The sequence below is a fragment of the Luteibacter sp. HA06 genome, assembly GCF_054061215.1.
Genome location: NZ_JBSSDZ010000001.1, coordinates 4136395 through 4249230 on the forward strand (window position 1 = coordinate 4136395; position 112836 = coordinate 4249230).

Annotated in this window: 109 protein-coding genes, 1 tRNA gene and 1 pseudogene (2 of these 111 cut by a window edge); 44 read left to right on the forward strand and 67 right to left on the reverse strand. The window is 62.9% G+C overall.

Annotated elements, in window-relative coordinates:
* The 4 genes in view from ACVWWJ_RS19130 to ACVWWJ_RS19145 are tightly spaced (at most 4 nt apart) and all read left to right on the forward strand, a layout consistent with a single transcriptional unit that may run on beyond the window.
* Positions 1-1034 carry the 3' portion of an MlaE family ABC transporter permease gene (locus ACVWWJ_RS19130; RefSeq protein WP_456969083.1) on the forward strand. Its footprint begins 109 nt before the window's first position, so 1034 of the gene's 1143 nt are visible here — the last part of the coding sequence; its start codon lies beyond the left edge, outside the window; its stop codon occupies positions 1032-1034.
* Positions 1028-1837, forward strand: coding sequence for an ABC transporter ATP-binding protein (locus ACVWWJ_RS19135; protein ID WP_456969740.1), 810 nt, complete (start codon positions 1028-1030; stop codon positions 1835-1837). Before ACVWWJ_RS19130 ends, ACVWWJ_RS19135 begins: the two co-directional genes overlap by 7 nt.
* A gap of 4 nt (positions 1838-1841) precedes the next feature.
* The gene (locus ACVWWJ_RS19140; RefSeq protein WP_159896412.1) at positions 1842-2780 is read left to right on the forward strand and encodes an MlaD family protein; all 939 of its coding nucleotides are present in this window, start codon (positions 1842-1844) and stop codon (positions 2778-2780) included.
* Positions 2777-3382 carry an ABC-type transport auxiliary lipoprotein family protein gene (locus ACVWWJ_RS19145; RefSeq protein WP_456969084.1) on the forward strand — a complete coding sequence of 202 codons (606 nt, stop codon included), beginning with the start codon at positions 2777-2779 and terminating at the stop codon, positions 3380-3382. The genes ACVWWJ_RS19140 and ACVWWJ_RS19145 overlap by 4 nt, the downstream gene beginning before the upstream one ends.
* A 179-nt stretch (positions 3383-3561) precedes the next feature.
* Here the strand turns inward: ACVWWJ_RS19145 and ACVWWJ_RS19150 are convergent, their stop codons facing one another.
* Complete coding sequence (locus tag ACVWWJ_RS19150) at positions 3562-4962, reverse strand: amidase (RefSeq protein ID WP_456969085.1); 1401 nt, start codon at positions 4960-4962, stop codon at positions 3562-3564.
* Positions 4963-5112: 150 nt separating this feature from the next.
* On the opposite strand from ACVWWJ_RS19150, the gene ACVWWJ_RS19155 reads away from it, so the two are divergent.
* The 8 genes from ACVWWJ_RS19155 to ACVWWJ_RS19190 all read left to right on the forward strand — a co-directional run bounded on the left by ACVWWJ_RS19155 (position 5113) and on the right by ACVWWJ_RS19190 (position 14043).
* Complete coding sequence (locus ACVWWJ_RS19155; RefSeq protein ID WP_456969086.1) at positions 5113-6720, forward strand: electron transfer flavoprotein-ubiquinone oxidoreductase; 1608 nt, start codon at positions 5113-5115, stop codon at positions 6718-6720.
* A 26-nt stretch (positions 6721-6746) separates the two neighbouring features.
* Complete coding sequence (locus tag ACVWWJ_RS19160) at positions 6747-7988, forward strand: glycosyltransferase (RefSeq protein WP_456969088.1); 1242 nt, start codon at positions 6747-6749, stop codon at positions 7986-7988.
* A gap of 144 nt (positions 7989-8132) precedes the next feature.
* Positions 8133-8879 carry an electron transfer flavoprotein subunit beta/FixA family protein gene (locus ACVWWJ_RS19165; RefSeq protein WP_107912800.1) on the forward strand — a complete coding sequence of 249 codons (747 nt, stop codon included), beginning with the start codon at positions 8133-8135 and terminating at the stop codon, positions 8877-8879.
* A 22-nt stretch (positions 8880-8901) separates the two neighbouring features.
* Complete coding sequence (locus ACVWWJ_RS19170; RefSeq protein WP_456969089.1) at positions 8902-9840, forward strand: electron transfer flavoprotein subunit alpha/FixB family protein; 939 nt, start codon at positions 8902-8904, stop codon at positions 9838-9840.
* Between the two features lie 2 nt (positions 9841-9842).
* Positions 9843-11216 carry a phosphomannomutase gene (locus ACVWWJ_RS19175; protein ID WP_456969090.1) on the forward strand — a complete coding sequence of 458 codons (1374 nt, stop codon included), beginning with the start codon at positions 9843-9845 and terminating at the stop codon, positions 11214-11216.
* Between the two features lie 13 nt (positions 11217-11229).
* Entirely contained in the window at positions 11230-12633 is a 1404-nt protein-coding gene (locus ACVWWJ_RS19180; RefSeq protein ID WP_456969091.1) for a mannose-1-phosphate guanylyltransferase/mannose-6-phosphate isomerase, read from the forward strand.
* Positions 12634-12637: 4 nt separating this feature from the next.
* On the forward strand, positions 12638-13060 hold the full coding sequence (locus ACVWWJ_RS19185; protein ID WP_456969092.1) for a GtrA family protein: 423 nt from the start codon (positions 12638-12640) through the stop codon (positions 13058-13060).
* Positions 13057-14043, forward strand: a complete 987-nt coding sequence (locus ACVWWJ_RS19190) for a glycosyltransferase family 2 protein (RefSeq protein ID WP_456969093.1) — start codon at positions 13057-13059, stop codon at positions 14041-14043. Before ACVWWJ_RS19185 ends, ACVWWJ_RS19190 begins: the two co-directional genes overlap by 4 nt.
* Positions 14044-14061: 18 nt before the next feature.
* On the opposite strand, the gene ACVWWJ_RS19195 is transcribed toward ACVWWJ_RS19190, so the two are convergent.
* Entirely contained in the window at positions 14062-15765 is a 1704-nt protein-coding gene (locus tag ACVWWJ_RS19195; RefSeq protein WP_456969094.1) for a hypothetical protein, read from the reverse strand.
* Between the two features lie 186 nt (positions 15766-15951).
* Between ACVWWJ_RS19195 and ACVWWJ_RS19200 the strand changes: the two genes are divergently transcribed.
* From ACVWWJ_RS19200 to ACVWWJ_RS19220, 5 genes and pseudogenes are all read left to right on the forward strand, one after another.
* Positions 15952-17049: a DegT/DnrJ/EryC1/StrS family aminotransferase gene (locus ACVWWJ_RS19200; RefSeq protein WP_456969095.1), complete on the forward strand. Its 1098-nt coding sequence runs from the start codon at positions 15952-15954 to the stop codon at positions 17047-17049.
* Positions 17046-17996, forward strand: coding sequence for a glycosyltransferase family 2 protein (locus ACVWWJ_RS19205; protein ID WP_456969096.1), 951 nt, complete (start codon positions 17046-17048; stop codon positions 17994-17996). The genes ACVWWJ_RS19200 and ACVWWJ_RS19205 overlap by 4 nt, the downstream gene beginning before the upstream one ends.
* A 7-nt stretch (positions 17997-18003) precedes the next feature.
* A pseudogene (locus ACVWWJ_RS19210) lies at positions 18004-18450 on the forward strand (acyltransferase); the annotation flags it as partial.
* A 9-nt stretch (positions 18451-18459) separates the two neighbouring features.
* Positions 18460-18951, forward strand: a complete 492-nt coding sequence (locus ACVWWJ_RS19215) for a sugar 3,4-ketoisomerase (RefSeq protein WP_456969741.1) — start codon at positions 18460-18462, stop codon at positions 18949-18951.
* Entirely contained in the window at positions 18948-19367 is a 420-nt protein-coding gene (locus tag ACVWWJ_RS19220) for a GtrA family protein (RefSeq protein ID WP_456969097.1), read from the forward strand. The genes ACVWWJ_RS19215 and ACVWWJ_RS19220 overlap by 4 nt, the downstream gene beginning before the upstream one ends.
* Before the next feature lie 58 nt (positions 19368-19425).
* Here ACVWWJ_RS19220 and ACVWWJ_RS19225 read toward each other — a convergent pair whose 3' ends face one another.
* The 14 genes from ACVWWJ_RS19225 to ACVWWJ_RS19290 form a co-directional block, all read right to left on the reverse strand.
* On the reverse strand, positions 19426-21090 hold the full coding sequence (locus ACVWWJ_RS19225; RefSeq protein WP_456969099.1) for an ArnT family glycosyltransferase: 1665 nt from the start codon (positions 21088-21090) through the stop codon (positions 19426-19428).
* A gap of 77 nt (positions 21091-21167) precedes the next feature.
* On the reverse strand, positions 21168-22463 hold the full coding sequence (locus ACVWWJ_RS19230; protein WP_456969100.1) for a glycosyltransferase family 4 protein: 1296 nt from the start codon (positions 22461-22463) through the stop codon (positions 21168-21170).
* Positions 22460-23497 carry a glycosyltransferase family 4 protein gene (locus tag ACVWWJ_RS19235; RefSeq protein WP_456969101.1) on the reverse strand — a complete coding sequence of 346 codons (1038 nt, stop codon included), beginning with the start codon at positions 23495-23497 and terminating at the stop codon, positions 22460-22462. Before ACVWWJ_RS19235 ends, ACVWWJ_RS19230 begins: the two co-directional genes overlap by 4 nt.
* Positions 23494-24528, reverse strand: coding sequence for a glycosyltransferase family 4 protein (locus ACVWWJ_RS19240; RefSeq protein WP_456969102.1), 1035 nt, complete (start codon positions 24526-24528; stop codon positions 23494-23496). Before ACVWWJ_RS19240 ends, ACVWWJ_RS19235 begins: the two co-directional genes overlap by 4 nt.
* The gene (locus ACVWWJ_RS19245) at positions 24525-25631 is read right to left on the reverse strand and encodes a DegT/DnrJ/EryC1/StrS family aminotransferase (protein WP_456969103.1); all 1107 of its coding nucleotides are present in this window, start codon (positions 25629-25631) and stop codon (positions 24525-24527) included. Before ACVWWJ_RS19245 ends, ACVWWJ_RS19240 begins: the two co-directional genes overlap by 4 nt.
* Before the next feature lie 10 nt (positions 25632-25641).
* Positions 25642-26274: an acetyltransferase gene (locus ACVWWJ_RS19250; protein WP_456969105.1), complete on the reverse strand. Its 633-nt coding sequence runs from the start codon at positions 26272-26274 to the stop codon at positions 25642-25644.
* Between the two features lie 43 nt (positions 26275-26317).
* Positions 26318-27661: an FkbM family methyltransferase gene (locus ACVWWJ_RS19255; RefSeq protein WP_456969106.1), complete on the reverse strand. Its 1344-nt coding sequence runs from the start codon at positions 27659-27661 to the stop codon at positions 26318-26320.
* 9 nt (positions 27662-27670) lie between these two features.
* Positions 27671-28414 (reverse strand): ABC transporter ATP-binding protein, encoded by a 744-nt coding sequence (locus tag ACVWWJ_RS19260; protein ID WP_456969107.1) that lies wholly within the window; start codon positions 28412-28414, stop codon positions 27671-27673.
* 11 nt (positions 28415-28425) lie between these two features.
* Positions 28426-29226, reverse strand: coding sequence for an ABC transporter permease (locus ACVWWJ_RS19265; protein WP_456969108.1), 801 nt, complete (start codon positions 29224-29226; stop codon positions 28426-28428).
* A 62-nt stretch (positions 29227-29288) separates the two neighbouring features.
* Positions 29289-30167, reverse strand: coding sequence for an NAD-dependent epimerase/dehydratase family protein (locus ACVWWJ_RS19270; protein ID WP_456969109.1), 879 nt, complete (start codon positions 30165-30167; stop codon positions 29289-29291).
* Position 30168: 1 nt separating this feature from the next.
* The gene (gene gmd, locus ACVWWJ_RS19275) at positions 30169-31206 is read right to left on the reverse strand and encodes a GDP-mannose 4,6-dehydratase (RefSeq protein WP_456969110.1); all 1038 of its coding nucleotides are present in this window, start codon (positions 31204-31206) and stop codon (positions 30169-30171) included.
* A gap of 72 nt (positions 31207-31278) precedes the next feature.
* Positions 31279-34950 carry a glycosyltransferase gene (locus ACVWWJ_RS19280; protein ID WP_456969111.1) on the reverse strand — a complete coding sequence of 1224 codons (3672 nt, stop codon included), beginning with the start codon at positions 34948-34950 and terminating at the stop codon, positions 31279-31281.
* Complete coding sequence (locus ACVWWJ_RS19285; RefSeq protein ID WP_456969112.1) at positions 34950-35468, reverse strand: hypothetical protein; 519 nt, start codon at positions 35466-35468, stop codon at positions 34950-34952. Before ACVWWJ_RS19285 ends, ACVWWJ_RS19280 begins: the two co-directional genes overlap by 1 nt.
* On the reverse strand, positions 35465-36637 hold the full coding sequence (locus ACVWWJ_RS19290) for a trans-sulfuration enzyme family protein (RefSeq protein ID WP_456969113.1): 1173 nt from the start codon (positions 36635-36637) through the stop codon (positions 35465-35467). The genes ACVWWJ_RS19285 and ACVWWJ_RS19290 overlap by 4 nt, the downstream gene beginning before the upstream one ends.
* 199 nt (positions 36638-36836) lie before the next feature.
* On the opposite strand from ACVWWJ_RS19290, the gene rfbB reads away from it, so the two are divergent.
* Genes rfbB through rfbD form a run of 4 tightly spaced genes read left to right on the forward strand, consistent with a single transcriptional unit; the run spans position 36837 to position 40220 of the window.
* Complete coding sequence (gene rfbB / locus ACVWWJ_RS19295) at positions 36837-37880, forward strand: dTDP-glucose 4,6-dehydratase (protein ID WP_456969114.1); 1044 nt, start codon at positions 36837-36839, stop codon at positions 37878-37880.
* Entirely contained in the window at positions 37877-38764 is an 888-nt protein-coding gene (gene rfbA / locus ACVWWJ_RS19300) for a glucose-1-phosphate thymidylyltransferase RfbA (protein WP_456969116.1), read from the forward strand. The genes rfbB and rfbA overlap by 4 nt, the downstream gene beginning before the upstream one ends.
* A complete protein-coding gene (rfbC, locus tag ACVWWJ_RS19305; protein WP_456969117.1) occupies positions 38761-39318 on the forward strand; it encodes a dTDP-4-dehydrorhamnose 3,5-epimerase in 558 nt (185 codons plus the stop codon). Before rfbA ends, rfbC begins: the two co-directional genes overlap by 4 nt.
* Positions 39315-40220 carry a dTDP-4-dehydrorhamnose reductase gene (gene rfbD, locus ACVWWJ_RS19310; RefSeq protein WP_456969118.1) on the forward strand — a complete coding sequence of 302 codons (906 nt, stop codon included), beginning with the start codon at positions 39315-39317 and terminating at the stop codon, positions 40218-40220. Before rfbC ends, rfbD begins: the two co-directional genes overlap by 4 nt.
* Before the next feature lie 9 nt (positions 40221-40229).
* Here rfbD and ACVWWJ_RS19315 read toward each other — a convergent pair whose 3' ends face one another.
* Positions 40230-42308: a hypothetical protein gene (locus tag ACVWWJ_RS19315; protein ID WP_456969119.1), complete on the reverse strand. Its 2079-nt coding sequence runs from the start codon at positions 42306-42308 to the stop codon at positions 40230-40232.
* 285 nt (positions 42309-42593) lie between these two features.
* Here ACVWWJ_RS19315 and ACVWWJ_RS19320 point away from each other — a divergent pair, with 285 nt between their 5' ends.
* Positions 42594-43700 (forward strand): acyltransferase family protein, encoded by a 1107-nt coding sequence (locus ACVWWJ_RS19320; RefSeq protein WP_456969120.1) that lies wholly within the window; start codon positions 42594-42596, stop codon positions 43698-43700.
* An 11-nt stretch (positions 43701-43711) separates the two neighbouring features.
* Here the strand turns inward: ACVWWJ_RS19320 and ACVWWJ_RS19325 are convergent, their stop codons facing one another.
* From ACVWWJ_RS19325 to ACVWWJ_RS19350, 6 genes are all read right to left on the reverse strand, one after another.
* Complete coding sequence (locus ACVWWJ_RS19325) at positions 43712-45052, reverse strand: hypothetical protein (RefSeq protein ID WP_456969121.1); 1341 nt, start codon at positions 45050-45052, stop codon at positions 43712-43714.
* Between the two features lie 92 nt (positions 45053-45144).
* Positions 45145-46974, reverse strand: a complete 1830-nt coding sequence (gene glmS / locus ACVWWJ_RS19330; RefSeq protein ID WP_456969122.1) for a glutamine--fructose-6-phosphate transaminase (isomerizing) — start codon at positions 46972-46974, stop codon at positions 45145-45147.
* Positions 46975-46989: 15 nt separating this feature from the next.
* Complete coding sequence (locus tag ACVWWJ_RS19335; protein ID WP_456969123.1) at positions 46990-48360, reverse strand: pyridoxal-phosphate dependent enzyme; 1371 nt, start codon at positions 48358-48360, stop codon at positions 46990-46992.
* Positions 48361-48546: 186 nt separating this feature from the next.
* Positions 48547-48774 carry a YdcH family protein gene (locus tag ACVWWJ_RS19340; protein ID WP_046968544.1) on the reverse strand — a complete coding sequence of 76 codons (228 nt, stop codon included), beginning with the start codon at positions 48772-48774 and terminating at the stop codon, positions 48547-48549.
* 313 nt (positions 48775-49087) lie between these two features.
* Positions 49088-49747, reverse strand: coding sequence for a DUF4398 domain-containing protein (locus tag ACVWWJ_RS19345; RefSeq protein WP_159894295.1), 660 nt, complete (start codon positions 49745-49747; stop codon positions 49088-49090).
* Positions 49747-50274, reverse strand: a complete 528-nt coding sequence (locus tag ACVWWJ_RS19350; protein WP_159894297.1) for a DUF4398 domain-containing protein — start codon at positions 50272-50274, stop codon at positions 49747-49749. The genes ACVWWJ_RS19345 and ACVWWJ_RS19350 overlap by 1 nt, the downstream gene beginning before the upstream one ends.
* Positions 50275-50371: 97 nt before the next feature.
* On the opposite strand from ACVWWJ_RS19350, the gene ACVWWJ_RS19355 reads away from it, so the two are divergent.
* Positions 50372-51481: a PilT/PilU family type 4a pilus ATPase gene (locus ACVWWJ_RS19355; RefSeq protein WP_159894299.1), complete on the forward strand. Its 1110-nt coding sequence runs from the start codon at positions 50372-50374 to the stop codon at positions 51479-51481.
* Between the two features lie 317 nt (positions 51482-51798).
* Complete coding sequence (locus ACVWWJ_RS19360) at positions 51799-52728, forward strand: IS110 family transposase (RefSeq protein WP_456966652.1); 930 nt, start codon at positions 51799-51801, stop codon at positions 52726-52728.
* A gap of 64 nt (positions 52729-52792) precedes the next feature.
* On the opposite strand, the gene maiA is transcribed toward ACVWWJ_RS19360, so the two are convergent.
* The gene (maiA, locus tag ACVWWJ_RS19365; RefSeq protein ID WP_456969124.1) at positions 52793-53440 is read right to left on the reverse strand and encodes a maleylacetoacetate isomerase; all 648 of its coding nucleotides are present in this window, start codon (positions 53438-53440) and stop codon (positions 52793-52795) included.
* A gap of 91 nt (positions 53441-53531) precedes the next feature.
* On the opposite strand from maiA, the gene ACVWWJ_RS19370 reads away from it, so the two are divergent.
* The 3 genes from ACVWWJ_RS19370 to ACVWWJ_RS19380 are packed head-to-tail and all read left to right on the forward strand — an operon-like array spanning position 53532 to position 57331.
* Positions 53532-54713: a phosphoglycerate kinase gene (locus ACVWWJ_RS19370; RefSeq protein WP_456969125.1), complete on the forward strand. Its 1182-nt coding sequence runs from the start codon at positions 53532-53534 to the stop codon at positions 54711-54713.
* Positions 54713-55363 carry an HAD hydrolase-like protein gene (locus tag ACVWWJ_RS19375; protein WP_456969126.1) on the forward strand — a complete coding sequence of 217 codons (651 nt, stop codon included), beginning with the start codon at positions 54713-54715 and terminating at the stop codon, positions 55361-55363. Before ACVWWJ_RS19370 ends, ACVWWJ_RS19375 begins: the two co-directional genes overlap by 1 nt.
* A 51-nt stretch (positions 55364-55414) precedes the next feature.
* On the forward strand, positions 55415-57331 hold the full coding sequence (locus tag ACVWWJ_RS19380; protein ID WP_456969127.1) for a M61 family metallopeptidase: 1917 nt from the start codon (positions 55415-55417) through the stop codon (positions 57329-57331).
* Here the strand turns inward: ACVWWJ_RS19380 and ACVWWJ_RS19385 are convergent.
* The 6 genes from ACVWWJ_RS19385 to ACVWWJ_RS19410 form a co-directional block, all read right to left on the reverse strand.
* Positions 57328-59412: an acyltransferase family protein gene (locus tag ACVWWJ_RS19385; RefSeq protein ID WP_456969128.1), complete on the reverse strand. Its 2085-nt coding sequence runs from the start codon at positions 59410-59412 to the stop codon at positions 57328-57330. The two genes, ACVWWJ_RS19380 and ACVWWJ_RS19385, sit on opposite strands and share 4 nt — an antisense overlap.
* A gap of 112 nt (positions 59413-59524) precedes the next feature.
* On the reverse strand, positions 59525-60163 hold the full coding sequence (locus ACVWWJ_RS19390; protein WP_456969742.1) for an NTP transferase domain-containing protein: 639 nt from the start codon (positions 60161-60163) through the stop codon (positions 59525-59527).
* Positions 60160-60762, reverse strand: coding sequence for an HAD-IB family phosphatase (locus ACVWWJ_RS19395; RefSeq protein WP_456969129.1), 603 nt, complete (start codon positions 60760-60762; stop codon positions 60160-60162). Before ACVWWJ_RS19395 ends, ACVWWJ_RS19390 begins: the two co-directional genes overlap by 4 nt.
* Entirely contained in the window at positions 60759-61499 is a 741-nt protein-coding gene (locus ACVWWJ_RS19400) for a class I SAM-dependent methyltransferase (protein WP_456969130.1), read from the reverse strand. Before ACVWWJ_RS19400 ends, ACVWWJ_RS19395 begins: the two co-directional genes overlap by 4 nt.
* A 147-nt stretch (positions 61500-61646) precedes the next feature.
* A complete protein-coding gene (locus ACVWWJ_RS19405; RefSeq protein ID WP_456969131.1) occupies positions 61647-63482 on the reverse strand; it encodes a hypothetical protein in 1836 nt (611 codons plus the stop codon).
* A 378-nt stretch (positions 63483-63860) separates the two neighbouring features.
* On the reverse strand, positions 63861-66032 hold the full coding sequence (locus tag ACVWWJ_RS19410; protein ID WP_456969132.1) for an acyltransferase family protein: 2172 nt from the start codon (positions 66030-66032) through the stop codon (positions 63861-63863).
* A 945-nt stretch (positions 66033-66977) separates the two neighbouring features.
* On the opposite strand from ACVWWJ_RS19410, the gene ACVWWJ_RS19415 reads away from it, so the two are divergent.
* Positions 66978-67382, forward strand: a complete 405-nt coding sequence (locus ACVWWJ_RS19415) for a hypothetical protein (RefSeq protein WP_456969133.1) — start codon at positions 66978-66980, stop codon at positions 67380-67382.
* Positions 67383-67470: 88 nt separating this feature from the next.
* On the opposite strand, the gene tkt is transcribed toward ACVWWJ_RS19415, so the two are convergent.
* A complete protein-coding gene (gene tkt, locus ACVWWJ_RS19420) occupies positions 67471-69483 on the reverse strand; it encodes a transketolase (RefSeq protein ID WP_456969134.1) in 2013 nt (670 codons plus the stop codon).
* Positions 69484-69707: 224 nt separating this feature from the next.
* Here tkt and ACVWWJ_RS19425 point away from each other — a divergent pair, with 224 nt between their 5' ends.
* Together ACVWWJ_RS19425 and ACVWWJ_RS19430 are read left to right on the forward strand one after the other, a co-directional pair.
* Complete coding sequence (locus tag ACVWWJ_RS19425) at positions 69708-70439, forward strand: outer membrane beta-barrel protein (protein ID WP_159895176.1); 732 nt, start codon at positions 69708-69710, stop codon at positions 70437-70439.
* Between the two features lie 216 nt (positions 70440-70655).
* The gene (locus tag ACVWWJ_RS19430; protein WP_107912836.1) at positions 70656-71237 is read left to right on the forward strand and encodes a porin family protein; all 582 of its coding nucleotides are present in this window, start codon (positions 70656-70658) and stop codon (positions 71235-71237) included.
* 134 nt (positions 71238-71371) lie between these two features.
* On the opposite strand, the gene ACVWWJ_RS19435 is transcribed toward ACVWWJ_RS19430, so the two are convergent.
* From ACVWWJ_RS19435 to ACVWWJ_RS19450, 4 genes are all read right to left on the reverse strand, one after another.
* Positions 71372-72394, reverse strand: coding sequence for a class I fructose-bisphosphate aldolase (locus ACVWWJ_RS19435; protein ID WP_456969135.1), 1023 nt, complete (start codon positions 72392-72394; stop codon positions 71372-71374).
* Between the two features lie 108 nt (positions 72395-72502).
* Positions 72503-72946 (reverse strand): energy transducer TonB, encoded by a 444-nt coding sequence (locus ACVWWJ_RS19440; protein WP_159895182.1) that lies wholly within the window; start codon positions 72944-72946, stop codon positions 72503-72505.
* A gap of 159 nt (positions 72947-73105) precedes the next feature.
* A complete protein-coding gene (gene pyk / locus ACVWWJ_RS19445; RefSeq protein ID WP_159895184.1) occupies positions 73106-74575 on the reverse strand; it encodes a pyruvate kinase in 1470 nt (489 codons plus the stop codon).
* A 3-nt stretch (positions 74576-74578) separates the two neighbouring features.
* Positions 74579-75400, reverse strand: coding sequence for a S1/P1 nuclease (locus ACVWWJ_RS19450; protein ID WP_456969136.1), 822 nt, complete (start codon positions 75398-75400; stop codon positions 74579-74581).
* Positions 75401-75574: 174 nt separating this feature from the next.
* Here ACVWWJ_RS19450 and gap point away from each other — a divergent pair, with 174 nt between their 5' ends.
* Complete coding sequence (gene gap / locus ACVWWJ_RS19455) at positions 75575-76591, forward strand: type I glyceraldehyde-3-phosphate dehydrogenase (protein WP_456969137.1); 1017 nt, start codon at positions 75575-75577, stop codon at positions 76589-76591.
* Positions 76592-77461: 870 nt separating this feature from the next.
* Here gap and ACVWWJ_RS19460 read toward each other — a convergent pair.
* The 4 genes from ACVWWJ_RS19460 to hppD form a co-directional block, all read right to left on the reverse strand.
* Complete coding sequence (locus ACVWWJ_RS19460; RefSeq protein WP_456969138.1) at positions 77462-78064, reverse strand: hypothetical protein; 603 nt, start codon at positions 78062-78064, stop codon at positions 77462-77464.
* A gap of 267 nt (positions 78065-78331) precedes the next feature.
* Entirely contained in the window at positions 78332-79312 is a 981-nt protein-coding gene (locus tag ACVWWJ_RS19465) for a fumarylacetoacetate hydrolase family protein (protein WP_456969139.1), read from the reverse strand.
* Between the two features lie 15 nt (positions 79313-79327).
* Positions 79328-80638 carry a homogentisate 1,2-dioxygenase gene (gene hmgA, locus ACVWWJ_RS19470; protein ID WP_456969140.1) on the reverse strand — a complete coding sequence of 437 codons (1311 nt, stop codon included), beginning with the start codon at positions 80636-80638 and terminating at the stop codon, positions 79328-79330.
* 90 nt (positions 80639-80728) lie between these two features.
* Positions 80729-81817 (reverse strand): 4-hydroxyphenylpyruvate dioxygenase, encoded by a 1089-nt coding sequence (gene hppD, locus ACVWWJ_RS19475; protein ID WP_456969141.1) that lies wholly within the window; start codon positions 81815-81817, stop codon positions 80729-80731.
* 89 nt (positions 81818-81906) lie between these two features.
* On the opposite strand from hppD, the gene ACVWWJ_RS19480 reads away from it, so the two are divergent.
* Positions 81907-82359 carry a MarR family winged helix-turn-helix transcriptional regulator gene (locus ACVWWJ_RS19480; RefSeq protein ID WP_159895198.1) on the forward strand — a complete coding sequence of 151 codons (453 nt, stop codon included), beginning with the start codon at positions 81907-81909 and terminating at the stop codon, positions 82357-82359.
* A gap of 183 nt (positions 82360-82542) precedes the next feature.
* On the opposite strand, the gene ACVWWJ_RS19485 is transcribed toward ACVWWJ_RS19480, so the two are convergent.
* Together ACVWWJ_RS19485 and ACVWWJ_RS19490 are read right to left on the reverse strand one after the other, a co-directional pair.
* A complete protein-coding gene (locus tag ACVWWJ_RS19485) occupies positions 82543-84051 on the reverse strand; it encodes a peptide MFS transporter (protein ID WP_456969142.1) in 1509 nt (502 codons plus the stop codon).
* Positions 84052-84121: 70 nt separating this feature from the next.
* Positions 84122-84970 (reverse strand): tryptophan 2,3-dioxygenase, encoded by an 849-nt coding sequence (locus ACVWWJ_RS19490; RefSeq protein WP_456969143.1) that lies wholly within the window; start codon positions 84968-84970, stop codon positions 84122-84124.
* A gap of 226 nt (positions 84971-85196) precedes the next feature.
* Between ACVWWJ_RS19490 and pdhA the strand changes: the two genes are divergently transcribed.
* From pdhA to ACVWWJ_RS19510, 4 genes are all read left to right on the forward strand, one after another.
* A complete protein-coding gene (pdhA, locus tag ACVWWJ_RS19495) occupies positions 85197-86276 on the forward strand; it encodes a pyruvate dehydrogenase (acetyl-transferring) E1 component subunit alpha (RefSeq protein WP_159895869.1) in 1080 nt (359 codons plus the stop codon).
* Between the two features lie 12 nt (positions 86277-86288).
* On the forward strand, positions 86289-87269 hold the full coding sequence (locus ACVWWJ_RS19500; RefSeq protein WP_063573737.1) for an alpha-ketoacid dehydrogenase subunit beta: 981 nt from the start codon (positions 86289-86291) through the stop codon (positions 87267-87269).
* Positions 87270-87282: 13 nt separating this feature from the next.
* Complete coding sequence (locus tag ACVWWJ_RS19505) at positions 87283-88674, forward strand: dihydrolipoamide acetyltransferase family protein (RefSeq protein ID WP_159895839.1); 1392 nt, start codon at positions 87283-87285, stop codon at positions 88672-88674.
* 166 nt (positions 88675-88840) lie between these two features.
* Positions 88841-89302: a YehS family protein gene (locus ACVWWJ_RS19510; protein WP_046969653.1), complete on the forward strand. Its 462-nt coding sequence runs from the start codon at positions 88841-88843 to the stop codon at positions 89300-89302.
* A gap of 107 nt (positions 89303-89409) precedes the next feature.
* Here the strand turns inward: ACVWWJ_RS19510 and ACVWWJ_RS19515 are convergent, their stop codons facing one another.
* From ACVWWJ_RS19515 to ACVWWJ_RS19530, 4 genes are all read right to left on the reverse strand, one after another.
* Positions 89410-89736, reverse strand: a complete 327-nt coding sequence (locus tag ACVWWJ_RS19515; protein WP_456969144.1) for a hypothetical protein — start codon at positions 89734-89736, stop codon at positions 89410-89412.
* A gap of 6 nt (positions 89737-89742) precedes the next feature.
* A complete protein-coding gene (locus ACVWWJ_RS19520; RefSeq protein WP_456969145.1) occupies positions 89743-91116 on the reverse strand; it encodes a tryptophan--tRNA ligase in 1374 nt (457 codons plus the stop codon).
* Positions 91117-91227: 111 nt separating this feature from the next.
* Positions 91228-92148 (reverse strand): arginase, encoded by a 921-nt coding sequence (rocF, locus tag ACVWWJ_RS19525; RefSeq protein ID WP_159895845.1) that lies wholly within the window; start codon positions 92146-92148, stop codon positions 91228-91230.
* An 83-nt stretch (positions 92149-92231) separates the two neighbouring features.
* The gene (locus tag ACVWWJ_RS19530) at positions 92232-92975 is read right to left on the reverse strand and encodes an alpha/beta hydrolase (RefSeq protein ID WP_456969146.1); all 744 of its coding nucleotides are present in this window, start codon (positions 92973-92975) and stop codon (positions 92232-92234) included.
* 111 nt (positions 92976-93086) lie between these two features.
* On the opposite strand from ACVWWJ_RS19530, the gene ACVWWJ_RS19535 reads away from it, so the two are divergent.
* A complete protein-coding gene (locus ACVWWJ_RS19535; RefSeq protein WP_159895849.1) occupies positions 93087-93371 on the forward strand; it encodes a hypothetical protein in 285 nt (94 codons plus the stop codon).
* Positions 93372-93453: 82 nt separating this feature from the next.
* On the opposite strand, the gene ACVWWJ_RS19540 is transcribed toward ACVWWJ_RS19535, so the two are convergent.
* The 8 genes from ACVWWJ_RS19540 to ACVWWJ_RS19575 form a co-directional block, all read right to left on the reverse strand.
* Complete coding sequence (locus ACVWWJ_RS19540; protein ID WP_159895851.1) at positions 93454-93867, reverse strand: hypothetical protein; 414 nt, start codon at positions 93865-93867, stop codon at positions 93454-93456.
* Positions 93868-93878: 11 nt separating this feature from the next.
* Positions 93879-94310, reverse strand: coding sequence for a type II toxin-antitoxin system antitoxin SocA domain-containing protein (locus ACVWWJ_RS19545; protein WP_159895853.1), 432 nt, complete (start codon positions 94308-94310; stop codon positions 93879-93881).
* A 235-nt stretch (positions 94311-94545) separates the two neighbouring features.
* Positions 94546-94621 (reverse strand) — tRNA-Thr (locus ACVWWJ_RS19550).
* 16 nt (positions 94622-94637) lie between these two features.
* Positions 94638-95144 carry an SPOR domain-containing protein gene (locus ACVWWJ_RS19555; RefSeq protein ID WP_456969147.1) on the reverse strand — a complete coding sequence of 169 codons (507 nt, stop codon included), beginning with the start codon at positions 95142-95144 and terminating at the stop codon, positions 94638-94640.
* Positions 95145-95203: 59 nt separating this feature from the next.
* Complete coding sequence (locus ACVWWJ_RS19560; RefSeq protein WP_456969148.1) at positions 95204-95527, reverse strand: hypothetical protein; 324 nt, start codon at positions 95525-95527, stop codon at positions 95204-95206.
* A 66-nt stretch (positions 95528-95593) separates the two neighbouring features.
* A complete protein-coding gene (locus tag ACVWWJ_RS19565) occupies positions 95594-96352 on the reverse strand; it encodes a type III pantothenate kinase (protein WP_456969149.1) in 759 nt (252 codons plus the stop codon).
* Complete coding sequence (locus ACVWWJ_RS19570; RefSeq protein WP_456969150.1) at positions 96349-96456, reverse strand: hypothetical protein; 108 nt, start codon at positions 96454-96456, stop codon at positions 96349-96351. The genes ACVWWJ_RS19565 and ACVWWJ_RS19570 overlap by 4 nt, the downstream gene beginning before the upstream one ends.
* Positions 96449-97330, reverse strand: a complete 882-nt coding sequence (locus tag ACVWWJ_RS19575; RefSeq protein ID WP_456969151.1) for a biotin--[acetyl-CoA-carboxylase] ligase — start codon at positions 97328-97330, stop codon at positions 96449-96451. The genes ACVWWJ_RS19570 and ACVWWJ_RS19575 overlap by 8 nt, the downstream gene beginning before the upstream one ends.
* Positions 97331-97499: 169 nt before the next feature.
* Between ACVWWJ_RS19575 and ACVWWJ_RS19580 the strand changes: the two genes are divergently transcribed.
* Entirely contained in the window at positions 97500-97838 is a 339-nt protein-coding gene (locus ACVWWJ_RS19580) for a hypothetical protein (RefSeq protein ID WP_456969152.1), read from the forward strand.
* Between the two features lie 19 nt (positions 97839-97857).
* Positions 97858-98622 (forward strand): M90 family metallopeptidase, encoded by a 765-nt coding sequence (locus ACVWWJ_RS19585; protein WP_456969153.1) that lies wholly within the window; start codon positions 97858-97860, stop codon positions 98620-98622.
* 72 nt (positions 98623-98694) lie between these two features.
* Here ACVWWJ_RS19585 and ACVWWJ_RS19590 read toward each other — a convergent pair whose 3' ends face one another.
* From ACVWWJ_RS19590 to ACVWWJ_RS19615, 6 genes are all read right to left on the reverse strand, one after another.
* On the reverse strand, positions 98695-100080 hold the full coding sequence (locus ACVWWJ_RS19590) for an ATP-binding protein (RefSeq protein ID WP_456969154.1): 1386 nt from the start codon (positions 100078-100080) through the stop codon (positions 98695-98697).
* Positions 100081-100112: 32 nt separating this feature from the next.
* Entirely contained in the window at positions 100113-100805 is a 693-nt protein-coding gene (locus tag ACVWWJ_RS19595) for a response regulator transcription factor (RefSeq protein WP_159895867.1), read from the reverse strand.
* Complete coding sequence (locus tag ACVWWJ_RS19600) at positions 100805-101092, reverse strand: PepSY domain-containing protein (protein WP_456969155.1); 288 nt, start codon at positions 101090-101092, stop codon at positions 100805-100807. Before ACVWWJ_RS19600 ends, ACVWWJ_RS19595 begins: the two co-directional genes overlap by 1 nt.
* 65 nt (positions 101093-101157) lie before the next feature.
* Positions 101158-102138: a tRNA dihydrouridine(20/20a) synthase DusA gene (gene dusA / locus ACVWWJ_RS19605; protein ID WP_456969156.1), complete on the reverse strand. Its 981-nt coding sequence runs from the start codon at positions 102136-102138 to the stop codon at positions 101158-101160.
* Between the two features lie 172 nt (positions 102139-102310).
* Positions 102311-102574, reverse strand: coding sequence for a hypothetical protein (locus tag ACVWWJ_RS19610; RefSeq protein ID WP_456969157.1), 264 nt, complete (start codon positions 102572-102574; stop codon positions 102311-102313).
* 421 nt (positions 102575-102995) lie between these two features.
* Positions 102996-103277, reverse strand: a complete 282-nt coding sequence (locus ACVWWJ_RS19615; protein WP_456969158.1) for a hypothetical protein — start codon at positions 103275-103277, stop codon at positions 102996-102998.
* A 140-nt stretch (positions 103278-103417) separates the two neighbouring features.
* Between ACVWWJ_RS19615 and ACVWWJ_RS19620 the strand changes: the two genes are divergently transcribed.
* A complete protein-coding gene (locus ACVWWJ_RS19620; RefSeq protein WP_456969159.1) occupies positions 103418-103924 on the forward strand; it encodes a GNAT family N-acetyltransferase in 507 nt (168 codons plus the stop codon).
* A gap of 13 nt (positions 103925-103937) precedes the next feature.
* Here the strand turns inward: ACVWWJ_RS19620 and ACVWWJ_RS19625 are convergent, their stop codons facing one another.
* Positions 103938-104309, reverse strand: coding sequence for a VOC family protein (locus ACVWWJ_RS19625; RefSeq protein ID WP_456969160.1), 372 nt, complete (start codon positions 104307-104309; stop codon positions 103938-103940).
* The gene (locus ACVWWJ_RS19630) at positions 104306-104773 is read right to left on the reverse strand and encodes a MarR family winged helix-turn-helix transcriptional regulator (protein WP_456969161.1); all 468 of its coding nucleotides are present in this window, start codon (positions 104771-104773) and stop codon (positions 104306-104308) included. Before ACVWWJ_RS19630 ends, ACVWWJ_RS19625 begins: the two co-directional genes overlap by 4 nt.
* A 127-nt stretch (positions 104774-104900) precedes the next feature.
* Between ACVWWJ_RS19630 and ACVWWJ_RS19635 the strand changes: the two genes are divergently transcribed.
* A complete protein-coding gene (locus tag ACVWWJ_RS19635; protein WP_456969162.1) occupies positions 104901-105377 on the forward strand; it encodes a hypothetical protein in 477 nt (158 codons plus the stop codon).
* 18 nt (positions 105378-105395) lie between these two features.
* On the opposite strand, the gene ACVWWJ_RS19640 is transcribed toward ACVWWJ_RS19635, so the two are convergent.
* The 3 genes from ACVWWJ_RS19640 to ACVWWJ_RS19650 are packed head-to-tail and all read right to left on the reverse strand — an operon-like array spanning position 105396 to position 107283.
* Positions 105396-105728, reverse strand: a complete 333-nt coding sequence (locus ACVWWJ_RS19640; RefSeq protein ID WP_456969163.1) for a J domain-containing protein — start codon at positions 105726-105728, stop codon at positions 105396-105398.
* The gene (locus tag ACVWWJ_RS19645; protein ID WP_456969164.1) at positions 105725-106438 is read right to left on the reverse strand and encodes a hypothetical protein; all 714 of its coding nucleotides are present in this window, start codon (positions 106436-106438) and stop codon (positions 105725-105727) included. The genes ACVWWJ_RS19640 and ACVWWJ_RS19645 overlap by 4 nt, the downstream gene beginning before the upstream one ends.
* 8 nt (positions 106439-106446) lie before the next feature.
* Positions 106447-107283 carry a DUF2167 domain-containing protein gene (locus ACVWWJ_RS19650; protein WP_159897113.1) on the reverse strand — a complete coding sequence of 279 codons (837 nt, stop codon included), beginning with the start codon at positions 107281-107283 and terminating at the stop codon, positions 106447-106449.
* Positions 107284-107445: 162 nt separating this feature from the next.
* Between ACVWWJ_RS19650 and ACVWWJ_RS19655 the strand changes: the two genes are divergently transcribed.
* Together ACVWWJ_RS19655 and ACVWWJ_RS19660 are read left to right on the forward strand one after the other, a co-directional pair.
* Positions 107446-108252: a plasmid replication/partition related protein gene (locus ACVWWJ_RS19655; protein WP_456969165.1), complete on the forward strand. Its 807-nt coding sequence runs from the start codon at positions 107446-107448 to the stop codon at positions 108250-108252.
* A gap of 103 nt (positions 108253-108355) precedes the next feature.
* A complete protein-coding gene (locus ACVWWJ_RS19660; RefSeq protein WP_456969166.1) occupies positions 108356-108853 on the forward strand; it encodes a hypothetical protein in 498 nt (165 codons plus the stop codon).
* 7 nt (positions 108854-108860) lie between these two features.
* On the opposite strand, the gene ACVWWJ_RS19665 is transcribed toward ACVWWJ_RS19660, so the two are convergent.
* Entirely contained in the window at positions 108861-109709 is an 849-nt protein-coding gene (locus ACVWWJ_RS19665; protein ID WP_456969167.1) for a class I SAM-dependent methyltransferase, read from the reverse strand.
* A complete protein-coding gene (locus ACVWWJ_RS19670; protein ID WP_456969168.1) occupies positions 109702-110592 on the reverse strand; it encodes a LysR substrate-binding domain-containing protein in 891 nt (296 codons plus the stop codon). Before ACVWWJ_RS19670 ends, ACVWWJ_RS19665 begins: the two co-directional genes overlap by 8 nt.
* Positions 110593-110691: 99 nt before the next feature.
* Between ACVWWJ_RS19670 and ACVWWJ_RS19675 the strand changes: the two genes are divergently transcribed.
* Positions 110692-111465 carry an SDR family NAD(P)-dependent oxidoreductase gene (locus tag ACVWWJ_RS19675; protein WP_456969169.1) on the forward strand — a complete coding sequence of 258 codons (774 nt, stop codon included), beginning with the start codon at positions 110692-110694 and terminating at the stop codon, positions 111463-111465.
* Between the two features lie 15 nt (positions 111466-111480).
* Here the strand turns inward: ACVWWJ_RS19675 and ACVWWJ_RS19680 are convergent, their stop codons facing one another.
* Positions 111481-112836 carry the 3' portion of a sensor histidine kinase gene (locus ACVWWJ_RS19680; protein WP_456969170.1) on the reverse strand. Its footprint extends 1686 nt past the window's final position, so the window shows 1356 of its 3042 coding nt (coding positions 1687-3042); its start codon lies beyond the right edge, outside the window — the gene reads right to left on this strand; it ends in the stop codon at positions 111481-111483.

Below are 112836 nucleotides of genomic sequence, written 5' to 3' on the forward strand. Positions count from 1 at the left end.
CCCGGGCGAATGAACTGGCCGGCACGGTGGGTAACGATGTGAGCGTGGATATCCACGCCCTCGGCGCGATGGATACCTCGGGCGCCTTCGTGATCGCCGAGATGCTCGGCAGCCAGCGCACCCAGGCGCTGGCCCAGGACGAATCGCTGCCGCCGGCACGTCGCGCCCTGCTCAAGACCGTCGGCGACGCGATAGACACGTATTGCAAGGGCGTGAAGAAACCGAGGGAAGCCGGCTTCGTGCTCCTGCTCGAACGCATCGGCAAGGGCATGGGTAGTTTCTGGAAACAGACGCTCAAGCTGCTCGGCTTCATCGGCATCACCCTCCAGGGCTTCGCGAGCACCGTACTTATACCGAAGCGCTGGCGGGTGACCGCCCTGGTCTCCCACATCGAACAGACCGGCCTCGACGCGGTGCCGATCCTGGCCCTGCTCTCCTTCATGGTGGGGGCGGTGGTGGCTTTCCTCGGCTCGACCGCACTGGCAAGTTACGGCGCCAGCATCTTCACGGTCGACCTGATCGGCTTTGCTTTCCTTCGCGAGTTCGGCGTGCTGCTCACGGCCATCCTGCTCGCCGGTCGTACCGCCAGCGCCTTCACCGCCCAGATCGGTTCGATGAAGGCGCGCGAGGAGATCGATGCGATCCGCACGCTCGGCCTGGATCCGGTCGAGCTGCTCGTGCTGCCCCGCGTGCTTGCCCTGTTGATCGCACTGCCCCTGCTCACGTTCATTGCCATGATCGCCGGCATCGTTGGCGGCGGCGTGGTCTGCCTGGCCGTGTTGAAGATGTCGCCGTCGATGTTCCTGTCGATGTTGCAGGAGGACATGTCGCTGGCCCAGTTCCTGGTGGGTATCGCCAAGGCACCCGTGTTCGCCTTCATGATCGGGGTGATCGGCTGCATGGAAGGGTTCAAGGTGTCCGGGAGCGCGCAATCGGTGGGCGAGCACACGACCTCGGCGGTGGTCCAGTCGATCTTCGTGGTGATCCTGCTCGATGCGCTCGCCGCACTCTTCTATATGGAGATGGGCTGGTGAACGCACAGACGGTGGCTGCCCCGGCCCGTGAGACGGTCATCGAAGTGCGCGGGCTGATCAACCGGTTCGGCACCCAGACGGTGCACGAGAACCTGGACCTCGACGTCTATCGTGGCGAGATCATCGGCATCGTCGGTGGATCCGGCACCGGTAAGTCGGTGTTGCTGCGCACGATCATCGGCCTGGTCCGGCCGATCGCCGGTGAGGTGCGCGTCTTCGGAGAGAACCTGCTTTCGCTGTCGGACGAACGGCGCTCGCAGGTGGAGCGTCGCTTCGGTGTGCTGTTCCAGAGTGGCGCCCTGTTCTCTTCGCTTACCGTCGCCGAGAACATCGCCCTGCCCCTCATCGAACACGCTGGCCTGCCCCGCATCGACGCGACGCGACTGGCCGGCGTGAAGCTTGCACTTGCCGGCCTGCCGGTAGATGCCGGCCGCAAGTATCCATCGGAACTGTCGGGCGGCATGATCAAACGCGCGGCCCTGGCCCGCGCACTCGCGCTGGATCCGGAGATTCTATTCCTCGACGAGCCAACGGCCGGCCTGGATCCGATCAGTGCTGCCGCCTTCGACAGCCTCATTGTCACCCTGCGCAATGCGCTGGGCCTGACCGTGTTCCTGGTGACGCACGACCTCGACACCCTCTATTCCACCTGCGACCGTGTGGCCGTTCTCTCGCAGAAGCGCGTGCTCGCCGCCGCGCCGATCGAGGAAGTCGCCCGCACCGACGATCCCTGGGTACAGGCTTATTTCAACGGACCGCGCGGTCGCGCGGCCACCTTCGCCGCCCACAAAGGCAAGGACTGACACCATGGAAACGCGCGCGCATCACATCCTGATCGGACTGTTCACCGTCCTCATCGTTATGGCCGGTCTCGGCTTCGGTGTGTGGCTGGCCAAGGCCCACTCGGACCAGGAGTGGAACTACTACGACATTGTCTTCAACGAGGCAGTCACCGGCCTGTCGAAGGGAGGCGCCGTGCAGTACAACGGCATCCGGCTGGGCGACGTGATGCAGCTTCGCCTCGACCCGGAAGATCCCCGCCGCGTACTGGCCCGCGTCCGCGTGAGCGGCGACACCCCGCTACATAAGGACACCCACGCGAAGCTCGCGCTGACCGGCGTCACCGGCGTGGCGATCATCCAGATGTCCGGTGGCACGCCCGGAAGTCCGCTGCTGGTCGGGCATGACGGCGAAGTGCCGGTGATCATCGCCGATCCCTCGCCGCTGGCCCGTCTGCTCGAAAACGGCGAGGACCTCATCACCAATATCAGCCAGGCCGCGGCGCGCGCGAACGATCTCCTCTCGAAAGAGAACGTGCACCGGATCGAGCGCACGCTGGAACACCTGGACCAGACGACAGGCGTGATCGCCGACGAGCGTGAAGACATCCGCGACCTGATCAAGCAGCTCGCCACGGCGACGAAGCAGGCCAACGAGACGCTGGTGGAGAGCAAGACCCTGGTGCACAACGCCAACGGCCTGATCGAAGGCCAGGGCAAGGCCACGCTGGAAAGTGCGCAGCACGCGATGGCGTCGCTGGAACATTCGATGGCCTCGGTGGACCGTTTGCTCAACGACAACAGCGACGCGATCAACGGCGGCGCGGCGAGTCTGGGCGAACTGGCCCCGGCGCTGCGCGAGCTCCGCGACACGCTGACCTCGCTGCGCTCGATCACCCGTCGTCTCGACGAGAATCCCAGCGGCTACCTGTTCGGCCGCGAAAAAGTTAAGGAGTTCACCCCATGAGCCGTGCCCGCCTTGCCGCCCCGCTACTGCTCGTGCTCCTGTCGGCGTGCTCGATCCTGCCCAAGGCCGAGACGCCGAAGGTTTACACCCTGCCGGCCGCGCCCGGCGCACGTCCCGCTGCCGTCACCCCGGTGCCGTGGGCGCTGCGCATCGCCGCCCCCAGCGCGCCGCGCTCGCTCGACAATGTGCGCATCGCCGTGGTGCCGGAGTCCAATCAGATCACCGTGTACGCGGGAGCACGCTGGAGCGACACGACGACCAACCTGTTCCGCGATCGCGTGGCCGATGCCTTTCGCGACAGCGGCCGGGTCGCGGCGCTGAGCACGGACGAGAGCAACCTCGGGGCTGACTTCGAACTGGGTGGAAGCCTTGCCGCGTTCCAGAGCGAATATGCCTCGGGCTCGCCGGAGGTCGTGATCAAGTACGACGCCGTGCTGGCGGCGACGCGCAAGCATCAGATCGTGGGTACGCGGCGGTTCGAGGTGCACGAGCCGGTGAATGGGAAGGATGTGCCGCAGGTGGTGGAGGCGTTTGGGCGGGCTATGGATAAGGTGTCGCGGGAGATCGTGGGGTGGACGCTGGAGACCGCCAGCGCCAGGTAATCTGGCCGCGCTCTCGCGCGGATCGCCGCTGAAGCGGCTCCCACAGCGGGGCGAAAGTATCGCCGCTGAAGCGGCTCCCACATTGGGGCGAAAGCATCGCCGCTGAAGCGGCCCCTACAGGGGGGGAGGGGGGGAGACCTGCGCCGCTCTTTGTGGGAGCCGATTCATCGGCGATGCTTTTAAACAGGCTCGACGGGATACACCGGCTCGGCATCCATCGACGACGCACAAACCGCCGCCAACTCCAGCAACCTCAGATCCGAACCGCGCGCACCCACCAGCTGCATGCCAATCGGCATGCCGTTCGGTAGCGTGCCCATCGGGATACTCACCGACGGACAACCGGCAAGGCTGGCGAAACTGCACAGGTCTGCCTGCGAGTTCGGCACCGGCCCGTCGAGCGGGAACGCACCCTGTGGCGTCGTCGGCATCACCAGCACATCGACCTGGGCAAACAGCCGGCGCATCTTCAGCGTCGCGTCGTCGAGCACGCGATCGACAGCGACGTAATCAGCGGCTGACTTGCGCGCTGCGAAGTCCACCATCTGCCGGAACCCTGGCGAAACCGGGTACGCCTCGTCCGCCAGTTCATCGGCGAACGTGTTGAGCATCTCGGCTTCCATCAGCAGAAGACCGGCGCGGCGGGTCCGGGCGAAATCCCAGTCGGAGAAATCGACGGACCGGCGCTCACCGAGCTCGCCATTGAGCTTGCTCAGCGCCTCCTCGAACACATCAATCACGTCGCGTTCCACACCCACGGCGGCCAGATCCGGCAGGAAGCCCGCCCGGAGGTTGCCCGGTTCCCAGTCTGGCGGCGAAAACGCCACGCGGCGGCGGCGGGACCGCGCGTCGTCGGCGTCGTAGCCCGCCAGCGTCTGCAGCAGCACGGTGAGATCGTCGACGCCACGTGCCAGCAGTCCGACGGCATCGAGGCGGCGAGCCGCCGGGACCAGACCACGCGCGGAAATCTCGCCGTGGGTCGGCTTCAGCGCATAGACGCCGCAGTAGCTGGCCGGAACACGGATCGAACCCAGGGTGTCCGAGCCGATCGCCGCCACGGCCATGCCGGAGGCGACGGCCGCAGCGGCACCGCCTGACGAGCCGCCGGCGGTGTAGCCCAGACGATGCGGATTGTGCGTTGCGCCATGAAACGGATTATTCGTGGTGAGCCCAAGCGCACCTTCGTCCATGTTCGTTTTGCCGAGCAGCACGGCGCCCGAGGCCCGCAGGCGCGTAACGATGTGCGCGTCCTGGGCTGGAACGACGCTGCGCCGCCGCATACCGGCAAGCGTGGGCGTGCCGGCGACGTCGAAGTTGTCCTTGATCGCGATGGGAATGCCGTCGAGGCGCCCGATCACGCCGTCGCGACGGCGCCGGTCGGCAGCCAGGGACTGCTCCTGGATGAGGGACACGCTGAAATCCGCATAGGCATTGATCCGCGGATTAAGGCGCTCGATCGCGTTCTGGTAAACGTCCGAGAGGGCCTGCGGCTGGACTCTCCCTATCGCCAGCCAGTGCAGCATCTGCAGCAGCGTGGCGCGTCGCATGTCGGTGTCGGCCACCGGCGGCATCGTATTCATGAACTCTCCTTGCGCATGGGTCGATTATGAACGCGGAATGTGAAGCTCACGCAACCCGGCTCGTTTCAAACGACCATTTGCCCGCGCGCAGACGAAGCCGGACAATGCCAGGTTGATCCCTGTAGCCAGCCAAGATTGAGTGAGCCAGCCATGAGCGAACGCGAAACCATGGAATACGACCTCGTCGTCGTCGGAGCCGGCCCCGCCGGCCTGGCGTTCGCGATGCGTACGAAACAGCTCAATCCGGAGATCACCGTCTGCGTGATCGAGAAGGCCTCGACCATCGGCGCGCAGATCCTGTCTGGCGCGGTGATCGAGACCGCGCCGCTGGACCGCCTGCTCCCCGAATGGCGCAACAGCCCGCCGCCGGTCTGCGTGCCGGTGACGAAGGACGAATTCTGGTTGCTGCGCGACCACGCCTCGGGCACCAAGCTCCCGGTGACACCGCCGCAGATGAACAACCACGGCAACGTCATTGTCAGCCTCGGCGCGCTGTGCGCGTGGCTCGCCCCACAAGCCGAGGCGCTTGGGGTGGACGTGTTCCCCGGCTATGCCGCTGCCGAGGCCCTGTTCGACGAAGCCGGCGCCGTAAATGGCGTGCGCATCGGCGACATGGGCGTGGCGCGCGACGGCACGCATAAGCCGGGCTACACCGAAGGCATCGACATCCGGGCGAAGGTCACCGTGCTGGCCGAAGGCTGCCGCGGACACATCAGCAAGGCGCTGATCAAACATTTCGACCTGGACAAGGACAGCGATCCGCAGACCTACGGCATCGGCATCAAGGAACTCTGGCAGCTGCCGCCGGGCCGCGGCGAAGCGGGCAAGGTGGTGCACACCGCCGGCTGGCCGCTGGCCAACGACACCTACGGCGGCAGCTTCCTGTATCACCTGGACAAGGATCGCGTGGCGGTCGGCTTCGTCGTCGGCCTCGACTATCCGGATCCGAAGTTCTCACCGTTCGAGGCCTTCCAGCAGTTCAAGCACCACCCGAACGTGAAGGGCCTGCTCGAGGGCGGCACGATTCTTTCCGCCGGCGCGCGCGCGATTGTCGAGGGCGGCTTCCAGTCGCTGCCGAAGGTAGAGATGCCCGGCGCGATCCTGATCGGCGACTCCGCCGGTCTGGTCAACGTGCCCAAGATCAAGGGCACCCACCAGGCGATTGCCTCGGGCATGCTCGCTGCGGAACACCTGGTTGCCAGCACGCTGAATCCCGCTGGCTGGGATGCGAAGCTGCGCGCCTCGGCGGTGATGAGCGAGCTGAAGAAGGTGCGCAACATCCGTCCCGGCTTCAATCGTGGTCTGTGGTTCGGCCTGATCAACGCCGCATGGGAAACCGTGACTGGCGGACGTTCGCCGTGGACGATGACGAACCACGCGGACTGGTCGTCGCTGGACAAGCTGGGCCAGTACGAAGCGCCGACGAAAGATTACGTGGACCGCACCCTTGCACCTCGCGATCGCCTGGCCAGCGTGTACTTCGCGGCGACCGAGCATGATGAAGACCAGCCGGTGCATTTGAAGGTATTGGATACCTCCATCTGTATCGACCGCTGCACCACTGAGTATGGCAATCCTTGCGAGAAGTTTTGTCCGGCGGGTGTTTACGAGATCGTCCAGGACGATGCCGGTAAGCGGCTGCAGATCAACTCGGCGAACTGCGTGCATTGCAAGACGTGCGACATCAAGGATCCGTACCAGATCATTACCTGGGTGACGCCGGAAGGCGGCTCGGGTCCGAATTACCAGAATCTTTGATGGATATCAGGTGGAAACTCCGGCGTATGGCGCACGTCGCCCGACGGATCGGTGGCAGCGTAGCTGTACGTGGCTGGCGGGCGACCTTTCGCCGCGCGCTCGCCGGACGGTCCGGATTGCGCGACGCGCCGGATGACAAAGGCGGACCGATCGTCGTTGCGTCAGTACCAGCGCACGGACCGGCAAAACGTGTCCTCGTCATCGATACGATGACCCCGGATCCGAATCGCGACTCCGGATCCATGCGCCTCTGCCAGATGTTCGCGCTGCTGCATTCCGACGGATGGACGATCGACTTCATCGCGGACGACGATGACGCATCTCAGCGTGATATGCGGCGCCTCGCGGCGATCGGGGTGAACGTGCATCGCGGTCGCCCTCGTTCCTTACTGGTGGAACGAGGGGCCACCATCGATGCGGCCATTCTGTGTCGGCTGCCGATCGCCGACCAATACATCGATCTGGTCAGGGAACATGCGCCGCGCGCCCGCATCTTGTTCGACACTGTCGACCTGCATTTCGTACGCGAACAACGTGGTGCAGAACTGACCGGAAATGCGTCGCTCGCGCGGCAGGCCGCCCGCTCCCGGAAGCGCGAGCTGGCCATGGTGACCCGAGCTGACGTCACGCTCGTGGTTAGCGCCGACGAACAGGCTATCCTCGCTCGCGAAGCGCCCCAATCGTCCGTGGGGGTCGTCAGTAATATTCACGACATCCTCGGCAGGACCGCGCCATTCTCGTCTCGTACTGGCCTCATTTTCGTCGGAGGGTTCGGACATCCACCTAACGAGGATGCCGTACGCTGGTTCGCGGACAATGTGCTGCCTCAACTTCGCGCACGAGACTCGACGCTGGTATTGCATGTCGTCGGCGATATCGATGACGAAGCGCGACACTCGATCGAGCGAGAGGGTGTGGTCGTGCACGGCCGCGTGGCGGATCTGGCTCCGTTGCTCGCGCAGGCACGCCTCTCGGTTGCACCGCTACGCTTTGGCGCGGGCGTGAAAGGCAAGGTCAACCAGGCCATGAGCCATGGGCTTCCTGTTGTCCTCACCTCGATCGCTGCTGAGGGGATGTATATCCGGGACGGCGTCGACGCACTGGTGGCCGACGACGCCACGGACATGGCGAATGCGATCTCGCAGGCTTACCAGGACGAGGCCCTGTGGCTGCGCCTGTCCGAGGGAGGGCTGGAGAACGTTCGCGAGCACTTTTCGGTCAGCCGGGCCCGCGACGCCCTTCGTCTCGCCCTGACCCCGGCGTCCTGAGCGGCGCCCGGACGGGTTCTGGCCTCCTCCAAGGACCCGGCAACGGTTCAGTGAGGCGCCCTCACGCACGCTATAATCCCTGGTCAACTCGTTCATGTGACTGGGTCGCTCGCGACCTTCAGCTACAACCCCAAGGAAACGCAGATGAAGATTCTGGTCGGCTACAAGCGCGTCGTGGACTACAACGTCCGCATCCAGGTGAAGCCTGACGGCACTGGCGTGGTCACGGATGGCGTCAAGCTCTCCGCCAACCCGTTCGACGATATCGCCCTCGAAGAGGCCCTGCGTCTGCGCGAGAAGGGCGTGGCCGAGGAAGTCATCGTGGTCGGCATCGGTCCGGCCGACCTCACGGCCCACCTGCGCAACGGCCTGGCCATGGGCGCCAACCGCGCCATTCACGTCCAAACCGCCGACGCCGTCTCGCCACTGACCGCCGCCCGCACCTTTCTCAAGCTCATTGAGAAAGAGCAGCCGGGCCTGGTGATCCTTGGCAAGCAGGCCATCGACGATGACGCCAACCAGACCGGCCAGATGCTGGCGGCGCTGTGGGACCGCCCGCAGGCGACCTTCGCCAGCAAGGTGGAAATCGCCGACGGCAAGGCCACGGTGACCCGCGAAGTCGACGCCGGCCTCGAGACCATCGAAGCCGATCTCCCAGCCGTGATCACCACCGATCTGCGCCTGAACGAGCCGCGCTTCATCAAGCTGCCGGACATCATGAAGGCCAAGGCCAAGCCGATCGACGTGATCGAGCTGGGTTCGCTTGGTATCGATGCCGCTGACCACATCAAGACCACGCACTACGCCGCCCCGGCCAAGCGCACCAAGGGTGTGATGGTCAAGGACGCCGCCGAGCTCGTCGCGGCCCTCAAGCAGAAGGGCCTGCTGTAAAGCAGCCGACCGGAGAATTCCTATGTCCAAGATCCTCGTTATCGCCGAACACCTCGATGGCAAGCTCAACGGCGCCACGGCTCGTGCCGTCAGCGCTGCCGTGGCCGCCAAGCCGGAGTCCATCGACGTCATCGTGCTGTCCGACGCGCCTGACGCGGTCGCCGCCGAAGCCGCGAAGATCGCCGGTGTCAGCAAGGTGCTCACCGTGGCTCGTGCCGAAAATGCACACGCCCTGGCAGCCATCCTCGCGCCGCAGATCGCCAAGGCCGCCGCCGGCTACTCGCACGTCTTCGCCCCCTCGACCACCTTCGGCAAGGACCTCGCCCCGCGCGTGGCCGCCCTGCTCGGCGTGTCGCAGGTCAGCGACGTAATGAGCGTCGAAGGCGCACACAGCTTCAAGCGCCCGATTTACGCCGGCAATGCCATCGTCACGGTGGAAGTGGACGCCGCCTCGATCGTCGTCGCCACGATTCGCACGGCCTCCTGGCCCGCGGCCGCGTCGACCGGCTCCGCGCCCGTCGAGGCCCTGACCATCGATGCCACCCTGCCCTCCCACACGCGCTTCGTGAACCTGCAGCAGGGCAAGAGCGACCGCCCGGACCTGCAGGGCGCAGCAAAGGTCGTCAGCGGCGGCCGTGGCGTGGGCTCGAAGGAAAACTTCGACATCATCTACAAGTTCGCCGACAAGATCGGTGCCGGCGTGGGTGCTTCGCGCGCTGCCGTCGATGCGGGCTACTGCCCGAACGAGATGCAAGTTGGCCAGACGGGCAAGATCATTGCGCCGGAGCTTTACATGGCTATCGGTATCTCGGGGGCCATCCAGCATCTGACGGGCATCAAGGATGCGGGCACGATCGTCGCCATCAACAAGGACGGCGAGGCGCCGATCTTCGAGATTGCCGACATCGGTCTGGTGGGGGATCTGTTTAAGATTCTCCCTGAGCTCGAGCAGGCGCTCTGACCATGACGGGCCCGTCCAACGAAATGCCCTGCTTCAAGGCCTACGACGTTCGCGGCCGCGTTCCCGATGAGTTGAACGAGGACGTCGCATACCGTATCGGTCGCGCCACGGCGGACGTGCTTGGCGAGGGTCCCGTCGTCCTCGGCCGTGACATCCGCCTCACCAGCAAGGCCCTGCAGGACGCGCTGGCTTCCGGACTGAACGACGCCGGCCGTGATGTCATCGATATCGGCCTGTGCGGTACCGAAGAAGTCTATTTCGCGACGCCGCATCTCAATGCCGCCGGCGGCATCATGGTGACGGCCAGCCACAATCCGATGGACTACAACGGGCTGAAGCTGGTGCGCGAGGGCTCCCGTCCGATCAGTGGCGACACCGGCCTCTTCGCCATTCGCGATGCGGCTATCGCGAACGTCTTCACGTCGGGTGCAAAATCGGGCGGCATCCGCCAGGAAACATCCAAGGCTGCCTTCGTCGAGCATCTGCTTTCCTACATCGATCGCTCTAAGTTGAAGCCGCTCAAGGTAGTCGTCAACGCGGGCAATGGCGGTGCCGGACTGGTCGTCGATCAGCTCGCGCCACACCTGCCGCTGGAATTCATCCGGGTGAACCATGAGCCGGACGGCAGCTTCCCGAACGGAATTCCCAATCCGCTGCTTCCCGAGAACCGCAGCGCCACGGCAGATGCAGTACGTGCCCATGGCGCCGATCTGGGAATCGCGTGGGATGGCGATTTCGACCGCTGCTTCTTCTTCGATGCAGACGGCCGATTCATCGAGGGCTATTACCTCGTCGGCCTTCTCGCGAAGGCGGCGCTGGTCCGGCATCCGGGCGGCAAGATCATCCATGACCCCCGCCTGACCTGGAACACGATCGAGATGGTGCAGGAAGCCGGTGGCGTGCCGATCCAGAGCAAGACCGGTCATGCCTTCATCAAGGAGCGCATGCGCGCCGAGAACGCCATCTATGGCGGCGAGATGAGCGCCCATCATTATTTCCGTGAGTTCAATTACTGCGACTCCGGCATGATTCCCTGGCTGCTCATTGCCGAACTGGTTTCGACCTCCGGCCTGTCTCTCGCTGAACTGGTCGAAGACCGCATGCGCGCGTTCCCGTGCAGCGGCGAGATCAATTTCCGGGTGGACGACGCAGCTGCCGCAGTGAAGCGCGTTAATGATCACTTCGCCTCGAAGAATCCAGTTATCGATCGCACCGATGGCACCAGCGCCGACTTCGGCAGCTGGCGCTACAACCTGCGCAGCTCGAATACCGAACCTTTGCTCCGACTCAACGTGGAATCGCGCGGCGACGAAGCGCTGATGAACGATCGCACACGCGAGATCGCCGATCTGATCGGCACCCCGGGCCAACATTGAGAGACCGATAGCCATGAATATTCTTCCCGTGATCCTCTCCGGTGGTTCGGGCACGCGCCTCTGGCCGTTGTCGCGCGAGGCGTACCCGAAGCAGTTCCTCCCGCTTGTGGGCGACGACACGATGCTGCAGGCGACGTGGAAGCGCGTCGCTCCCATCGCGGCTCGCCGACCCATCGTCGTGGCCAACCAGGAACATCGTTTCATGGTGGCCGAGCAGTTGCTCGAAGTCGGCGCACAGCCGGAGTCGATCATCCTCGAACCGACAGGACGTAACACCGCACCGGCTATTGCTATCGCCGCACTTGAAGCGCTCGCCGGCGGCGAGGATGCCCTGCTGTTGGTGCTGCCGTCCGACCATGTCGTGACCAATGACATCGCATTTCACGAAGCCGCACGCAAGGCCGCTGTGAGCGCCAGCGAAGGCAAGCTGGTGACGTTCGGCATTGTTCCGACAGGCCCTGAAACCGGCTACGGCTACATCAAGGCCGCCCCGGGCGAAGGAGCACGTGCGGTCGAGCGCTTCGTCGAAAAGCCCGACCAGGCCACGGCCGAGGGTTACGTCGCCTCGGGCGAGTACTACTGGAACAGCGGCATGTTCCTGTTCAAGGCGAGTGTCTATCTCGACGTGCTCGGCCGTTTCCAGCCCGAGATGCTCGCAGCGTGCCGACGTGCCCTCGAGCTGGCCAAGCGCGACGAGGACTTCATCCGCCTCGACGCCGAAGCCTTCGCCTCATCGCCCTCGGATTCCATCGACTACGCCGTGATGGAGAAGACCGATGCCGCCGCTGTCGTGCCCCTCGATGCTGGCTGGAGCGATGTTGGCTCCTGGTCCGCACTGTGGGAGGCAAATCCCCAGGATGCCGACGGCAACTCGCATCACGGTGATGTCATCGCGATCGACTGCCACGGCACCTACGCGCATGGCCAACGCCTCATTGCGATGATCGGCCTCGATGACGTCATCGTCGTCGATACGGACGATGCGATTTTGGTTGGCGCAAAGTCACGCATCCAGGAAGTGAAGCAGATCGTTCAGCAGCTCAAGAGCGAAGGACGTCCGCAGGTGAAGTGGCACCGCAAGGTGTATCGCCCTTGGGGTGCGTATGACTCCATCGACAACGGCGACCGCTTCCAGGTAAAGCGCATCACGGTGAAGCCCGGCGGCACGCTCAGCCTCCAGATGCATCACCACCGTGCGGAGCACTGGATCGTGGTTAGCGGCACAGCCGAGGTCACCTGTGGCGAGAAGGTCATCCTGCTCACCGAGAACCAGAGCACGTATATTCCGCTCGGCGTCACGCATCGCCTGCGCAACCCGGGTCGTCTGCCGCTCGAACTGATCGAAGTGCAGTCCGGCAGCTACCTCGGCGAGGACGACATCGTTCGCTTCGAGGATATGTACGGTCGCACGCAGTAACGTGATGAAGGTTCATTCGACTTTTTTTCGCCAGGCGGCGAGTTTCGGCGTGGTGGGACTGCTGCAAATCGTCATCGATTGGATGACGTTCGTGGTCCTTACGTTCGCCGGTGCGCCCGCTGCACCGGCCAATGTGTCCGGCCGCATTCTCGGTGCATGCATTGGCTACTGGCTAAATGGAAAATGGACGTTTGCGGAGGGGGGAAAGCCGTCCCTGTCACGCAAATCCCTCCTTCGTTACCTGGCTACCTGGATCGTGACCACAGCTATCAGCACGCTCGTCGTCCTGCTCGTCGATCGCGCCCAGGGCCTGCACTGGGCATGGATGGTCAAGCCCGTGTCCGATGCGACTCTTGCCGCGCTGGGGTTCGCCGTCTCCAAGTTCTGGATTTATCGCAAGCCCGAAGGATCGAGGTCACCCACATGAAGCCCACTCCGCGGATCGCCGTCGTCATCCCGGCGTATAAAGTCACGGCGCACATTGTCGACGTGGTGACATCACTAGGTCCGGACGTCGACATGATTTACGTCGTCGACGACGCATGCCCCGAAGGCTCCGGCAAGCTGGTCGAAGCGCAGGTCAGCGATCCCCGCGTGCGCGTCGTGTTCCATGAGCAAAACCAGGGCGTGGGCGGCGCGGTGATGACCGGCTATATGGCCGCCGTCGAGGCCGGCGCGGACATCCTGGTGAAGATGGACGGCGACGGCCAAATGGATGCAGCGCTGATCGGCTCCTTCGTCAAGCCCATTGTGCGCGGCCATGCCGACTACGCCAAGGGCAACCGCTTCTACAATCTGGACAATATCCACCGCATGCCGGCGATCCGTATCTTCGGCAATGCAGTCCTGTCGTTCATGACCAAGCTGTCTACTGGTTACTGGGATCTTTTCGATCCGACGAATGGCTACACGGCCATCCATCGCGATGCCGTACTCGCCCTCCCCCTGCACCGAGTCAGCAAGCGCTATTTCTTCGAAACAGATCTTCTGTTCCGCCTCGGAACCATTCGCGCCAAGGTGGTCGACGTGCCGATGGATGCTTTCTACGGCGATGAAGTGAGCAACCTGAAGATCTCCAAGATTCTTGGCGAGTTCGTTGGCAAGCATTTACGCAATACGGGTAAGCGGATCTTCTACAACTACTTCCTGCGCGACATGTCAATCGCTTCGCTGGAGCTGGTTTTCGGCACGCTGATCTTCACGTTCGGCCTGGTGTTTGGCGGGTACCACTGGATCCATTCCTACGTGAAGCACGTCGCCACCCCTACCGGTACGGTAATGATCGCAGCGCTTTCGGTCCTGGCCGGCCTTCAGTTGATTCTTGCTTTCCTGAGCTTCGACTTTGCGAACGTGCCGAAGCGGGCGCTCCAGCAGGTACGCCGGTCCGCACCGATGCACCTGGACGACTGACGCTCTTGGCGGGCGCGCCTACCGGACGTGCACGGGCCTGGGAAGCGCGCACAAGCGGATAGCCCCGACATTTTGGCACCTGTAACGATCGCTAACGGGATAAGCCGTCGTGACGGTCACTAACCAGTCCGCCTCGGGATACCGCTGCTCGATGTCGTCGACGGGCGTGGTATCCGGTCGATAGTCGACCAGCGGCGTGTCGCGGAGGAAGAAGAGGAACTTGTCCACGTCACCCGCTTGCGGTCCCACGACGACAAGCTTTCGTACCGCGGCCGGGCCGATGATCTGTTCGACAGCGACCGAATCGCGTCCGTCGGTCGCGCCGTTGCGGAAGGCCGATTTCTGGATGGACGCCGTTTCCACCGTCGCTTCCAGTGAAACGAAGGCGAGAACGATCAGCAGGGCCTTCCCGCCGTAGCCTCTCCACGCCGTCCACAAGCCCGCCACCACCAGCAAGGCGAGACCGACAGGAAAGGCGGCACCGGCGAAGACGAAGCCCCACTCTGGGCCATCGCTGACGTGGGAGAGGTTGAGATAGGGTGCATACGTCGGTGCCCGGAACCAGAGCCACCCGGCGCCACCGAGGACGAAGACCGACGCGATCGCCGCGCCGTTCACTCGCAGCTTGTACCGACCCAGCATGGCGACGAAGCCGACCCAGAGTGGAAACAGGAACATGTAGTAACGCGTGTGCACGCGGCCGCTCTCGCCGGCGAGCACCGTGAACAGAACGGCGATGCCGATCAGGATGGGTGTGGCAATGAGCAGGAAGCGAGCAAAAGCACGGTGTTCGGCGGGGACGGCTACCTCGTCGCGAATGAGGCGCCAGCGCGGAAACACCTGACCAACGACGAACACGGCAGCCACGCCGAAGCAGGCGCAAAACATGGCCACGTGCGGTGCAGCTACATGCGCGAGGTCCAGCACCAGGCCGAAGGGGCCATCGGCATAGCTCGCCAGGCGTTCCGACAAGCCTCGAAGCATGCCCTCATAGACGCCGAGGTCGTGGGGCCCGGGGGGTGACAGCCTGGGAATCAGCTTGCTCAGAATCACGAAGCCAACCGCGAATCCGCCGAGCACGGCGCGGCTCGCACGCCAGCGATTTGCGAGGGTGAGTGCGAACAGAAGGAACACGACGAGCGCGAACAACGCATGCGGCTTCACGTAGTACATGGCAGCCAGCACGAAGCCAGCCGCCGCCATGCGAACGAGGGAGCCTCGGAGGCCGCCATCGATCAGCACGAGCGTCGCCACGAGGAACATGCCCGTGTACATCGCTTCCGGCATGAAATATTTCGTGTACGTGGACAGCGGCAGCGCCACGAGTGCGAGTCCGAAGGCGGACAAATGACCCGTCGTCGTCATACGGAGCCGCCGAACGAGCGTCCATGTCGCGGCACAGCCCATTGCCCAGAATCCGACATTGATCAGCTGAGCGATGTCATAGGCATTGAGCCCACCATGCGCAGCTGGCCTGAATACCAGTGCGAACAGGCGGTTCGGCATGGGCGGTGCCACACCGTGCTGCAACATCCACGCATGATCGATGGTCGCGTCGGCCCAGACCTTGTAGAGGTACTCGTCGTGAAAGACCACGGCGTTGTCGATGAAGAGGTTCTTCGCCACGAGCGCAAAAGCGCTGAGAGCGAGGGCGAGCATGGCGAGGACATCAACCAGGGGGGCGGTCCGCGGCAAGGGCTTGGGAATCGATTCCCTGATCATGAAGGCTCCGTGTAACATGATGCGTGCAGGCGACGTGAGCGAAGCCAGCTTAACCTCTCAATGCTGCCCTTCTTGCCCGCCCGAGGCAAGATATCGCCTCCGTTACTCGCCCGTTCGTGACGTGACGCCCTAGCCCGCAGCGGCTAGAATTTGTGATCGCACGAGGACGCGTGCTCAGGGACAATCATGCAAGCAATCAACGACCTTTCCGCCCGCATCGCCGGTTTCCGCCCTGCCATTAGGGCAGCCATGGACCGCGTGGTCGATAGCGGATGGGTAGTTCTCGGACCTGAGGTGCGTCGCTTCGAGAAGGCCTTCGCCGACTATCTCGCCGCCGACCACTGCATTGGCGTGGCCAACGGAACGGAGGCGATCGAAATCGCTCTACGCGCCCTCGGCGCGAAGAGCGGCGACCGCGTCGCCATGGCCGCCAATGCGGGCATGTACAGCCTGACCGCAGCCCAGACCCTCGGTGTCGAGCCCGTCTTCGTCGATGTTCACCCCGATGACCAGACCGTCACTTTCGAGGGTGTGGCCCGCGGCGTTGACGCAGGCGTTAAGGGCGTCATCGTCACCCATCTGTTTGGCCTCGCCGTCGCTGAAATCGCCGCCATCGCCGCATTCTGCCGCTCGCGTGGCGTTTTTCTGGTCGAAGATTGCGCACAGTCCCACGGAGCGATCGTCGATGGTGTCCGGGTCGGTACATTTGGCGATGCGTCCAGCTTCAGCTTCTATCCCACCAAGAACCTCGGCGCGCTGGGCGACGGCGGTGCTGTCGTGACGTCGGACGACAACGTGGCGCAGACGCTGCGCAGGCTACGTCAGTACGGCTGGACGTCGAAGTACACCGTCGAACTCGGCGGCGCGCGCAACAGTCGCCTCGACGAGATCCAGGCGGCGATCCTGCTCGCCTTCCTTCCCGAACTGGACGCCATGAATAGTCGCCGCCGCGCGATTGCCGAGCGTTACGTCGCTGGCATTTCCCATACCGACGTCGCCCTTCCCCCGCTTCGCGGCGACGCGTACGTGGCCCACCTGTTTGTGGTGCGCAGTGCGAAGCGTGACAGCCTGCGGGAACATCTCCTCGCCCAGGGCGTTCAGTCGGATGTGCACTACCCCATTCCGGACCATCGCCAACCGGTTGCGCGCGGCGCGTACGCCTCGGTATCGCTTCCCAATACCGAAGCCCTCGCCACCTCCATCCTCACGCTGCCTTGCTACCCCGAGATGACTAATGAGGCCGTCGATCGTGTCATCGCCGCAGTAAATGGCTGGCGCCCGTGAAGTACTCGGTTGTCGTCCCGGTTTATCGGAACGAAGAGAGCATTCCCCGACTCGTCGCGGCGCTCGACGACATGAATCGGGCGATGGGTGGCAACTTTGAAGCCGTATTGGTCGTGGACGGAAGCCCCGACCGATCCTTTGAACTCTTGCGCGAGCATATCCGCGCCCTCGATTTTTCGGTCACGTTGATCGCCCACTCGCGCAATTTCGGCTCGTTCCCAGCGATACGCACTGGGCTGGCAGAGGCTACCGGGCATTATTTCGGGGTCATGGCCGCGGATCTCCAGGAACCGCCCGAGCTGGTGGTCGAGTTCTTCCGAGCGCTGGAAGCGGATGAGTGCGATGTCGCACTGGGCACGCGTGTTGGCCGGAAGAACGATCCGACCCTGTCTCGCCTGGCGTCCTCCGCCTTCTGGAGTATTTATCGTCGCCTCATCGTGCGCGATATGCCTGAGGGCGGCGTGGATGTCTTCGGCTGCAATCGCCAGTTCCGCGACCAGTTGCTGCAACTTGAAGAGTCGAGATCTTCCCTCGTCGCACTGATCTTCTGGCTCGGCTTCCGGCGAACGATGGTCGGCTACGAACGCCAGTTGCGCATTGAAGGCAAGTCAGCGTGGACGTTCAGGCGCAAGCTCGACTACATGATGGACAGCATTTTCGCGTTCACTGACTTTCCGATCCGCCTACTCATCCGCCTTGGTGCCGCCGGTGCCGTCTTGTCGGCGCTGGCCTCCGTGGTCATCCTCATCGCGCGGTTCGTCGGCTTCATCCAGGTACCTGGCTACGTTCCGACCATGCTTTCCGTGCTCTTCTTCGGCACGTTGAACCTGTTCGGTCTCGGCCTCGTTGGCACGTACGCGTGGCGAGGCTACGAGAACAGCAAGCGTCGTCCGCTGGCTATCGTCGCTAATCGACTGCACCACGTCCCAGGAACTCCCCATGACTGACCACGCCATGATCCACCCTACCGCCGATGTGCAAAGCAAGACGATCGGCGCCGGAACGCGTCTGTGGCAGTTCGTGGTGGTTCTCGAGGGCGCGAGCATCGGCAAGGAAGGGAACATCTGCTCGCACTGCTTCATCGAGAACGATGTTGTGGTCGGCGACCGGGTGACGGTGAAATGCGGTGTGCAGCTCTGGGACGGGCTACGCATCGAGGACGATGTCTTCATCGGCCCGAACGTTACTTTTACGAACGATCGCTTCCCCCGGTCGCGCGTGCACCCGGGCGCCTTCCTCCAGACTCGCGTATGTCGCGGCGCCTCCATTGGCGGAAATGCAACCATCCTTCCCGGGATCACGATCGGTGCAGGCGCCATGGTCGGCGCAGGAGCGGTGGTGACGAAGTCAGTGCCCCCATTCGCCATCGTCGTTGGCTCACCGGCCCGCATTACCGGCTACGTCGACTCAGTGGGATCGAATGATTTCCAGGCAACCGCGTCGAGCGTCACTGCCAGCCATGGCCCGTCCGTTCAGACAACCGACGTACAAGGCGTCACCGTTCATCGCTTCCGGATGGTCAGAGACATGCGCGGCGACCTGTCGGCGGGAGAATTCCCTAAGGACATCCCTTTCCTCCCGCATCGTTACTTTCTCGTTTTTGGGGTGCCAAGCGAGAAGACCCGTGGCGCCCATGCGCATCATGCCTGCCACCAGTTTCTCATCTGCGTGAAGGGCGGTTGCTCGGTGGTGGCGGACGATGGACGAAACCGTCGTGAGGTGCGCCTGGACTCGCCTGATCTGGGTATATACCTGCCGCCGATGACTTGGGGCATCCAGTACAAGTACTCACCCGACGCGGTCCTGCTCGTATTCGCATCGGACGCTTACGATGCGAACGATTACATACGCGATTATGGCGAATTCATGAAGCTCGCTGGCGCCGCGACCTCCGGCGCATGATCGCTCGCCTCGGCGAGCGCGGCCGCCGCTGGATCGTGTTCCTGATTGGAGGCGGGCTGAACACTGCCCTCACCTGGGGCTTGTACTTGCTGCTGGCGCTCGCCTTACCTTACCAGGCCGCATACCTAGTCACCTACGTGCTCGGCATCGCCTTCTCGTACGTTTTCAATGCGCGATTCGTCTTTGGCGCACCACTGTCATGGCGCGCGGCAATGGCCTATCCGTCGGTATATGTCGTGCAATATGTGGCGGGAGCCATGCTGCTTAGTGCGTTGGTAGAGTATTTCAGACTTCCGAAGGCATACGCGCCGCTTATTGTCACCGTCGTGATGATCCCGGCGACTTACGTCATGAGCAAGCTGGTACTGGCATGGGCCCAGCGACGTTCCCCGCCGGGAGATGGAAACCGCGGCTGAACATCGGCTTCCGCCAATGGGCCGAAGACCCTGCTTCGATTGTGCTTGACCTAATGGGTCATGGCACGACGGGCGCCTTCGCCAAGGTGAAACCGGACATCTGCACCTTGACGAGAGCATCGTCCGGAACCGCCCCCCCCGTGATCGACAAGACCCAGGTCTTGCCTGCCGGAAGCGATTTCCATGCGTACGACTCGCTACCGGGCTGCACTTGAAAGACGGCACCGGCGCTATCGATGTTAAACAGAACACGGAAACCCTCGGCAGGGTCGCCGCAGACCACCACAATCTGGTCCAACTCTGCCCTCGGAACATATTGACGGGCAAATTGACCTGCCTTTTCGTAGACGGTCCTGTCGCGATGCTGCGCCAGTTCCCGATTGACCATCAAGCCCGATCCGAGCACGGAGAGCGGCAATGCCAGATAGAGGAAGGCCCGGGACGCCACTCGTGGCGCGAAAGGCCACGCCGCGGCGCTGAGGACCATGAGGCAGGCGACAAGACGGAACAACCTTCGGTTCGCGACCAAGCCGTCAAACCATGGCCCATCGAGTACCCCTGGACGAAATCCGTTGAAGCGATGGGCGAATATCCAGGCTAGTGCAGCGACTAGACTTGCCGCCAGGACGCCTCGCCATACTGGCGAACGGACGGACGCATTTTGGCTCGTGAGGCCCGCGCCAACGATCATTAGCAGCGGCAATGCAAAATCGTAATATCGCTGGTGGAGACGAATAACTTCGTTAGGATCTGTAATGGCCAGGGAGCCGGTGAACAGCGCCACCACGCACAACAGGCAGCCAAGGACGAGCACCGAATAAACTGCCGTGCGATTCCTGTCGGTTCGCTCGTCGGGCTGGAACAGCCCCTGGGCTGCTAGCCCAGCCGTCGCCGCGACAGCGAGTCCGAGAGCCAACACAATGGATAGGACGTGCCCACCCAAGCTAACTCCGGCATACGCGCCCATGGCGACATAGTGCTGGAGGCCGTTGGCCGTATTGTTGGCGACACCCGAGTAAAAGTTACCAAACAAGGTCACCCCAACCTTGCCGACTAGCAGATAACCAATCGCAAACTTCGTACCGATGGTCGCCACGGTCAATATCGCGACCGCGACTCCGGCGCGCACCGCTTGCAGGCGGTTCCAGCGAAAATGAACATATGCGGCGAACACGCACAAGGGCGGAAGCAAGAACAGGGCATGCGGCTTGATCATGGCCATCAAACCCACGCCGCACCCCAGCAGGGCCCATCGCCAGGCGCTGGACGAATTCCGGAAGCCAAGCGCAAACCAAGATGCCACCCAGAACGCGAAGAAGTACATGGCCTCCGGCATGAAGTAGACGGTATAGCTGTTCAATGGGCCTGCGAGGGCGAGAAACGTGACCCACACCGATGCAAATGGGGTCGCGACGCGCCGCGCGGAGAGGTAAATGAATGGCGCCGACCCGATGAAGAAGGCAACGTTCATCCCTCTTACGCAATCGAGGAAACCTTCGCCGCAGACGAGACTCGCCTTGAAGACAAAGAAATAGACGTAGTCCGGAAGCATCGCGGATGCCATCGGAACAAGGCGCGTATACATGCTGTAGAACTGTTCGTCGGCAAAAACGAACGGCACCACTCCGCCGTTGCGAAGCATAAGCGCGGCGCTGAAAATTAAAGATGCCAGCCAAGCCAGTGACACCATCCGGCGGCGAGACGGTTCTTCGATATTCAGCATTTCTTCCCCTTATCTCGATTGCCGATATGGCGACAATCACTCAACCCGGACGCGAGGATCTTCGCGATGCGGGCAATTTATCCTGTAATGATACCCAATGGTTTCGTCAAAAGCGGCGAATCCAGTAACGATGCTGCCCCGCCCCAGCCGGTCAGGTAACCAGCGAAAGGCTCAACGCCGCGCCGCAACCATTTCATCCGGCTAAGCGGTATGGCCATATCCACCAGTCGTCGAGCATAGTTCTCCGCAGAGAACATGCCGCTCGCCCAGTTCCGGGCACGATCCCCCATATCGCGACCAGCCCCAGGCTCTTCACATAGTCGCTCCAACGCCGCGCGGATCTGTTCTTCCTCGTCTTGAGGATCGATCTTGATGACGCAGTCATCGGGCAGTTCGCTGTAGAACGCGGTGTCGGTGACGAGGATAGCCTTTCCGTGCAGCATGGCTTCCACCGCCGACGCCGACGCTGACTCAAGGCTTGGCCAACGCAGGCAGCTCACTATGTCAGCATCCGCGAAGGCATCAGACAACACGTCGTCCTCGACTTCGCCCACCACGACGAGCCGCACATCCAGGGTTCGTGCCAGTGAGGTGAGGGAAAGCAGCACCTGCGGTTCCACCAGGCCCACGACGCGATAGGTGATACGCGAGCGCAGCATCTCACTGGACCCAATGGCGCGCAGTACGCTGTCAATGCGTTTGTTTGCATTGACGTGGCCGACGGTCAACAGAGCGACCTCATCGACAGCTTTGGATACGTGGTGACCGCCTGGGTGCTCGCCGGGGCAGATGTCGTAAGCGAGCGGTATCGTCCAGACGGGTCCGGCACATGCATTCAGAACACGCCCGACGCCCCAGCTGCTATGAGTGATCACGGCCGTCGCACGCGAGCAGATCCACTCGGTCATCGGCATGGCATCGGATGTCAGTTCGAGGAACCGGGCAGACCTCGCATGGTTGAAGAAGGCTTCGCCAGCCTCGGCACCGTACCAATGAACAAGGATTGCCCGCGCATCCTCAGGGCGCGTCTGCGCCCAGTGGAAAAACAGGTGCCCGAGGTAGAAGTCATGCAGGCTGACGACACACGCAGCGTAATCGAGCCACTCGAGATTCCCGACGTGAAACTCATAATTGTTACCAATCTGGTGAACAACGAGATCCGCCCCCGAAAGAGCTTCCTCGACCGCGGATCTTTCCGTCCAGGAAACGAGCGGCACGCCAAAATCGTGGGTCGACTTGGAATGGAACTGTTCGGCCTCGGCGCGAACCACGGTGACGAGATGCCCGGAAGCATTCAGCGAGCGCGACACCATGGCAGCCATGCGACCAATGGCAGACGCGCTGAGCGCAGGCGTGATAAGTACGATCTTCATCGAAGGAGAGCCTCTACGGTGCTCGGCCACGTGACGTCAAAGCTCCGCCAAAGATCGCGAGCTGCCCCGCCGTAACGTGCTGCAGTGGCAGCATCGGCGGTGGCTGTGCTCATGGCCTCGGCCAGCCCCTTCGCGGTCGGTTCGCTTACCCAGCCCGTTTCACGATGCTTCGCCAGCCCCAGGATCCCACCGCTATCCGTTGTAGATATGATCGCCTTTCCTGCGGTCGCCGCTTCCATTGCAACGTAGCCCAGGGAATCTTCGTCGAACGGCAGGTACGCTACGGCGCGCGCGCCTCGCACGTAGCCCGCGTAGGTCTCGCGAGGGAGGAAACGAATATCGAGCGTCAGGCGATCGGCTACGCCGTGGCGTTCAGCGAGCTGATACAACTTCGTCGCCGCTGCAGTCGTGTCAGCAGGACCCGCAACGAGGAGTCGGACGTTCGCGGACGCATGCACGAGCGCCTCAATCAGGAGGTGCTGACGTTTGAGGTCGTTGATACGGCCGCCCGCGAAGATATAGTCGCCAAGTGTGGCGCCTTCGAACGCATCTGGATCATTAATCGGCGGAAGCAACACGGTCGCATCGAATCCGTTGTAATCCGCGAGCCGTTTTCGCGTCACTTCGGAGTTGGTGAATATCCCACGCGCCTCGCTAAACGTCTCCCGATCCGCGCCGCGAATGAGATCACGCAACGCGTCGCCCTCGGCGTCGGCCGAAATATTTGTCTGGCCCGCGTCGTACAAGTCGTAAGCCTGTCGATACTGGTGCAACAGCCATAACGTCTTATGAGGATGACGAACGAGATAGGCCGGGAACTTCAGGGCTATGACGCGATCGACGTTGTGCAACTCGAAAGCTCTTGCCATCAGCATCTGGGTGGTAATGCCAGCGGCAGGCTCCCATTGAAAAGGTATACGCAGTATTTCTGACTGGTGCCCCGCGATGACAAGGTTGCGTGCCAGATGCACGGCGAGTTCTTCTGCACCGCCCCATACGAAGGGAGCCATATTGTTGACGACGAGGATCTTCATGCAAGAAGTCGCTCCAATATGTGTGCCCAGGAAATGCCCAGCTCACTGATACGGGCATTTGCCGCCCTTCCCTGACGGGCCGCCGTTTCGCGATCTTCAAAAAGCGCATCGAAGACAGCAGCGATTTCGCTCGCCCTCGGCTCGACAACTGCGCCCTCGACACCGTCGCGAATGAATTCAAGCACCCCACCAGAGTCGCGAGTGGTGATAGCTGGACGCGACGCATGCGCTCCCTCGATCACCGGGTAACCGTACGAATCCTCGTCGAAAGGAACGTAGGCAACGGCCAGAGCGTTCTCGAGCGCATCGATCTTCTCATCTTCGCTGATCCATCGGTTCTCGATAGTCACCCTGTCTCCAAGACCGTGATTGGCAACCACTCTGCGCAGGTCGTCCACGTACCCTGGGTCGCTGGTAGCGCCATATAAGGCAAGCTTGACGTTTGTTTTCGACAACTTCATTGCATCAAGGAGCAAATGCTGGCGCTTGTGGCTCTCGATGCGGCAGACGGATACCACGGTGTCGCCGGGCTGGCCACTCCTGAAACGCTCCGGCTGGAACATCGGCGGATACAGCACTTCCGCCCTGACGCCATTGAACCGGTGCAGGCGCTCAGCCACGACCTTCGAATTGGCGAAAATTGCTTTGGCTTCATTCAATGCGTGGGTGTCCGTGGCGTGCAGCACGTCACGCAACGCTCGATGTTCGATGTCGTCAGGGAAACCCCGATAGGCGCTGTCCCACATGTCGTAGAAAACGCGCAGGTGATGAATGAACCAGACGATTTTGTGGGGGTGTTGGATCAGATGAGACTGCGGCCGGAAACAAATCACCCGATCGGCCGCCCGCAGGTCGACCCACCGGTAGGCCGCCATTTGCGGTACGAGTTTCTCCGGGCTATCGACTTCCGGTAACCACACACGCTCGACCTCGTGGCCCGCCGTTGTCAGCGTAGCGGCGAGCCAATCCACGATGTTGCGATAACCGCCATCGATGAATGGTACGAATGACGAGCAGAGCGCGATTTTCATCCGACCGCCAATGCTGCCTTTAAGCCTGCCGCGACGCGAAGCACGTCGTCCCTGGAAAGGTCCTGGTGAGTGGGCAGATTGATACCGCGCTGTGCCCAGCTGTCAGCAACCGGGTACGACGTGTCTTCTTTGTAGGGCGGCAACACATGCATCGGATAGAAGACCGGACGCGTTTCGATACCTGCCTCATCGAGCGAGCGCATGATCGCATCGCGTCGATTCTCGTCGCCCTCTCGCACGAAGATGTTGTACATCCAGAAGACCTGGTCGGCCCACGGCGCCTCATCAGGCAGTACGAGACTCTCGGCAAGTGGGGCTAGCGCCTCGTTGTACCAACCCGCGAGGCGCGCGCGGTCCGCGATAGCAACTTCCACGGTTTCCATCTGGGCCAGACCGATCGCCGCCTGGATATTGGTCATGCGATAGTTGTAGCCGATCACCGGAAACCAGTAACGGCGCTTCGGATCCATGCCCTGGCCGCGGTAGAGACGCAGCTTGGCCGCGAGCTCATCGTCGTCGGTGGTGATCATGCCGCCTTCGCCGGTGGTCACGATCTTGTTACCGAAGAAACTGAATGTCGCGCATGTGCCGAGACCACCGACCCGCTTACCCTGGTAGCGCGCACCATGTGCTTCAGCCGCGTCTTCAACTACCCAGAGTCCGTGCTTCTTCGCGATCGCGTTGACCGGGCCCATCTCTGCCGGATGGCCGTACAGGTGCACAGGGATGATGCCGCGAGTCTTCGGCGTGATGACGGCCTCGAGCTTCGTCGGGTCGATGTTCATCGTACCTTCGCAGACATCGACGAGCACCGGAGTTGCGCCGCAGTAACGAACGGCATTCGCGGTGGCGATATACGTCACCGTCGGGACGATCACTTCGTCACCTGGCTGAAGGTCGAGGGCAACAAGGGCGAGGTGCAAGGCCGTGGTACCGTTATTGGCGGCAATGGCGTGCTTGACCCCGCAGAAGGCCGCAAAGCTTTCTTCGAACGCGCCGATGTACTTGCCGTTCGACGAGATCCAGTTCGTGTCAAGGCAATCGAGCACGTATTCACGCTCCCGACCGTTAAGCTTTGGCTGCGCCACAGAAATCCGATTCATACGTGCCTCGTCAAATATGTCGCTTGATGATCCGGGCCGGCACGCCAACGGCGGTCACGCCCGGTTCGATATCTGAAATTACGACGCTTCCCGCGCCAAGAGTGACTCCGGCGCCGATGACGCGTTCAGGAACGACCTTCGTCCCAATGCCGAGGAAGGCACACTCTCCCACCGAGACGTTGCCTGCCAAAGCGCATTGAGGTGCAAGGTGTACACCGGCGGCGATCACGCAATCGTGATCGACGGTCGTACCGGTGTTCACAATAACGGCGTCGGCAATCGTCGCCTCTGCGTTGATGACAACACCGGCCATGATCGCGACACCCTTGCCAATGGCCGCGCTGGGCGAGATGCACGCGAGCGGGCTGACGGCATTCACCAGCACGTAGCCCAGCCCCTGGACGGTCGCAGACAGCCGCTGGCGCAGCCGGTTGGAGCCGAGTGCCACGAATGCGCGGCTGAACCCACTCTCGCGCAGGAGCGCCAGGTGGTGGTCGCCCTGCAATACGGGCACACCCAGGCAAGAGCTCGCTGAGTCGTCCCCGCCTACGCACCAAGCCACGCTCTCGCCCATCGCGCGAAGCAGCTCGATGCAAACTTTCGCGTGGCCGCCAGCCCCGACTACTACGATTCCATCAGTCATAGGAACTCATGAGTTATCCCACCCCAATAACCCACACATAACGTCAAGCCTGACGACGACGCATGTATAGATTTACTGATACTTCCAAGGCCAGTTCGGCCGGTGTTCGCGTGCTAAGGACGCCAGTACGCGGGTCGATCACTTGGTAATCAAATCCCAGGACCGTGAATTGAGCCAACCAACGCTCGACGGAATCACCCGTGCGCGCAAGGTGTGCCGGGCCAAACTCAACGATCAAGGAAACGTTCGGGTTTGCGGAAAGCAGCTTGCCTGCACCGTGGATGACATCTAGCTCGGCACCTTCGGCATCTATCTTGATTACGTCGACACGCTCGTTATGCCCGATGACGTCATCAAGCGTGACGAGCTGAACAGTAACTTCGCCCGTTTCGCCGGGCAACGGGAACAGAGAGTGGTGCCCGCTGGTCCTGCCGAGGAACAGTGTCGTTTCGCCTGCTTTGGACGAAACGGCGGCACCGTGGAGTTCGCATATGGCGTCCAGGCCGTTCATCCAGATCGTCTCACGCAACAACGACATGGTACGCGGAAAGGGTTCGAAGGCCACGACCCGGCCGTGCCCCCGCAAGGCGCGTCCCGCAGCGACGGTGTGCATGCCGATGTTAGCGCCAACGTCGACGAACGTCATGCCCGGCTGCACGATACTTTCGATGAGCAAGCGCGTACCCGATTCTAGCTCACCGGCCTCGAGCAGCTCGGCCAAAAGGGCGACATCGCGGCCGTCGCAATTGACGTACCCCACTGCTGTGCGAACCAGTACGGCATTGTCGCCTGTCGGCACAGCAATGCGTGAGGCGCCCTTCAGGGCGTACGCCTCAATCCTGTCGAGCCGCGCATATTCCCTTTCAAGTCGAGCATGCGTCCTGTCGAACCGTGCATCTTCCCTGCTAGCTCGCGCTTTTTCGTGCCCACTCAATTCCGACTGCAATGACGCAACGCGTTCAGCTGCAAGGGCGAGGTCGCGGACTAGTTTATCTCTCGACGCAACGATCTCCTGAAGTACGGAAACGGTCTGCTTCAATTGCTCCTGATGAGCCCAGGTCTGCGTGTTGATGACGTCGTCGCGAAGCGCCGCCCGCACCGCATTAACCTCGTCGAGCAGCGGCTGAACCAGGAATCCGCGAACACGATGGATTGGGCCGCGCGCAAACGGTCTTGCCATGCGCCATACGCCCCGCGCGACCCGGCGCAAAACCGACTTGACGCCTCCCTTCCACGTCCGAAGAGGGGCTGCGAGCGGCTCGACCGCAACCGGAGCTTCCGTGGATGAGGGGTCGGCGATGGCGACGTCGACGGCGCCATTACCTCGACGCCCCACCTGGCGAAATGCCATTCCCAGATCACTGTCCGTTCGATGAAGATTTTCCATTTTCTTTCCTCAGAATCCAAAATAGGCCTGACAGACCTCGGCGGGATCGCCATCCATGCGGATTTTGCCGTGTTCAAGCCACACCACGCGATTGCAGGTATGCAGGATCAATTCTCGCGAGTGACTCGCAATGACGAGGATATGAGTCGACTGAACAACGTCGCTCATGCGCGCCTCGGCTTTGTGCTTGAAACTCTCGTCGCCCACGGAGAGCCATTCGTCCATGAGGAGGATTTCAGGACGGACCACCGTAGATACCGCGAAGGCGAGGCGCATGTGCATGCCAGTCGAATACGTGCGCACAGGCATGTCGACGAAATCGCCCAGCTCGGAGAACTCGATAATCTCCTCGAGCTGGCTCGCCACCTGCTCGCGGCTCATGCCTAGAAGCGCACCGCGGATGAAGATGTTCTCGCGCCCCGTAGCTTCATGATCGATGCCGAGCGAAATATCGAGCAGCGAACCCAGGACACCGTCGACGCGAGCCGTGCCACTGGATGGCTCGTACACGCCACTGAGCAGGCGCAGGAGCGTGCTCTTTCCAGCACCGTTGTGGCCGAGAAGGCCCACACGGTCGCCATCGCTGAAGCTGAAGGTCAGACCCTCGAGAGCCCGTACGATAACTCGCCCTTGCGGATCCTGGCCCAGCTGGCCGCCGGTGGCCACGCTCATCAGCCGCTTCTTAAGGGAGCGACCGCTGGCGTTGTAGATCGGGAAATCGACCGAGACGTTATTGAATTCGATGGAAGCCATTGCCTTTTACCTCAGAGCCAATAGGCAATGCGGCGCTTGTAGCGACCGTAGAGAAGAATGGCGAAGACCCAACCGGCGACAGCCAGGCCTCCGGAGACATACCAGTCGAGCGCGGTGGGCATATCGCCCAGGAGGGGCGAACGCACGACAGAGAGCACGTGATAGACAGGGTTGAGATCGAGCAGGTACATGCCGGCGCGCTGAGGCAGGTGTCCAGGCATCCACATGATCGGCGTCAGGTAAAAAACCACTTGCAGTGCGCTGCCAACGATCTGCGGGAGGTCGCGATAACGCGCGCACAGCACGGCGAGCAGGAGTGCCACCCAGGTAAGGTTGATCGCGGCAAGGACAAAACCGGGAATGCAAAGTAACGCCTCCCAGCCGATGCCACGGCCTACGGCCAGGAAGACCAACGGCAGGATGACGATGTTGTGCAACAGGATGAGGATGTTGCGCCAGATCATCCGGAGGATATGGACGAACAACGGAATGGGCAGCTGCTTGATGATGCTCTCTGCCGAGATGAACCCGGTGCAACCTTCCATCACCACGGAAGAAAAGAACGCCCAAAGAATCATGCCCGCAGCCAGGAATGGCAGGAACTCGTGCATCGGTGTCTTGAAAATCTGCCCGAACACGATACCGATCGTGCCGATCATCACGCCCATGCTTATCGTCAGCCAGAACGGCCCCAAGGCCGAACGTCGATAACGCTGCCGGACATCCTGCCAGCCAAGCATGCGGATGAGCGAGCCACGCCGCATGGCAGCGGTGACGTCGCGTATGGCGATCATGGATGAGCGGAGAGGCATATCGTTTTCTACCGAAATCGTGCAGGTGGGGCTAGGCGAAGCGGAACTGTTCCGGCCGGCTCTTAGCTTTCGTACATCCAGCGCAGGGTGCTGCCGATGTCGTATCGGGGAGGAGGCCCGACGAGCGCGTCCAGCCGGCTGCGGTCGCCGTGCAGATGACAGATCTCGTTAGCCCGGACGAAGGCCGGGTTTACCCTGACCTCGATGTCGCGGCCAGCGATATCCGTCATAAGACCGATGATCTGGCGCACCGATGTTTCCCGCCCGGAACAGACGTTGTACACCTGGCCGGGTGCTGCCTTGTTCAACAGCCCAACGTAAATATCGACCACGGCACGGACATCATTGAAATCACGCCAGACATCGATGTTGCCCAACTCGATCACCGCCTCGCCCCGTTTGAAGTGGGCGACGATCTTGGGAAGCAGGAAATTGTCATCCTGGCCGACCCCGGTGTAGTTGAATGGGCGCACCATGACGATGGGCAGGCGGGTAGCCCACAGCGAAGCCATGTGCTCCATCGCGACCTTGCTCACCGCATAGTCATTCTGCGGGTGGAACGGTGCATCCTCACGTATCGCACCTTCCCGGTCCCCATAGACGTTGGCGCTGCTCGCCAGGAGAACCCTCTGTGGCTTCTTTTCCAAACGCGACAGCGCGTCGAGCAGGTTTCGCGTACCTACGACGTTGACGTTGTAGATAGCCGCGGCATCGCCATGGGCTACAAAGGAAATGGCGGCAAGATGAACGACGTAGTCAGGCTCCAGACGAGCAATCGACTCGGCAACGGCGGCTCGATCGGTAATGTCGATCGCTTCGGTAACCGACGACGCGTCGGTTCCCCATCCATGCACGCGATAGCCGGCGGCCTCGAGGGCCGCCTTCATGTACCTGCCGGTGAACCCCTGGGCTCCCGTCAGCAATACGACCGGACTCGTCATCTCAGAACGACGCGTCGCGCTCGTTACGAGCGAGGTCGGCCTTGACCATCATCGCGCACAGCTCTTCGAGCGTCGTTTTCGGCGCCCAGCCGAGTTTTTCCTTCGCCTTCGCGGCGCTGCCGATCAGCAGATCGACCTCGGCCGGGCGATGGAACTTCGGGTTCACACGGAGAACGGTCTTGCCCGTGGCCTTGTCCTTGGCGATCTCGCTTTCGTCCTTGCCCGAGAACTCCAGTTCGACACCGATCGCCTTGAACGCCATGCTGACGAAGTCACGTACGGTTTCTGTGCGGTTGGTGGCGAGCACGTAGGTGTCGGATTCTTCGACCTGAAGCATGCGCCACATGCCCTCGACGTACTCCTTGGCGAAGCCCCAGTCACGCTTGGCATCCAGGTTGCCGAGTTCGAGGCAATCGAGCTTGCCGAGCTTGATCTTGGCTACGGCGTCGGTGATTTTGCGAGTGACGAATTCGCGACCGCGCAGTGGACTCTCGTGATTGAATAGGATACCACTGGACGCGAACATGCCGTAGCTCTCACGGTAGTTCACCGTGATCCAGTGCGCGTACAACTTGGCGACGCCGTAAGGGCTCCGCGGCCAGAACGGAGTCGATTCGGTCTGGGGAATAGCCTGCACCTTGCCGAACATCTCCGACGTGGATGCCTGGTAGAAGCGGATCTTCTTGTCGATGATGCGAATGGCTTCCAGCACGTGCAGTGCGCCGACGCCGGTGATCATGGCCGTCGTGGCCGGCTGATCGAAGCTGACGCCGACGAAGCTCTGGGCCGCCAGATTGTAGATTTCGTCCGGACGCACGCGGTCGACAAGGTTGATCGTCGAGCCCTGGTCCGTGAGGTCGTGCTCGACAAGGTGAAGATCGGGGTGGTTCTGGATGCCCAGATCCTCGATGCGCCAGAAATTGACTGAGCTGGTCCGGCGGAACGTGCCGTAGACCTCGTACCCCTTCTCGAGCAGCAGCTCTGCGAGATACGCGCCATCCTGGCCGCTGATTCCGGTGACGATTGCCTTCTTCTTCATGTCAAACGATTCCTGCTCTGTTGTCCTGGCGCCGACGGGCCCGCGTCGGCTGTGTACGTACGATGGGTCGGTTCAGGGGGCGCCGGGCGCCGGTTCCGCAGCCTTCCGTCGTGCGGAGAGATTTACAAGGGTATTGTAAAGGCGCCTCCCGAGATAGGAATACCGGTGCGCAGAGCGCCAGCGGGCGGCGGTCTGCTCGACGCTCCGGCGCGCCTCGCCGCCCTTCCGGGCGTCAGCGACCAGGGCAGCGATACCGCTGGCGAGCTCCCGCGGCGAAACGCCGGGCAGGCGGTGCACCGCCCCCCCAACATCGTCGAAGATGGAAATCGGCGTAACCGCCACCGGCCGCCCTGCCGCCAGGCCGTAGCGGACCGCGGCGCTTGAGGACTCGCCCGTCCCCTGGTACGGGAACACGATCAGGTCGGCCTCACCGAGCCGCGCAAGCGAGTCAGCATCGTCGAGGTAGTCGGTAACCATGGTGACGCGCCCCGCCAGCCCACGCTCGGCGACGATGGCGCGGGTCCGCGCGATCATGTCCCGCGATTCGCCTACGTGGTACTCAGCGTTGATCATGCGTAGCTCGACATCCACGCCGTCCGCAACCAGCAAAGCCATGGCCTCAACGAGCTCGGGTAGACCCTTATGGGGAAGGAAGAAGCCGTAAGAAGCGATGACGAAACGCGACGCGGGAGAGGATGGACGGGTCGCGGCCGCCTCCGGGGTGTCGACGATGCCGTGCGGAAAGATCGCCACGTTATCGACGAGGCCCAGATCCTTCAGCCGATTGAGGTCGGCGACGCCGTGGACCAGCACGCGGTCGCATACGGCCAGCGCATCGGCGAGCATGGAGAGCTTGCGGTCTGGCACGTGAGGTGGATCCTGCGTCGCGTGCATCATCACCACGACTGCCCTGCCCGCGTCATGCTGGCTAAGGAGGAAGTCCGCGAGCGGACCGAATTCGAAAAAGCCGTACTGGAACTGCACGACGACGGTGTCGATGCCCTCGGCGTCGATTGCGTCACGCAACAGCTCAAGTGTGTCCGGCAGTTCCGACTGCCAGGAACGCACCACCTCCGGCCCGTCAGCGGCAGTCTGCTGGGCGGTGTGGGCGGCGAACACGACCACTTCACCCGGGACATTCCGGACCAGATGGTCGGAATAGCTCGCGATGCCGCAACGCTTGTTCCATGTCGTAACCCAACCGACGCGCGGCGGTCGGTTACGGGAACCGGCCATCAGACCGCGTGCAAAACCATCAACCCGCCGCGCCACGGATGCCCAGGTGAAATCCGAGCGCAGTAGCGCGCGAGCCGCCTCGACCTTCCGGGCGCGCTCGACCGGGCTAAGGTCATGCACGTGGCGCATGAGCGAGCCCAGTTCAGCTTGATCAGGCTCTGCCCACACGGAATGGAATACGCCGAAATGGGTGGTCGCTTCCTCGAAGCGGTAATCCACCAACCAGGCGGTGTCGGGATTGCAAAAATCCAGCTGCCCGCCCCAGGCGGTCGTGATGACGCCAAGGCCGGAAATCATCGCTTCGGCCATCGGTAGCCCGAAGCCCTCGGCGCGACTCGGGGCGACCAGCACGTCGCAGGCCTCGTACAAGGCTTTCAGACGCACTTCGTCGAGGTCATCCTCGATGATGTGGACCCGCGGAAAATCACGCCGACTGCCCTTCGCCTCCGCGAGCCAGCGGTGGATCTCGTTGTGCGGATTGACGAATGTCTTGATCACCAGGCACACGTCGTCGTTCGCGGTGAACGCATCGCCGTAGGCGCGAAGCATCACGTCCGCGCCCTTGCGCGGGAAGCACGAAGAGACGTGCAGGAACCGGAATCCGGATGGCGGAAGCGCCGGGGCCTCGGCAGCCTGGATGCGATCCCAGTGATCGACACCCGCGTCGCTCACTGACAGCGGTACGCGAACGCCCGCGTCGATAAGAATCTTCTCGACGTGCCGGGACAGTGCCGAGATACCTTGTAGATGGTCGTTGAACGCGTCCGCCCACTCCCACGGAAAACCCGATTCTTCCCATGCATATGCGTGCAGGAGATTGAAGCGTGCCCGCATGTCTTCAACACGCGGTGGATAGAGCAGGCGGCTGGCGACATCCGCCTCGCCGTGCGGCAAGGACCGCTCCCGATCATGGAGCCGGGACACATCCGGACGCGTGGCGAGGAATGCCTCCGAAGCGGGGAAGTCGCCCGGGCCTTCGGTCGAATGCAGGGCCACGTCGTCACCGAGGGCGGAGAGTGCCAGGGCAAGTTCGCGATTGACGAGCGCCAGGCTGTAGCTGCTGTCGAAGGGGCCCTCGACGCGCCAGGAAAGTGCATCCACGGGGCCCTGGGCCACGCGCATGGCGTCGATCGCATCGTCTCGATTCACGGAGATACCCGCCGCCGCCTCCACTAACTCGGTGCGCATCGGGGGCGAGCCTGGCTGGTGGATCGAAGCGACGGCTTGTACCAGTGAACGGTGGCCCGTCTCGATGTCAGCCATCACCGTGGACCATGTGCGGCCGGCAGAGCGTTGTCGATCATGCCTTGCCTCGAAGGCTTCGATAGCCTTGCGCGCACTGGCGTCCCAGGAGAACTTCGCGGATTGCACGGCGGCGTGGGCACGCAACGAATCGGCGAACGCTTCATCCGTAAGGACCTGCGTGATCCGCTCGGCGATGGACGCCGCAGAGGTGGGATCGAACAGTGCATCGCTGCGGCCGATCACCTCGGGAATACTGGTCGTGGACGAACCGATCGTCGCCACGCCGCAACACATCGCTTCGAGGGCGGGCAAGCCGAAGCCCTCGTGAAGCGACGGGAATACATAGAGTTTCGCCTGGCTGTACAGGGCAACGAGGTCGACGTCGTCGATGTAGCCAGTAAATCGCAGGTTTGCTGAAATTCCGTGCTTTCTGGCGATGCGCATGAGGCGCTCCTGCTCGACTGCAGGCACCTTGCCGGCGATGAGCAGGAGATGCCCTGCAAGCAGGTCAGGCGAAAGTTGTCCGAATGCCGCGATCAGCCCCTCGACATTCTTGCGGGAGTCCATCGCGCCGCTGTACATGACGAACGGTTTGGAGAGGTCGAAGCGCACGGCGAAACGTGCCCTTTCGTCCGTGCCCAGAGCGACGCGCCTGAAGGCGCCGGACGCTGCAGAGGAAATATTTACCACGTTGCCAGGCGTGAGGCCGGCAACGTCGATGCCTTCCTGCCGCGCATGCTCGGAGATCGCCAGCAAGAGTGAGGCGCGCTTGAGCGATTCGACCTTCGACATGTACCACTCGCGCGCCCAGGTCGCGTTGAGGTACTCAGGATTCAGCAAGGGGATGAGGTCGTATAGGGTCACCGCCGTCGGTGCACCGTCGCGTAGGCGCGCGATGGACGTGACAGCATTATCTGCGGAGCCTTCGAAAAGACTCGACACATGAACCATATCGGGGCGCAGGTCGCGCAGGTACGCCTCACGCATGTATTCACTGGCTTCTCTGCGCCAGGGGGTGGAGGGGTCGCGCCAGGATAGGGGGCCCAGGATTTCGAAACGGCGCAGACGATGGGCTGGAACGAGCTCACCGAAATCCGCGTCGATGGCATCCGCAGTCGCACCCAGTGACTGGTTGGCAACCACCCACACCTCGTGGGGTCCAGCCTGGCGCACGATGGCCTGGGCCAGAGCCGTGGAATAGCGCCCGATGCCGCGATGGCGGCTCTCGGTCTGGGCGCCCTGCATGTCCAGCACGATGCGCATTACGATTGACGTTCCTTGATAGCAGTCATCAGCTCATCCAGTACTCGCGCACTCTTGGGCGACAGCGAACCGTTCGCGAGGTGCGAGACGTTACGCTGCCTGTCGGCGAAAGCACCCATGTGCGGCGCCTGGCCCGCGCGTACCGCGAAGCGTTGAAGGCGCAGCAGCAAGCCCGGAAAGCGAGACAACAAGCGCATGATGGGACGCTTCACTGCGGGACGCCCCAGGGCAAAACGTATGACACGGACCAGTGGGCCGCGAACCACGCGCCTGGGCGACGACAGCAAACGGCTCACCACACGACGGCATTCACGCAGGGGCGCGGTAATTCTCCACGACAAGCTCGCATATACCCCCTCAAGTTCAGCGCGAACAGCTTGCCCTGATGCAATGGCACGAGCCGCATCGCGACGGGCCTCGGCAAGGGTGGCGGCGAACTTGTTTCGTTCAGTGGTTGCGCGCGCAACGGCGGCACGAAGCTCGGCCACCGTCGCTTCGTTGTCGACCGGCCCGGTCATCGAGCCACGAGGGCGCGGGCGAGTTCGGCGCGCAGATCTTCCACATCCTCCACACCCACCGACAGGCGAATCAGCCCATCGCTGATCCCCAGCCGCTTGCGCGTGGCAGGCGGAATCGAAGCGTGCGTCATGATTCCCGGATGCTCGATAAGGCTCTCGACGCCACCCAGCGACTCGGCCAGCGCGAAGAGCTCGCAGCGCTCGAGCATCTTGCGGGCAGCGCGAATGCCGCCCTTAACCTCGGCCGAAATGATTCCGCCAAAACCGTCCATCTGCCGACGCGCAAGCGCGTGCTGCGGGTGCGACTTCAGGCCTGGATAAATGACTTTCTCGATGGCCGGGTGCTTCTCGAGCCAGCGAGCGATATCCAGCGCGGATGCGCAGTGCGCCTGCATGCGCAGGTGCAGGGTCTTCAGGCCTCGCATGGCCAGGAAGGAATCGAACGGGCCGGCGACCGCACCCACTGAGTTCTGCAGGAAGCCCATTCGCTCGGCCATCTCGTCAGTGGCAGCGACAACGATGCCGCCGACCATGTCGGAGTGGCCATTGAGGTACTTGGTGGCCGAGTGCAGTACCAGGTCCGCGCCGTATTCGATCGGGCGCTGGAGCATGGGGGAGCAGAAAGTATTGTCGACGACGAGGATCAGGCCGTGCTTCTTCGCGAAGGCGGAGAGCTTGGCCAGGTCGACCAATTTCAGCATGGGATTGGTCGGCGTTTCCGCCCAGATCATCTTCGTGTTTGGCTTCAGCGCGGCCTTAAGGGCCGCCGTGTCGTTGAGGTCGATGAAGGTGAAGTCCAGCCCGGCGGAGCGGCGGCGAACGCGCTCGAACAACCGGTAGGTACCACCGTAGAGGTCATCCATGGCAATGACGTGATCGCCCGAATCGAGCAAGTCCAGCACCGTCGAGGCGCCGCCCAGGCCGGAGCCAAAGGCGAAACCGGCAACGCCGCCCTCGAGGTCGGCCACGCAGCGCTCGTACGCCATGCGGGTCGGGTTCTGGGTACGCGAGTACTCATAACCCTGATGCTTGCCGGGGCTGGACTGGACATAGGTCGAGGTCGCGTAGATCGGCGTCATGATCGCGCCCGTCGACGGATCGGGGTGCTGGCCGGCGTGGATCGCTCGGGTGCCCAGGCCCATCTGAGGCAATTTCTTCTTTACTTTCATTTGGATACCTGGATTCCTGGTCGCAACGACGCGCCACGGGCGCGACAAAGTAGCCCAGTTTAACGTTCTTGCGAAGCGTCTTCCTATGCTTTCTGAAGCGCCGTTCACCTCAATGAGGCATTGTGAAGAACTGCTAGCGAGAGCCACTGATGGGCCATAATGCGGGCCCGGCGCGCCCGCCGAGATACGTCGAGTATGCATGTCAGCCATCCTCATTACCGGCGGAGCCGGATTCATCGGTGGAAACTTCGTCCTACGCGCCGTCCGCGCCGGGCGTCGGGTCGTCAACCTGGACCAGTTGACCTATGCGGGCAACCGGTCGACTCTCGCCTCGATTGAGGAGCGCCCTGAACACCACTTCGTCCATGGCGACATCGGCGATCGCAACCTCGTCTCGCGCCTGCTTGAAGAGCATCGACCCCGGGCGATCGTTAACTTCGCTGCCGAGTCGCACGTCGACCGCTCGATCGACGGTCCCGCGGCGTTTGTCGAAACAAACGTGGTCGGAACCCTGGCGCTTCTCGAATGCGCGCGCGATCACTGGCGCCGCTTGCCTGCGGACCAGGCGGTCGATTTTCGGTTCCTGCACGTCTCCACCGATGAGGTCTATGGATCTCTTGGGGACAGTGGCAAGTTCACCGAGACCACCGCGTATGCCCCCAATTCCCCCTACTCCGCATCCAAAGCCGCCTCCGACCATCTGGTACGGGCATTCCAGCACACCTACGGGCTGCCGACGCTCACGACCAATTGTTCGAACAACTACGGTCCGTACCAGTTCCCCGAGAAGCTGATTCCGCTGGTGATCCAGAAGGCACTGGCTGGCGAGCCTTTGCCGGTCTATGGCGACGGCCTGAATGTCCGCGACTGGCTTTTCGTGGAAGATCATTGCGAAGCTATCGAAGCGGTTCTTGCAGGCGGACGTGTCGGCGAGACGTATAACGTCGGCGGCGATGCCGAGCAGACCAACATCGATGTGGTGCGCACCATCTGCCGCCTTCTCGACGAGCGCCGGCCGCGCGCGACACCTTATGAGTCCCAGATCCAATTCGTCCGTGACCGCCCGGGCCACGACCGCAGATACGCCATCGATGCTTCAAAGCTAAGCAGTGAACTTGGCTGGAAGCCCCGCCATGACTTCACGTCCGGCATGGCAGCCACGGTGGACTGGTACCTCGCCAACCAGTACTGGGTGGCGGGCATTCTCGACGGAAGCTATCGGATGGAGCGCCTCGGACAATGACACAGCGCAAGGGCATCATCCTGGCCGGCGGGTCCGGCACCCGGCTTTACCCGATCACACAGGCAATCAGCAAGCAGTTGCTGCCGGTTTACGACAAGCCAATGATCTACTACCCGCTGGCCACGCTCATGCTGGCGGGTATCCGCGAAATCCTGGTGATCAATACGCCGCACGAGCAGGACATGTTCAAGCGTCTGTTGGGCGACGGCTCCAAATGGGGTATCGACATACAGTATGCCGTCCAGCCGTCTCCCGATGGCCTCGCTCAAGCTTTCCTGATAGGTGATGCCTTCCTCGGCGGGGCGCCAAGCTGCCTGGTCCTGGGCGACAACATCTTTCACGGCGACGGACTGACGGACCGTATGCGCCGTGCCGATGGGCGCCAGGACGGTGCCACTGTATTCGGCTACTGGGTACGCGACCCGGAACGCTATGGCGTGGCGCAGATAGATCGAGCGGGCAAGGTGCTCGACATCGAGGAAAAACCGACCAAGCCCAAATCGAACTACGCCATTACAGGCATGTACTTCTACGATGAGTCGGCGTCCGATCGGGCGAAGACGCTCACGCCCTCCCATCGCGGCGAACTGGAGATCACCGACCTCAATCGCAGCTATCTCGCCGACGAAAAGCTCCATTTGGAGCAGCTCGGCCGCGGCTACGCATGGCTGGACACCGGGACGCACGAATCTCTGGTTGAAGCAGGCAACTATATCCAGACAATCGAGAACAGACAGGGACTCAAGGTGTCTTGCCCCGAAGAGATCGCCTTCATCAACGGGTGGATCACCGCAGCGGACCTCCTGGAACTCGCGCGCCCCATGTCCAAGGTCGGCTACGGGCAATATCTCATGCAGCTTGCGGAACAGCAGCCCGTTAAATGAAAGCTACCTCTACCTCCCTTCCCGGCGTTCTGATTCTCGACCCCGTCGTTCACGAAGACGACCGCGGGCTGTTCTTCGAAAGTTTCAATCGCGACACCTTTGCTGGTGTGGGGCTTGATCTCACCTTCGCTCAAAGCAACGTGTCGCGGTCACGGCGCGGCGTGCTGCGCGGCATGCATTACCAGTGGCCAAACCCACAGGGCAAGCTTATCAACGTACTCGAGGGAGAAGTGCTCGACGTCGCCGCCGACATTCGTCCCGACTCACCGACTTTCCGCCAGTGGATCGCAGTAAGTCTGACGGCGCAGAATCGCCGGCAGTTGTGGATTCCCGAGGGCTATGCCCACGGCTTCTGCACGGTGTCCGATTGGGCAACCATCAGCTATCAATGCACCGTGCCCTACGACCATGCGGCCGATGCATCCATTCGCTGGAACGATGCCGACCTCGCCATCGACTGGCCGGTGAGTGAACCGTTACTCTCGGCCAAGGACGAGCGCGCAGATTTCATGGCCGACATCCACCCGAACCGCCTGCCACGCCTGCTCCCGTGAAGATCCTTCTGCTCGGTGCAGACGGGCAACTGGGCCGCCGGCTCCGGCACACGCTGCAGGGCCAGGGTCAAGTAGTTACATCGTCCCGATCCGGCGGCGACCTTCCCTGCGATCTGGCCAATGGCAATGCCGTGCGCTCGCTCCTGGGCTCCGTACGTGCCGATGTCGTCGTGAACGCCTCGGCTTACACACAGGTGGATCGCGCCGAGCAAGATGCGGCAACCGCCATGCGCATCAACGCCGACGTGCCGGGCATCCTCGGCGACGACGCCGCCCGCCGTGGAGCAGCCGTCGTGCATTACTCCACCGATTACGTGTTTGACGGGCGTGCCCAAGTGCCCTACGTGGAAACCGATGCAACGGCACCGCTTGGCATTTACGGAGTCACCAAGCTCGAAGGCGAGTATCGCCTCAGCTCGAGTGGTTGCGATCATCTCGTGCTGCGTACGTCGTGGCTCTATGACCGCGACGGCCGGAACTTCCTAACGACGATGCTTAATCTTGCCGAGCGCCGTGAAGAAATCGGCGTTGTTGACGACCAGATAGGTACGCCGACGACGACCCGCTACGTCGCGGCCTCCACTGAGGCGATCCTTCAGTGTTGGCTGTCGATGCCACGGGATCGACGACGCGAGGTATCAGGCATCTACCACGTTACAGCGGCGGGTCGCACCAGTTGGGCAGGATTTGCGTCCGCCATCATGGAGGAAGCCATTGCGACGAAGCGGATCGATCGATCTCCATACATCCGCGCGATCACCACAGCGGAATACCCTACGCCTGCCCACCGTCCCGCGTGGTCGGTACTGGATACAGCGAAGGTCCGCAATCAATTCGGTGTGCTCTCGCAGGACTGGCGGGGCGAGCTTGAATACGAACTCTCCCCGCGGTCAGAGGGATAGTCGGGCCAATCAATGAACCGGCCGTATCCTCAGATCATTCAGGGCAAAGGAAAGACCATAATAGTCCGCTGCGACGGGTGCGTTGAACTCGACGGCATTACTCCCACCGCGAAGCGCATTTGCAGGAACGTCCGCCCTGAAATGCGTTGCATCAAGCCACGTCATGCTCAACGGCAAACCATTCACGCTTAAGGCGATTTTCTCCCTTATATCGGGTCGGGCCGCGTAAACGGCGTTGCCGGTGACCTCGTACGCTTGCCCACGAGGCCAGACATCCAGAAAAACGACCGCAACTTGGCTGGTTTTCCAGGCGGTGGCGGTGTTTTTGAACGGCCCCAGCTTCCATTCCGGCTCACGCCAGCCAACGCCGCGCACAGGCACTTCCATACTCCAATATCGTCCGAACGGACTATCCGCGCTGTCGCGATGCCCGCTATCGAGGAACATGCTGTTCCCCCATGGCTCGACGACGTCGTTGAGCACGCCAAGATAACGGTGGTACAACAGAGCGACCCCTGGCTCCCTCGGGGAGAGCCGTCGCGCGCGACCATCGGCATCCAGGGAGATCACAACTGCGTCATCTCTCGCCACCACCTGGTCGACTTGGTGCGCGTAGGGCGGCGCGCCCGGCCCACCCACCGCCTCGGGCCAACGCAGCCAGATGTTCGTGTCGTCTAACGCACAGGTACCTTTCCTGCCGATATCATCGGTACGTTCCCATTCCCACGTGTCTGTCCGACAAATCTCGACGGCGGCCATGCCATGCCCATAAAAGTATGTCAGCGCACTGTTGAGTTTCGCCCCACGTTGAAACATCCACGTCTGACCCATGGAGTTCGTTCCGTCGAGAACGACCAGTGTCTTGCCGACTGGCATCGGTCCCAGCGCATCGATGATGGCGCGCAAGTAACGGTCCTGCTGCATCGAAATACGCACATAGTGATGAAACTGGTAGAGCTGTGCACCAAGCCCTAGGGCCAACAAGAGGCTGGCCAAACCGGTTGCCAACAGTTTCGGACGAACCAGACCGATCAGGCCCACGACACCCATCCAGACCATAACGGCGCCCGGGGTGGCAAAAAGGAAGGTTCGCTGACTAATCATCTGATGTGACGGAGACATCAGGTAAGGCGAATATCCGAGAAGGGTCAGCGCCACGCCGGCGAGAAGGAACCGCACCATGCCCCAAGCGCGCTGCCTGAGGGTAGGGACAGGGCCTGCGCCGGGAGCATCCGTAAGAGCGGATCTGGTGCGACGTTCGCGCAGCTTCACCGCCAGAACAATCCCCACTAAGAGGACAACGGAGGCGGTCGCGAGATATACATACCCCGAGTATTCGCGCGCCGAGATGCGATAAGCGTCTACCCAGCCACTGAGCAGCCCGCGCATCGCGCCAATGCGAAAGAGATTGGGCAGCGACGTCAAGAAGACGCTGCTTCCGCCAAAAATATCGCTCTGGTAGCTCTCTGCCTGAGTGGATGCCCACCAGGCATACCCCAGGTACACCGCAAGACCACCGCACCAGGCAAGCCCGGGAAGCCAAAGACGGAGAGCCAGCCGGATCACTACCCAACCGTCACGTGCAAACAGGACTAGCCACGGCAACACGAAGAGAGGAAGTGTCGCCTCATACATGGCACAGGCTATGGCGAACAAGGCACCGGCTGCCACGCCACCGAGAAGTGAGGCGCGCCTGCACGTGAGGTCGTAAGAGGCCAGAAGTACGCAGGTAGCCAACAGTGCCAGTGATAGCGCAACGTTGATATGGAGTGCACGAAAGGCAAGCTGCATCGTATCCGCTGGATAAACGATGACCAGCGCACTCGCCACCAGTGCGAGCGCAAACCGACGCGTCGCGAACCAAACAAGGTACGCCGTTGCTGCACCTTTGGCCACGAGCGCCAGCATTAATTGAAGGTGCCAGAATAGAAAAGAATCGGAATCCAGGAAGTATCCAACAGCCTGCGGAAGTATTGTGAATGGACGAAGCGAATGCGCTGGCAACATGCCATGCGGCGTCGCCGCGAAGAAAAGGCGCACTCCGGCGAACAATCCGAGCACGTCCCATTCCTCGATGAGACCATGCAAGTGGAATCCAAACGGAAGCCAGATCAGGCACACGACAAGGCTTGGAATCAAGATAAAGGCTAGCCAGATGCTCGCCGCACGTCGCTGTCTCACGTGAATTCCCCCGCCCAGATCTTTCCTATTATATGGGTAAGACACCCCTATTCGGATTAACCTCGACTTTCGACTAAATTCCTTGGCGTGACCCGACATCGCCGTCTTATCACGCGGATTCTCTACGCTGTGTGCGTGACGCCCGTTCGTAATACCATGCCCCCACACAATATTGGGAAGGACAGTAGGGGAATGCGATTCAACAATTTAACGGCCGCGCGTTTTGTCGCCGCATTCCTGGTATTTCTGCACCACAGCACCCCCGCTGAATATGCGGCCGTGCAGTCGAAGTTCTGGCACAACTTTTTTCTGAACGGCTATGTTGGTGTCACCTTCTTTTTCATTCTCAGTGGCTTCGTCATAGCGGCGTCCAGCCTTGAACGGCTCAGGCAACCGACGGTAAAAGCAGTAGCGTCCTTCTACTGGAACCGCCTTGCACGTATTGTGCCGCTATGGGCAGTCGTATCGGCGCCACTGGTCTGGTCCGCCTACGTGAACGGCAACCCCGCGCTACCTTGGTTCCTTACCTTCACACAAGCATGGTTGCGCGACATCAACCTAGCATTCTCGATCCTCGCAGTGTCCTGGACACTGTCGGCGGAGATGTTTTTCTACGCGGTCTTCCCGCTGATTGCAGCCCTGACCTCCGGCGTGAGTGAACGCATCAAGGGGCCGGCATTCTCCCTTATAGGCCTGGGCATCGGCCTGGCCGGCGCGTTGTACTTCGTCCAGCATCCTCAGGCTGCAACACTTCCATGGACCGATCCCGACGGGTCGCATTACTGGCTGTACCGGCTTCCCCTGTCTCGCGTCGGTGAGTTCCTAACCGGGATCGGGCTGTTCGTCATGCTCCAGTCTGGTTTGCTCGCCTTGTCGAGAAAGACCGTGATAGCAGTCCTGGCGATCGCCATCATCGCTTTGTTCGAAATCATGGGCAGGCTCCCCATCGGGGGGGCGTGGTGGATATTCCCCTACGCACCAATTTTCGCCGTCATCATCGTGGCGCTCGCTCGATTGGACCAATTGGGTTTTACTGTCACGGCGCCTCTGCCCATTCTTCTGGGTGAAGCGTCTTTCGCTTTTTACCTGATTCACCAGTACTACGGAAAGCTGCTGCTAACTACGTTGCTGCCTCTCGGATTGCGGATGGCACAGACCGCAACGTTCATATTCACGGTCAGCGCCAGCGTCGGTCTCTTCCTGCTGATCGAAAGCCCGCTACGCACGCGTCTCGTCCGGCTTTTCCATACAAGATCTACGGCACCATCGCCCGTCATCGTGGATACGACGAGCAATTGAATCCGTACCAATCACGGAATTGAAAGCATACCCTCAGACATGGCTGACGTCGTAGCAGCCAAGAAGATCGCGACCCAGGCCACATACGTTATCGCGATGCTCCAGCAATGAGCGCCAACGAACCGAACGACTTCGCGCCGCTCGAACGCGACAATCGCCATTCCGGCCAGGACAACGTACACCGGCAAGAAAAACCGGCTTTCAACGGCGCCTGGAGCGATAGCCGCGACCGCCAGCAGCACCGGAACGAAGGGCACAAGTGTTCGCAGGCGAATCTCGCTACCGAGGCAGATCGCGACTCCGGCGAACAGTAGCGTGGCGCACACGAATGACGTCCAATCACGACCTTCCGGACGGCGCTTCTCGTAGACCATTCCGTCGCGCACATCCAATCCGTTGATAACGTGCCTGGTCACGATTCCCGCGAATGCCATGGGGTGACGAAGCACGAGTCCGGCATAAGCTTTAATTGAGCTTTCGACGAAGTGACCGCCTTCAGCGGCACGGATCGCGACCCCAGCGGGATCCCGGTAGTACAGTCCATGCACTTCATCTGCGCCGCGTATGCCTATCGCCTTCTGCATCGTGATGCCCCACAACAGCTGAGAAGCCATGAGCGATGAGCCACCCTCCACACTAACCTCAAGCCAGGGAACTGCCGCGCCGCCCCGTGCGTGATTGAAGATCATTTGCGGAGTGGCAACTACGAGGGCGCCACAGAAAACCAAGCCGATCGCCGTGGCGCGGCGAACGACAGCCTGCCCCTTCATGAAGTGAAATGCGATGAGCGGAAGCATTGCAAGGAAAGTAAAGAGATAGATCGTCCGTATGTTGTAAGCGGCGCTCATCGCTGCGCCCGCCAGTGTCGCGGCCAACCACCACTGCGGACCAGAGGTGGCGAGCATCGCGCGGGTGGCAAGTAAGACGAGCACCAAGGCGGGCAGATCGGACAAGGGATAGAGAAACAGACCCGGGAAAACAGTCACGGGAAGCAGTGCAATGGCTACTCGCTTGGCCAGTCCGGGCAATCCCCCTAAAACATGAGCAAACAAGTCCGAAATCGGACCGGTGAACATCCAGGCGTAAACACTCGCGCTGACCAGCTGAAATACCAGGAAGGGATGCTCACACGCTTCTCCCAGTGTCCTCAGCGGCCACAGCAGCGCTGGGTAGACATAACCGCGAAGCGGCGTCATTACCGCAGAAGGATCCTTGACGCTGAGCGACCAGTAGTAGCCCGCGTCGGCTGGAAACCACGTGACGCCTGATGTCCAGTGCAGCAGCCACAGGCAGAGACAAACGATAACGAATGCCGCAGCCTGAGGCCGCTCCCGCCGAAAGGAGAGTTCCATGTTTAACCCCTTAAATTAGCGGGTTAGCCTAACGGAAGCCGTCTATCCACGCGAGGGATTCGCGCGAAACCGCGAATCCCCTGCCCGAACGCTTATTCCACCGTGACCGACTTAGCCAAGTTCCGCGGCTGATCCACGTCCGTCCCGCGCTGCACGGCCACGTGGTAAGCCAGCAACTGGAGCGGAATTGTAAACACGGCCGGAGCGATAAGATCGCCACCGCCGTCGACGCGGACCATGGCCACGTGCTCGGTGCCGTCGTCCATCTCGGCGCGCTCGTCGGCGAAGACAATCAACTCGCCGCCGCGAGCACGCACTTCCTGCAGGTTCGACTTCAACTTGTCCAGCAAGGGGCCATTCGGCGCCACGGCAACGATGGGCATGTTCTCGTCCACCAGAGCCAGGGGGCCGTGCTTCAGTTCGCCAGCGGGATAGGCTTCGGCGTGGATGTAGGAAATCTCTTTGAGCTTAAGCGAGCCCTCAAGCGCCACTGGGAACTGCGCACCACGACCAAGGAACAGTGCATGCTGCTTGTTGATGAAATGGTCGGCGATCTTTAGGATCTCCGGCTCGATCTTCAGCGCGTTCTCGATGTAACGCGGCAGCGACTGCAGCTCCTTGCAATGTTCAAGGTACTTCGCGCTGTCCAGGCCGCGACGGCGGCCGAGGTCCAGCGCCAGCAAGGCGAACGCGGTGAGCTGGGTGGTGAAGGCCTTCGTCGAAGCGACGCCGATTTCCGGACCCGCGCGCGTCATCAGGCGCAGGTCGGACTCGCGGACCACCGACGACTCGGGCACGTTGCAGATCGCAAACGTGGCGAGGTAGCCGCGACGACGCGACTCGCGCATGGCGGCCAGCGTGTCGGCGGTTTCGCCCGACTGCGACACGGCGACGAAAAGCGTGTTTTCCGGAACGACGACATCGCGGTAGCGGTACTCGCTGGCGACCTCGACGACGACCGGGATGCGCGCAAACTGCTCGATCCAGTACTTCGCCACCATGCCGGCGTGGTAGCTGGTACCGCAGGCGACGATGTGGATGGCGCGGGTCTTTTCCAGAATCGGATCGGCATCGATGCCGAAGATGTTCGGCAAGATGCCATGCGGGCCGATGCGGCCTTCCAGCGTGTCGGCGACGGCCCGCGGCTGCTCGAAGATTTCCTTCTGCATGTAATGGCGGTACTCGCCACGCTCGACGGAGTCCGCGCTGATCTCACTCTCGTGGGCGGTGCGGTCAACGCGCTGGCCATCAAGACCGAAGACCTCGACCGTGTCACGTGTGATCTCGACGACGTCGTCTTCCTCGAGGTACATCATCCGGTTGGTGACCTTGATGAGCGCCTGAGCGTCGGAGCCGAGGAAGTGCTCACCAATGCCGATACCGACAAGCAGCGGGCAACCACGACGCGCGCCAACGATGCGTTCGGGCTCGTCCAGGCTCATCACCGCGATGGCGTATGCGCCTTCCAGTTCGCGCACGGCGGCCGTGACGGCCTCCCGCAGCGACTTACCAGCCTGCACGTGCTCGTCGATGACCGCACCCATGACCTCGGTATCGGTTTCCGAATGGAAGGTGCGGCCCTTGGCCCTGAGCCCTTCGCGGAGCGAGGCGTAGTTCTCGATGATGCCGTTGTGCACGATGGCAATGCGGCCCTGCACGTGCGGATGCGCATTCACCTCGCTCGGCACGCCATGCGTGGCCCAGCGCGTATGTGCGATACCCGTGCCGCCCGGCACCGGGTCGGCGTCGTAGAGGGCTTCCATCTCGCGGACCTTGCCCTTCGCGCGGACGCGGCGGATTTCGCCGCCGTCGGCGATGGCCATGCCCGCGGAGTCGTAGCCGCGATATTCGAGGGCCTTCAGGCCCGCAATCAGGATGGGCGCGATATCACGCTGCGCGACGGCGGCGACGATTCCACACATGGGTCTTGTCCTTAATTAATTGACTTTGCGGCGCAGGTAGTTAAGCAGGTCGATCCGGGTGATCAGGCCCAGGAACTGCTCGCCGTCGACGACGATGGCCACGTGCCCCTTCTCGAACACGGGCAATAGTGCATCGATCGGCTCGCGAACCTGGAGCATTTCCGGCGAAGCGATCATGGCCGTGGAGACGGGATCGCGGAATCGGGCTTCGTCCGAATGCACGTGCATCAGCACGTCCGATTCGTCGAGGATGCCGACGATGCGATCGCTCTCCATGACAGGTAGCTGTGAGACGTCGTACAGCTTCATGCGGTTGTAGGCGGTGACCAGCATGTCGTCCGGCTTGATGACGACCGTATCGCGCTGCGCGTAAGGGCGCAGGATCAGGTCGCGCAAATCGCCGTAACGCTCGCGTTCGAGGAAGCCGTTGTCGAGCATCCAGTAGTCGTTGTACATCTTCGACAGGTACTTGTTGCCCGTGTCGCAGACCAGCGTGACGACGCGCTTGGGCTCGGTTTGTTCCTGGCAATACTTCAGCGCGGCGGACAGCAGCGTGCCGGTGGACGAACCACCGAGGACGCCCTCCTTAGCCAGCAGCTCACGCGCGGCAAGGAAGCTTTCCTTGTCGCTGATGGCATACGCCTTCTCGACCATGGAGAAGTCGCTGATCGAGGGCAGGAAATCTTCGCCGATGCCTTCGACCATCCAGCTGCCCGACTTCTCCGACAGGACGCCGTCGTTGATGTACTCGGCGAGGATGGAGCCGACCGGATCGGCCAGTACGATACGGGTATGCGGTGAGTGCTCGCGAAGGTACGCCGTAAGGCCGCTCATGGTGCCCGACGAACCGCAACCGACGACGATGGCGTCGACCTTGCCGTCCATCTGCTCGAGGATTTCCGGGCCGGTGGTCTGCTGATGCGCCAGCGGGTTGTCCGGGTTGCCGAACTGGTTGATGAAGTAGGCCCCCGGCGTTTCCCGCGCGATGCGCTCGGCCATGTCCTGGTAGTACTCGGGGTGACCCTTTGCCACGTCGGAGCGGGTAAGCACCACTTCGGCACCCATGGCCTTGAGGTTGAAGATCTTCTCGCGGCTCATCTTGTCGGGAACGACCAGCACCAGGCGGTAGCCCTTCTGCTGCGCGACAAGGGCAAGGCCCAGGCCAGTATTGCCAGCCGTACCTTCCACGAGGGTGTCGCCCGGCTTGATCTTCCCGGCGCGCTCGGCGCCTTCGATCATGGACATGCCGATGCGGTCCTTCACCGAGCCACCGGGGTTGGCGCTTTCCAGCTTCAGGAAGAGCTCGCAAACGCCAGTATCCAGACGCTGGGCGCGCACCATGGGGGTGTGGCCGATCAGATCGAGGACGCTGTCATGAACACTCATTGGAACTCCGTCTTTTTCCGGACGTGGTCCCTGCGACCCCGCCCCTATGGGCGCACATGATAAAGGGTGGCGCGCTGAACCGATGCCCGGCTTCTCGGCCGATCCGAAACGGTGTAGGGACCGGCCATAAAAAAACGGACACGTTACCGTGCCCGTTTTCCTGAATTAGTGAACCCGGTGATCGGGTCAGTGTCGTGATTGCTGCCAGCTGTCCCACATTCGCTGGAGCTTCTCCTTGGCCTGCAGCTTTTCTTTCTTGAGACCCGCCAGGCTTTGGTCGTCCATAGGCAGACAGCCGATATTGGCGTCATGCAGCTTGGTGTCGAGTTCCTGGTGGCGGTAGAAGAGACGACGGGTATCGGCATCGGCGTGGATGAACTTCTCGACGTCGTCACGCTGCTGGTTTTCGAACATAGCGAACTCCTCGCGTTGGGGAGGGCCATCACGTGTTTTTCGCGTGACGGGAGTTCGAAGCTACTCCGCTCGAGGGGGTGCCGCAAGACCGATCTTTCTCAACGCGTCCACGAAAAAATAGTTGCGAGCGCAACGGTTTACGCGGCGAATTAGCCTCGAGCCCGCCGTGTGGCGGGCCCCAGGCCGATTTCTGTGGGAGCCGCTTCAGCGGCGATTCCTGCGAAGCGGAACATGCATCTCATCCGCTAGCACCCTATCGCCGCTGAAGCGGCTCCCACAGGGCAACCCGGCAAGGTACCCAGGTGTCGCTGCCTTAGTTGCCGTTGCTGCTTTTCTTCGTTCGCTTCGGGGTGGGCGCCGGGTCGGCGGCACCGTCGGAGGAGCTGGCATCGCGCATGGCGCGCGCTGCGGCCTCGGCAAGGGCCGCCTGCTTCTTGGCCGCGTTGGCGACCTTGGCCTGCGCCGCCGCGACCTGACGGGCCTTGTCGCCCTCGGCCTTGGCCTGATCCAGCGCCTGGGAGTACTCCACGCCCTGCTGCTGCAGGCGGGCGGCCTCTTCCTGGATCATCTGGTTCTGGGCGCGCTGTTGCTCGAGCTGGCGACGTGCCATCTCCGCGTCGAGGCGACTGGCCTCGAGCAGGATGGAATCGTGCTCGCGGTCCAGCTGGGCCGACTTGCTCTGCGCGTCCTGGAACTGGGCCATCGCCTTGGCGATGTCCACGCGACGCTCTGCGATATACAGATAGTGCGCGTGTTCCTTTTCCTTGGGCTTGAACTGCGCCATCTGATTGATCGCTTCGCGGGCCCGGGCCTGTTCGGCCTGGGCGTACCCGCCGAGGACGGGATCAGCCGAGAGCTGGTCCAGGCTGGAGTTCAGCCGGCGGATATCGAGGTCGTCCGTGGCGGCCATGGCCGACCCTGCCGAAAACACGGCAAGAACCAGGGCGGAAAGGAGGATAGTCGTGCGCTTCATCACTGGCCTCCCTGATGGTCGTTCAGCGGCTGGGTCTGTCCGCCCACGGGCGGCGGCGTGGTGTCGGTCGCCTCGGGCAGGACACTTTCGGTTTCCTGCACGTTGGTCGGGATCGGCACCGTGTCGTTCGCGTGGTTGTCGATCATCTCGACGCGCATACGCGAATTCTCCTGGCTCTTGGTCTGGTTCTGGGCACGGGCGGCACCCAGGCGGGCCTTGGCCCGGGCCAGTTCACTATCCGCTCGCGACTCGTCGGCCAGCACGGCCGCCTCGTCATACTTGCGGCTCGCCATGGCGGTTTGCGCCTGGCGGAACTTACCCTGCGCATAGTCGAGATCGACTGGCGCATAATCGGCAGCACCGGCGTCGCGCGCCGCCTGGAGCTGGGCAAGTGCCTGATTCATGGCACCGTCCGGCGGCGGGGCGCTGGCACAGCCAGCGAGCGTAGCGATCGCCAGGCCTAAGGAGGCCAGGGCGAGGAGCCGGCGGCCCTTGGAAAGGGCTTTCGACGGCAAGATGTGCACCATCACTCGTTATCCTCTTACAGGTTTGCGAGATATTGTCGATATATGAAGGTCTAGGGAGACCTCGTCTCGATTGTAATGCGAATGCCCGGGGGTTTAGGTGGATATTGGTTATTTCCTGAAGCTAATGGTGGACAAGGGCGCGTCGGACATGTTCCTGACGACGGGTGCCCCCGTGAACATCAAGGTGGAAGGCAAGCTCTACCCGTTAGGAAACACGGGCCTGCCCAGTGGCATGGTCAAGAAAATCGCCTATTCGCTGATGGACGAGGGGCAGGTGCCCCAGTTCGAGCGCGACCTCGAGCTCAACATGGCCCTGGCCGTGAAAGAGGCCGGGCGCTTCCGCATCAACGTGTTCAAGCAGCGCGGCGAGATCGGCATGGTCATCCGTGCGATCAAAAGCGAGATCCCCTCGCTGGAAGAGCTGCGCCTGCCGACCATCTTCCGTGACCTGATCATGGAGCCGCGCGGACTGATCCTCTGCGTCGGCGCCACCGGCTCCGGCAAGTCGACCACGCTGGCGGCCATGCTGGACCACCGCAACAACAACAGCTCGGGCCATATCCTTACCATCGAGGATCCCATCGAGTACCTGCACCGCCACAAGCGCTCGATCATCAATCAGCGCGAGGTGGGCCTGGACACGCACAGCTACCACGAGGCGTTGAAGAACGCGATGCGTGAGGCGCCGGACGTGATCATGATCGGCGAGATCCGCGACACGGAGACCATGGAGGCTGCCATCGCCTTCTCCGAAACCGGTCACCTGTGCCTGGCCACCCTGCATTCGAACAATGCGGACCAGACCCTCGAGCGCATCCTGAATTTCTTCCAGGAGGCCTCGCACAAGAACGTGCTGATGAACCTGGCCCTGAACCTGCGTGCGGTGATCAGCCAGCGCCTGGTGATCGGCAAGGACGGCCGTCGCATGCCGGCGACCGAGGTGCTCCTCAATACCCCGCTGATCCGCGACATGATCCGTCGCGGCCAGATCCACGAGGTGAAGGACGCCATGGACCGCAGCCTGCAGGAAGGCATGCAGACCTTCGACCAGTCGCTGTACCGGCTGTACAAGGACGGGTACATCACCCTCGAGGAAACCCTGAACAAGGCCGACTCGCGCGATGGCCTGGCCCTGAAGATCCGCCTGTCCGAGGGTTCAACCAGCAACGAGTTCGCCTCGAGCGATCCCTACGGCATCGGCGTTTAAGGGAAATGTGGGAGCCGCTTCAGCGGCGAAAAGGGGATCTGTGGGAGCCGCTTCAGCGGCGAAAAGCCAACGAAGCGGTGAAGCGGTAACGCCAATCGCCGATAAATCGGCTTGTGTCTTAGGACCGGCGTAGGCTTAGGGGTGAGAGCGGAGTGCGGCAAGCCCGTCATCGGCGGTGCTGCGAGCACGTGTGGGAGCTGGGGCTGCCGCACTCCCTCCACCAATAGCCCGAACAGTTGCCCGAGTCGTACCTCGAATTCACAAGCCGGGGCATGGTGGAGGTGCTCTCACTTCCGATCGTACTCCGGAGTGAAGTCATGAGCATCCATGTAGGAATCGACACCGGTAAATCCATGCTGGACGTGGGTTTTTTTCCTGGGGAGCGCTGCGAGCGCTTCGCTAATACGGCCGAAGGCCACCGTGCTTTACTGCACGTTCTGGCGCCTTTGGACGTGCCGCATATCGCGATCGAAGCGACGGGCGGTTACGAGCGAGGCATCGTCGATGCCTTGGCGCAAGCGGGTTATTGCGTCACCCGGCTGGCATCGCATCGCGCCACGGCTTACGCAAGAGCGATGGGGCGTTTCGCCAAGAACGACTCGCTCGACGCGCAGATCCTGGCGCGGATGGCCGCGCATATCACGCCGCAGCCTTATCAGACGCCGGCACCCGAGCGCGCCGACCTGGCCGAGCTGGTACGTTGCCGTTTGCAGATGGTGAGCCAGCGCGACGATAACTTCCGGCGGCTGAAGCAGACGAGGCTGACGGCGGCTCGCCAAGCGTTACAGGCCATGATCGATGCGGCCAGCATGCAAATCCGCGACCTGGACCGACAGATTGCAACGGCGACGAAGGACGTTGATCCGGCATCGCGATTGCGCGAGGTGCCGGGCGTCGGACCCGTCGTGCAAGCGACGCTGATCGCGTATTTACCCGAACTGGGCCAGCTGACACGGCAGCAGATTGCCGCCCTGGTCGGTGTGGCGCCTTACGTCGACCAGAGCGGTCGCCGCGACGGCGCCCGGCATGTGCGTGCCGGCCGCTGGATCGTGCGGCGCGCGCTGTATATGGCGGCTTGGGGAGCCATCCGAACCAAAGGCAGCGCCCTCGGAGAGCGCTACCGCGCCCTACGGGCGCGAGGAAAAGTGGCCAAGGTGGCTCTCGTCGCCTGCATGCGATGGCTGATCACGGCGATCAATGCGATGGTCCGTGACCAGGTCGGCTGGCGGCATGAGGCGGCTGTCTGAAAAAGACAGTTGCTCCCACACAAAGCCCCCCATACAAAGCCCCGCCACACAAAGATTTGCCCTGTCACTGAGCGTCCGGCTGCGCCTCAGGCGCAGCCTGCTTGAACGCCTCCAGCACCTGGCACGCCTCGACCACCCGCCGGATCGTCGGGTACGGTTCCAGATCCACCCCCCAGCGCACCGCGTTGTAAAACTGCGGCACCAGGCAGCAGTCAGCCAGGGTCGGCGTGTCGCCATGGCTGAACTGCCCGGTCTGCCCCCGTGCCAACAAAGCCTCGATCCCATCGAAGCCTTTCTTGATCCACCGCCGCGACCACACCGCCTTGGCCTCCTGGTCCGCCCCGAACCCCGCCTCGATTGCCCTCAGCACCCGCAGGTTGCCCAGCGGGTGAATATCCGTGCCCACGGCCTGCATGAGTTCGCGGACGCGAGCCCTGCCCAGTGGATCGGTGGGCATGAGGGGCACTTCCGGACGTGTCTCATCCAGATATTCGAGGATGGCCATGGACTGGCGGATCGTGCGATCGCCATCGAGCAGGGTCGGCAGCTGGGCCTGGGGCGAGATGTCGCAGTAGGCAGGTTTCAGGTGCTCGCCGCCGTCGGTCAACAGATGAACCGGGCGGGCCTCATACGGCAGCCCCTTGAGGTTCAGGGCGATCCGGACGCGGTAGGCGGCGCTGGAGCGCCAGTAGGTATAGAGGACGAGGGACATGTCGGTTCCTTCTGCGGACCGGGCAATTATCGCCGCTGAAGCGGCTCCCACATACAATGGGCGTTTCTCCGAACCGAAGCTGGAGTCCAACGTGTCCGTCATCCGCATGCAAGACCTCGACCTGCGCGGCAAGCGCGTGCTGATCCGCGAGGACCTCAACGTCCCGGTGGAAAACGGGAAGATCACCTCCACCCAGCGCCTGGATGCCTCCCTGCCGACCATCGTCGCCGCGCGCGACGCCGGTGCGAAGGTCATGGTCATCTCTCACCTGGGCCGTCCCAAGGAAGGCGAGTTCGACGAAGCGTCCTCGCTCAAGCCGGTCGCCGAATGGCTCGGCAAGAAGCTCGGCAAGGACGTGCGCCTGGTGCGTGACTACCTTGATGGCGTGGACGTCGCCGAAGGCGAGGTGGTGGTGCTGGAGAACTGCCGCATGAACGTCGGCGAAGGCAAGGACGACGAAGCGCTTTCGAAGAAGTACGCCGCGCTGTGCGATGTCTTCGTCATGGACGCGTTCGGTACCGCGCATCGCGCCCAGGCGTCCACGCACGGTGTGATCCGTTTCGCGCCGGTCGCCGCTGCGGGTCCGCTGCTGGCGAAGGAGCTCGACGCGCTGGGCAAGGCGCTGGAAAACCCGGACAAGCCGCTGCTCGCCATCGTCGCCGGCTCCAAGGTCTCGACCAAGCTCGAGCTGCTGCAGAACCTCGTAGGCCGCGTGGATCAGCTGATCGTCGGCGGCGGCATCGCCAACACCTTCATCCTCGCCGAAGGCCACAAGGTCGGTAAGTCGCTGGTCGAAGCCGACCTGCTCGACATCGCGAAGAAGATCATGGCCGACGCCAAGTCGCGCGGAGCCGAGGTACCGGTGCCGACCGACGTGGTGGTCGCCACCGAGTTCTCCGCCACGGCCAAGGCCACGGTCAAGAACGTCAGCGACGTTGCGGATGACGAGATGATCCTCGACATCGGCCCGGACACCGCCAAGCGCTACGCCGAGCTGATCGCCAAGGCCGGCACCGTCGTGTGGAACGGCCCGGTCGGCGTGTTCGAGTTCGACGCGTTCGGCAAGGGTACCGAGACGCTCGCGCGCGCCATCGCCGCGTCGAAGGCTTTCTCCATTGCTGGCGGCGGTGACACACTGGCTGCCGTGGACAAGTACGGCATCGAAGACGGCGTTTCGTACATCTCCACCGGTGGCGGCGCCTTCCTCGAATTCCTCGAAGGCAAGGAGCTGCCGGCAGTTGCGGCGCTCAAAGCCCGCGCGGACAAGAAGTAATGCTGTACCTCTTCGATCTCGACGGCACCCTCATCGATTCCGAAATCGGCATCTTCGCCGGCGTCCGCCATTCCCTGGCGGCCGTCGGCGCGGAGGCGCCCGATGACGCCGCCCTGCGTGCCTGGGTGGGGCCGCCGCTGCGTGTGAGCTACGCCGCCATTCTCGGCGACGACAACGAGCGCATTGAAGCTGCCGTCGCCGCGTACGGCGATCGCTTCCGCGACGTGGGTTGGTCGGAGCACACGGTGTACGAAGGCATTCCCGAGCTGATCGCCTCGCTGTCCGCAGCCGGCCATCGGCTAGCGGTCGTCACCAGTAAGCCGCTTCCGCACGCGGGGCCGATCATCGCCCACCTGCCCTTCGGCCATCTGTTCGAGCGCGTTTACGCCCCTGACCTGTCTACGTCGCACAGCGAGAAAGCCACGATGATCGCGGCTGCCCTTGCCGACTTTGGCCAGCCGGCGGAAGACACGATCATGATTGGCGACCGTCTTTATGACATGGAAGGTGCTGTGGCCAACGGCGTGCGCGGTATCGGCGTGCTCTGGGGCTTCGGCGATCGCGAAGAGCTCGAAGGCGCTGGCGCATGGAAGGTCGTAGGCACGCCTGCCGATATTGCGAAGGTCACTGCGGCGGTCATGGCCGATTAACCTGCCCAACGGTAGAAGCATCGTTCCACATACAACTCAGGCTGGCGCGTCATGCAGGGTATCGGTCGGTTCGTCGTTCTCGCCCTGATCACCGCCGCCTCGGCGCACGCATCGGAGGGGCCGCAGCCGCTGCCCCACCCGCCGTCGATTCCCGCGCCGCGCGATAGCCCGTTCACGGGCGTAATCCGACTGCACGTCGATGCCACGGACACTGCGCAGCGCATCTACCGTGTGCACGAGACGATGCCGGTACAGGCAGGCGGCCCGGTAACACTGCTTTATCCGCAGTGGGAAACCGGCAGCCACGCGCCGACCGCATCGGCAACTGCCTTGGCGGGACTCACGATTCGTGCGCAAGGCCGACCTCTCGCCTGGCAGCGCGATACGGTCAATCCTTTTGCCTTCCATGTGGATGTCCCCTCGGGCGCCGAGACGCTCGATCTGGACTTCCAGTACCTGTCGCCTTTCTCCTCACGCCAGGGTCTGGTGACGACGACACCGGACATCGTCACGGTGCCATGGCAGAGCGTGGTGCTCTACCCCGCCGGCTGGTTCGTTCGGAATATCCCGGTGGACGCGCATCTGACGCTGCCGTCGGGCTACGCCTATGTCACCGCACTCGAGGACAAGAAGGGAGAAGTCGGCGCCTTTACCACGACGTCACTGGAGACCCTGGTCGATTCGCCGGTGTTCGCGGGTCGTCACGTGCAGCGATACGACCTAGGCGCCCTTGGCGATGCGCCGGTACGGCTGACCACGCTCGCTTCGAACACCGACGACGTCAAAATCGATGCTGGCCAGCTGGGTCTCCTTCGCGCCATGGTGGAACAGACACGAAAACTCCTCCCGGTACGCCACTACGCCCACTACGACTTCATGCTCGCCCTCAGCAACGACCTGCCCGGACCCGGCGGCATCGAGCAGGCACAGTCGAGCAGCGACGTGCTTCCTCCGGATTTCTTCCGGCACAACGAGAACTACCTTGTCGACCGCGACCTGCTCGCCCATGAATTCGTTCACTCGTGGAACGGCCGCTATCGGCAGCCTGCGGACCTTTGGTCGGCCACGTTCAACGAGCCCATGCGCGGCAGCCTGCTATGGGTGTACGAGGGGCAGACCGAGTTCTGGGGACGTGTGCTCGCCGCGCGTTCCGGACTGCGCACAAAGCAGGAAACCCTCGATGCCCTTGCGGTGGGCGCAGCGAGCGTTCTTAGCCAGAGCGGACGCGAGTGGAAAACCTTGCAGGACAGTACGAACGATCCACTGATCGCTGCCGGCCACCCGCTGTCATGGAGGGACTGGCAACGCCGCGAGGACTATTACGGCGAAGGCGTCCTCCTCTGGCTTGCCGTCGATGCGGAGATTCGTGAGAAGACCCACGACAGCAAGAGCCTCGACGACTTTGCGCGAGACTTCTTCGGCAGTGGCAAGCAAGCCGACATGACGACTTCGACATATACCTTCAACGATGTCTGCGCAGCCCTGCAGCAAATCGCTCCCGATGACTGGGCCACGTTCCTGCGCTCACGTCTCGACACGCACGATCCGGCACACGTGATCGACGGGCTCGAGCACGAGGGCTACCGCCTGGTCTTCGACGGAACGCCGTCGGAGTACTCGAAGCAGAGTGAGATCGATGCCGGGGCGCGCGATTTCTCTAGCGCCATCGGGCTCACGATCGGCAAGGGTGGCGTGGTGAAGACTGTCTCGTGGAACGGGCCTGCATTTCGCGCGGGCCTCGCCCCCGGTTCGCGGATCGACGCTGTATACGGAAAAGCTTTTTCTCCCGAACTCCTCGATGACGCACTTAAAGTCCTGCACCCCGCGCCCCTCCGACTGGCTGTCACCACTGACGGGACGACGTCGACCGTCAACGTCAAGCCGACGGGTCCGCTGCGCTATCCGCATCTGCAACGGATCGATGGATCCCGTGACATTCTCAACACATTGCTGCAGCCGCTGCCCTAGCCGCGTTTCGCGCGAGGTGAGCCCGTCTCGCGCATGAGGTCCTCGAAGAAAGGCAGGAGCAAGCTGTTGCCGTAAGCACTCACATGGTCGCCGTCGAAAAACAGGGGACGCCGGTCGCGGTAGGTGTCGCAGGCGGGGCCAGCCGGGCAGAGAATCGGGAAGGCATCGAACACGCGGCTTCCGGGAACGCCGGCGGCCAGGCGGCTCACCGCGTCGAACGCGGGCTGACGCAGCCTTACAAAGGCCGCGCGATCGACTGTGGAGCCACCAACGCAAATCGGATTACTCCGCGTCCAGACGTCCGCGCAGCGGAATGCCGGTGAGTTGAGGATGAGATTGGGTGCTTCGATTACGGTATTGGCGCCACGCGAATGGAATGACGCCAGAATGGCCGTCCCTGCCGCAACGGCGCTCTCGCGCCCTTCGACTGCGTCCTTGCCGAAGACCTGGTTCTGCACAATGGCATCAGGCGATCGCGCCCACTGATCGACGACGCGCGGCATGCGCAGGGACGGCAGGAAGACCACGTCGCCCGGTTTCAGGCGGGCCAGGATATCGTTTTGTGCTGCCTTCGCGCTTGCCGGGCACGGCGCCGCCTGCTCACGCCAGGGCTGCAGGCTGAGGAACGGACAACCGGCATTGTTGTAGAGATTGACTGTCGCGCCCGTCTGTAATGCATATGCTGAGAACATCGACGCGAAGGCAAGAGCGTGAGAGTCCCCAATGGCGGCCACGTCGGGCGCTGTCGCGAGGGCGGCACATCCCGTTCGCTGGTAAGTGATCCGAACACCGTCACCGACCTGCGCCGCCGTCTGGGTCACCCTGCAACCGTCGGACGAGTGCGCCGGCAGTTCCTGGGTGGGATACCAGTCATCGGCGTGGCGCCCGACCTGGCTCAACGAAATCCGTTGCTGATGATGGTTGACGAATCGCTGGACACCGGCACCGGCCATCAGGACGAAGCCGCCACCGACGACGATAGCGAGTCGCGGAGCAGTGCGAATCCACGCCGCGCGGCGGAGCGGGTTTTCGATGAATCGCCATGATGCGTGGGCAAGCACGATGGCGATGAAGGTAGCGGCGAACTGCGCGAGCGGCGTATCCAGTCCGCACGTCCAGCGAAAGAATACGAAAACAGGCCAATGCCACAGGTACAACGAGTACGAAATCCGCCCCAGCCACTGGATAGGGGCCAGCGTCAGGGCGCGGACCAGCAGCGCCTTTGCGGATGCCCCATGCAGGAGGCCCAGTACGGCGACGGTACCCACGACGGGAAGTAGTGCGCCGGGAGCGGGGAACATCTGCGGGTCTCCGGTCCACAGCCCGTAGGCCATGGCGACGAAGCCAAGCGATGCGCCAGGCATCGTCCACCAGCGGGCCGTCACTGTCGTGGAAACGTCGAAGCGGCGGCCCGAGAGGGCCATCCCCTGATATAGCAACGCTCCTGCGGCGAGTTCCCAGAAGCGGGAAGGAAGAAGATAGAACGCGGCCGAAGCATCGATACCGCGCTCGCGGAGCGCATACCCCAAAGACGCCACGCCAAGCAGACCAAAGGTTGCGACCACCCCATACCGCCAGCGCCCACCCCGCAACCATGCCCAGAACAGCAACGGGAAGAGCAGATAGAACTGCTCTTCGACACCCAGCGACCAGGTGTGCGTGTAGGGGTTGTACTCGGAGATCGGCGAGAAATACGCGTTCGGATTGTGCGAAAGAATGAAGTTGCTGAATCCGAAGAACGCGTACAGCCCCGTCTGCTGGTTGTTTTCACTCAACCAGGCATCGGGAATGATGAGGGCCGACACCGCGGCCGTCAGCAGCAGGCATGCAATGAGCGCCGGGGCGATCCGTTGCAGGCGACGCGCGAGGAAGTACAGCTCGAACGAAGGCATAGACTCCGCCGGGCGCAAACCCACCGACGCGCTCACGACGAAGCCCGAAATGACGAAGAAGATGTCGACGCCCGCAAACCCGCCAGGAAGCCACGTGGCCTTCAGGTGGTAGAGAACAACAGAGACGACGGCGATGGCCCGGAGACCATCAATGAAAGGAAAATAGGCGTGGCGTGTGGATGCAGTCATGTCGGGCGCGTTGCTTCGTCAGCTGCGAAGCGTAACAAGGCTGCGTCGCTTAAAGTTGCGATATCGACCAGGCCTATCCTTACGCCGGACCGTAGCGCCTCCCTGTTGAGGCTCAAGCCACGCTACGCAGATATTCCTTGGCCCGCGCCAGATCCTGCTCGGTATCGATCTCGTAACTCACGACCGAGTGGGCAAAGGCAGGGAGGTACTCACTAAGTGTTTCGAAGACGGGACCGCGGCCCCGATAGAACGCGCTGGCGGGCGCGCAGACAATGTTCGCCCACTCGTAGGTGGCTGCCTCGTCGCGCGCGAACCCGACCACTTGCATCCGTCCGTCGGGCGCCAACTCGACCTTGGCGTAGACGGCATCATCTGTCTTCGCCTCGGTAACACCAACGGTGAGTTCGCTGCGTCGCGCTGCCTCCATGAAGCGCGAAAGACTTTCCGCCTCGAAGATGATATCGGCGTCCAGAAAGACGCATCGCCCCTCCAGGCCTTCCGCACCGAGGGCGTAGCTGTCCTGGGTAGTCGTGGTTCGAAAGTCGGGGTTTCGCACGAAGATCACATTGCGATTCAGGCGGCTGACAACCTCGATGACCGCGTGTTCCATGTATCCGACGACGACGCGAATATCCCGGACATCCGCGAAAAGCGCGAGCTGCCTTTCGATCAGCGTCACCCCGTCGATTTCGACAAGGCACTTTGGCAAACCATGCCCTAGACGGCTACCAAGACCAGCCGCTGCGATCACAACGTGTTCAATAGCCGACAAAGGGCCTCTCCTCCGTACACAACGTAATTGGACTGTTCGACCACTTCAACGACGGGTGGATGCACGCCGCCGAAGGCGACACCGACATCGGCAGCCTCGAACATGGGAATATCGTTGAAACCATCTCCGACAGCGACGACCAGCCCCGCGCCTTGCCTACGCAGGGCGCCTACGGCCTCGCTCTTGCGCAACATGCTTGCCTCGCCATCGAGCCGGTCGTCCTGGACCCGGCTCTTCGATGTGAAAGCGCGGCACCCGAGGCGCTCAATCAGTCCACCTACCCAGGCGTCAAGGTTGCCGGTCACGATGGCGCAACGTTCGCGGTTGAGCCGGATGAATTCCTCGACGTGTGAGTCGAGTGGTATATCCGCCACGATCTCCCGCACCCGGCTCACCGGCACTTCCCTGAGAATCCGGCAACGAAGGCGAAAGCTGCTCTCGAACGGCACCAACCCACGCATCGTGAGGCTGGTAAGCAGTGCGATCTCTTCGGAAAGGCCGACCTCGGACGCGATCGCGGGAAGGATCTCCTGGCGGCTGATGGTGCCATCCAGGTCGAAGCAGAACTGCGTACTCATCGATCCGACGACCGCGAGAGCAGCATGTAGCGCTGCCGCGTGTCGGCACGATTCTGCAATTCCTGGGAGAAGGGCTCGCCTTCGTCGCGCACCTGGAATCCCGCGAGATCCGCGAACAGTTCCAGGTATTCGTCGCGGGTGCGGTAGATGGCGCTGTAATGGTCCTGCAGCTCGTCCGACCAATGACGGTCGAGGGTGAGCCTCTTGTCGACCGCCATGGGTTCGCGCAGGTAGATACGACACGAAGCTGCGGCAACCGACGAAATCGCACGAAACAGGGCGCGAATATCGTCATCGTTGATGTAAATGAGAATGCCAGAGCAGATTATGACGGTGAACGGAGCCGGCAGCGCCAGCGCCGTCGCGTCGAGCGCAGCCACGTTCATCGACTGAAATACGGCTTTCGGCGCGCGGGTGCGAGCAACGTCGAGCAGAGCTTCAGAGAAATCTATACCCAAATACGCATCGACGCCTGGGGCAATCGCTTCTGCCCAGCGTCCGGTCCCACAGCCAAGATCGAGGACACGATCAGCTGCGGCAACACTCAGAAGCGGCAAAATCCTGGCTTTTTCCTCGGCATCACGACGGGTCGCAAGATCCGCGCTCTGATACATCGTGGCGGTGAGGGGGTTATCGCCAGCAACACGTCCACGAGCTTCGAAGAACGCGGAGGTCGTGCCGTAATCCAGCGCGCGGCGGTCGCCTACGACACGTGTCGGTCCAGTTTTTTCAGACATATCCATAGTCTCGGTGCAAATGATTGAGCGGGAATCACCCCCAACGCCCTAAAAAAAAAGCGTAAGGTTTGTGAACCTTTTATTGCAACGCCCAACCCGCCACACCGTTGACATCTTTACCCACGCTTCACGATATTCCGCGCCCGGTCAATGCGCTGGCTGCACCCTGATGGCCTGGAGCCAGAGTCCTAGACGGCGCGTACCTTCTTCGGGAACCAACGGATTTTCAACGAAAATACGAAATTTCGTAGAGCCCGCAGAACTTCCCGCTGGGAGGCGAACTTCCTTCGGGCCTTCGCCCAGTCGCAGGCTAGCCGCAACTCTGGGCCCGTCGTTGCATTGGAGGAGCAGCGTCCTCTCCGGCGATTCCGCTGTCGCATAGCCGTAACATTCCATGACATAAACGACCCCGGAAGGTAACGAAGGCAGCTCGATTCCGGCGATTCCGCCGTCTGTCCAGATACCGCCTTCCTCCGGAGCGCTCCAGCCCTGCCCCAGAAAGACATTTCCAGGCTGCCCTGCGCCGAATCGCAGGACCCGCTCCGGGCCGAGTAGCGCCGCCATGAATACCGCCGTCCTTTCACGTTCGGCGTCGATACCCTTTACCACTTGCTGTGCATCTCGTAGTGCGTGCTCCAGGCGACGTTGGCCTTGCAGACCAAGCGCGTGCAACCCGGCAAGTCCTACTTCGGCGCTGGTGCGCGAAGGCGGCGGCGTGGCATCGCTGGCGACGATGTCGACATTGAGGAGAAACGGCAGATCGGCATCGAGCATGTACGACAGGTTGCGCCACAGCGCGTCTTCTTCAGGCAGGCCCGCACGCAATCGACGTGTACCTTCGATCCAGAATTCCGCCGTGCCGATGAATCGCATGGCGGGCAGGAAGATCGACTGTGACCGCGCCGCGGACATCTCAAAAAACATGAAGGCCAGTGCGTCACGCATATCGGCCTTGCTGACGACCGCCTTACGCGGATCCGAGAGCCACGCACGATAAGTATCCAGCGAAGTGGCATCGATACAAAAACCCAGCCCGCTGTATCGGCTCGGACCCGCGGCCAGCGTTGGCACGCCACGGGCCGCCAGTTCGTAGCCCGGCGTGCCGCTGACCGTGACGGCGAGGTCGCACATGGCCGCGACCTGATTGGGAGGGACATCCGGATCGAGGAATCTGATATTGGCGTGGCCGCCGAACGTAGCAGCGCAACGTGCAACCAGGCCGGATACATCGTAAGTAGCGTCCTGCGGATGCACTTTGACGAGGAAGTTGACTGCAGGCGTTTCCGTAGCAATGCCTAGCGAGACCTTGAGCCAGTCTCCGTTGTCATCGAAGGCCAGAGGACCGAAGCAATGCGGTGGCCCGCACAGCGCAGGTACATAGATGCAAACCGTGGGAAGCGCAGGATCCAGAGAAAGGTGCCGCAGCGCGTCGTCGCGGGAATCGATCGTTGCAGCCTGCGTCATCGTCCGAAAGAACTGCCGAACGCCGCCCTGCACATCGAACATTCGTCGACTGAACGAATCGAGCTGCTCATCGCGCAGCTTGCTACGCACGTCTTCATGGTAACGCTGCACGAAATCGACGCTGCGCCCTCGGCGAAAATCTTCAAGTGTCCTGAAGCGGCGCAGACTCACCGGCAGCAGCAGTGACTGGAAATATGCCGGGGCGCCGTTGGCGACCGCCTCGCGGGCCATCCATGCGTAGGGACTGTAGTGATAGTGGCCGACGACACTTGCAGCGATGGGCTGCTCCGCCATCACGGCGCGGGTACCGCGACGCGCCCGAAGGAGCCGCCTGGCGCACGCTATGAGTTCGGGGGAAGGCTCATTGAAGCTGCCAATCATCTCCTGACGTATCCAGGAGTCGTACAGCACCCAACCGATGTCCGGGTCGACGGCGCTCGCGAATGAAAGCACCGCCTGGCGCAAGGCATGCCCCTTGAGCCCTTCGACCGCCCGGACAAACGCCTCGGCCAGTTCCACATCCTCGAAAGCATCGTCGTCGATGGAGCGCACTTCGTCGACAAGGAATGACTCTGCAAGGCGCCGGACGGCGACGGCGTCGAAATGCGGTGCCCCCTTGATCGACGACACGGTCAGTCCGACCAAGCGTGTGCCAAGCCGCCGCTGGACGTACTTCGCGATCCAGAGGTTTGTCAGCAGGTATGTAGGATTGTCGTGCGCCAGATCGACGTAGATACAGCGTCCGGTAACTGCGGCGCCGCCGTGTTCGGTCCAGAAGGACGTGTTCTGTGCGAGAAATTCGTCGAAGGCCGCCGCCTGATGTTCCAGGTACATGTAAGTTGGTTTTCCTTTCTCGATCGCCGATGCGATCAGGCTATCGCTCCACATTCTGCCCGATCAAGGCGCGTGCGTCCCGCGCAAGATTCTTCGCACCACGTGCCGGGCGCGCGCAAAAAGTCGCGACGATGTCAGTCGGCCGTCGCAGCGATCGGTGCGTCGGTCCCGGATTGGAGCTGACGAACGGCTTGGGTGAACGAAGGCAATAGCAGGCGATTGGCGAAGCCGCTCAGGTGATCGCCATCGAAGAACAGCGGCTTTCCGTCGAGGAAACCGTTGCACTCCACGCCCTCGGGGCAGAGTACCGGGAAGGGGTCCCAAACGCGGGAGGCCCGCCACGTCTCTGGCGAGGGATTGGATCGACCCGAGCATGGGCGCACGGAGCCGCTCGAACTCGGCGCGATTCACCGAGGTGCCATCGGCACATACAGGATTACTCAGCGTCCACACATCGGCGCAACGAAACAGGGGCGCCTTCATCACCAGGTCCGGGGCTTCGAGCATGGTCCGCGCACCGGTGGCCCGGATCTGCTGGAGTACGGCCGCTCCCTCGCGCACGGCAGTGTCGCGTTCCGTTTTTGCAGCCTGGCCGAAAATTCGCTCGGCAATATCGTCCTGCGGCAGACGATCCCATTGATCCACGAAACGCGGAACGCGCAGCGACGGCATGAACACGACATCGCCCGCCCCCAAATGCGACAACATGTGTTGCAGCGCCTGCCCCGCTGCCTTAAGGCAACGCGGCGTGTGCTCGCGCCACGGCTGCAAGCTCAGGAAGGGGCAACCGGCATTGTTGTAGAGGATGACTTTTGCACCTGTGTCCAATGCGTACTCGCTGAACATCGTGCCGTAAGCCATAGCATGCGAGTCGCCGATAGCGAAGACTTCCGGTGCCGTTACGGGAGCGACGCACGCCTCGCGTTGGTAGACAACGCGAAAGCCATCCCCCACTGGCTCGCGCACCGGCGTCACCGAGCATCCGGCCGCGTTCGTCACCGTCGCCTTGCGTGACGGATACCAGTCGTCGGCATGACGCGACACGGAACTGACCGATAGCACCGGCTGGCGTCGATCGACCCACCCACTGATCCACATGCCGGCATAGAGCGCCACGATGCCACAGGCAACCACGGCAATACGTGGCATGACCTTGAACCGGTGCGCGCGCCGTACCGGCGTTTCCACGTAGCGCCACGAGAGCACGGCGAGGATCACGGCGATGGCCAGGGCGGCCACGCGGGTAGCGAGCGAACCCGTGCCCACTGTCCACCGGAACAGCACGAAGACGGGCCAGTGCCACAGGTAAAGCGAGTACGACAGGCGACCGATGCGAAGCATCGGATGCCATGTGAGCGCACGGACGAACGGGAAGTCCATCGGCCGGCCGTGCAACAGACCGAGCAAGGCAACCGTCGCCAGCACCGGCAACACGGCGCCCGGCGCCGGAAAGGTGTTCGGCTGAGATATGACGAGGCTTACGACTAGCGCCACGAACGCCAGGGCGGTGACGGGCAGCAGCCATCGCGGCGTTTTCGGTTCGAACGCATCGAACCGTCTTCCGGCTATGGACATGCCCAGATACAGCAGCACACCCACAGCCAGTTCCCAGAACCGGCTCGCCAGCAGATAGAAGGCAGCGGCGTGGTCGACGGAGCCCATGCCCATGGCGTGTGCAAAGGACCACGCCCCACCCAGGACGAAGAAACCGGCAACGATGCCGCGTAGGCGCCCCCGAAAACTCCACAGCCAGTAGATGATCGGGAACAGCAGGTAGAACTGCTCTTCCACGCCCAGCGACCACGTATGCGTGTACGGGTTGTACTCGGAAATCGGCGAGAAATAGTCGTTGCCGAAGCGCGCCAGCATCAGGTTGCCGAAGCCGAAGAACGCGTACTTCCCGGTGCGCTGGTTACTCTCGCTCAGCCAGGCGTCGGGGATGAACACCGCCGCGACCAGCCCGGTGACCAGCAGGCAGACGATCAGCGCGGGGGCGATGCGCAGCATGCGCCGTGAGAGGAAGTAAGTGATGAACGAGGGAAGCGACGTGCGCTCACGCTCGCCCACCGATGCCGCCACGACAAAGCCCGAGATCACGAAGAAGATGTCGACGCCCGCGAACCCGCCCGGCAACCATGCCGGATTAAGGTGATACAGCACGACCGCGATGACCGCGATCGCTCGCAGTCCATCGACGTACGGGAGGTACGCGTGGCGTTGGGGGGTCGGTGTCATGAACGAAGGTTTCAGGGGCCCGGAGAGGTAAAGGTTACCAGACGTGCCGCGCTCCCTAGAAAGGTGCCGCGTAGCGCTATCCCAGCGCGCGATTCCCATCTCCAGGCCGCAAGCGTCCTTCCCGCCCCAAGAACGTAACCAGGGTGATGTCCGCGATGACGCCGAATGCACAGGGAACGGATGACGCAGTGCGAAACAACTCACTGACATGCAAGGGCGTAGGTGGACGTTACCGCTGTGAGGCTGCCGTCACTAACGTATCGGCTCCCCTCGTGGGACTTAGCAAACGAAAAGGAAGAACGAACCCATGGTCAATCGGACCCGCCCTCTTGTGATCGCTTGCCTCTCACTCGTAGCGTTAGCGCACGGACAAAACGCGGCGGCTCGCGTGTTGCAACCTGGCGAGAGACTCGTCGCCGGCGAAGTGATGTATTCCGATGAGGGTCACTACCTCGCAACGCTTCAACACGACGGCAATTTTGTCGTCTATCGAAACGCGGCACCCTTGCGCGCAATCTGGTCAACGAACACCACTGGCCTTGGAGCAGCGACTGCCGATATGCAGGGAGACGGTAACTTCGTTCTCTACGATCGCGCCCGGCGCCCGATCTGGAGCACTCGAAGCAATGGCCCAAATCGGGCATTCACGATAAACGAACTGGGCCAAGCCGTCGTCATAACCCCAGGACAAATCAACTGGACAACGCCCGGCGCACTCCTTCCGTTGTATCGGCGACTTCGTGTCGCGCCCGTCTTCATGAGTGCCCATGACAGGAGCCCCGTCAGAGGGAGTGTTCCCCTGCACTGCCGGGGTGACTGGAGGCAGTGCGACGCGATGACACGCCACCGGCCGTAAACTCCGGCGGAAGGCGGCATTTCCTTCGCACGGTGACCAAGCGTAAGATCCGATCCGACCCAGTCGAGCGAACGATTCATGGAGGAGTTATGCGTTTCGTCAGTATCGCGTTCGGACTTACTGTCGCTGTGGCACTACCCCTCAGTGCGAATGCCGCGCAGGATGCGGTCCTGGCACCGGGCCCCTGGAGCATCTCGCCACCTGTCTCGACCACCCGCGATCAGTCGTGGCGCGCACCCCTGCTTTCGCGCGCCGTGGATCCGTCGCCGGGCCCCAGCACGGCCCTCGCCAACGGTTTCAGTCACCCGCTGCGCTACAGCATCGGAACGGAATGGGCGGTGCGCGCTGCGGTTATTGCACTTCAGGCCACGGGACACGCGACAAGTGGCCAGCGCGGCACGACCGGAGACAGTGGCCAGCATGCCGCGGTTTGGCCAGAGCCGCTAATGCGTCCCATCGACGTCAGAACCGGCTCTAGTCAGACCGCTCTTTAATAAGCGCGATCGCTGAAAACTATTTTTGCCAAACGAAAAAAGGCCTCCTTTCGGAGGCCTCTCTCGTTAGCAGAGCCGCTTTAGCGGCTTACTTGATCACACTCTTAACCGCATCAACAATCTTCGGCGTCGTAATACCGAAGTGCTCATACAGGTCATTGATCGGCGCCGAAGCACCAAAGGTCGTCATGCCGATCACCTTGCCGTCCAAACCAACGTACTTGAACCAGAAGTCCACGCTGGCCGCTTCAACGGCAACGCGGGCGCGGCACCACGACGGCAGGACGCCTTCGCGATATTCCACCGGCTGCGCGTCGAACTCTTCCGTGCAAGGCATGGAGACGACGCGGACCGGCACGCCCTGGTCACCCAGCGCCTGTGCGGCTTCCACGGCGATACCCACTTCGGAGCCCGTGGCGATGATGATCGCCTTGAACTTCTCCGACGGCTCCCAGAGGACGTAACCGCCCTTCTCGATGTTCGCCAGCTGCTCGTCGGTGCGCGGATTGTGCTTGAGGTTCTGGCGCGAGAAGATCAGGCACGACGGGTTACCGGCGCGCTCGATCGCCATCTTCCAGGACACCGCCGATTCAACCGCATCGGCCGGACGCCACAGACGGTTATTCGGGATCAGGCGCAGCGAAGCCATGTGTTCGACCGGCTGATGGGTCGGGCCGTCTTCGCCCAGACCGATCGAGTCATGGGTGTACACGTGGATCGTGTGTGCCGGGATCAGGCACGACATGCGCACCGCATTGCGGGCGTAATCGGAGAACACCAGGAAGGTCGCGTCGTACGGAATGAAGCCGCCGTGCAGCCCAATACCGTTGGAGATCGCCGTCATGCCGAACTCGCGCACGCCGTAGTGGATGTAGTTGCCTTCGGCACCACCGGTGGCGATGTTCTTCGAGCCCTTCCAGATCGTCAGGTTCGACGGAGCAAGGTCGGCGGAGCCACCGATGAGTTCGGTGAGCAGCGGGCCGAAAGCGTCGAGCGACATCTGCGATGCCTTGCGCGAAGCGACGACGGGACCTTCGGTCTGCAGCTTCTTGATGAAGGCGGCCGCGCCTTCTTTCCAGTTGGCCGGCAGCTCACCCACCAGACGACGCTTCAGCTCGGCAGCGAGCTCCGGGAAGGCCTTGGCGTAGGCATCGAACTTGTCGTTCCAGGCCTTTTCGGATTCGGCACCGCTCTTCTTCGCGCTCCACGAGTCGTACATGGCCTGCGGGATTTCGAACGGACCGTATTCCCAACCCAGCTGCTTGCGGGCGAGAGCGACTTCATCCTTGCCCAGCGCGGCGCCGTGCGAGGATTCCTTGCCTTCCTTGTTCGGCGAACCGAAACCGATAATCGTCTTGCAGATGATCAGCGAGGGCTTTTCGCTCTGCGACGTAGCGGCGGCGAGCGCCTTCTTGATGGCTTCGGCGTCATGACCGTCGACCGGCTTGTCGTTGTCACCAACGACGACATTCCAGCCGTAAGCGCGGAAGCGCTCGGCGGTGTTGTCAGTGAACCAGTCGTGGACTTCGCCATCGATGGAAATGCCGTTGTCGTCGTAAACCGCGACGAGCTTGCCGAGCTTGAGCGTGCCGGCGAGCGAGGACACTTCGTGCGAGATGCCTTCCATCAGGCAACCATCACCGACGAAGACGAAGGTGTGGTGATCGACGATGTCGTGGCCGGGACGGTTGAAGCGTGCGGCGAGGACTTCCTCGGCGATCGCGAAACCAACGGCGTTAGCGAGACCCTGGCCGAGCGGACCGGTGGTCGTCTCGATGCCGGGCGTGTGATGGAATTCCGGATGGCCAGCGGTCTTCGAACCGAGCTGGCGGAAACGCTTCAGTTCACCGATCGGCAGGTCGTAGCCGGTCAGGTGGAGCAGCGCGTACTGCAGCATTGAACCGTGACCGTTCGACAGCACGAAGCGATCGCGATTGGGCCAATGCGGGTTCGTCGGGTTGTGATGCAGGAAATCGCCCCACAGGACCTCGGCGATATCGGCCATGCCCATCGGCATGCCCGGGTGGCCGGAATTGGCGGCTTCCACACCATCCATGGCCAGGGCGCGGATCGCGTTTGCGCGTTCGCGACGTGTCGTCATCGGCGTTCTCCAGTTAACAGGCGGCGGAAAAACCATGATTGTCGCGCATTGATCACATCTTGTCGTGGACGATCATGCTGCAAACGCAAAGTTAACTCTCGCTTAATCTTTCCGTTCGCTTTTAGGAGTCGCTTCAGCTTCGAAGGACTCTAATCAACCACGCCAGCCGATCTTCCCCCATCCCCACGGATCGGCTGACGCCCCAAAATAAGAGGAACACCCCCATGAAAAAGGCAGCTCTTGCCCTTGCAGTTTCTTGCGTCTCGTTTGCGGCCATTCCGGCCTTCGCCCAGGACAGCAACCCGGCTGTCAGCGGCAATTATCAGCCGAGCCAGGCCGTGGGTAGCGGCAACTGGTTCATCGGCGGCAACGTCGGCCGTACCAACGGCAGCGACACCGGCGGCTTCGGCAGCAACGTCAGCGGCTTCAATCCGCTGCACGGCGAACAGGGCCGTCGCACGGGCTACGGCCTGCTCGGTGGCTACCGCTGGAAGGTTGGCCCCGATCTCGGCCTCGGCCTCGAGGCTGGCTACACGGATCTGGGCAATTACCGCGTAAAGAACGCGTTTGAGTCCGATCAGAACGTCGACCAGAAGAAGACCAAGAACGCCCTGCGCGGTTGGATGCTCGGTGTGAACGGCAAGATCAACCTCGTTCCCGGCTGGTACCTCAGCGGTCACGGCGGTTACTTCCGCGCCAACGACAACAACAACAATTACAACAACAGCGTTGGCCAGGATCTCGGCTTCTCCAACGGTGGTCGTCCGAACCGCGGCAGCTGGTACGCCGGCGCCGGCACCGGTTGGGATATCAACGAGCACTTCGGTATCGGCCTGACGTACGACTACTTCCATGCCAACGCTGGCAAGGTCAAGGACAACACCACGGGCGACACCAGCGTGGGCCTGAAGCGTTCCACCGGCATCGTCTCGCTCGCCGGCGAATACCGCTTCTAAAGCGGAACAAGTTGTTGTTTTGAAGTAATAAGCCACGGCGCCCCAGACGCCGTGGCTTAATTTTTTCTTAATAATGAACTTATGGGTATTGAATCTATTGCGGCGGCGCCGCATCTACTTACTGGACGCGCGGCACCCCCGCTCGCGCGTTGTGGCGGCTTCGGTATCCCCATGCCATCCGCATCGAACGCATAAAGAATAAGCAGGAGTTTTCCCATGAAAAAGACCCTCATCGCCCTTGGCCTCATGGCGGCCGGTATGGTTGCGGCCCCGGCTTTCGCGCAGGACGCCAGTGGCGCCGGCTTCTTCGTCAACGGCAGTGCCGGACGCGCGCAAGTGAACAAGGGCAACTACGACGGGCATGACGTCGCTTATGACATCAACGGCGGTTATCGCTGGGCTGTGAGCCCGTCGCTCGCGCTCGGTGTTGAAGGCGGCTACAACGACCTGGGTAACATCCATGCCAAGCACCTGGTCACCGGTGGCAACGCCATCGACGGCCGCAAGTCGAGCCTGCATGGCTGGACCGCTGGCGTGAACGGTCGCTTCAACATCGATCCGAAGTGGTACATCAGCGGCCGTGCCGGCCTCTACGCCTGGAAGGGCGACGGTGTGAGCCACGACGACATCACCCGCCACAACTTCGACAAGACCAGCTGGTACGCCGGCGCTGGCGTGGGCTACAACCTCACGCAGGACTTCAGCCTTGGCGTGAACTACGACCATTACGACGCGAAGAAGAACGGCCTCAACCTGTCCACGAACGTGGCCTCGGTGAGCGCTGAATACCGCTTCTGAGCAACGTGCGGTCGATGACTGCTGCTCGCGTGTGAAACCTAGCGTGTGAAAGAGAAAAACCCGGCGCTCATCGCGCCGGGTTTTTCTTTATCCGCTGCTCCGCGACCGAGGTCGCGATGCCGTGTGCGCTTCGATCAACGCTTGGTCCAACGACCCAGCGCAGCGTCGCCGTTTTCCTTGGCACGCTCATGCACGACCTTCTGTGCCTTCTCGTAGTTACCCGTAAGATCTTTCGACCACACGTTCAACGCTTCGGCAACCAACGCACGGCCGTATGAGAAGCTGACCGGCCACGGGTGCGGGCCCATCTTGTTGATGAGGTCGAGATGCTCGGTGGCCTGCTCGTCGCTCTGGCCGCCCGACAGGAACACGATGCCCTGCACGCTTGCCGGCACCGTGGTACGGAGGACGCGCACGGTCTCTTCGGCGACCTCTTCCGGCGTGACCTGGTCGTCCGCGGGCGCATTCTTGCCCGGAATCACCATGCTCACCTTGAGGATGAGGCCTTCGAGCATGACGTTGTGGGCGTACAGCGCATTGAACAGGCTGCGCAGCACGGCTTCGTGCACTTCGTAGCTCACGTCGATGTCGTGCGTGCTTTCCGGACCGTCCATGACGATTTCCGGTTCGACCATCGGCACCAGACCGGCTTCCTGGCACAGCGCGGCGTAGCGAGCCAGGTTTTCCATGTTGGCCTCGATGGCCGTGGAGCTCGGGTTCTCGTCGGTGATGTTGATCACTGCACGCCACTTGGCGAACTGCGCACCGAGCTGGGCGTATTCCTTGAGGCGGTCACGCAGGCCATCGAGGCCTTCGGTGATCACGTCACCCGGGAAACCCGCCAGCGGCACCGGACCCTTGTCGACCTTGATGCCCGGGATGATGCCGGCCTTCTTCATGGCGTCGACGAGCGGCGTGCCGTCGCTGGTCTTCTGACGGATGGTTTCGTCAAACAGGATGGCACCGGAGATGTGCTCGCCCAGGCCCGGCGCGGTCAGCAGCAGCTCGCGATAGCGACGACGATTTTCCTCGGTGTTCTCAACACCGGCGGCTTCGAAGCGCTTCTTGATGGTGTTGGTGGATTCGTCGACGGCAATGATGCCCTTCCCCGTGGCCACCATCGCAGCCGCGACCTGTTCGAGATTTTCGATGCTCATGACAACTCCGTTTAGGTGTAGTGGTATGCCCCTCTTCGAGGGGCTAAGCGAGGACAAAAACCGGCGGAGTATAAGGGACGACTCCGCGAAAGCCGTTGTGCGGCGCGATCAAGTGGTCTGGTAGCCCGGCAGCTTGCACTTGTCGAGGATCGCGGCCTTTTTGGCGGGATCTTCCGGCAGATTGAAGCCGGTCACGTAGTAGGTCTGCACCGGTTCGGCCGTGCCGTTCTGGGAGCCCTTGACGTAGGAAAGCTGCTTGACGATGCTGACGCCGACCTGCCCCAGGTCGCCCGCGGGCTCGACCTTGGCAATGGTGGGGTTCTGGGTGCGACCGTCGGAACCGATCATGTAGGTCACCGCGACACAGGTGGGCTGGTCGAGGTTCTTGCCGGTATTGGGGACGTCAGGGTTGACCGACTTGTTGGTCAGGAACCAGTAACCGGTCAGGCGTTCCGGCGCGACGCGGCGGACGTTTTGAGCCTCGGCAGCGCCGGCGACCAGCAGAAGAACGGTGGCGGCAATGGCGCCGGTACGGAGCTTGAGTCGGATCATGACGCCCTCGGTAGGTAACCAGGACGCCCAGTTTAACCCTGCACGCCCATGCGGTGCGTGTGAAATCGTGCGGTGGCGGTTGTGGGAGCCGCTTCAGCGGCGATGGGGGTCGCCGCGCTCTGGTTTTCGCCGATGAATCGGCTCCCACAAATGAATCGGTTACAGGTCGCGCAGGCTATCCGCGATGCCGTCGTCGCCGACGACCAGCAGCTTCAGCGTGTTGGTACCGCCGCCACGACCGATGTGGTCACCGTGGGTCAGGATGACGCGATCGCCCTTGGCCAGCTTGCCCAGCGAGAACAGGTGCTGGAGCGCAGCGCGGGCGGTGTGTGCCGGGTCGAGGTTGCTCTGCTCGAAGTCCACCGGCTGCACGTCGCGCAGCATGAGCATGCGGCGGCGGGCCATGTCCGACGGGGACAGTGCGTAGATGGGCACGGCGAAGCGGTAGCGCGACAGCCACTGCGCGGTGGCGCCGGACTCGGTCAGCGCGACGATGGCGCGGACACCGACCTGGGCAGCCAGCAGCATTGCGGCGAGCGCGATGGCCTGGTCGCTGCGATCCAGCGAATGCGTATCCGGACGCAGGTCGTCGCGCGGCTCGAACTGACGCTCGGCACCGAGGCAGATGCGGCGCATGGCGGCCACGGCCTTATCCGGATGGGCACCGGCGGCGCTTTCTTCCGAGAGCATGACGGCATCGGTGCCGTCGATCACGGCGTTGGCCACGTCGAGCACTTCGGCGCGGGTCGGGATCGGCGCGCGCACCATCGACTGCAGCATCTGCGTGGCGGTGATCACCGAACGGTTGCGCTGCACGGACTCGCGGATGATCTTCTTCTGCAGGCCCGGCAGCTCGGCATCGCCGATTTCCACACCGAGATCGCCGCGGGCGACCATGACCACGTCCGACGCGTCGATGATTTCACCGAGTACGGGGATGGCGTCGGCGCGCTCGATCTTCGAAACGATGGCCGCATCGCCACCGGCTTCACGCATCAGGCGCCGGGCTTCGTGCAGGTCTTCCGCACAGCGGACGAAGGAGACGGCAAGGAAGTCGGCGCCCATTTCAGCGGCCAGCTTGATGTCGTTTCGGTCCTTGTCGGACAAGGCGCTGACGCTGAGGCCACCGCCCTGGCGGTTGAGGCCCTTGCGTGCCGACAGGCGGCCGCCGATCACGACGCGCGTGCGGATTTCGCTACCGGCGATCTCCACCACCGAAAGGGCGATCAGACCGTCGTCCAGGAGCAGCACGTCGCCGGCAACAACGTCCTTGGGCAGGTCGTAGTAGCTCACGCCGACGTGGTTCTGGTTACCGGCCGGAGCGTCCGGGCGGCAGTCGAGTACGAAGCTGTCGCCGGCCATGAGGTCGATCGGACCGTCGGCAAACTTCTCGATGCGGATCTTCGGGCCCTGCAGATCGGCAAGGATGCCGACTTCGCGGCCTACGGCCAATGCCGCGGCACGAACCGCGTTGGCGCGGGCGCGGTGGTCGTCCGGGGTGCCATGCGAAAGATTCAGGCGGACGATATCGACGCCCTCTTCGAGAATCTTCTCGAGCATGCCCGGCGCATCGGTGGCGGGTCCGAGGGTGGCGACGATCTTGGTGCGGCGAACCTGGATATCGGTCATTTTTTAGTCCAGCGTGTGGTTGAGCAGGTCGGCGAGGCGCTTGCCTGCAAGACGCAGGCGGGTCTCGGCGACCGGAAGGTATTTGGCGACGTAGGCACCGTCGACCTGATGGTTGTCCGGGTAAAACCCGTTCTGGGCGACGATCGCGCAGGATTCCTCGGCCCACTGGGCGTAAGGGTTATCCAGCGGCGGGATCGGCTTGGGCAGGGTCACCGGACCTTCCGCGGCAAGGCGGTCGGTGTAGGCGGGCCACTGCAGGTTGCGGGTGTACAGCATGCTGGAGTCCCACACCTTGTGCAGGTTGGAGCCCTTGCCGTCGAACTGCACCTGGTAGTCGTTGCCGCCCTTGTCGTCGCGGTTGCCGGCATGCAGCGGCTGGTGCACGTCACCCACGAAGTGGACGACGAACTTCAGCGCTTCGGCACGCTCGGCATTGGTCTTGTGGCGGTCGCCGAGAATGGCGACGTACTTCTCCAGACCGCCGACGACGCACTCGCCGTCCTTGCAGTCCACCGGCTTCACGTAGACGCAATGCCCGTCGACGAAGTCCATGTAATGCAACTTGGCCGTGGCCTTGCCCAGTTCCTTCTGGTCGGGGTCGTTGCGCAGGTGGTCGGGCCAGCTCGCCACATCGGCCAGGGAATCCGAGCCGTCGGCTTTGAGGAGGCGCTCGACCTCAGCCCTGGCCGAGGGGTCGAGCTGGCGCCAGGCCAGTTCGGCGACGATGCGGTGCCCGATGTCGCCCCAGGCCTGCACGCTGCTGGCGAAGACGGGGGCGGAGAGGGCCAGGAAGGCGGCTAGCGCGCGCTTGTGAGTCGTTTTCATGGAGCTGTAAACGTTTCCGGACGGGCGAACGGCCAAGTTTGCCACATTCAGACTGAGACCCGGATGACAGATCGCCGCGATGCAGCAAGCCCGCCCCTGCGACGTTCCGTTACCATGGACGTTTACGCCCCAAGCCCTTACTTAGTCAGCACATCCCATCCGGAGGCTCGCCCTATGACCATCAAGGTCGCTATCAACGGTTACGGTCGCATCGGTCGCAACATCCTGCGCTCGCTCTATGAAGCCAAGAAAAATGGCCAGGACATCCAGATCGTTGCGATCAACGATCTCGGCGACGCCAACACCAATGCGCACCTGACCCAGTACGACACGGCCCACGGTCGTTTCCCGGGCGAAGTGTCGGTTGACGGCGGCGACCTGATCGTCAACGGCGACCGGATCAAGGTGTTTGCCGAGCGCGATCCCTCCAAGCTGCCCTGGGGCGAGCACAACGTCGACGTGGTGCTGGAATCCACCGGCTTCTTCACCTCGAAGGCCAAGGCCAGCGCGCACATCGCCGGCGGCGCCAAGAAGGTGATCATCTCGGCACCGGGCGACAAGGACGTGGACGGCACGTTCGTCATGGGCGTCAACGACGACAAGCTGACCTCCAAGCTGGAAGTCATCTCCAACGCGTCGTGCACCACTAACTGCCTGGCTCCGCTGGCGAAGGTGCTGCACCAGAAGATCGGCATCGTGCACGGCCTGATGACCACCATCCATGCGTACACGAACGACCAGGTGCTGACGGACGTCTACCATTCGGACCTGCGCCGCGCCCGTAGCGCCACGCACAGCCAGATCCCGACCAAGACCGGCGCCGCCGCCGCGGTTGGCCTGGTCCTGCCGGAACTCAACGGCAAGCTCGACGGTTTCGCCATGCGCGTGCCGACGATCAATGTCTCCGTGGTCGACCTGGTCTTCACCGCCGCTCGCGCGACGACGAAGGAAGAGATCGATGCCGCCATCAACGAAGCCGCCAACGGCGCGATGAAGGGCATCCTCTCGGTGAACACGCAGCCGCTGGTGTCGATCGACTTCAACCACAACCCGCACTCGTCGATCTACGACTCGACGCAGACGCGCGTCATGGAAGGCACGCTGGTCAAGGTCCTCTCGTGGTACGACAACGAGTGGGGCTTCTCGAACCGCATGCTCGACATGACCAAGGCACTGATGAACGCCAAGTAATGTAGCTGCTGTTGTGGGAGCCGCTTCAGCGGCGATAGGCGCCAACGCGCCCTGCCCATGAAAAAAGAGGCCCGCACGGAAACGTGCGGGCCTTTTCATTTCATCCGACCAACTTCCGTGGGAGCCGATTCATCGGCGATGGGTCCTCGATGCAACCGTGCCGGCGGCCACAGCATCGTCGATGAGTCGGTTTTTAACGTCGCGCTACTGCGGCACGCCGACAACGTTCGCTTGTGCGAGCGTCGGAAGAACCGCGATCGGCTTCGTGAACGGCCCATGCGGGCTAGCAGGAGCAACGCGGAATGTGTACGTGCCTACGCCAATCCAGGGAAGGTTGACAGTGTGAACTCTCCGCGGACCCTCGCACTGGACGATGTGCGCATTCGTCTCACCAGCCGCGTTGACCCACAGACAGCTGTATTGCGTAACAGGCCGGTCGCGCGACTGGTCCCACTTCCATCGAATCGTTGCAGTGCCGGTGCCGCCGGCAGGAACCGCAACCTGAGCCGGAGCGGAAATGCTGCCAACCGGAGGCGGGCAGTTGTACAAGCATTGATGAGTACCACCCCGCGATGCGCTTGCGGCGATAGCAGGGGCACTTAGGAGAACAAGCGCCGTAATCATCGAACGTGCATTTTTCATCAAGAAGTCCTTAGGTTGAATGATCCTCCACGCCAGCTCTCACTTACGGCCGGGATGGAGACGCAAAAGTAGCCAATCAAGAATTTCTTTGATGCAAGTTAATGCCGTTGAAAGCGTCGGTGAGGGTCGAGAAAAAAGAAGGGCCTGCACGACGACGTGCAGGCCCTTTCGTCTACGACACAGACCCGTTTCCACGCGATCGCAGATGAATCGGCTCCCACACGAGCGTTAGCGCGGAACGCCGACTACGATCGTTTGCGCCAGTTGAAACAGTCCTGCGACCGGCTTCGTGTAGGGACCTTTCGGATTTCCTGGCGCCACGCGGAAGACGTAATTGCCCGCACGAATCCAGCCCACGGTCGTCGCATACGTATGACCCGGGCGCCCGCATTGCACGAGATACGCTTCGTTTTCTTTGCTTCCACTGACCCATAGGCAACTGTGTCGGGTAACCGCCTCGGCCTCCGACTGGTCCCATCGCCAATGGATCGTGGTCGAGCCGAGCGCACCGCCGGGCACGTTCACCACCTGGGGTGATGCCGTCGCGCTACCGACAGGCGGAGGGCAGTTGTAGTAGCACCGGACTCCACGCCCCTTCCCTTCCGCGGAAGCATCCGTGTCGTCTAGGGCGGACAGAGCGTGGCCGAGCTCGACTTGCTGCTCCACACCAGGAACGAGAACCTGCGGCCCATCGTCGACCCGGGTCGTGATGCCGGCGACAGCCTTGGCAATCTCCTCGTCGCTACTACCGTCTTTTGACCTGGCGGGCACGCAAAGCCCGATGACCACCGCAACTGCTGCATATCCGACGATCGACCATGGCGCCTTCATTCGTTGATCCTGCTGGCTGACCGAGACACGCTATTAGGTCGAGCTCGCGACGAATGCAGGCGTTTTCCGCGCCTAGCGTAGGCATTCCCTCGGCGCTTTTGTAGGAGCCGATGCATCGGCGATCCGCGGCAGCGGGCCGGGGTGCGGCCAGCACCTATCGCCGCTGAAGCGGCTCCCACAACGGCATCGCCGCTGAAGCGGCTCCCACAGGTGCATTGCCGATGAATCGGTTTCTACAACAGCATCGGGGATGGAACGGTTCCTACATCAGGCGCGGGTGACGGTTTGCTCGATTGAGCCGAAGATGGATTTGCCGGCGGCGTCGGTGACGTCGATCTTTACGGTGTCGCCGAATGAGAGGAACGGCGTGCTTGCCTTACCGTCGCGCAGAGTTTCCACCGTGCGCTGCTCGGCCAGGCAGGATGCGCCCTTGTCGGTGTCTTCGTTGGCGATGGTGCCGGAGCCGACCAGTGTGCCGGCGGTCAGCGGACGCGTCTTTGCGACATGCGCCACCAGCTGCGAGAAGTCGAACTGCATGTCGACACCGCATTCGGCCTCGCCGAACCACTTATCGTTGATCCACGTACGCATCGGCAAGTGCAGCTTCTCGTCGATCCATGCCTCACCCAGTTCATCCGGCGTCACGAATACCGGCGATAGCGCCGAGCGTGGCTTGGACTGCAGGAACCCGAAGCCCTTGGCGAGTTCGCCGGGGATGAGACCGCGCAGCGACACGTCGTTCACGAGGCCGACGAGTTGGATGTGGGCAGCGGCCTGCGCAGGCGTCACACCCATAGGCACATCGTCGGTAATGACCAGCACTTCGGCTTCAAGATCGATGCCGAACTCTTCGCTACCCACGACGACCGGGTCACGCGGCCCGAGGAAGCCTGCGCTGGTCGCCTGGTACATCAGTGGATCGGTGTAGAACGACTTCGGCACTTCGGCGCCGCGCGCACGACGTACGCGCTCGACGTGCGGCAGGTAGGCGCTGCCGTCGACGAACTCGTAAGCACGCGGCAGCGGCGCTGCGAGCTTCGCCATGTCCAGGTCGAACGCACCCTGGGCGTTGCCGTCGTTGAGGTCTTCCGACAAGGCATTGAGCCGCGGTGCGATGCTGCTCCATTCGTCCAGGGCAGCCTGCAGCGTCGGCGCGATATCGGTGGCTTTTACGGCGCGCGACAGGTCGCGGCTGACGACGATGAGCGTGCCGTCACGGCCGCCTTCCTTCAACGAAGCGAGTTTCATGCGTTTCCTTTTCGATCAGGCCGACGGCGGCGTGAAGTGGTTCTTCAGCCCGCGCCAGCATTCGTAATAGTTGCCCTGCAGCGACGGCGAGTCGAGCGCCTGGCGGGTGGGACGGATGACCTTGCGGGTCTCGAACATGAAGGCCATGGTGCCAACGATATGGTCGGGACGCGATACATCCGCGTTCGATGCTTTCTCAAAGCTCGCCGCGTCCGGACCGTGGCCGCTCATGCAGTTGTGCAGGCTGGAACCACCGGGCACGAACCCACCCTGCTTCGCGTCGTACGCACCATCGATCAGGCCCATGAATTCGCTGGCCACATTGCGATGGAAGTACGGCGGACGGAAGGTGTGTTCGGCGACCAACCAGCGCGGCGGGAAGATGGCGAAGTCCATGTTCGCCGTCCCCGGCGTGTCGCTTGCCGAGGTGAGCACCGTGAAAATGGACGGATCCGGATGGTCCACGGCGATCGAGCCGATGGTGTTGAAGCGGCGCAGGTCGTATTTGTACGGCGCGTAGTTACCGTGCCACGCGACCACGTCGAGCGGCGAATGGTCGATGCTCGCCGACCACAGCTCGCCCTGAAATTTCGCAACCAGGGCGAAGTTACCCTCGAGGTCTTCGTACGACGCGACCGGCGTGAGGAAGTCACGCGGATGGGCCAGGCCATTGGCGCCGATCGGACCAAGGTCCGGCAGGTGCAGCGGCGCGCCGAAGTTCTCGGCGACGTAGCCACGGGCCTCGCCATCGGGAAGCTCGACAAGGAAGCGGACGCCACGCGGTACGACGGCAATTTCCAGCGGCTCGACTTCGACCACGCCCAGCTCGGTGCGGATGCGGAGACGGCCCTGCTGCGGAACGATGAGCAACTCGCCGTCGGCGTTATAGAAATAGCGACCCTGCATGGAGCGATTGGCGCAGTACAGATGCACGCCGACACCGGCCTGCTCTTCCGGTCCGCCATTGCCACCGAGCGTGACCAGACCCTCGACGAAGTCCGTCGGTTCCGACGGCATCGGCAACGGATCCCAGCGCATCTGGTTCGGCGTCGCCGGCGCTTCGTTGAAGTGGTTGTGGAAGGTGGCGTGCGGGAGTTCGGCAAACGGTGAATGCTGTGCGGCCGGGCGAATGCGGTAGAGCCAGCTGCGCTGGTTGCGATGGCGCGGCGCGGTGAAGGCGCTGCCGGAAAGCTGTTCGGCGTAGAGGCCGTGCTCCACCCGCTGCGGCGAATTCTGCCCGGTGGGCAGCACGCCAGCCACGGCTTCCGTGGCGAACTCGTTGCCGAAGCCGGTCTGGTAACCGCGCGTATCGTCGGTGTGGCTCATCGTGGGGATCCTTGGGATGAACGCATCGCGGCGCGGTCCGTCTCGGGACCGCGCCGCGCTTAGTCTAGCTTTCGCGAAGGGCTCGCGCGCTCAGAGCACGCCGCGGCGCATCTGGTCGCGCTCGATCGATTCGAACAGCGCCTTGAAGTTGCCGTTGCCGAAGCCTTCGTTACCCTTGCGCTGGATGATCTCGAAGAAGATCGGACCGATGTTGTTCTGCGTGAAGATCTGCAGCAGAAGCTTCTTCTTGGTCTCGTCGTCGGCGTCGATCAGCAGCTTGTTGCGCTGCAGGCGGGGGATGTCCTCGCCATGGTCCGGCACGCGGATGTCGATCACTTCGTAGTACGTATCCGGCGTCTCGAGGAAGGCGACGTCGAGCGCGCGCATGGCTTCGACCGACTCGTAAATATTGTCGGTGAACAGCGCGATGTGCTGGATGCCTTCGCCGTTGTATTCGCGGATGTACTCGTTGATCTGCGACTTCTCGTCTGCCGATTCATTCAACGGGATGCGAACCATGCCGTCCGGGGCGGTCATCGCCTTGGACACGAGGCCGGTCTTCGCGCCCTTGATGTCGAAGTAGCGGATCTCGCGGAAGTTGAACAGGCGCTCGTAGTAGTCCGACCACTTCTGCATGTTGCCGAAGTGCAGGTTGTGGGTCAGGTGGTCGATGAAAGTGAGGCCGAAACCCTTCGGGTGACGATCGACGCCCGGGATCCACTCGAACTCGCTGTCGAACACGTCGCCCTTGGCGCCGTAGGTGTCGATCAGATACAGCGCACAACCACCGATGCCCTGGATGGTCGGCACGCCCAACGCGAGAGTGTCGGCCTTGTGCGTGATTTTCTCGGCGCCGTTGGACAGCGCGGTGGCCTGCACGTCCGTCGCCGGGCGGTTGAAGCGGATGGCGAAACCGCAGGCGCTGGGACCGTGCTCGGCGGCGAAGTCCGAAGCGAACGAGTTCGACTCTTCGTTCACGAGGAAGTTGCACTCGCCCTGGCGATACAGGGTGATTTTCTTCGTCTTGTGCTTTGCTACGGCCGTGAACCCGAGCTTCGGGAACAGCGTGTGCAGCAGGGCCGGATCCGGCGCGGCGAATTCGACGAACTCGAAGCCATCGACACCCTGGGGGTTTTCGAAGGTGGTGACTTCCATACCGATATTGGGCTGGGCGCTCATGGGCGATACTCCTGGCTTGGGGCACGGCTTGCGCCGTCTACTCTCACGTTATAGTTTCACTTGTAACCATTTGCAAGGACCAGCGCAGCATGACCCTAGAAATCGTCGTTCCCGCCCATGCCCCGTTGGAGCTCGAGCATTTCCTGCCCTATCGCCTGTCCATCCTGTCGAACACGGTGAGCCAGTCGATTGCCACGGAATACCAGGACCGCTTCGAGTTGAGCATGACGGAATGGCGGGTGATGACGATCCTTGCGCGGTTTCCAGAGATCTCAGCACGGGAAGTGGTGGATCGTAGCGCCATGGACAAGGTGGCGGTGAGCCGCGCCGTGGCGCGTCTGGTCAACGCCGGCCGGGTGGACCGCGGGATCCACGACGGCGACAAGCGGCGTTCGGTACTGCAATTGTCCGAGGCCGGCTGGGCGATTCACGACGAGGTGGCGCCGCTGGCGCGGGCGCATGAGCGTGAGTTGCTGGCTCGCCTCGACGAGGGCGAGCAGGCGCAGCTGAACAGCATCTTGGACAAGCTGTTGGGGCCTTGAGGTAGCTGGGCCCTGCCTGATGGGAACTGGGCCCACTCCCTGATGGGAACTGGGCCCACTCTGATGGGGGATGTGATCTTTGTGGGAGCCGCTTCAGCGGCGATGCTCCCGGGCGAAAGCATCGCCGCTGAAGCGGCTCCCACAAAGAGCAGCGGCTCCCACCGAGTCCAGGCAGCCCTCGCCTTATTTCACGCCGTGCATCAGGCGGTTGATCAGCGGCGCGATCAGGAACAGCACGATGCCGGCGCCGACAAGAAGCTCGAAGCTGAAGGTGAAGCCGCTCAGTGCCGACTGAACGGTCATGCCGGTCTCGCCGCTGATGTGGCCGGCGAGGAGGCCCGAGAGGTTGTTACCGATGGCCGTGGAGAGGAACCAGCCGCCCATGGCCAGGCCGACCACGCGCATCGGCGCCAGCTTGGTCACCATGGACAGACCGATCGGCGACAGGCATAGCTCACCGATGGTCTGCAGCACGTAGCAGGCTGCCAGCGGCCAGAACGGGATGAGGCCATCGCCGCCGACCAGGCTCTTCAATGCATACATCAGCACCAGGAAGGCGAGCGCGTTGAAAATCAGGCCGAGGCCGAACTTGCGCGGGATCGACGGCTCCTTGCGATGCCGTGCCGACCAGCCCCAGGCCAGCGCGACGATCGGCGCGAAGACCAGGATGGCCGCCGAATTCACCGACTGGAACCAGCCGGTCGGGAATTCCCAGCCGCCGAACATGTGGCGGTCGACGATGTTCTGGGCGAGGAAGTTGAACGAGCTGCCGGCCTGCTCGAAGAACATCCAGAACAGCACGTTGAAGGCGAACAGCAGCAACATCGCGATGACGCGGTGAATCTGGATACGGTCGTGGCGTACGGCCTCGAGCACCAGCATCACGGCCACGCCGATGAACAGTGCGCCGAGCAGCCAGGCGATGAAGATCGCGCCGGCCTTCGCCATCAGCAGGTAGACCAGCGGAATGGCGACAAGGATGCCGACGATCACGCCGATGAGGTTCTTGCCTTCATGGCGCTCCGGCGGCGGCAGGCCGACGCCCTTCAGCTGGCGCTTGCCGATCAGGAACCAGATGAAGCAGACCACCATGCCGAAGCCGGTCGCGGCGAACACGGCCTTGTAGTTGTCCTGTAGCGGCGTGTCGGTCATCACGGAGGCAAGCCAGCCGGTGACCAGGGGCGCGAGGAAGCCGCCCATGTTGATGCCCATGTAGAAGATGGTGAAGCCGCGGTCGCGGCGGTCGTCGCCGACCGGGTAGATCTGCCCTACCAGCGAGGAGATGTTGGGTTTGAACAGGCCGTTGCCGACGATCACCGTGGCCAGGCCGATCAGGAAGATGTCTTGGTTCGGCACCATGACCATGAACAGGCCGGCGCCCATCACCGCCGCGCCCACCAGGATCGACCGCTGGTAACCGAGGATGCGATCGGCGACATAGCCGCCAAAGATGGCCGAGGCGTAGACCAGCGCCAGGTACGAGCCGTAGGTGCGGCTGGCGTAACCCTGCCCTGCCTGATCGCCATGGAAGAACTGCGCCACGATGTATAGCGTCAACGCCCACCGCATGCCGTAGAACGCGAAGCGCTCCCAGAACTCGGTCATGAACAGCATCCACAAGGGACGCGGATGGCCCAGGGTCTGCGGGTAATCGGGCACGGGCCTGGCGGTGGCTGGGGCGGTCGGTGTCATGCAGTTCCCTTGGGCGTGAAGACGCTTCGTGCAGGGTGTTTAACCGTCCGGGCAGCCACCCGTCAAATATTTACGTTCCCAGGATGGTGCGGACTTCGATCAGTTCGGGGAAGAAACTCTGCTCCAGCGCCTTGCGCAGGAAGGCGACGCCGGACGAACCGCCGGTGCCGGCCCGGAAACCGATGATGCGCTCCACCGTCTTCATGTGGCGGAAGCGCCAGAGCTGGAACGACTCTTCGATGTCGACCAGTTCCTCACTGAGATGATACTCAGGCCAGTGATGGGCGGTGTCCTCGTAGATTCGCTTGAACACGGGCAGCAGCGCGGGCTGGCTCGTCCAGGGCTGGGTCAGGTCGCGCTCCAGCAGCGCCACCGGCACGGGATGACCGCGGCGTGCCAGGTACCGCAGGAATTCGTCATACAGGCCTGGGGCTTCGAAGATCGCCTTCAGTCGTTCATGGGCCGCGGGATCGTGCTCGAACACCCGGAGCATGTCCGCGTGTTTATTGCCCAGCAGGAATTCCACCATGCGGTACTGCAACGACTGGAAGCCAGACGACGGACCCAATACATCGCGGAATTGCAGGTATTCGGCCGGGGTGAGGGTTTCCAGCACGCCCCACTGCTCGTAGAGCTGTCGCTGGATGGCTTTGACCCTCGCCAGGATCTTCAGGGTGCCGTCCACGTCGTCCGCGCGCAGGTGCGCCAGCGCGGCGTTGAGCTCGTGAATCATCAGCTTCAGCCACAGCTCGGAGGTCTGGTGCTGGACGATGAAGAGCATTTCGTCGTGATGCGCCGGCTGGCTGCGGGGTACCTGCGCGGTGAGCACCTGGTCGAGCCGGAGGTACTCACCGTAGGTGAGGCGGCCGTCGAGATCCGTGCGGATACCGGGTTCGAGGTCGCGCTGGGAGTTGGCCATGGACGATTTCACAATTCGGGTGGACCGGCCACAAACGGCGCCGTGGCGCGGTTTCATGGTCGGAGGTGGCCGGTTCTATGCTGCGCCGTGCCTTGCCGGGCCATAATACCCCTGATATCTAGTCCGGCTCGCAGGAACCCAAAAGTCGCTCGTGCCCCACTGGATGGGCCCGTCCGCCTCCCCCATCGTGCGTGTCGTTTCTAAACCCTTCCCCTGGGAGCGAGTCGTGTCCATCGCCGCCAAGTTCGAAATCGAATATCTGCAATACCTTGACCAGGACGGCAAGGAAACCGGAAAGGAACTCCCCGCCTTCGCCAAGGACCTCGACCATATGGTCGAGCTCTACAAGCTGATGGTGTCCACGCGGGTGTTCGACGCCAAGTCGATCGCCCTGCAGCGCACCGGCAAGCTCGGCACCTACGCCTCGTGCCTCGGCCATGAAGCCGCGCACGTGGGCATCGGCAGTGCCATGCGCCGCGAAGACTCGCTGGCCGTGTCCTACCGCGAGTACGGCGCCCAGCTGTACCGCGGCGTGAAACCGCGTGAGGTCTACACCTACTGGGGTGGCGACGAGCGCGGTAACGATTTCCAGGACGCCCCGGCGCACGACTTCGCCTGGTGCGTGCCGATCGGTACGCAGTGCCTGCACGCCGCGGGCTCCGCCCTGGCGTTCAAGATCCGCAAGGAGGCCCGCGTGGCCGTCTGCACCATCGGTGACGGCGGTTCGTCCAAGGGTGACTTCTACGGCGCAATCAACGTGGCCGGCGCGCAGCAGCTGCCAATGGTCGCCGTGATCGTCAACAACCAGTGGGCGATCTCGGTGCCGCGTCGCATCCAGAGCGGCTCCGGCACGCTCGCCCAGAAGGGTATCGCCGCCGGCCTGCCCTGCATTCAGGTGGATGGCAACGACATCATCGCCGTGCGCGCCGCCATGGAGATCGCGCTCGAGCGCGCCCGCTCCGGCCAGGGCGCCAGCGTGATCGAAGCGGTGACCTACCGCCTCGGCGACCACACCACCGCCGACGACGCCCGTCGCTACCGCGGCGAGCAGGAAGTGAAGGACGCCTGGGAGCGCGATCCCATCCCGCGCCTGCGCAAGTGGCTCGAAGGCAAGGGCAAGTGGGACGACGCGAAGGAAGAGGCCTGGAAGGCCGAGTGCGACGACTGGATGGACAACGAGGTCAATGCGTACCTGGAGACGAAGAACCAGCCGGCAACGGCGATGTTCGACTATCTGTACGCCGAACTCCCGGCCGACCTCGAAGCGCAGCGCGAGCTCGCCGCTTCCCTCGATCGCACGTCGTAAGGAACTCTTCCCATGGCACAAATCACTCTTATCGAAGCAGTGACCCAGGCGCTCGCCTACGAAATGCGCAACGACGAAAGCGTCGTGGTGCTCGGTGAGGACGTCGGCGTCAACGGCGGCGTGTTCCGCGCCACCCAGGGCCTGCAGGAACAGTTCGGCGAAATGCGCGTCATCGACACGCCGCTGGACGAAGCCACCATTGCCGGCCTGACCATCGGCCTTGCCGTGCAGGGCATGAAGCCGGTTGCCGAGGCCCAGTTCGAAGGCTTCATCTACCCGATGATGGAGCACATCGCCTGCCACGCTGCCCGCATGCGTAACCGCACGCGTGGCCGCATGACCGTGCCGGCCGTGTGGCGCGCCCCCTGGGGCGGCGGCATCCGTGCACCGGAGCATCACTCCGAGGCCAACGAGCACCTGTTCACCAACATCCCGGGCCTGCGCGTGGTCATGCCGTCGTCGCCGGCGCGTGCCTACGGCCTGCTGCTCGCCGCCATCCGCGATCCGGATCCGGTGATCTTCTTCGAGCCCAAGCGCATCTATCGCCAGTACAAGGAAGAAGTGCCCGATGACGGCGAAGCACTGCCGCTCGACGTCTGCTTCGTGCTGCGCGACGGCACCGACGTGACCCTGGTGACCTGGGGCGCGCAGGTGAAGGAATGCCTCGAAGCCGCCGACGAGCTCGCGCAGAAGGGCATCAGCGCCGAAGTGATCGACGTGGCCACGCTCACGCCGCTCGACTTCGACACGATTGCCGAATCCGTCACCAAGACCGGCCGCTGCGTCATCGTGCACGAAGCACCGAAGACCGCTGGTTTCGGTGCGGAAATCGCTGCGCGCCTGGCCGAGGAATGCCTCTACAGCCTGCTCGCACCGGTGCAGCGCGTTACCGGTTTCGATACCCACATCCCGCTGTTCCGCCTGGAAATGAAGTACCTGCCCAGCGTCGAACGCATCGTCGAGGCCGCCGAGCGTACGCTCGCGGCGTCCTGAGGAATCTATCGCAATGGCCGACATCAAGACCTTTTACCTGCCGGACCTCGGCGAAGGCCTCCCCGACGCGACTGTCGTCGAATGGCACGTCAAGGAAGGCGACACGATCAAGCTCGACGCTCCGCTGGTCTCCATGGAAACCGCGAAGGCCGTCGTCGACGTGCCGTCGCCGTACTCCGGCACCGTGAAGAAGCTGCACGGCGCCGTGGGTGACATCATCGAAACCGGCGCGTCGCTGGCCGACTTCGAGATCGACCCGAACGCACGCCAGCGTGCCGAAGCCGAATCCACGGGCCATCACCATGGCCCGAAGAAGAGCGTCGGCAGCCAGGCCCCGGACGATGCCTCCAAGGTCATCGCTTCCGATGACGGCGGCGAGATCGATTCGGACGGTCCCGCACCGGCCAAGCGCGAAGACGAAGGTACCGTCGTCGGCGCCATGATCAGCGGCAATGCCGTGCACACCGAGCAGGTCTCCAGCGCCGGTGGCGTCAAGGCCGTCCCGGCGGTGCGCGCGCTTGCCAAGAAGATGAAGATCGACCTCACGCGCGTGCAGCCGACCGGCGCCGGTGGTGTCATCACCATGCAGGACGTCAAGAACGCTTCCGCCAATGGCGGCGCCGCCGTGGGTTCGGCACCGGCAGCACGCCCGGCGGCCGCGCAGCACCTCGCGCCGTCGCTGCCGGAGCCGGGTCCCGCTCCGACGCGTACGCCGGTGTCGCTGGCTGGCAAGGCCGTCCGCACCTCGCCTCCGGGCAAGGAGTCGATGGGCCAGCCGGAGCAGCTCAAGGGCGTCCGTCGCAACATGGCCCGCGTCATGGCCGACGCTCATGCCCAGGTCGTCCCGACCTCCATCGTCGACGACGCCGACCTCCACGCCTGGATCGGCAAGCAGGACATCACCGCACGCCTCATCCGCGCCGTAGTGGCTGCATGCAAGGCCGTGCCGGCGTTGAATGCCTGGTTCAACGGCAAGGACCTCACCCGCACGCTGCACCCGCACGTGGACATCGGCATTGCCGTGGACACGGACGACGGCCTGTTCGTGCCGGCCCTGCGTAACGCAGACGTGCTCGACGCTGCCGGCATCCGCGCGGCTATCAAGCGCCTGCGCTCGTCGGTCGAAGATCGCAGCATCGCCGCGTCGGAGCTGTCGGGCTACACCATCAGCCTGTCGAATTTCGGCATGTTTGCCGGTCGCTACGCGACCCCGGTCGTTGTGCCGCCCACCGTCGCCATCGTCGGCGCCGGCAAGCTCAGCCACGACGTGGTCGCCGTGATGGGTGGCATCGAAGTGCACCGCCGCATGCCGCTGTCGCTGACCTTCGATCACCGTGCCGCCACGGGTGGTGAGGCCGCGCGCTTCCTGAAGGCGATGATCGACGATCTGGGGTTGCCGAACTGAAGCCTGGGGGAATCGCCGCTGAAGCGGCTCCCACATAGGTCGGTTCCATGGAAAGTGGTCCCGAAGCCCGGCGCAAGCCGGGCTTCTTTTTTGCGGGAGCCGATTCATTTTCTGTGGGAGCCGATTCATCGGCGATTGGGTGCTTGCCCAGTGCTACCCTATGCAAATGCTCAACAACGACACCCTACGCAGCATCCGCTACATGCTCGACCTCGGTGAGGTCCATGTGGTCGAGATCCTCAAGCTTTCCGGCTTCGAAGCCACCCGTGAATCCGTCGATCCCTGGCTCCTCAAGGAAGACGAACCCGGCTTCGTTGAAATGCCCGACCTGGCCATGGCCCACTTCCTCGACGGTCTGATCCTTCAGCGTCGCGGACGCGACGAAAGCCAGCCGGCACGCCCGGTCGAAAGCCGCATCAACAACAACGTGGTGCTGAAGAAGCTGCGCGTCGCCTTCGAACTGAAGGAAGACGACATTCTTTCGATCATGGGCGAAGCGGGCTTCAAGGTCACCCGCGGCGAGATCAACGCCCTCTTCCGCCAGCCCAAGCACAGCAACTTCCGCCTCTGCGGCGACCAGTTCCTGCGCAATTTCCTCAAAGGCCTGACGAAGCGCTTTCGCGGCTAAAAATGCGGGTGATTTTAGGAAGTTGTGGGAGCCGCTTCAGCGGCGATCCCGCGGCAGCGGGCCAGTTTTGGCAAGCACCGATTCGCCGCTGAAGCGGCTCCCACAGATCAGAGCGCTCGGGGTTTCCAGACCAGTTGGCGGATGATCAGCGCCACCACCAGCACGGCGACGAAGGCGCCGTAGCCCCATAGCGCCGGCACCACCTGCTGCCAGATGGCGCCGCTTTTCGGACCGAACTTGTCCGCTGCGGGCAGGATCACCGCGTCGAACGAGGTCATCGCTGCCTGCACGGCGGCGGCAACCGCCGCGACCAGCGCGAGTACGTCGAACGCGCGGCGCGTGGCGTTCTTGAGCAGCGCCTTCGGGTACTGCCAGTAAGCCCAGCCCAACACGATCAGCCAGGGCGCCAGCAGCATGAGGGCGAGATAGCGCATGGCCGGTCAGTCCTGCGCCGCGACGAGCGCGTCGAGAGCGGTGCGCAGACGAAGCACGGCGGCGGCACGCGCCACCTCGTCCGGATACGACGCGCCGTGGGCAACCGCTTCCCCGCCGACCACCAGGGCAAGATGATCGCCCTGGGATTCGATTACCGCGTTCGCGCCACCCACGGTCGACAGTGTCTGGCGCAGTGCGCCAGCTGCCTTCGGATCCGCAAACGACTTCGACAGCAGCAGTTCCTCGCCGTCGGTCGCGAACAGGCGGAAACGGAAGCTGCCGTCGTCATCGCGGAAGCTGGCGAAACGCGGCGGCTTGGCTTTTGCAGCGGCCTTCGCGACCACGGGTTGGGCGGCTGGCGTACTGCGGTGACGCGCGCTCCGCAGACCGACCGCATCGCGAAGTGTTTCCACCAGCGGCGCTGCGATGGCACGCGCTTTCACCGCACCGGCAAGAAGAATGTCTTCCATGTCGTCGGGGCGGGAGATCAAATCTTCGTAGCGCTCACGCATGGGAGCGACATCGGCCTCCACACGCTCGAACAGCACCTGCTTCGCTTCACCCCAACCAATGCCGCCGTGCAGCGCGTCCGCAAAGGCGGCGGTTTCAGCCGGCGTCGCAAAGGCTTTGAAGATGGTGAAAAGCGCGGAATCTTCGGTGTCTTTCGGTTCACCCGGTGCACGCGAATCGGTCACGATCTTCATGATCGCGTCGCGCATGCCCTTGGCACCGCCCTCGAAGAGGGGCACGGTGTTGTCGTAGCTCTTCGACATCTTGCGGCCGTCAAGACCGGGCAAGGTGGCGACCTGCTCTTCGATCAGCGCCTCCGGCATGACGAAGAACTCGCGGCCGAAGGTGTGATTGAAACGCTGCGCGATGTCACGCGCCATTTCGATGTGCTGGATCTGATCGCGGCCGACCGGCACCTTGTTCGCATTGAAGGCAAGGATGTCGGCGGCCATCAGCACGGGATACATGTAGAGACCGGCGGTGACGCCCGCGTCGGCGTCTTCCTGGGCCTCGACGTTGCGGTCCACAGCCGCCTTGTACGCGTGGGCACGGTTGAGCATGCCCTTGGACGTGACGCAGGTCAGCAGCCACATCAGTTCCGGCACTTCCGGGATGTCCGACTGCCGGTAGAAGGTGGCGACGTTCGGGTCCAGGCCAGCCGCAAGCCAGGTCGCGGCGATCTTGAAGCGGGATGCCTCGATGCGGTCCGGGTCGTCGCTCTTGATCAGGGCGTGGTAGTCGGCCATGAAGTAGAACGCGTCGACATTCGGGTCCTTGCTGGCCAGAACGGCCGGCCGGACGGCGCCGACGTAGTTGCCGAGGTGCGGCGTGCCGGTGGTGGTGATGCCGGTGAGGACGCGGGTATGCATGGGGACCTTGGGGGCTGCAGACGATAACCCTTCGAGTTTAGCCCGCCCCACGGTCACTTGGGGAGCCAGTTATCCCTGTGGGAGCCGCTTCAGCGGCGAAGCCCGTCCGTCTCACCGCATCAAAGTCGATTTCCCGAACAACGACTCCACAAGATCCACCGCCAGCTTCGCCGTCTGGTTCCGCTTATCAAACGCCGGATTCAGCTCGACGATGTCCAGCGAACCCACGCGGCCGGTATCGGCAATCATCTCCATGCACAGCTGGGCTTCGCGATAACCCGGCCCACCACGCACGGTGGTGCCCACGCCCGGCGCAATGCTCGGGTCCAGGAAATCCACATCGAAGCTCACGTGCAGATGCGTATCCTGGTCGACGCCAGCCAGCGCTTCTTCCATCGCCGCCTTCAGGCCAATCTCGTCGATGTAGCGCATGTCGTAGATGTCGATGCCCACTTCGTGGACGAAGCGCTTTTCGCCTTCGTCGACCGAGCGAATCCCGATCTGCCGGAACACATCCGGCGACGTCGCCGGCACCGTGCCACCGATATGGGTGAGCTCGTCCGGGCCGTAGCCACACAGGCAGGCCACCGGCATGCCGTGGATATTGCCCGAGGGGGTGATCTGGCTGGTATTGAAGTCGGCGTGGGCATCGAGCCACAGCACGCGCAGCTTCTTGCCGGCGTCGCGGCAATAACGGGATACAGCCGAGATCGAGCCGATGGCCAGGCAGTGGTCGCCGCCAAGCATGATCGGCAGGTGCCCCGCACTCAGCTCGGCGTAGACCGCCTCGTGCACGGACGTGTTCCACGCCACCACCTCACCGAGATGCCGGTAACCGTCGGTAGGCGGAAGCCAGGGATTGAGCGGGCCGGCGACGTTGCCGCGATCGACCACGTGCAGGCCGCGCTTGGCGAGACGCTCGCCCAGCCGGGCCACACGCAGGGCCTCGGGCCCCATGGAACTACCGCGATGACCTGCACCGATATCGGTGGGAACGCCGATAAGGGCGACCGAACGTGTTGTTGGACTCATTCCGCAAGTTTACACCCGCCTTTGAAACACCCACGTTGCAGCGCGTCAGGGACGAAATGGGGACAGAAAAAACTTGTTGAGATTCAGAAGCGTAGCGCCTGGCAGAACTCGTCCGTGCGAAGAAGGCTGTTGTGTCCGGCAACCACGTGGTCCCAGCGAACAGGCGGCCGCGGCAGTGAGCGGACGAGTGCCTCGGTTCGCGAGGCGCCAATCACCCGGTCATTCGTGGCCTGCATCACATAGACAGGCACCGTTCCCAGACGAGCAGCGGCTGCACTGGTGTCGTAATGGTCCCGGATCAGCCAGTCGAGCGGTATGCCAAAGGTCTCTCGACCCACGTTGGCGATGCTGTCATAGGGCGTCACGAGCAAAAGTCGCTGAGGATGTTTCTCAGCGGCAACCTGAAGGGCGATGCCGCTACCCAGGCTGATTCCGACCATCGCGACACGGCTGTGCTTCTTCGCCGCCTCATCCATGAGCGCCATGCCATCGCCGATCAGGTCGCGCTCGCGCGGCGTCCCCGCCTGCCCCTCGTAACCGCGGTATGGCAGCAGGTAGATCGCGCGATCCGAACACTGTCCCAGGCGTGAAGCAAAACCCGACAGGCTCATGCCGTTGCCGCCGAACACCACCAGCGCGTCGTCGGCGTCCGGATGCAGAACCCACCCGCGCAGCGTGACGCCGGGCCGCGCAATCGTCAGGTCACCGAAGGTATCGACAGCCTTGGCACCGGGGTAAAGAAGGCGATCCTGAAACAGGTAGAGGACAACGAAAGGCGCCGCGATGAGAACAAGGACGATCGCGATGATCCATTTGACCAGTTTCATGGTTGTCCTGTTCGCAAGTGAGCGGGGACTGCGTGCGGAGACTAGTCTATTGGATACGGACACTGCGGTAGCATTCTTGAAAATGTTGGCACCGGCTCGCATGATTGGGACATGAAAACGCGCACCCCTCAAGCCGTGAAAACAAACGACGATGTTCGAGAGCGCCCGGCACCGTTTGAGGCGTGCCTCTGGCACGTCGCGTTCGCGCAATCTTCGGACAACGCGCGAGTGGCGACCGAGCAAGCTATTGAGAAGGTAGCAGGCGATCTCAAAGGCTTTCTTGAAGCACAAAACCAACGAAACGAAGAAGTTCGATTGGACCTCATCAAATGGTCCGTGGGCTCCGCACTCGTGCTTGGAGGTCTCGCATTCACGGCTGCCAGATACGCGCACTAGCGCTTAGCTACGGCGACGTTCACGCACATCCACTCCGATGTTTCGCAAGCGACCCACGATGGTCCTCGCTCTGCGCGAACTCTTAATGGCGGTAAGCCGTGAAGTCGTGGTCTAGCCACACCGCGTGGAAGACGTCACCTCGCTTATATCCCACCATCGGGTTCAATCCAGAAAAGCGCAATGCCCAGAGGGTCACGTCATCGGTGACGAACGCTGGCACAGCAACCCTCAGGCAATTTCGGGCTATGTTTTCTTTGCCCAGCCCATGCCGAGGCGCGTTCATCACCTCGAGCCACGTCAATTGGCTGAGCGCGCGAAGTTTCTTGGCTAACGCGGCTTGCTGGTCTCGCTGACAGTTGGTTACATCGTAGCCACGCTGGAGGTGCCGAAGGCAGAAAACTGGATACCCCAGTGCTGAGGGCTTTTCCGGTTCGGAGATTGTTCCTTTGAGCCGGCCCGGCCTGACGACTAGCGGCGTCCTGATTCCCTTCGACACGCGCAATCTCCCTAGTCGACCCTGTCCTTGAAGAAGTCACAAAGAACGTCCGGACCGATCGTGCTGTTGAGCTTGGCATCCTTCCACGGAGCCTCGTCGTGCGTCATGTCGCGAAGACGCCAGGCTGAATACTGGCCGTAAACGGTGTACACCTCATTTGCGACATCACGCAAAACGTCATCGATGACGTTCGGGTCGAAACCTTCTGGCCGCGGGATAGCGGCGGCCCCACAGCTGCGATACTCCTGCCAAACGTCGGGCACAACGGGGCCGTGCTGCCAGGCCTCGATGCGCTCGGAAAACATCGGCTTGCCCGTCAGCGCAAGCGCAAAACCCTGGCAATAGTAGAGAAGCTTTTGAAGCTTCAAATGCGAAATCAGCTCACCGGACTCTTCGTCCGTCAGCGAGAGAATGTATTTTGCGATGTCGTTCGCTGGGGCCATGACGATGGATCTCCAAAGTCGCGCATTCGTGCGCTCGTATCCGGCCATGGTAGCCGTGCGGCATACCTGTTGATATCTAGATCAACAGCGTACACACGTAGTCTCCGCCCACCGACGCACGTCAGGCAAATCTGCAACCTCACGCGTATCCACGCAAGCGACCACACAAAAAACCCGCACAAGGGCGGGTTTCCTGATGTCCAGCACGCTAGGGGATGCGCTGGAACGAACGCTCTGGTGCCGACACCCGGATTCGAACTGGGGACCTACCGCTTACAAGGCGGTTGCTCTACCAACTGAGCTATGCCGGCGAAGGCGGGGAGTTTATCAGAAGCAGCCGGTCGGTTTCGCGGTTGCGCCAGCACTGCGGATGCTCTTTCGGATGTCGGCATTGGCGTCGTCCGGGACGACCACGTCCAGCCACCAGACCGGCGTGACTTCGGTGCGTTCGCTCATACGCGCGGGGAACCCGGCGGCGATGACCTCGTCCCGTCGCTTCCTGGCGTTCGCAGGGTCGTGAAACAGGCCCAGGGCGACGGAGTTCTGCAGTTCCCCGGTGGCGGTCACCACGAAATAATCCTTGATGCCCTTGGCTTCCAACCGACGCGCCTGGGCCAGTGCGAGATCGCGCGTGGGCTGCGTAGGGAGGAAGACACGAAAGCCATGGGATTCGCTGGTCTGCTCCTGGCGCTGGCGACTGCGTACGGTTCGCGAAGCCATGGCGGTTCGCGTGCTGCGCAGGTCGACCTGGTTGGTAAAGGGTCCGATGGCCAGGCAACGGTAGCTGCGCTTGGCGTTCGTGGGCGCCGTCGCAGACGCCGCTGTGGCGAGCAACGCCGGGGCCGCCGGAGCCTCAGACGGTGCTTTCTTTTCGGGTTCGCGCTGAACGGGCTTTACTGGTCCGGCGACAGGCGCGAGGGGCGGCGTCGCGATCGCCGTGCTGCGCTCCGTCGATACCCGCACCGGGTGGGTGCAGCCGCAGCGGGAACCGGAGCCGTAGCAGCTGACGCCGCTGCGGCGAGTGCCCATGTCGCGGCAGAACCGGACACCGCCGGCGCCGTCGATGCCGTCGCCGGCAATTCCGCAAGCAGCTTCAGTTTGGGCACGCCCTTGTCGACCGGATCCACCGCATGCGTGCCCGATTCGCCCAGCAGCAACCACGCGGCCACCGCGATATTGAGGGCGATCAGCAGAACGAACATCAAACGCAGAAGCATGGCGACCTTGGGTTTGTCGGGTGAGCCAGCACGCGTTCCCCTGTAAGAACCGGTGGCGTCGCGATTCTAGGCGAAATGATCCGCTTGGGTGTGCGCCTTCGCCCAGACGGCGAGCCCGCGCAGGACGGTGTCCGGTACCAGCATGACATCGCGCTGCAATAGCGGCGCCAGTACGGCCGCGTCACCACCGCCCAGCGTGACCGTGGGCGCACCGCCAAGCAGCGCCGCGGAACGGTCGGCGAAGCGGTCGACCAGGGCGGCGCAGGCCTGCCAGCAACCCGATGCAAGACCGTCGGCGGTGTTGTCCGCAAGGTCACGCACCGCGCCTGCCTGCCCCGGCCGCACCTGCACGGTGGCGCCGAGGACGGATTGCTGCATGAGCAGCGGCCCCGGTGCGATCCAGCCGCCCAGGTGCCGCCCATCGGCATCCAGGGCGTCGAGGGTCAGCGCGGTTCCGACACTGGCCAGCACGCAAGGGGCGCGGCCCGCGGCGCGGGCGTCGACCATGGCGAGGAAGCGATCGACGCCCAGGCGGTGAGGCTCGGCGTAAGCATTGATGACACCACAGGCTTCCGCCGGTGTGCGTACCCAGACCGGGGCATGCCCGAAGGCCTTGTTGGCGGCAACGGCGACAGCCGTCTCACGCGCGGTGTCGACCACTGAGGCGCCGACGACGCGTGTCGGCTGCGGCCAGTCCGTCCATAGCGTGGCCAGCTCGTGCGCAATGTCTGCATCCCAGCCGAAAGCACCGCGATGGACGAAAGCGTCGCCGTCCAGGAGCGCGAATTTCAGGCGCGTGTTACCGAGATCGAGAAGCAGGATCATGCGCCGCTCCGGCGTACCGAGATTTCCGCACTGTCGACCATCACCACCTCGCCGGTGTCGCGACGCACGCGCAGCGCACCGCGGTCGTCGACACCTTCACCCACGGCGTTGTATTCGCCGCGCGGGTCGATGACGCGCAGGGGCTGGCCCTGGAGAAGGTCGCTCGCGGCGTACTCCTTGGCGAACGCGGCGAAACCCTGCCGTTCGAAGCTGTGAAGGCCTTCGCTCAGCGAGGCGACAACGGCCGCAGCGACGCGGTTGCGCCCTGGCGGCTGGCCAACCGCTCAGCGAGGCGAGATCGGTGATCGGTTGGCCCGCGCGCTCATGCAGGGAATCGGGAAGGCGGATGTTCAGGCCGACGCCGATGATCGCCGCACAGGGGCCCGAATACTCGCCGGAGAGCTCGACGAGGATGCCGGCCAGCTTCGCGTTGCCCGCCATCACATCGTTCGGCCATTTGAGGCCAGCAGTGCGAATACCCAGTTCGTCGAGGGCGCGTATCAGCATCACGCCGACGGCGAGCGACAGGCCGGAGAGCGAGGCGAATCCCGAGTCGAAGCGCTTCAGTACGGACAGGTAAAGATTCATGCCCGGCGGTGAGAGCCACGTCCGCCCTCGCCGCCCCCGGCCTGCGGACTGCGTCTCGGCCATCACGAACGCGAGGTCGTCGAGCACGGGGATGCGTCGGGCCAGCTCGCTCGAGGTCGAGTCGATGTCCCAGTGCACCTCGATCATGCCGACCTTGGCCAGGGATTCCGCCGAAAGGCCGGCGCGGATACGCGGCGCCTCGAGCAGCTCCGTCGGCCATGGAAGACGGTAACCACCGCCGACCTTCGCCTCCACGGGCACGCCCTTCAGGCGCAGGGTTTCGATCTGTTTCCAGACCGCCGCGCGCGTGACGCCGGCCGTCCTGGCCAGGGTGGCGCCGGACACGGCGTCGCCTCCAGCAAGGGCTTCAAGAAGATCGCGTGCGAGCATGAATAGCCGTCGGGCCGTCAGGCGGCCGGTGTCGGGGATGGGGGGAGCCGGGACATGCCGGGATTCTAGCAGGCAGCACCCGCCGGACCTCCAGCACTGGCAGCTTTGTGAAATATCTGAGAGGATCGGTCGTCCCCCGGCATGTCCAGGGGTTTTTCAGGGTTTACCGATGAACGCCAGACCCTACATCTTCGGATGTCTGTGCCTCGTCGGTGCCACCGGCACCGCCGCCGCTTCCGACATCGACCCGACCGCTGGCCTGCTCTCGCTGGGCGGAGCCGTGTCGTCGACATTCGAGGGTAGCAGTGCGCGTTCGTCGTCGGGAACCCGCGAGAGCAGCTCGGCTGATTCGATGTCGAATCGCTCCGGCAATGCGTCCCAGCGTAATGGCAGCACCGCGCCCACGCCCTCTCCGGCCGACGCCGACGAAGGCCCGCATGACGGTGCGGCCCCCATGCGCTCACCTGCCCCGAGCTGGCAGTCGATGCTCCCCGGCTCGATGCTCTGAGTCGAGCCGGTCGTTCCTGGTGAGCCTTGTCCAGTCGTTGCTAGCGCGATTTCGTGCACCGGTCCCGCCGATCGACGACACCCTATGGCGACAGGCCGTCTCCCGCCTTCCCCTCGTCCGTGCCCTGGACGAACCTCGCGCCCATTACCTGCGCCAGCTGGCTGCCGGCTTCCTGCATACCAAGCGCTTTCACGCCTTGGGTGACGCCGCGCTGGACGATTTCTGGCGATTGGTCATCGCGATGCAGGCCAGCCTGCCCGCCCTGCCCCATGGGCCAAAGGTCTTCAAGGGATGGACCAACGTGCTCGTCTATCCCGGCGAGTTCAACGTGCGGCGCAATCATTACGATGCGCCGACGGGCGTCGTCACCGATCGTGATGACACCCTGATCGGCGAAGCATGGGAACGCGGACCCATGGTCTTGTCGCTGGCCGACGTCGCGCTGGATATCGACGCACCGTGGGACGGCTTCAACGTGGTCGTGCACGAGATGGCGCACAAGCTCGACATGCTCGCCGGACCCGCGAACGGTGTGCCGCCGCTGCCTTCATCGATGAATCGCCGGGAGTGGATCGAGACGATGCAGCGCGGTTTCGACACGTTGTCGAAGCAGGTTGCGCGCGGCCGCAAGACGGCGATCGATCCGTACGCCGCCGAGGCGCCGGAAGAGTTTTTCGCGGTGACCAGCGAATTGCATTTTTCTCAGCCGGCGTTGCTCAGGGAGGCGGCGCCTGAGGTGGGGCGTTTGCTGGAGGCGTTTTATGGGGTCTCGCCGGCGGGGTGAGGTGGCTCGGGATCGCCGATGAATCGGCTCCTACCCGGCAGGTAGTCGGGGCAGCTACGGTTGTTGGAGCGATCAGCCGGGCGGGAGGCGGACGCTGAAGCGGGCGCCGCCGAGCTCCTCGGAGCGGTCGACATGCAGCTCGCCCTGGTACGCCTTGACGATGTCCTGGACGATCGACAGACCGATGCCATGACCCTGGACGCGCTCGTCGCCGCGCACGCCACGCTGCAGGACCTTGTCGATCTTGTCGTCGGCGATACCCGGACCATCGTCCTCGACAATCAGCTCCAGGCCGCTGCGTCCCTTGCCCTTGCCGCTGCTTCGCGCGGTGAGCAGGACGCGATGGGACGCCCATTTGAAGGCGTTCTCCACCAGGTTGCCCATCAGCTCGAGCAGGTCACCCTGCTCGCCCGGAAAGGCGGCACCTTCGTCGATCTCGAACTCACACAGGACGTTCTTGGCCGCGTAGACCTTCTCCAGGCTCTGCACAAGATCTTCGGCATGGCCGGCGATCGGCTCTTCCGCGGCGATCGTGCGACGGCCGGACGTAGCGGCGCGCGACAGTTGGTAGGCGACGATCTCGTCCATCTTGCGTACCTGGTCGAGGATATCGCCACGCAGTTCGCGCGCGTCTCCGTCTGTTTCCAGTTGTGAGCGCACCACGGCAAGCGGCGTCTTCAGGCTGTGCGCGAGATCCGCGAGCGTGTCGCGATAACGCGAGCGTTGTTCGCGCTCGCTGTCGATGAAGGCATTGAGGCGACGCGTGAGCACGGTGAGCTCGACAGGGTACGGACCGTCCAGGTGGTCCCGCGTGCCGCGCTCGATGTGCGCCAGGTCGCTGGACACACGACGCAGCGGCAACAGGCTCCAGCGCAGCAGGAACAGCTGCAACAGCATGAGCATCATGCCGAGCATGGCCAGCCAGAGGAACTGCGTGCGACGGTAGGTCGCCACCTGCCGCTCGAACTGGTCTTCGGTCTGCGCGACGGCGAACGTCAACGGCACGCTGCGCTTGTCGGTGGTATCCAGTGACACGCCGTAGCTGAAAACATAGAGCTTGCCGCCACGCGTTTCCACGGGCTCGAACGCCGTCTCGCCTGGCGACAGCATGCGTACGAAATCGAAGTCGCGCCCCAGCGCCGACGACGACTCCCAGCGAAATCCGTCGTTGCCAAGAATGATCGCGTAGAGGCCCGAGCCCGGACGCGAGAAGTCGGGGTTCGGCTGGCTGTCCGGCGTAGTGACCTTGCCGGCACGGGTGGTGTCCGTACCGGTGATATAGGCGATGGCGTAGTTGTGCAGCCGGTCGTGCATGGCCGACAGCTCGGAGGCGTAGTTCGCCTTGTTCTGCGCCAGGCCGGTCAGGCCGAGGAAAGCGGCGAGCGCGAAGCCGGTCGCCAGCGCCGCGCGCGCGGCCAGCGAGAGCGGCCGGCGTTTGGTCGGTGAAGCGTTATCCATGCTTCGAGCTTACCTCGCCACCTCCTCCTGGATCAGTCTTCGTCCGCTTCGCTGCGCGGAATGGCGAAGCGGTAGCCGCGGCCGCGCACGGTCTCGATCGGCTTGAGCGCGCTTTCCGGGTCCAGCTTGCGACGCAGGCGGCCAATGAAGACCTCGAGCACGTTGGAGTCGCGGTCGAAATCCTGCTGGTAGATGTGCTCGGTGAGATCGGCCTTGGAGACCAGCTCGCCCGCGTGCAGCATCAGGTATTCGAGCACCTTGTATTCGTAGCTGGTGAGATCGACCTGGCGGCCTTCGACGGTCACCGTCTGCGCCGTGGTGTCCAGCTTGATGGGGCCACAGGCGAGCACCGGCTTGGACCAGCCGCTTGCGCGACGGACCAGGGCATTGATGCGGGCCAGCAGTTCCTCGACGTGGAACGGCTTCACCAGGTAGTCGTCGGCGCCGTGCTTCAGGCCTTCGACCTTGTCCTGCCAGCTACCGCGGGCGGTGAGGATCAGGATCGGGTAGCGCTGGCCGTGCTCGCGCAAGGCCTTGACCAGGTCCATGCCCGACAGCTTGGGCAGGCCCAGGTCGATGATCGCCAGGTCGAACGGAACCTCCCGGCCCAGGTAAAGGCCTTCTTCGCCATCCTGGGCGGCGTCCACGGCGAAGCCGTCGCGCTTCAGGCGCGCAGCGAGGGTCTCGCGAAGCGGGGCCTCATCCTCTACAAGCAGGATTCGCATCAATGTTTCTCCTTGTTATCCCCGGCGCTCGCGTCCAGGGGCTTGGCGGTTTCGGTACGGACCGGCACCACGCGGACGTGACCGTCCAGCGTGAGCACCTTGACTCGGTATTCGGTAAAGCGGCCGCGCTCGACCAGCCGCGTATCCGCCGACAGCACCTTGCCCCCGGTATCTTTTTGCACCTTGCTCACCGCCTGCTCCAGTGTCAGCGACTGGTCGGCCTGCACGGCAAAGGGCGACGCAAGGCAAAGTGCGGCGAAAAATAGCTGACGAAACGTGATTTTCATGTCTGGCGCAGAAAGACTGGTGGGCCGATCATGCCCACGCCCGACCAGCCCGAAGCTGAACGAAATCAGGCTGCCTGGCGAAGTGGCGCCATAGCGGCCTCGATCAGGCCCCAATCGGCCCCCGGAAGGTGAGCCCCCTCGCTCAGCTGGCGGCGGAAGCCCCGGGCGCCCGGCTCACCCTGGTAAAGGCCCAGGATGTGGCGGGTGATGTGCTTGAGCTGGCCGCCACGGGCCAGCTCAGCCTCGATATAGACGCGCATGCGGTCCAGCACCGCGCCCCGCTCCGGAAGCGGCGTGCCGTAGAGATCGGCCTCCAGCTTCGCCAGCACGAAGGGGTCGTGATACGCGGCGCGGCCGATCATCACCCCATCGACCTGGCCCAGGTGCTCACGGACCGCCTCAACGGTGGTGATGCCGCCATTGATCACAACGGTGAGCTCCGGAAACTCGCGCTTCAGGCGATACACGCGCTCGTAGTCCAGCGGCGGGATCTCACGGTTCTCTTTGGGGCTGAGACCCTCCAGCCAGGCTTTGCGGGCATGGACGACCAGGATCGTCACCCCAGCCTCGATCATCGTGGTGGTGAAGCGCTGCAGGTCGGCGTATTCATCCTGATCATCGACGCCGATGCGGCATTTGACCGTCACCGGGACGTCCACAACGTCGGCCATCGCCCGGACGCACTCCCCGACCAGAGCGGGCTCACGCATCAGGCAGGCGCCGAATTTGCCGGACTGGACCCGGTCGGACGGACAGCCAACATTGAGATTGATCTCGTCATAGCCCGCCTCGGCGCCCATCACCGCCGCCTTAGCCAACTCCACCGGATCGCTGCCGCCGAGCTGGAGGGCCACCGGGTGTTCCTCGTGGCTGTGCTCGAGCAGGCGGATCTGGTTACCGCGCACCAAGGCTGCGCTGGTCACCATTTCGGTGTAGAGGCGGGCATGGGGCGAGAGAAGGCGGTGGAAATAGCGGCAGTGACGATCCGTCCAATCCATCATGGGGGCGACGGTGAGGCGGAAGGCTGAGGGGGAAATGGGCTGCATGGTGGCTATTCTAGCGGACGCCTTGCCTGGTCTTGAGCTTAAGTAAGCCGGCTTACCTTAGCCCCCCACTTATTAAAGAAAAGCGGCACTTTCTTTAATAACAAGATCGAAAAACTGACAGGCCGACGCCCGGAGGCCCTACGGGGGCTCGTTGGCGACCTTGATCGCCCCGTCATCCGTGACGACCACATACCCACAAATACAATGCCATCGCACCCAGGCTGACACCAGCTCCGACACTGCCCCAGAACAGCAGAAGGAAGACAACCGGCGTTTGGCATCGAACGAACTTGGCATCAAGCGCAAATGCCCCCTCACAAAAACCGTATGCCAGTGAGAAGCCGCTCACCGCATACATCCAGAAGATGGCCGCGATAAGTGCAGCGACTCCCATCGCAAGGAGCAGCCATTTCCCGGACCGCCGATGTTCCCTCATGATCATTCTCTCCGTGGGCGGTTTTCGCTAGCGACCCATTGACGACGGTTGGTTGCCTGCCGCGCCGCACTAAGCGTCGAACGGTTCACTCAGGTCGCGAATGCGCTCGTTCGGGTACCGATATTCAGCTACCGTGACTACGTCGCGCCAATCCGTGCTCGCAAGTCCCATGTACGTTTCAATCTCAGCGGCGTCACTCCCGGCCGCAACGATAATGCATCGCAAGATGCGATCGGTTGCGAGGGATGGATTTTCCGCCCGGAAAGAGCTGAGCGCGACGATAACGTCTTGAGCTCGACTGTCGAAGACCTCAGTAACCCGCGCCAGAATGTCTCTCGGTAAGGTTGAATGCATTTCCATCGATGTTGATCTCAACGAATCGGAACCATCTGTGGATGGTCGCGATGGGTGCGCGTCGCACTCATTCGGCCGGCGTTTGCGACGCCTCTGCCCCGCCCGTATTTCTCGGTGCCGCACGTTGCGCCGGCACGAAGAACGCCGAGATGCGATCGGCGAAGAAGAGCAGGACAAGCCCGACGATCGTGTCTACGACGATGTGATTGATCTCGCCCAATACGGTTAGGTTTCCCGAATAGAGACCCTTCTGAACATCGTAGGCGGTAACCAGATAACTGATCGCCGAAATGATCGATGCGGCACCGAAATAGCGCAGGACCAGCGCAAACCACGTGCGTGGTGTCATGGACATTCCCCTTCCTTGTCGTATGAGCGAGAGCCTGATTCTTCCCGATGCGTAACCTGTCGGCAACCCGTGACACCTCGCGCCCGGACCTCGATCACGCTTAGACTGCTACGACTGACCTCCGAGCGCATCACGAGCCTATGATCGTCACCGAACGCCTGATCCTCACCCCCACCACGGTTTCCGATTTCGACGATTGCCACGCGGCGCGCACGGACCCGGAGGTCATGCATTTCATCGGCGGTCCTGCGTCTGCCGAAGACACCTGGCTCAAGCTACTCAGGAACATCGGTCACTGGACGGCGTACGGGCATGGTCTGTTCACCGTGCGAGAAAAACATGGCGGCCGGTTCGTTGGCGACGTCGGCCTGGCGACCTTTCATCGCGGATTGGGGACGCACTTCGACCCCTTCCCGGAAGCGGCCTGGGTGCTCGCGAAAGCCGCACACGGCAAAGGCTACGCCACCGAAGCCGTGCAGGCGGCGCACAACTGGTTCTTTGCCCAGCGCGCGATGAGCCGCACCGTGTGCATCATCAGCCCGGAGAACCTGGCCTCGGTTCGCGTGGCCGAGCGCCTTGGCTACCGCGCCTTCAACGAGGCGTCCTACAAGGGCTCGACGGTGACCATGTTCGAGCGGTTGCCTTAACCCGCCCCGTGGATCAGGGCACGTCGATGTTCTGGCCAATGCGCCAGAGCACGCCCGCCGGATCGATCACCACGAAGTCGCGCATGCCCCAGGGCTGGTCTGCCGGCGGGACGATACGTACGCCATAGCGCCCGGCAATGTCCTGCGCTTGCACGTGCTGCCACCAAGCTTCCACATCCAGAACAAGCAGGTGCATCATGAAGTTCTTCGCGTGTTCGCGGACGTAGAACTTCTGCAATAGAAAGCTGGTGTTTCCAGTACTGACATAGGCGAGGTCGTCGGATGACCAGCCCACGGTGAAACCGATATCCGTATAGAAGCGTTTCGACAGTTCGAAATCCTTCGCGGGTACGAAGGCCTTGATCTCTACCGTTTCCATCGTCATGGCGTTTTCCCCTCGCGGCCGATTTCAACCAGTGCGGCGAGGCCGCGCTTCAGAGCTCGCAGACCACTGTCGCCAATACGCGCATGCAGGTCCGCATCGATGCGGTCGCGCGCCGCGCCTTGCACCGCGGCGGCATCGCCGCCGCGCTCCGTCAGCGTAATCACCAACCTTCGGCGGTCCAGGGGATCTCCGTCGCGAGCAAGGTAGCCGCGAGTGACCAGGGTATCGACGAGTTGCCCAGCGGCCTGCTTCGAAATGCGGAGTTCCTGGACCAGACGACCCAATGGCACGTCGCCGGCACCGTTGGCGAGACCGCCGATCACGTAAAGGCCGTTCTCAGGGATGTCGTCGTAGCCGGCGTCATCCAGCGCGCGGCGCATGGCGACGGCATAGGTTCCGCGGGCATGCCGGAGCAGGGCGGGAACAACGATGTCTTCGTACCAGGGGGACGGGTCGCGTGTCATGGCGCGCACCTGATCAACTTGGTTGATAGTCAATATAGTTGACTAGTTGCGCCGGTTTCAAGTGCCCCGCCCGGTGCCACGTGCCGTCCGCTACGATCACCCCACCCGTCATAGAGAAAGGATGCCCATGACCGACTCCGCCATTGCGGCACCGAGGCGCCGGCGCTGGCTGGTCCACGTCATCTGGCTAGCCGTCGCGTTGCTGGCGTTCTGGGGCGGCATGAAGTTCTCGCCCCAACTCTACAACGCCACCCTTGGCATGATGATCCAGGACAATGATCGCAATGAACAGCTCGGCGAGATTCGCGTCGACTTGCGATTGATCGGCGACGATGATGTTGCCGTTCACCGCCGTAGTGAAGCCATGCGCTTGCGCACGAGTGTGATCAAGCTCTCGGTGATGCCGCGATATGCCGCATGCAGGACGAAGGATGCCCAGGGGCTGGTCGCCGCGAAGGCCTATCTCGACGCGCACCCGATCGAATCGGAACAGAAATACGGCAAGGCCCATAGCGGTCTGTCACACGACGAGCTCTACGCCGAGGGCCTCGCGTATTGCGACAAGCCCATAACGCCCTACCCCTATCCCTACATCATCTTCTGACCCGCCGAGTGGTCTGACTTACCGAGCACCCGTCGCTTCCGCATACGCCGCATTGAGTTCCTTCGCCCGCTGCTCGGCGAGCGCCCGGATTTCCGGGCCGAGGGTGGCGACCTTGTCCGGGTGGTACTGGCTCATCTGCGAACGGTAGGCACTGACGATTTGTTCGTGAGTCGCGTCGGGTGGCACGCCGAGCACATCGTGCCAGGGTGGTTGACGCTGGAACAGGTTCGGCGGTTCGGGGCGGCGATTGCCGTCGGCCGACGGCTCGACCGGCTTGCTCATCACCGTCGTGACGAATTTGTAACCGATCGCGAGGCATATCGCGATAACGACGATATCCGCCAGGGTCATGTGAGTGCGCCTTCGATGGTATCGAGGTAAGTCGTGAGCTGAGCATGACGTTCGCTGTCCGCGTCTTCGATATCCATTTGCCGCTTCACCTTCGCGCGCAACGTTTCGACCAGCCGCGCGCGCTCCCCTGCGTCCAGCAAGCGATGGGCCGTAGACACCAGGTCGAACCGTTCGGCAGCGCGCATGCCCTGCTTGCGCACCAGGTCGAGCGCGTACGGGGCACACAGAAGCGCATCCGAGGCGATGCCGGCGAACTCTTTGCCGCCAAGGCCTGTCACTTTACGAAGGCGCCATACGCGCATCACGGCGAAGGCGATCGTCGCATACACGACAAGCATCCAGGCCAGAAGCGTGAGCACGGAGCCGAGCAGCACAACAGGAAGCACCGCAAAGACGACGGCGACCAGCATCACCGGTACCGCCGAGGCGGCGACACCGATTCGCCATGCACGCAGGCCGCGCGGAAGCGACAGGCGTGACAGCGACTGCTGTGACGACCAGCGAAGGCGCAGCACGGCGCGATGGGGTGCCAGCAACGCGGGCACATAGACATGGCGTCCCCCGAGCTCGAACTCCGAGCCCGCCGAGAACGACCACGAACCGTCGCGCCGTTCGAAGAAGACGACTTCGTTGTGGTAAAGCAGCAGGACGGCGTCATAGACATACATGCCTGTGACGCCGGCGAGCAGCCACCACGATGTGAGCAGCATGGTGCTTGTCAGGCCTTCTTGCGCGTGAACAGGCGTTTGATCGCTCCACTGACGGCAGCGAAGCCAATCAGGATGAACTTCCACGCCGCCGCAAGGAACGTACCGATCACCGCAAAGAAACCCTTTTTCGCGGCCACGGCAGCCACGCCGCCGGTGATGAGCGCGGCGAGACCGTATTCGGCTACGCGGTCCCCGCTATGGAAATCCGTATACGCCTGCCCCGGTGCGAACGTGAAGCCACCCATCGTGCCCTTGAACTGGGTGACGGCGGTGGTGAGTTCGTTCGGACTGGCAACCAGGACCACGTTCATCACGCCACTGCGGCCAAGGATGCGCGCGTTGTAATTCACCACTTCGGTCTGTGACTTGTCGTTGCGCGCAATGAACGACCACGCGAGCGATTTGAACTCGTTGTCGTACTGCGGCGGATTCTTCCAGCCGATAAGCGTGAGCGTGTCCCAGCCGCGCGAGCGACGCTCCTTGTTACTTTCCTCGGTGCCTTCGCGAACGTTTTTCAGGATGTCGTCGGCATCGAGCTTTTCGTCGTCTTTGACGTAGCCGATGTCGTCGTAGTCGAAGAATGCCGTCCACGCCATGTCGTCCGGCGCCAGGGTAAAGGTGTCTTTCTGGTCGGGTGGGTTTTCCATCAGCACGTTGAGGCGCTTGGTGCCTTCGGGGTCGAGGAAGGCGTAGCCTTTGGGCACGTCCAGCGTCGCCTGGGGACCCACCTGCACCTTGGTGGGTCCGAATTTCCACGGCAGCTCCGAAACGGGAGAGGCCTGTGCGACAAGTGCGAACAACGACAGCGCGAGCGCGGCTGCCAACTTCCTTGCAAATTCAGTCATCGTGATCTTCCCGTTGTCCCTTGTGGGTCGTGGAATCCCCTGCCACGACGCCTGCAAGTTTGCAACAAAAATGGGACCGAGGGAATTGAGCGCCTGGAATACCTCGGCCCCTTCCGGGCGTTCCGGTAGAATGGTGGGTTGTGGTTTACCGGGCAGCTCCTCATGCACATCGTCGTCAACGAAGAACTCAAGGCCTACATCGACCCGCTGACGCCCGACGAGTACGAGTCGCTGGAGCGCAGCCTGCTGTCGGAGGGTTGCCGCGACACGCTGGTGCTCTGGGGCGACACCCTGGTCGATGGTCACAACCGCTACGGCATCTGCCGCAAGCACGACATCCCCTTCCAGACCGTGCAGAACGAGCGCTTCCGTTCGATCGACGACGTGCACCTGTGGATGATCGAGCAGCATCTGGGCCGGCGCAGCGTGTCGGATTTCCAGCGCGGCGTGCTCGCCCTGCGCAAGCGCGAGATCCTCGCCGAGCGTCGGGCGCAGCTGGCCGAGTCGGATGTGCCCTTCGACACCACCGACGCCCAGCCCGCCGCACCCAAGGCCCCCAAGCCCGCGCCGGCCGACAGCCGCAAGGACATCGCCCGCGAGGCCCGGATCAGCAGCAACCAGGTCGGCATGATCGAGAAGATCCGCAAGGAAGCCGCCCCCGAGGTGGTCGCCGCGGTGAAGTCCGGCGCCTTGTCGATCAGCGCGGGCGCCGCCGTGGCCAGCCTGCCCGCGGAGGAGCAGCGCGCCGCCGCGACGGCAGGCGACGACGAGCTGAAGCAGGCCGCCAAGCGGGTTCGCGAGTCCAAGCGCAAGCCCCGTGAGAAGCCGACCGACGAAGTCATGGCCTTGCGCGAGCAGGTCGCCGACCTGGAAGCCGAGAACCGCAACCTGCGCCGCGAGATCGACACCCTGCGCGCCCGCCTCGGCGAGAGCGTGCCCGAGGACGCCGACGAGGCGCTCGCGGAGTAAGGTGGATGCTGCCGGCCGGGAACTCCGACCGGCATCCGGCTTTCAAAGGCCGGTACACCGGACGCGCTCTCGAGCGTTCGAGAGTCTGTCCCCGGAGCTCCCCATGAAAGCCATCGCCGTCCTCGCCGCTCTCGCCCTCACCGCCACGTCCGCCTGGGCGCAGGACGCCAGCAAGCCCCTGAACCTGCGGCTGCCTGCCGATTACGTCCCCGCGCCGGCCAGCACGGCCGCCGCTCCGGCGTCAGCCAGCAGCGTCGCCGGCACCGCCCCGAAGAACGGCGGTGCCAACGTGGCCGTTACGCGTTCTCGTCCGAAAGACCCGCCGGGTGCCTATTACGGCGATACCAGCGGTCGCATGGCCAATACCGAGGCCGACAGCGGCGCGCCGCGCTGCGACGACGCCACCTATAACAAGCCTCAGGTCCATGGCAGCATCACCACCGGCGTGGTCAGCTCCAGCCACGGCGGCAGCGGCAGCTACCAGGGCGGTGCGGTCAGTCTCAGCCAGGCCTTTGGCGACTGCGAGCACCCCACTGGGGGCGTCAGCATCTCGATCGGCGGCGCCAACAACAACTTCGGTGGCGGTCGCGGGCGCTGGTGAGCCGGTGCTACGGCGCCTGGCGCGACGAACGAAACACCACAATGCGATCCGTCGCCGACGGATCGGGGTCGTCGCTGTGTAGCCAAGGTATCCGCGCGAACGTTCGCGCGCACGGCCCCAGCACGACAACGCGCAGTGGCCGCAATGCCGCCTCGGCTTCGATCCGGGCCAGCATGTCGCGCAGCACCGTGCCCAGGAACGGCGTGAACAGGTAGAAGACGTTCACGTCGGCAAGGTCCGCCTCACGGGCGTCACCCGCCACGAAGCTCACCTGACCCAACGCCAGGGCCGACGCGGCCCGTGCCGCGCTGTCTACGTACGCCGGCTCTCGCTCGACACCCCGCGTGCGTGCTCCCGTAAGAACATGCACCAGCATCGGCACGTGGCCGAGCCCTGCACCCAGGTCGAGCACGACGTCACCCACGACGATCGACGCACGCCGGATCCCATCCATGATGTGCCGCGCCGGCGATGGCTGGTAGAAGACCATCTCTGGCGGGGACACCGGCGCGTCGATGCCGGGTTCGTCGATCGCCAGTACCCCGGCAAGCAACGCGTCGAGCGCGTCGTAATGCTGCCCCGGTAGTGCCTCCCCTCCCGTCCATGGCGATAGCGCCTGCCGATCGCCCTGCCTGATGCGTCCGCGCACGCGCTCGAAGAGCTCGCGGTCGATCGCTTCCATGGTGTCGATCAGGCGCAGCCCCGCCACGCGCAACGAGTGATCCTTCCCGCCCGACAGGTGGAGATCGAGACGGTCGATTGCATCGGCGCGCGCGAGGAACGCTTCTGGCGCACGCCAGCGGTCATCGGCCGTCAGGCCTGCGATCAACGAGGCGAGCGTTGTTACCTCAGCCATGCTGCCCCAGGCCCTGCGCGAGATATTCGATGAAAGCGCGTGCCGCAGCGGTCGCCGCGCGGCCGGCCGGAAAGACTGCATAGAGTGGCGAGGGAGCTAGCTTCCACTCGCCGAGCACCGGCATTAACAGGCCGGCGTCGAGCTCGTTGCGACAGCCCCAATATCCCGTCGACACGATGCCCAGACCCGCGACGGCAGCAGCCACCGCACCCTCGTTCGAGGTCACGGTGAGCTGGCTTTCCACGGAAGCGGAGATGGTGCGTCCGTCCCTTTCGAATGACCAGGCGCCAGGCGTCGTTCCGGGCGGGCCCAGCACGATGCGGTGTGTGGCGAGGTCGTCGGGGTGCGCAAGCGGGCCCGCCTTCGCCAGGTACGATGGTGCCGCCGCTAAAAGCCGTGGATTACTACTCACCAGACGTGCCACGGCAGAGGAGTCGGCCAGCGCGCCGAACCGAAGCGCCACGTCGATACCTTCGCGCAGCAGATCCTGCCGCTGGTCCTCGACACGCAGTTCGATACGAAGCGCGGGGTGGGCGTCGATAAAGGCTGGCAAACGCGGCACGACTTCGCGCGACGCGAGGCTGGTGGGAAGCGCAACGCGGAGCAGGCCGCGCAACGCGCCCGTTCCGCGAGCCGCCTCATCTGCCTCGTCGAGACCGGCAAGGAGCGCTTCGATGCGGACCAGATAATCGGAGCCCGCATCAGTCAGTACAACAGCACGCGTGGAGCGGGTAAACAGCGCGACGCCCACCTCGGCCTCCAGCGAGGCTATCGCGCGCGACGCCGACGGTTGCGAGAGCCCCAGCGCGCGACCGCCACGAGAAAAGCTCCCCGTGCGAGCGACACGGACGAAAAGGCGAAGCGCAGCCAGCCGGTCACTCATGTCTTCCACGTATAAGAATAAGTCGTCTGGACATACTACACGCGGTCTCGCGCATGAATCACAGTGGCGTCCTCTTTCTTATCCCAGAGAAACACCGCCATGAATGCTCAGGTTAAAACCGCTCCCCAGCGCCGCCTCGCGGGCAAAGTCGCCCTTGTCACGGGGGCTTCCAAGGGCATCGGCGCCGCCATCGCTCGTGAACTGGCCGCGCAGGGCGCTTCCGTTGTCGTCAACTACGCCTCGAGCAAGGCCGACGGCGAGCGCGTGGTCGCCGAGATCAAGGCCGCCGGCGGTGAAGCCGTCGCCGTCGGTGCGAGTGTCGCTACCGAAGAGGGCGTCACCACCCTGTTCGAAGGCGTGCGTACGGCTTACGGACGCCTGGATATCCTGGTGAACAATGCGGGCGTCTATACGTTCGGACCCCTCGAGGCCGTCACCCGCGCCGACATCACGAAGATGTTCGACGTCAATGTCACCGGACTGATCATGTCCAGCCAGGCCGCGTTGAAACTGTTCCCGGCCGAAGGTGGCAGCATCATCAACATCGGCTCGATCGCAGGCGAGATGGCCATGCCGAACTCGGTCGTCTACGCGGGAACCAAGGGCGCGCTGAACATCATCACGCGCGTACTGGCCAAGGAACTCGGCCCGAAGGGTATTCGCGTCAATGCCGTGAATCCAGGCGCGACAGCCACCGAGGGCTTCAATGCCATGGAAGGAAGCGCGGACTTCGAAACGTACATGGTCGGCGCGACGCCACTCGGACGTCTTGGCCAGCCGAACGATGTCGCTACGGTTGTCGCCTTCCTCGCCTCGGCGGATGCGCAATGGGTCAGCGGTTCGTTGATCGACGCGGCTGGCGGCTTTCGCTGAGCGAATGGCGGGGGCTTACTGACTACGCCCCCGCCACCAGCGGCGCCACCACGACGCTCGCGAAGGAAATACCCGGTTCATCGCGGCACGCACGATCACCTCGGTACCACCCTCGACGCGCGAGGCGAAGGCAGCCGTACCGCCAATCGCCTGCGCACGTTCCTGGATGCCACGAAGACCCCAGTGCCCTGCGCGGCCACCGCTACGAAGCACGGCGTCGTCGATACCGCGACCATCGTCGCGAACGATCAATAGTAGCTCGGCGCCTTCGGACGTGATCAGGACATCGATGCGCGAGGCTTCCGCATGCGCGATCGCGTTGTGGACCGCTTCACGGGCGATCCCGTACAACTCGTCGCGCGCCAGCGGGTCCATGTCGCGCATGTCGATGCCTGCATCCACCAGCACCGGCACCGTGTGCTCGGTGGCATAGACACGCGCCAGCTCGACCAGGGCAACGTCGAGTGCGAGTGATTCCCCGGCATGCCCGCGCAGGTCGCGCACACGATCGCGCGCCTCCACCAGCGCTTCTTCGGCGCGATCCAGCGCGCCCTCCATGGCGATGCGCAGCGGCTGTTCCGCAGGCACGCGATTGGCGATGGCCTGGAAACGCATGGTCAGGCCCTGGATGCTTTGCAGCAAGGTATCGTGCAATTCACGGGCGATACGCTCGCGCTCCGCGTGGCGCTCATGCAGACGCGCACGCAACTGCGCTTCCATGCGGCGCATGCGTACCAGGAAAGCCAGCCAGAGTGCGACGAAGGCGATGAGCATGCAGATGACCACGAACCACGTGGTCTGGAAAAACGTCGGCGCGATGACCACCGTGACCGAGGCTCCCTCCTCGTTCCACACGCCGTCTTCGTTCGCCGCCGTGACCCTGAATCGATAACTGCCCGGCGGCGGGTCGGTATAGACCGCTTCGCGCTCGGTACCGGCATCGCGCCAGCGCGTATCGATGCCTTCCATGCGATAGCGAAAGCGTACGCGCTCGGGCATCGAAAGGCTGGTGGCCGTATAGCCAATGCGCAGGCGCTCGGTGCGCGCGGGAAGGTTCACGGTCGGGCCGACGGGCCAGTTGCCCATATCCGTCGTGACCGACCGGATCGATACAGGCGGCGGCAACGGATTGCGCGGCACGTTGGCCGGATCGATCGAGACCACCCCGCTGGTGGTAGCAAACCAGAGGCGACCATCGTCGGCAACCACAGCGGTCGGCAGCGGCCGGAACTGCGCCGGCGTGCCGGGCAAGCCGTCGAGTGAATTGAACAAGGTAACCGGGGGGCGATACGACGGATCCTGCAAAGCGCGTTGCATATGGGCACTGCCGATACGTGCCACCCCTTGCGCGGTATTCGCCCAGTAATCGCC

Coding starts and splice junctions, on each gene's coding strand:
- ACVWWJ_RS19580 (WP_456969152.1), top strand. CDS start 97,500: ATGAACGCCAGACCCTACATCTTCGGATGTCTGTGCCTCGTCGGTGCC.
- ACVWWJ_RS19450 (WP_456969136.1), bottom strand. CDS start 75,400: ATGAAAACGACTCACAAGCGCGCGCTAGCCGCCTTCCTGGCCCTCTCC.
- ACVWWJ_RS19360 (WP_456966652.1), top strand. CDS start 51,799: ATGAGCATCCATGTAGGAATCGACACCGGTAAATCCATGCTGGACGTG.
- hmgA (WP_456969140.1), bottom strand. CDS start 80,638: ATGAGCCACACCGACGATACGCGCGGTTACCAGACCGGCTTCGGCAAC.
- rfbB (WP_456969114.1), top strand. CDS start 36,837: ATGTCAGCCATCCTCATTACCGGCGGAGCCGGATTCATCGGTGGAAAC.
- ACVWWJ_RS19600 (WP_456969155.1), bottom strand. CDS start 101,092: ATGAAAATCACGTTTCGTCAGCTATTTTTCGCCGCACTTTGCCTTGCG.
- ACVWWJ_RS19635 (WP_456969162.1), top strand. CDS start 104,901: ATGACCGACTCCGCCATTGCGGCACCGAGGCGCCGGCGCTGGCTGGTC.
- ACVWWJ_RS19485 (WP_456969142.1), bottom strand. CDS start 84,051: ATGACACCGACCGCCCCAGCCACCGCCAGGCCCGTGCCCGATTACCCG.
- ACVWWJ_RS19675 (WP_456969169.1), top strand. CDS start 110,692: ATGAATGCTCAGGTTAAAACCGCTCCCCAGCGCCGCCTCGCGGGCAAA.
- ACVWWJ_RS19320 (WP_456969120.1), top strand. CDS start 42,594: ATGCGATTCAACAATTTAACGGCCGCGCGTTTTGTCGCCGCATTCCTG.
- ACVWWJ_RS19465 (WP_456969139.1), bottom strand. CDS start 79,312: ATGAAACTCGCTTCGTTGAAGGAAGGCGGCCGTGACGGCACGCTCATC.
- ACVWWJ_RS19395 (WP_456969129.1), bottom strand. CDS start 60,762: ATGAGTACGCAGTTCTGCTTCGACCTGGATGGCACCATCAGCCGCCAG.
- ACVWWJ_RS19155 (WP_456969086.1), top strand. CDS start 5,113: ATGAGCGAACGCGAAACCATGGAATACGACCTCGTCGTCGTCGGAGCC.
- ACVWWJ_RS19630 (WP_456969161.1), bottom strand. CDS start 104,773: ATGACACGCGACCCGTCCCCCTGGTACGAAGACATCGTTGTTCCCGCC.
- gmd (WP_456969110.1), bottom strand. CDS start 31,206: ATGAAGAAGAAGGCAATCGTCACCGGAATCAGCGGCCAGGATGGCGCG.
- ACVWWJ_RS19655 (WP_456969165.1), top strand. CDS start 107,446: ATGCACATCGTCGTCAACGAAGAACTCAAGGCCTACATCGACCCGCTG.
- ACVWWJ_RS19640 (WP_456969163.1), bottom strand. CDS start 105,728: ATGACCCTGGCGGATATCGTCGTTATCGCGATATGCCTCGCGATCGGT.
- ACVWWJ_RS19435 (WP_456969135.1), bottom strand. CDS start 72,394: ATGAGCATCGAAAATCTCGAACAGGTCGCGGCTGCGATGGTGGCCACG.
- ACVWWJ_RS19140 (WP_159896412.1), top strand. CDS start 1,842: ATGGAAACGCGCGCGCATCACATCCTGATCGGACTGTTCACCGTCCTC.
- pyk (WP_159895184.1), bottom strand. CDS start 74,575: ATGACCGATATCCAGGTTCGCCGCACCAAGATCGTCGCCACCCTCGGA.
- ACVWWJ_RS19505 (WP_159895839.1), top strand. CDS start 87,283: ATGGCCGACATCAAGACCTTTTACCTGCCGGACCTCGGCGAAGGCCTC.
- ACVWWJ_RS19620 (WP_456969159.1), top strand. CDS start 103,418: ATGATCGTCACCGAACGCCTGATCCTCACCCCCACCACGGTTTCCGAT.
- ACVWWJ_RS19565 (WP_456969149.1), bottom strand. CDS start 96,352: ATGATCCTGCTTCTCGATCTCGGTAACACGCGCCTGAAATTCGCGCTC.
- ACVWWJ_RS19535 (WP_159895849.1), top strand. CDS start 93,087: ATGAAAACGCGCACCCCTCAAGCCGTGAAAACAAACGACGATGTTCGA.
- ACVWWJ_RS19200 (WP_456969095.1), top strand. CDS start 15,952: ATGCAAGCAATCAACGACCTTTCCGCCCGCATCGCCGGTTTCCGCCCT.
- ACVWWJ_RS19185 (WP_456969092.1), top strand. CDS start 12,638: ATGAAGGTTCATTCGACTTTTTTTCGCCAGGCGGCGAGTTTCGGCGTG.
- ACVWWJ_RS19380 (WP_456969127.1), top strand. CDS start 55,415: ATGCAGGGTATCGGTCGGTTCGTCGTTCTCGCCCTGATCACCGCCGCC.
- ACVWWJ_RS19590 (WP_456969154.1), bottom strand. CDS start 100,080: ATGGATAACGCTTCACCGACCAAACGCCGGCCGCTCTCGCTGGCCGCG.
- ACVWWJ_RS19430 (WP_107912836.1), top strand. CDS start 70,656: ATGAAAAAGACCCTCATCGCCCTTGGCCTCATGGCGGCCGGTATGGTT.
- ACVWWJ_RS19325 (WP_456969121.1), bottom strand. CDS start 45,052: ATGGAACTCTCCTTTCGGCGGGAGCGGCCTCAGGCTGCGGCATTCGTT.
- ACVWWJ_RS19165 (WP_107912800.1), top strand. CDS start 8,133: ATGAAGATTCTGGTCGGCTACAAGCGCGTCGTGGACTACAACGTCCGC.
- ACVWWJ_RS19660 (WP_456969166.1), top strand. CDS start 108,356: ATGAAAGCCATCGCCGTCCTCGCCGCTCTCGCCCTCACCGCCACGTCC.
- ACVWWJ_RS19240 (WP_456969102.1), bottom strand. CDS start 24,528: ATGAAAATCGCGCTCTGCTCGTCATTCGTACCATTCATCGATGGCGGT.
- ACVWWJ_RS19615 (WP_456969158.1), bottom strand. CDS start 103,277: ATGACACCACGCACGTGGTTTGCGCTGGTCCTGCGCTATTTCGGTGCC.
- ACVWWJ_RS19625 (WP_456969160.1), bottom strand. CDS start 104,309: ATGACGATGGAAACGGTAGAGATCAAGGCCTTCGTACCCGCGAAGGAT.
- ACVWWJ_RS19410 (WP_456969132.1), bottom strand. CDS start 66,032: ATGACACCGACCCCCCAACGCCACGCGTACCTCCCGTACGTCGATGGA.
- ACVWWJ_RS19195 (WP_456969094.1), bottom strand. CDS start 15,765: ATGATCAGGGAATCGATTCCCAAGCCCTTGCCGCGGACCGCCCCCCTG.
- ACVWWJ_RS19400 (WP_456969130.1), bottom strand. CDS start 61,499: ATGTCTGAAAAAACTGGACCGACACGTGTCGTAGGCGACCGCCGCGCG.
- ACVWWJ_RS19250 (WP_456969105.1), bottom strand. CDS start 26,274: ATGACTGATGGAATCGTAGTAGTCGGGGCTGGCGGCCACGCGAAAGTT.
- ACVWWJ_RS19510 (WP_046969653.1), top strand. CDS start 88,841: ATGCTCAACAACGACACCCTACGCAGCATCCGCTACATGCTCGACCTC.
- ACVWWJ_RS19490 (WP_456969143.1), bottom strand. CDS start 84,970: ATGGCCAACTCCCAGCGCGACCTCGAACCCGGTATCCGCACGGATCTC.
- gap (WP_456969137.1), top strand. CDS start 75,575: ATGACCATCAAGGTCGCTATCAACGGTTACGGTCGCATCGGTCGCAAC.
- dusA (WP_456969156.1), bottom strand. CDS start 102,138: ATGCAGCCCATTTCCCCCTCAGCCTTCCGCCTCACCGTCGCCCCCATG.
- ACVWWJ_RS19160 (WP_456969088.1), top strand. CDS start 6,747: ATGGCGCACGTCGCCCGACGGATCGGTGGCAGCGTAGCTGTACGTGGC.
- ACVWWJ_RS19225 (WP_456969099.1), bottom strand. CDS start 21,090: ATGCTGAATATCGAAGAACCGTCTCGCCGCCGGATGGTGTCACTGGCT.
- ACVWWJ_RS19415 (WP_456969133.1), top strand. CDS start 66,978: ATGCGTTTCGTCAGTATCGCGTTCGGACTTACTGTCGCTGTGGCACTA.
- ACVWWJ_RS19220 (WP_456969097.1), top strand. CDS start 18,948: ATGATCGCTCGCCTCGGCGAGCGCGGCCGCCGCTGGATCGTGTTCCTG.
- ACVWWJ_RS19340 (WP_046968544.1), bottom strand. CDS start 48,774: ATGTTCGAAAACCAGCAGCGTGACGACGTCGAGAAGTTCATCCACGCC.
- ACVWWJ_RS19375 (WP_456969126.1), top strand. CDS start 54,713: ATGCTGTACCTCTTCGATCTCGACGGCACCCTCATCGATTCCGAAATC.
- ACVWWJ_RS19290 (WP_456969113.1), bottom strand. CDS start 36,637: ATGAAAGTAAAGAAGAAATTGCCTCAGATGGGCCTGGGCACCCGAGCG.
- ACVWWJ_RS19385 (WP_456969128.1), bottom strand. CDS start 59,412: ATGACTGCATCCACACGCCACGCCTATTTTCCTTTCATTGATGGTCTC.
- ACVWWJ_RS19255 (WP_456969106.1), bottom strand. CDS start 27,661: ATGGAAAATCTTCATCGAACGGACAGTGATCTGGGAATGGCATTTCGC.
- ACVWWJ_RS19150 (WP_456969085.1), bottom strand. CDS start 4,962: ATGAATACGATGCCGCCGGTGGCCGACACCGACATGCGACGCGCCACG.
- ACVWWJ_RS19285 (WP_456969112.1), bottom strand. CDS start 35,468: ATGACCGGGCCGGTCGACAACGAAGCGACGGTGGCCGAGCTTCGTGCC.
- ACVWWJ_RS19460 (WP_456969138.1), bottom strand. CDS start 78,064: ATGAAGGCGCCATGGTCGATCGTCGGATATGCAGCAGTTGCGGTGGTC.
- ACVWWJ_RS19530 (WP_456969146.1), bottom strand. CDS start 92,975: ATGAAACTGGTCAAATGGATCATCGCGATCGTCCTTGTTCTCATCGCG.
- ACVWWJ_RS19145 (WP_456969084.1), top strand. CDS start 2,777: ATGAGCCGTGCCCGCCTTGCCGCCCCGCTACTGCTCGTGCTCCTGTCG.
- rfbA (WP_456969116.1), top strand. CDS start 37,877: ATGACACAGCGCAAGGGCATCATCCTGGCCGGCGGGTCCGGCACCCGG.
- ACVWWJ_RS19645 (WP_456969164.1), bottom strand. CDS start 106,438: ATGCTGCTCACATCGTGGTGGCTGCTCGCCGGCGTCACAGGCATGTAT.
- ACVWWJ_RS19190 (WP_456969093.1), top strand. CDS start 13,057: ATGAAGCCCACTCCGCGGATCGCCGTCGTCATCCCGGCGTATAAAGTC.
- rfbC (WP_456969117.1), top strand. CDS start 38,761: ATGAAAGCTACCTCTACCTCCCTTCCCGGCGTTCTGATTCTCGACCCC.
- ACVWWJ_RS19650 (WP_159897113.1), bottom strand. CDS start 107,283: ATGACTGAATTTGCAAGGAAGTTGGCAGCCGCGCTCGCGCTGTCGTTG.
- ACVWWJ_RS19345 (WP_159894295.1), bottom strand. CDS start 49,747: ATGAAGCGCACGACTATCCTCCTTTCCGCCCTGGTTCTTGCCGTGTTT.
- ACVWWJ_RS19545 (WP_159895853.1), bottom strand. CDS start 94,310: ATGGCCCCAGCGAACGACATCGCAAAATACATTCTCTCGCTGACGGAC.
- ACVWWJ_RS19425 (WP_159895176.1), top strand. CDS start 69,708: ATGAAAAAGGCAGCTCTTGCCCTTGCAGTTTCTTGCGTCTCGTTTGCG.
- ACVWWJ_RS19575 (WP_456969151.1), bottom strand. CDS start 97,330: ATGCTCGCACGCGATCTTCTTGAAGCCCTTGCTGGAGGCGACGCCGTG.
- ACVWWJ_RS19560 (WP_456969148.1), bottom strand. CDS start 95,527: ATGCTTCTGCGTTTGATGTTCGTTCTGCTGATCGCCCTCAATATCGCG.
- ACVWWJ_RS19350 (WP_159894297.1), bottom strand. CDS start 50,274: ATGGTGCACATCTTGCCGTCGAAAGCCCTTTCCAAGGGCCGCCGGCTC.
- ACVWWJ_RS19280 (WP_456969111.1), bottom strand. CDS start 34,950: ATGCGCATCGTGCTGGACATGCAGGGCGCCCAGACCGAGAGCCGCCAT.
- ACVWWJ_RS19235 (WP_456969101.1), bottom strand. CDS start 23,497: ATGAAGATCCTCGTCGTCAACAATATGGCTCCCTTCGTATGGGGCGGT.
- ACVWWJ_RS19245 (WP_456969103.1), bottom strand. CDS start 25,631: ATGAATCGGATTTCTGTGGCGCAGCCAAAGCTTAACGGTCGGGAGCGT.
- ACVWWJ_RS19500 (WP_063573737.1), top strand. CDS start 86,289: ATGGCACAAATCACTCTTATCGAAGCAGTGACCCAGGCGCTCGCCTAC.
- ACVWWJ_RS19515 (WP_456969144.1), bottom strand. CDS start 89,736: ATGCGCTATCTCGCCCTCATGCTGCTGGCGCCCTGGCTGATCGTGTTG.
- ACVWWJ_RS19610 (WP_456969157.1), bottom strand. CDS start 102,574: ATGAGGGAACATCGGCGGTCCGGGAAATGGCTGCTCCTTGCGATGGGA.
- glmS (WP_456969122.1), bottom strand. CDS start 46,974: ATGTGTGGAATCGTCGCCGCCGTCGCGCAGCGTGATATCGCGCCCATC.
- ACVWWJ_RS19175 (WP_456969090.1), top strand. CDS start 9,843: ATGACGGGCCCGTCCAACGAAATGCCCTGCTTCAAGGCCTACGACGTT.
- ACVWWJ_RS19265 (WP_456969108.1), bottom strand. CDS start 29,226: ATGCCTCTCCGCTCATCCATGATCGCCATACGCGACGTCACCGCTGCC.
- tkt (WP_456969134.1), bottom strand. CDS start 69,483: ATGACGACACGTCGCGAACGCGCAAACGCGATCCGCGCCCTGGCCATG.
- ACVWWJ_RS19270 (WP_456969109.1), bottom strand. CDS start 30,167: ATGACGAGTCCGGTCGTATTGCTGACGGGAGCCCAGGGGTTCACCGGC.
- ACVWWJ_RS19180 (WP_456969091.1), top strand. CDS start 11,230: ATGAATATTCTTCCCGTGATCCTCTCCGGTGGTTCGGGCACGCGCCTC.
- ACVWWJ_RS19480 (WP_159895198.1), top strand. CDS start 81,907: ATGACCCTAGAAATCGTCGTTCCCGCCCATGCCCCGTTGGAGCTCGAG.
- ACVWWJ_RS19665 (WP_456969167.1), bottom strand. CDS start 109,709: ATGGCTGAGGTAACAACGCTCGCCTCGTTGATCGCAGGCCTGACGGCC.
- maiA (WP_456969124.1), bottom strand. CDS start 53,440: ATGTCCCTCGTCCTCTATACCTACTGGCGCTCCAGCGCCGCCTACCGC.
- hppD (WP_456969141.1), bottom strand. CDS start 81,817: ATGAGCGCCCAGCCCAATATCGGTATGGAAGTCACCACCTTCGAAAAC.
- ACVWWJ_RS19520 (WP_456969145.1), bottom strand. CDS start 91,116: ATGCATACCCGCGTCCTCACCGGCATCACCACCACCGGCACGCCGCAC.
- ACVWWJ_RS19595 (WP_159895867.1), bottom strand. CDS start 100,805: ATGCGAATCCTGCTTGTAGAGGATGAGGCCCCGCTTCGCGAGACCCTC.
- rocF (WP_159895845.1), bottom strand. CDS start 92,148: ATGAGTCCAACAACACGTTCGGTCGCCCTTATCGGCGTTCCCACCGAT.
- ACVWWJ_RS19230 (WP_456969100.1), bottom strand. CDS start 22,463: ATGAAGATCGTACTTATCACGCCTGCGCTCAGCGCGTCTGCCATTGGT.
- ACVWWJ_RS19170 (WP_456969089.1), top strand. CDS start 8,902: ATGTCCAAGATCCTCGTTATCGCCGAACACCTCGATGGCAAGCTCAAC.
- ACVWWJ_RS19440 (WP_159895182.1), bottom strand. CDS start 72,946: ATGATCCGACTCAAGCTCCGTACCGGCGCCATTGCCGCCACCGTTCTT.
- ACVWWJ_RS19335 (WP_456969123.1), bottom strand. CDS start 48,360: ATGAGTGTTCATGACAGCGTCCTCGATCTGATCGGCCACACCCCCATG.
- ACVWWJ_RS19670 (WP_456969168.1), bottom strand. CDS start 110,592: ATGAGTGACCGGCTGGCTGCGCTTCGCCTTTTCGTCCGTGTCGCTCGC.
- ACVWWJ_RS19260 (WP_456969107.1), bottom strand. CDS start 28,414: ATGGCTTCCATCGAATTCAATAACGTCTCGGTCGATTTCCCGATCTAC.